Source organism: Halorubrum sp. 48-1-W (genome assembly GCF_003287355.1).
In the GTDB taxonomy this organism is placed as follows: domain Archaea; phylum Halobacteriota; class Halobacteria; order Halobacteriales; family Haloferacaceae; genus Halorubrum.
Window position 1 is genome coordinate 112,788 of sequence record NZ_QMIM01000003.1, and the last position, 91,672, is coordinate 204,459.

At 54.9% G+C, this 91,672-nt stretch carries 59 protein-coding genes and 4 pseudogenes (1 of these 63 running past the window's edge); 29 read left to right on the top strand and 34 right to left on the bottom strand.

What is annotated here, in order from left to right:
- The 7 genes from DQW50_RS02440 to DQW50_RS18785 form a co-directional block, all read left to right on the top strand.
- Positions 1-1,514, top strand: the 3' portion of a protein-coding gene (locus DQW50_RS02440; RefSeq protein ID WP_112077724.1) for a hypothetical protein. It extends 136 nt beyond the left edge of the window; only the last 1,514 of its 1,650 coding nucleotides appear in the window; its start codon lies beyond the left edge, outside the window; it ends in the stop codon at positions 1,512-1,514.
- On the top strand, positions 1,511-3,835 hold the full coding sequence (locus DQW50_RS02445; RefSeq protein ID WP_112077725.1) for a VirB4 family type IV secretion system protein: 2,325 nt from the start codon (positions 1,511-1,513) through the stop codon (positions 3,833-3,835). Before DQW50_RS02440 ends, DQW50_RS02445 begins: the two co-directional genes overlap by 4 nt.
- Complete coding sequence (locus tag DQW50_RS02450; protein ID WP_112077726.1) at positions 3,835-5,757, top strand: hypothetical protein; 1,923 nt, start codon at positions 3,835-3,837, stop codon at positions 5,755-5,757. The genes DQW50_RS02445 and DQW50_RS02450 overlap by 1 nt, the downstream gene beginning before the upstream one ends.
- Before the next feature lie 277 nt (positions 5,758-6,034).
- On the top strand, positions 6,035-7,570 hold the full coding sequence (locus tag DQW50_RS02455) for an AAA family ATPase (RefSeq protein ID WP_241964311.1): 1,536 nt from the start codon (positions 6,035-6,037) through the stop codon (positions 7,568-7,570).
- Positions 7,571-8,006: 436 nt separating this feature from the next.
- Positions 8,007-9,092, top strand: coding sequence for a replication factor A (locus tag DQW50_RS02460; protein WP_198664577.1), 1,086 nt, complete (start codon positions 8,007-8,009; stop codon positions 9,090-9,092).
- 4 nt (positions 9,093-9,096) lie between these two features.
- The gene (locus tag DQW50_RS02465) at positions 9,097-9,807 is read left to right on the top strand and encodes a DNA-binding protein (protein WP_112077783.1); all 711 of its coding nucleotides are present in this window, start codon (positions 9,097-9,099) and stop codon (positions 9,805-9,807) included.
- Between the two features lie 74 nt (positions 9,808-9,881).
- Positions 9,882-10,259 (top strand): HNH endonuclease, encoded by a 378-nt coding sequence (locus tag DQW50_RS18785; RefSeq protein ID WP_112077727.1) that lies wholly within the window; start codon positions 9,882-9,884, stop codon positions 10,257-10,259.
- A gap of 49 nt (positions 10,260-10,308) precedes the next feature.
- Here the strand turns inward: DQW50_RS18785 and DQW50_RS02475 are convergent, their stop codons facing one another.
- Positions 10,309-11,157, bottom strand: a complete 849-nt coding sequence (locus DQW50_RS02475) for a hypothetical protein (RefSeq protein ID WP_127341303.1) — start codon at positions 11,155-11,157, stop codon at positions 10,309-10,311.
- A gap of 186 nt (positions 11,158-11,343) precedes the next feature.
- Here DQW50_RS02475 and DQW50_RS02480 point away from each other — a divergent pair, with 186 nt between their 5' ends.
- The 3 genes from DQW50_RS02480 (at position 11,344) to DQW50_RS18790 (ending at position 13,489) form a co-directional block, all read left to right on the top strand.
- Positions 11,344-12,795, top strand: a complete 1,452-nt coding sequence (locus DQW50_RS02480) for a lamin tail domain-containing protein (RefSeq protein WP_112077729.1) — start codon at positions 11,344-11,346, stop codon at positions 12,793-12,795.
- A gap of 2 nt (positions 12,796-12,797) precedes the next feature.
- Entirely contained in the window at positions 12,798-13,082 is a 285-nt protein-coding gene (locus DQW50_RS02485; protein ID WP_112077730.1) for a DUF3006 domain-containing protein, read from the top strand.
- A gap of 170 nt (positions 13,083-13,252) precedes the next feature.
- Complete coding sequence (locus DQW50_RS18790; RefSeq protein WP_112077731.1) at positions 13,253-13,489, top strand: hypothetical protein; 237 nt, start codon at positions 13,253-13,255, stop codon at positions 13,487-13,489.
- Between the two features lie 90 nt (positions 13,490-13,579).
- Here the strand turns inward: DQW50_RS18790 and DQW50_RS02495 are convergent, their stop codons facing one another.
- The 6 genes from DQW50_RS02495 to DQW50_RS02520 all read right to left on the bottom strand — a co-directional run bounded on the left by DQW50_RS02495 (position 13,580) and on the right by DQW50_RS02520 (position 24,168).
- On the bottom strand, positions 13,580-14,668 hold the full coding sequence (locus DQW50_RS02495) for an endonuclease NucS domain-containing protein (protein WP_241964312.1): 1,089 nt from the start codon (positions 14,666-14,668) through the stop codon (positions 13,580-13,582).
- Between the two features lie 638 nt (positions 14,669-15,306).
- Complete coding sequence (locus tag DQW50_RS02500; protein ID WP_112077733.1) at positions 15,307-16,677, bottom strand: Eco57I restriction-modification methylase domain-containing protein; 1,371 nt, start codon at positions 16,675-16,677, stop codon at positions 15,307-15,309.
- A 39-nt stretch (positions 16,678-16,716) separates the two neighbouring features.
- Positions 16,717-17,571, bottom strand: coding sequence for a hypothetical protein (locus DQW50_RS02505; RefSeq protein WP_112077734.1), 855 nt, complete (start codon positions 17,569-17,571; stop codon positions 16,717-16,719).
- A gap of 140 nt (positions 17,572-17,711) precedes the next feature.
- Positions 17,712-18,986, bottom strand: a complete 1,275-nt coding sequence (locus DQW50_RS02510; protein ID WP_112077735.1) for an McrC family protein — start codon at positions 18,984-18,986, stop codon at positions 17,712-17,714.
- The gene (locus tag DQW50_RS02515; RefSeq protein ID WP_112077736.1) at positions 18,986-21,517 is read right to left on the bottom strand and encodes an McrB family protein; all 2,532 of its coding nucleotides are present in this window, start codon (positions 21,515-21,517) and stop codon (positions 18,986-18,988) included. Before DQW50_RS02515 ends, DQW50_RS02510 begins: the two co-directional genes overlap by 1 nt.
- Positions 21,518-21,570: 53 nt before the next feature.
- Positions 21,571-24,168 (bottom strand): N-6 DNA methylase, encoded by a 2,598-nt coding sequence (locus DQW50_RS02520; RefSeq protein WP_112077737.1) that lies wholly within the window; start codon positions 24,166-24,168, stop codon positions 21,571-21,573.
- Positions 24,169-24,686: 518 nt separating this feature from the next.
- Between DQW50_RS02520 and DQW50_RS02525 the strand changes: the two genes are divergently transcribed.
- From DQW50_RS02525 to DQW50_RS02555, 7 genes are all read left to right on the top strand, one after another.
- Entirely contained in the window at positions 24,687-27,278 is a 2,592-nt protein-coding gene (locus DQW50_RS02525) for a helicase-related protein (protein ID WP_241964313.1), read from the top strand.
- Positions 27,275-31,327, top strand: coding sequence for an Eco57I restriction-modification methylase domain-containing protein (locus DQW50_RS02530; protein ID WP_112077739.1), 4,053 nt, complete (start codon positions 27,275-27,277; stop codon positions 31,325-31,327). Before DQW50_RS02525 ends, DQW50_RS02530 begins: the two co-directional genes overlap by 4 nt.
- A 51-nt stretch (positions 31,328-31,378) precedes the next feature.
- Complete coding sequence (locus DQW50_RS02535) at positions 31,379-36,670, top strand: DEAD/DEAH box helicase (protein ID WP_112077740.1); 5,292 nt, start codon at positions 31,379-31,381, stop codon at positions 36,668-36,670.
- Positions 36,671-36,916: 246 nt separating this feature from the next.
- The gene (locus DQW50_RS02540; RefSeq protein ID WP_157964837.1) at positions 36,917-40,000 is read left to right on the top strand and encodes a PD-(D/E)XK nuclease family protein; all 3,084 of its coding nucleotides are present in this window, start codon (positions 36,917-36,919) and stop codon (positions 39,998-40,000) included.
- Complete coding sequence (locus DQW50_RS02545) at positions 39,997-43,713, top strand: exodeoxyribonuclease V subunit beta (protein ID WP_112077742.1); 3,717 nt, start codon at positions 39,997-39,999, stop codon at positions 43,711-43,713. Before DQW50_RS02540 ends, DQW50_RS02545 begins: the two co-directional genes overlap by 4 nt.
- Positions 43,714-43,818: 105 nt before the next feature.
- On the top strand, positions 43,819-44,271 hold the full coding sequence (locus tag DQW50_RS02550; RefSeq protein WP_112077743.1) for a hypothetical protein: 453 nt from the start codon (positions 43,819-43,821) through the stop codon (positions 44,269-44,271).
- Positions 44,252-45,370 carry a hypothetical protein gene (locus DQW50_RS02555; protein WP_112077744.1) on the top strand — a complete coding sequence of 373 codons (1,119 nt, stop codon included), beginning with the start codon at positions 44,252-44,254 and terminating at the stop codon, positions 45,368-45,370. Before DQW50_RS02550 ends, DQW50_RS02555 begins: the two co-directional genes overlap by 20 nt.
- On the opposite strand, the gene DQW50_RS02560 is transcribed toward DQW50_RS02555, so the two are convergent.
- Entirely contained in the window at positions 45,367-47,562 is a 2,196-nt protein-coding gene (locus DQW50_RS02560) for a hypothetical protein (protein WP_112077745.1), read from the bottom strand. The two genes, DQW50_RS02555 and DQW50_RS02560, sit on opposite strands and share 4 nt — an antisense overlap.
- Positions 47,563-48,083: 521 nt before the next feature.
- Here DQW50_RS02560 and DQW50_RS02570 point away from each other — a divergent pair.
- The 4 genes from DQW50_RS02570 (at position 48,084) to DQW50_RS02585 (ending at position 50,511) form a co-directional block, all read left to right on the top strand.
- A complete protein-coding gene (locus DQW50_RS02570) occupies positions 48,084-48,407 on the top strand; it encodes a hypothetical protein (RefSeq protein ID WP_112077746.1) in 324 nt (107 codons plus the stop codon).
- Positions 48,408-48,665: 258 nt separating this feature from the next.
- Positions 48,666-49,664, top strand: coding sequence for a hypothetical protein (locus DQW50_RS02575; protein WP_112077747.1), 999 nt, complete (start codon positions 48,666-48,668; stop codon positions 49,662-49,664).
- Complete coding sequence (locus DQW50_RS02580; RefSeq protein WP_112077748.1) at positions 49,661-50,011, top strand: calcium-binding protein; 351 nt, start codon at positions 49,661-49,663, stop codon at positions 50,009-50,011. The genes DQW50_RS02575 and DQW50_RS02580 overlap by 4 nt, the downstream gene beginning before the upstream one ends.
- A 35-nt stretch (positions 50,012-50,046) precedes the next feature.
- A complete protein-coding gene (locus tag DQW50_RS02585) occupies positions 50,047-50,511 on the top strand; it encodes a hypothetical protein (RefSeq protein WP_112077749.1) in 465 nt (154 codons plus the stop codon).
- Positions 50,512-50,547: 36 nt separating this feature from the next.
- Here the strand turns inward: DQW50_RS02585 and DQW50_RS02590 are convergent, their stop codons facing one another.
- The 3 genes from DQW50_RS02590 to DQW50_RS02600 all read right to left on the bottom strand — a co-directional run bounded on the left by DQW50_RS02590 (position 50,548) and on the right by DQW50_RS02600 (position 54,797).
- A complete protein-coding gene (locus DQW50_RS02590; protein WP_112077750.1) occupies positions 50,548-51,906 on the bottom strand; it encodes a DUF790 family protein in 1,359 nt (452 codons plus the stop codon).
- Positions 51,893-53,305 carry a DEAD/DEAH box helicase family protein gene (locus tag DQW50_RS02595; RefSeq protein WP_112077751.1) on the bottom strand — a complete coding sequence of 471 codons (1,413 nt, stop codon included), beginning with the start codon at positions 53,303-53,305 and terminating at the stop codon, positions 51,893-51,895. The genes DQW50_RS02590 and DQW50_RS02595 overlap by 14 nt, the downstream gene beginning before the upstream one ends.
- 661 nt (positions 53,306-53,966) lie before the next feature.
- Complete coding sequence (locus DQW50_RS02600) at positions 53,967-54,797, bottom strand: alpha/beta hydrolase (RefSeq protein WP_112077752.1); 831 nt, start codon at positions 54,795-54,797, stop codon at positions 53,967-53,969.
- 232 nt (positions 54,798-55,029) lie between these two features.
- Here DQW50_RS02600 and DQW50_RS02605 point away from each other — a divergent pair, with 232 nt between their 5' ends.
- Positions 55,030-56,283 carry a trans-acting enoyl reductase family protein gene (locus DQW50_RS02605; RefSeq protein WP_112077753.1) on the top strand — a complete coding sequence of 418 codons (1,254 nt, stop codon included), beginning with the start codon at positions 55,030-55,032 and terminating at the stop codon, positions 56,281-56,283.
- A gap of 30 nt (positions 56,284-56,313) precedes the next feature.
- Here DQW50_RS02605 and DQW50_RS02610 read toward each other — a convergent pair whose 3' ends face one another.
- A complete protein-coding gene (locus DQW50_RS02610; RefSeq protein ID WP_112077754.1) occupies positions 56,314-56,712 on the bottom strand; it encodes an iron-sulfur cluster assembly scaffold protein in 399 nt (132 codons plus the stop codon).
- Positions 56,713-56,993: 281 nt separating this feature from the next.
- On the opposite strand from DQW50_RS02610, the pseudogene DQW50_RS02615 reads away from it, so the two are divergent.
- Positions 56,994-57,531: pseudogene (locus tag DQW50_RS02615) on the top strand (ISH3 family transposase); the annotation flags it as partial.
- Positions 57,532-58,430: 899 nt separating this feature from the next.
- Here DQW50_RS02615 and DQW50_RS02620 read toward each other — a convergent pair.
- The 3 genes from DQW50_RS02620 to DQW50_RS02630 all read right to left on the bottom strand — a co-directional run bounded on the left by DQW50_RS02620 (position 58,431) and on the right by DQW50_RS02630 (position 61,757).
- Positions 58,431-58,871 (bottom strand): universal stress protein, encoded by a 441-nt coding sequence (locus tag DQW50_RS02620; RefSeq protein WP_112077755.1) that lies wholly within the window; start codon positions 58,869-58,871, stop codon positions 58,431-58,433.
- Between the two features lie 235 nt (positions 58,872-59,106).
- Positions 59,107-60,438, bottom strand: coding sequence for a hemolysin family protein (locus tag DQW50_RS02625; RefSeq protein WP_112077756.1), 1,332 nt, complete (start codon positions 60,436-60,438; stop codon positions 59,107-59,109).
- 227 nt (positions 60,439-60,665) lie between these two features.
- Positions 60,666-61,757: a hypothetical protein gene (locus DQW50_RS02630; protein WP_112077757.1), complete on the bottom strand. Its 1,092-nt coding sequence runs from the start codon at positions 61,755-61,757 to the stop codon at positions 60,666-60,668.
- Positions 61,758-62,190: 433 nt separating this feature from the next.
- Between DQW50_RS02630 and DQW50_RS02635 the strand changes: the two genes are divergently transcribed.
- Positions 62,191-63,450 (top strand): inorganic phosphate transporter, encoded by a 1,260-nt coding sequence (locus DQW50_RS02635; RefSeq protein ID WP_112077758.1) that lies wholly within the window; start codon positions 62,191-62,193, stop codon positions 63,448-63,450.
- A gap of 40 nt (positions 63,451-63,490) precedes the next feature.
- Here DQW50_RS02635 and DQW50_RS02640 read toward each other — a convergent pair whose 3' ends face one another.
- The 4 genes from DQW50_RS02640 to DQW50_RS18355 all read right to left on the bottom strand — a co-directional run bounded on the left by DQW50_RS02640 (position 63,491) and on the right by DQW50_RS18355 (position 65,819).
- On the bottom strand, positions 63,491-63,910 hold the full coding sequence (locus tag DQW50_RS02640) for a universal stress protein (RefSeq protein ID WP_112077759.1): 420 nt from the start codon (positions 63,908-63,910) through the stop codon (positions 63,491-63,493).
- 216 nt (positions 63,911-64,126) lie between these two features.
- Positions 64,127-64,312, bottom strand: coding sequence for a hypothetical protein (locus DQW50_RS02645; RefSeq protein ID WP_112077760.1), 186 nt, complete (start codon positions 64,310-64,312; stop codon positions 64,127-64,129).
- 125 nt (positions 64,313-64,437) lie between these two features.
- Positions 64,438-65,520, bottom strand: coding sequence for a CNNM domain-containing protein (locus DQW50_RS02650; RefSeq protein WP_112077761.1), 1,083 nt, complete (start codon positions 65,518-65,520; stop codon positions 64,438-64,440).
- Between the two features lie 77 nt (positions 65,521-65,597).
- A complete protein-coding gene (locus DQW50_RS18355) occupies positions 65,598-65,819 on the bottom strand; it encodes a hypothetical protein (protein WP_233255199.1) in 222 nt (73 codons plus the stop codon).
- Positions 65,820-66,283: 464 nt separating this feature from the next.
- Here DQW50_RS18355 and DQW50_RS02660 point away from each other — a divergent pair, with 464 nt between their 5' ends.
- Together DQW50_RS02660 and DQW50_RS02665 are read left to right on the top strand one after the other, a co-directional pair.
- Positions 66,284-68,167: a helix-turn-helix domain-containing protein gene (locus tag DQW50_RS02660; RefSeq protein WP_112077762.1), complete on the top strand. Its 1,884-nt coding sequence runs from the start codon at positions 66,284-66,286 to the stop codon at positions 68,165-68,167.
- A 42-nt stretch (positions 68,168-68,209) separates the two neighbouring features.
- On the top strand, positions 68,210-68,653 hold the full coding sequence (locus DQW50_RS02665; protein ID WP_127341304.1) for a HalOD1 output domain-containing protein: 444 nt from the start codon (positions 68,210-68,212) through the stop codon (positions 68,651-68,653).
- A gap of 154 nt (positions 68,654-68,807) precedes the next feature.
- On the opposite strand, the gene DQW50_RS02670 is transcribed toward DQW50_RS02665, so the two are convergent.
- From DQW50_RS02670 to sufB, 11 genes and pseudogenes are all read right to left on the bottom strand, one after another.
- Positions 68,808-70,736 (bottom strand): PAS domain-containing sensor histidine kinase, encoded by a 1,929-nt coding sequence (locus DQW50_RS02670; RefSeq protein WP_198664578.1) that lies wholly within the window; start codon positions 70,734-70,736, stop codon positions 68,808-68,810.
- 70 nt (positions 70,737-70,806) lie between these two features.
- A complete protein-coding gene (locus tag DQW50_RS02675; protein WP_112077765.1) occupies positions 70,807-72,087 on the bottom strand; it encodes an RNA-guided endonuclease TnpB family protein in 1,281 nt (426 codons plus the stop codon).
- 102 nt (positions 72,088-72,189) lie between these two features.
- The gene (locus DQW50_RS02685; RefSeq protein WP_394338564.1) at positions 72,190-73,701 is read right to left on the bottom strand and encodes a PAS domain S-box protein; all 1,512 of its coding nucleotides are present in this window, start codon (positions 73,699-73,701) and stop codon (positions 72,190-72,192) included.
- Positions 73,695-74,040: pseudogene (locus DQW50_RS18795) on the bottom strand (PAS domain-containing protein); the annotation flags it as partial. The pseudogene DQW50_RS18795 and the gene DQW50_RS02685, both read right to left, overlap by 7 nt.
- A gap of 96 nt (positions 74,041-74,136) precedes the next feature.
- Positions 74,137-74,454, bottom strand: a pseudogene (locus DQW50_RS18800) (response regulator); the annotation flags it as partial.
- 655 nt (positions 74,455-75,109) lie between these two features.
- Complete coding sequence (locus tag DQW50_RS02690) at positions 75,110-75,619, bottom strand: universal stress protein (RefSeq protein ID WP_112077766.1); 510 nt, start codon at positions 75,617-75,619, stop codon at positions 75,110-75,112.
- 79 nt (positions 75,620-75,698) lie between these two features.
- Entirely contained in the window at positions 75,699-77,156 is a 1,458-nt protein-coding gene (locus tag DQW50_RS02695) for a PAS domain-containing sensor histidine kinase (protein WP_198664580.1), read from the bottom strand.
- Positions 77,157-77,441: 285 nt separating this feature from the next.
- On the bottom strand, positions 77,442-78,305 hold the full coding sequence (locus tag DQW50_RS02700; protein ID WP_112077784.1) for a 2-oxoacid:ferredoxin oxidoreductase subunit beta: 864 nt from the start codon (positions 78,303-78,305) through the stop codon (positions 77,442-77,444).
- Between the two features lie 90 nt (positions 78,306-78,395).
- Positions 78,396-78,803 (bottom strand): hypothetical protein, encoded by a 408-nt coding sequence (locus DQW50_RS02705; RefSeq protein WP_233255200.1) that lies wholly within the window; start codon positions 78,801-78,803, stop codon positions 78,396-78,398.
- A 3-nt stretch (positions 78,804-78,806) separates the two neighbouring features.
- Positions 78,807-79,136: a ferredoxin family protein gene (locus DQW50_RS02710; RefSeq protein ID WP_112077768.1), complete on the bottom strand. Its 330-nt coding sequence runs from the start codon at positions 79,134-79,136 to the stop codon at positions 78,807-78,809.
- 40 nt (positions 79,137-79,176) lie between these two features.
- Complete coding sequence (gene sufB, locus DQW50_RS02715) at positions 79,177-80,607, bottom strand: Fe-S cluster assembly protein SufB (RefSeq protein WP_112077769.1); 1,431 nt, start codon at positions 80,605-80,607, stop codon at positions 79,177-79,179.
- 138 nt (positions 80,608-80,745) lie between these two features.
- Between sufB and DQW50_RS02720 the strand changes: the two genes are divergently transcribed.
- A complete protein-coding gene (locus tag DQW50_RS02720; protein WP_112077770.1) occupies positions 80,746-81,708 on the top strand; it encodes a transcription initiation factor IIB family protein in 963 nt (320 codons plus the stop codon).
- A gap of 530 nt (positions 81,709-82,238) precedes the next feature.
- Here DQW50_RS02720 and DQW50_RS17570 read toward each other — a convergent pair.
- The 4 genes and pseudogenes from DQW50_RS17570 to DQW50_RS18810 all read right to left on the bottom strand — a co-directional run bounded on the left by DQW50_RS17570 (position 82,239) and on the right by DQW50_RS18810 (position 84,028).
- A complete protein-coding gene (locus DQW50_RS17570) occupies positions 82,239-82,547 on the bottom strand; it encodes a hypothetical protein (protein WP_127341305.1) in 309 nt (102 codons plus the stop codon).
- 213 nt (positions 82,548-82,760) lie between these two features.
- Positions 82,761-83,156 carry a hypothetical protein gene (locus tag DQW50_RS02725; RefSeq protein ID WP_112077771.1) on the bottom strand — a complete coding sequence of 132 codons (396 nt, stop codon included), beginning with the start codon at positions 83,154-83,156 and terminating at the stop codon, positions 82,761-82,763.
- 197 nt (positions 83,157-83,353) lie between these two features.
- Positions 83,354-83,611 (bottom strand): annotated as a pseudogene (locus tag DQW50_RS18805) (transposase); the annotation flags it as partial.
- Positions 83,612-83,626: 15 nt separating this feature from the next.
- Entirely contained in the window at positions 83,627-84,028 is a 402-nt protein-coding gene (locus tag DQW50_RS18810) for a hypothetical protein (protein WP_112077786.1), read from the bottom strand.
- 430 nt (positions 84,029-84,458) lie between these two features.
- Here DQW50_RS18810 and DQW50_RS02740 point away from each other — a divergent pair, with 430 nt between their 5' ends.
- Positions 84,459-88,931, top strand: coding sequence for a PAS domain S-box protein (locus DQW50_RS02740; RefSeq protein ID WP_112077772.1), 4,473 nt, complete (start codon positions 84,459-84,461; stop codon positions 88,929-88,931).
- A 3-nt stretch (positions 88,932-88,934) separates the two neighbouring features.
- The gene (locus DQW50_RS02745; protein ID WP_112077773.1) at positions 88,935-91,646 is read left to right on the top strand and encodes a response regulator; all 2,712 of its coding nucleotides are present in this window, start codon (positions 88,935-88,937) and stop codon (positions 91,644-91,646) included.
- The last annotated feature ends 26 nt before the right edge of the window (positions 91,647-91,672 follow it).

A 91,672-nucleotide genomic window follows, 5' to 3' on the forward strand; every position in this document is an offset into this window, starting at 1 on the left:
ACTGGCTAATCCTCTCTGAAGAACGCAAAGAAAGCCTCTATCTATCGTTCTTGACGTTCCTGCGCGGGGTTCAGTTCCCAACACAGATCCTCTCGATGACGACGACATACGATCCCGAACCCTACCTCAAGCAGTTTGAGGGAGCCGAAAATATGCTCATCAACTCGGGCGACGACGAGGAAGACGTTGACCCGTTGGATGAGTCGCCGCTGCTCGACTACGGCCGAAAGTACCACACTGAGTGGCTCCGGGGCGTCGTCGATGTCGCGGAGATTCGTGACCGCGACTTCTACTTCGCGGTTGCAGTCGCTAAAGATGAGGAGGCTGACGATGGCCTCAAGGCCCAGATCCAGTCGTTGATGCCTAGCGGGAACGACGTTGAGGTCGATGACGAAGCTAAGTATATCGAGGAAGTGAAAGCCCGCGCCCAGCGTGTGGCGTCGAAGCTCCCCCAGACGCAGGTGGAAGCCGAGATTCTGGACACTCGCCCGGCTGTTCTTGAGGTCCTCTACGAAGTCTATCACGGAGAGAAGCCACCTATCTCGTTCGAACAAGGTAGCTTCTCACTCCCGGCCGATAAGGCACAGGAGGTCGCCAACGCAGCCTATACTCCCGAAGAAGCGGCACAGGCCGAGGCGAATGAGGATGGTGACTACGAGTTCGATCGCGCTTCCGACGAACATCCCGAAATCGAACCCGAACCAGATTCCGAATTTGATTCCGACCCGCTGGCGGCGGTTGGTGATGGTGGGTACGCACACCCAGACTCCGTTGAGCGTGTCGCAGAATCGCGTATCCTGAGCTGGTACGCTCGTAATATCGGGCCTATTGGACATGGATCACTCCCAGTCGTCCCGCGAGCGGTCTATGCGGGTGTGTTTCTGGGCCTCCTAAGCCTCATACTCAGTGTAGGGGCGCTCGGAACGTTCATCTGGTCGATGAATATCGCTGAACGCGGTACGGACATCTACTGGCTGGCTCGGACCGTGTCGTTCGCGACGGCTGCGGCGAGTCTGCCTGGATTCGTGCTGAGTCTTGTCGTATTGTTCCCTTCGGAGCGAAGAACGAAGGGACTCGCAGTGGCTGGCCTCGCGGCGGCAGGCTATGCACTCACTCTGTTCCTTGGAGCGTATCCCCAAGACTGGGACTCGAATCCCGCCGTGACCACGTTCACGCTTGAGGTGTACGCGATGGGCATCTTCGCGCTGCTCATCGCTGTCGTCCTCGCGGTACGTTCGCGACAAAAGGTGGACCTCTCGAACCTGGTAGTCGCCTCTGACCCTGACGCGTCTGATGTGGCGACCGACGGTGGGGGCGCAGGCATTCCTTCCATCCCCGTCGATGACACTGACGATGAAGACGCTGGCGTTGACCTCGATGAGTGTCGTGACACTGATACCGGTGTTGTCGAGGTCGACACCGACGGCGTCGATATAGAGGGCCCCGATGCTGATATTGGCGCTGACACCACGGACCCCGAGACGACTGAAAATGAATCTGAGGTTACAAAATGAACCCTCTCGAGAAACTCCTCGGAAAGAACGGACCCGAGAAAGACGAGCCTGAACGTATTCCGATCGACGATCTCTCCGGCAAGGAAACCCAGGTCGCACTCGAATATCTAGAACTCCTCGATCGGGAAGCCACCCGAAAGAACATCGAGTGGGCGGCCTACCAGCTCCAAGCCGAAGAAGTTCCGCTCATCTCCCCTACCGAATCCCTCGAAGAGCGAGAGACGCTTGACAAGAAACTGGTCGCGCCGCGAGCAATGGAGCGCCACCCTGAGTTCCAAGTCCGTGAAGAGAAGGTCACGCAAATCATGACCGTCACGGCCTTCCCTCGGAAAGTCAACCTTGGGTGGCTCGTACCGCTTACTATTGCGGACGTAAACCTCCGCCTCTCGCTGCACATTACACCACGAGACCCGGCAAAGACACGCAAGCAACTCCAGCGCCGCTACACGCAGACCACGACGGCACTCACGCTCAAGTCCCGAAAGGGTCGGACGGACACACATCAAGAGGAATTGGAGCGCGAGGACCTCCTACGGATTCTCCAAGACGTGATTCGCGGGACAACGAAGGTCTTTGACATCGCCATCTACATGGAACTTGCCGCGGACTCGCATGAGGAACTCGACGAGATGCGCGAGCGCGTTGACACCATTCTCGCGGAACAGGACGTCGAGACGACGGTACTGCACCACCAACAGATCGAGGGTAATGGGACTATTGTCCCTCTCGCGACGGACACAATCAAGAACGTCCACCCCATCCAGCTTGAGGCACTCGGGACGCTGTTCAACCTTGTTGAGCCGCCGATCTACGACGAAGACGGCATCATGATGGGCTTCGACGACACATCGCGCCCAGTAATCCTCGACCGCTACGCCCACTCCGGATTCGGGATGACTATTTCGGGGAAAACTGGCTCTGGGAAGTCCTACGCTAGAAAACTCGAAATCTACCGCCGACTGCTGACTGACCCCACGGTGCAGTGCATCCTGTTCGACCCGGCGGGTGATGACTATCCACAGTTCGCGAAGAAACTGGGTGGTGAGGTCATCCGCTTTGGTGGGTCGCAGAAAGTCAATCCGATGGACATCTCAGCACCCACGGGTGAGATTGGAGCGTCCGAGGACACCTACCCGCTCACGGTGCGTTCCGTGGTAGAGATGCTGAACACCCACTACGAAGACCGTGGCGGGCTCCCTGCTGCGGAAGAGGGTATGCTCATCCAAGCGACGCACTACGCATACCTCTCGAAGGGGATCATCCTTGGCGAGTACGACACCTACGCGAACGAATCACCCATCATCGACGATCTCATCCAGGGTGTGAAAATCATCACAGAAGGTGGTTTCATGCAGGCGCTCGAATCGGACCTCGTCGACGGGGCGGTGCTCGAGCACTTCCAAGAGTTGGACATTCTCGACGAGGACGGCAACCCAGTCACGGAGACGCACATTTCTGTGCCGATGGCAGTAATCACGCCCTCGAAGAAGCACCAGGAGGTCGCGAAGGCGCTGGAACCAAAGTTCGAGTCGTTCAAGCCAGGTGGTATCAACGCGAACCTGAACGGTCAAACAAACCTCGAACTGAACTCGCGTCTCGTCGTGATGGACATGAGTTCGTTTGCCGATACAGGCGAGATGCCGCTGATCCTCCATGCGATGCTCCAGTGGGCGTACCTCGAGGCCAAACGGTCGCCAGATCGCTTCGACGTGACCTTCGATGAGGCCCACTACCTACTGGGGCGTGAATCGACGCGGGATCTCATCAATCTCTTCATCAGGCACGCACGCCACTACGACGCGGGCCTCACCCTGATGAGTCAGACGGCTCACGAGTTTATGCGGACGGACGCTCGCCGCGAAATCTATGAGAACTGCGACATCAAACTCCTGTTCTATGCACAGTCTGTGTCGGACGCGACGAAGGAGTACTTCGATCTTTCTCCGGCTGAGGTGAAGTACCTCCAATCGGCTCCACGTGGACAGGAGTCCGGATACTCCGGATGTTTGCTGTCGACGACAAAGCACGGGCGCCGCCGTCTCGAGATCCATTCCGGTGACTTCGAGCACTACATGATCGACGACAATCTCGACCCGTGGGACTACATTGAGGAAATCGAGGGACCGATGCGCCCCGGTGAAGTTGATCCCAATGCGGAGCCCGATTTCGAGACGTCCGAAATGCCTCCGGTGTCGAATCGGGAGCTGGACATGGAACTGTCGAGTGCGTTCGCAGAAGACAGAACGACGCAGGAACAGCCCGAGAGTATCGCTGACGACGACACGACGAACTCCTTGACATCCGGCTCTGGTGACCGTTAATGGCGATGGCGATACCGGTCGAGCCGCTCCTGCTGATGACGTTCGTCCCTCTCCAACTCGGGCTGGGTGACATCCCCGAGGCGATAGCGGAGGCGATTTTCGGGTTCTTTGCGGACTTGGCCGAAGCGATTGCGATCGAAGTGTCGACCGCACTGACGGACGAACTCATCAAGGGTCTGTTGAAGATCCCGAACCCATATGAATCAGCGACGGCGGCCAACGCGTGGACTGGAATATTCGAGATATCGCTTGTCTTGCTTCCGATAATGATCGCGCTCGCGCTCATCGCGTGGCCGTTCAGCGAAGATCGTGAATCCGGGTTGTTGGACCTCGTCGTCCGTGTCGTGATGATCTTGCTGTTTATTGGCATCTCCCAGCCGGCATGGGGGTTCGCGATTGATGCAACAAACGCTGTAACGGTCGCCATCCTAGATCTTGACCCAAGTGCTCCGGGTGTGAACTACGGATACGGGAACGGGCTTCTTGGAGGCTCCACTACAGCCGGCGTGTGGGCGCTGAAGTTCATTGTCTCGGTAGTCGCTGCGATTCTCGCAGTCCTGGCGCTAATACTGTCGATATTCTTTCTGCTCCTGCGCTGGTTCATGGTTTGGATGGCCTACATCGGGACGCCGTTCTTCGCGGTTGTCTGGTTTGCAGGACGAGGCCCGCTGAAGTCCGTCGGCAGCGTCGGCGCGACGTTCATGCGGATGGGTGTGTTTTCTCTGTTGGCTGGACCTGTAATCGCCATTATTGTGCTGACGTTCCAGGTCATCGAGGCCGGCGCGATTCTCCAGACCGCAAAGACTGGCCTTATTGGGAATGCCGGCCTTCTTTTTGCCGAACTTGCGCTAATGCTGATCTTCCCGGTCCTGCTCATCGTGACAATCTGGAAGCTCATTTCGTGGGCAGGCCAGCCCATCGGGGCTGGTGAAGCCGCTGCGGTCACGACGATGGCTGTCACGTCGGCTGTCGGTGGCGCCGTTGTCGGTGCAGCAGGCGGCGGTGCGTCCGCGGCCGGCAGTGCAGCAGGCGGTAGCGGCGGTAGTGGCGCGGCGGCCGGTGGAACTGCTGGAGGTGCATCGGGCGGTAGCGCGTCTGCGTCTGCCTCGAGTGTAGGTGCCGGAGGCGCCGGAAGTGCGAACGTGGGTGCAGGTGGGTCAGGCTTAGCAAGTCGGATGACGACCCGAGCGAAGGGTATGGTAGGGCAAGCGAAGAAGACCGCTGGTAAGAAGCCAGCCCAGAAATTCGATCACGTCGGGACGACACAGAAGCTTAGCGAGGCCAGATCCTCTCTGGACGAGGCGCAACAGGATGAACAGGCGGCCGCTTCGCAGGCCAAGTTCCTCCAGAACTCAATGGCGTCGCGCGACATGGATATGGCCGAGGCGAAAGAGCAGGGGATCCTCGACGCCGAGCCCGTCGAAGGACAAACGCCGAAGTTCAAGACCGACCCCCTCACGAATGACGTGAAGATGAGCTATATGGGAACGGACGGGGTTTCCCGCTCTGCCAACCTCACACAGAAGTTCAAGTCCGTGAAGACCGAGCAGCATGATGCCGGCCAAGAGGTCGAAGCGGCGCAGTCCCAGATCGACAGCATTCAGAAAAAGAAGGGACGCGTGGATACAGCCAGAAGCGTAGGCCGAGCTGGAAAGGCTGGGACTCGCCCCGTCTATAAGGGCGCGAAGTTCGCGACGAAGACCGGTGGAGCCGCAATGGTCGGTGGTGTCGGTGGGAACTCGTATCTCGCACACTCTATGGGTCGCCGGGCATCGCAGCCGATGATCGGCTCGGGCGGCCCCAATCAGAACCCGAACCACACACTCTCAGAGTTCGGCCGTGTAGCTGGTGGGCAGGCGTCCAAAACCGGCGAGATAGGTAAGACAGGCACAGGCAACAGCGACAACAGCGGAGGGATGTAGCGTTAGCACCCCCCTGGTCGTCGATCGGTCGTCCCTAGGCCCTGTGAGCGGCTCACTCGTACGCAGGCTTATATAGCAACACGGAATATACTACCTAACTCACTCTGAACGACTGCGGATTTCGCGCGGTTCACAGGTATCTTCTCACGAAAAACGCTGAATCGACAATCGATCGCCTCATCTCAACAAATCAAGACAATACCGGAATCGACACATGTCCCTACTCGCTGCGACAATCGCCTACCTCGCTGCCGACCTTGTCTACGGATTCGTCCGAATGGACGACCGGTTCCCTACGTACGGTCGGCGTGGCCGCCTCATCGAAGCCTCGCTCGTCGCAGCTGTCGTGATGGCAGGGGGGTGGATGGTCGCACCAGCCGTCCTCGACCCTTTCTGGACGGGCCTCGGGGGACTCGCGGTGTACGGGCCGCTGTCCATCCCTATATTCGCAGCGTTCTGGTTCCTCGGGCGACCGCTGCTCCCCTCGATCGGGGTGAGTGGACTGCTGTTCATCATCACGGTATTCTTGCTCGGGGGTGTGAACGTTTTCCTCCTGAACATGCCGGTTTCTGACTTTTCGGACGCGCTCAATATTCCGTTTGCCGTGGGGAACGCACTCGCTATCTTCGTCGGGACGTACATTGTGATCACGGTGACAGACAAAGGGCGAAACAACCAAGAGAAAGAGCGTGAGCGAGAACGAATCCCCTCCGGCCCAACTACCTACTCCCCGACCCGGAACACGACCGTGAACGCGAATGGGGATCGGAGCCCGAGCAGTCACAACGCCAACGATGCTGTCGTCGCCGAGGACGTATCCATCGATGGGCCGCCGGGAACTCATTCCTCGACCGGGAGTAGCCTGTCCAAGGCCAAATTGCGGAACCTGACGTACGACTGGCAGCACCCGCCGCAGCGATTCACCGACATCGGCGGCTACGATGACGTGAAGGCCGATCTCGAACGCCGTGTCCTCGAACCCCTCCTGGCGCATCGCGATGGGGATGACCGCTTCTCGCGGTTCAGTGTCGAGCCTGAGAGCGGCATCATGCTGTATGGTCCGCCGGGAACGGGAAAGACGATGTTCGCGAGAGCGCTTGCTGGCGAACTCACTGTCCCGTTCGTCGAGCTCTCTCCAGCGGACGTGACGTCGATGTGGATCAACGAGAGCAGTGACCGGGTCAAGACGCTGTTTGACGAGGCAAAACAGATTGGGCCGTGTGTCATCTTCCTCGACGAAGCCGAACATCTGTTCGGAGCGCGCGAATACTCAGGGAAGGGTTCGCATGCTGAGGACCGGAAGGTGACCAGCGAATTTCTCGCGCAGCTCACTCACGAGGACCGTGAGGCTATCGTGGTTGCGGCGACGAACCGACCGGGTGATATCGACCGGGCGATCCTTCGACCGGGACGGTTGGCTGCACACTTTGAGATTGGCCTCCCGGACGAGGAAGCCCGTACCGCCATCCTCCGGACGCATTTGACCGATGTGCCGTCGTCGCTCTCGGATGCCGAGTACGCGAATCTCGCGACGCATACGGTTGGGATGACGGGAGCGGATCTCGCTGACCTCGTCGATGAGGCCCGACGGAACGCGGCTGACCGCGATGCTCGCGTTTTGACTCGTGACGACTTCCCATCGACTGAGGACCTCCAAGTAATAGCGACAGAGCTGGAACCCGAGACGGACGACCTCCCGACCGTCGACGACGGAGATAACGACGAGGACGACCCTCGAGATCGGGATGCCGCCGTCCGTTCGAAGGCAGATGATGACGGCGGGTCCGACGACTCGGCCATCGGCTACCAGTAGAAGCGCTTCTTACCCATCGGTCCTCTCCACTTCATCCCGTACTGCCCGGACCTCACAGCGTGAACGTGACATCGCGAACTCCCCTACGTTACGCTTCGTATTGTAGCCGTACTGATTGTTACGTAGGACAGCAGTGACGCACTCATTCCCCCTCGCGGTGCTGTGCATCGAGCGGTTGCGGTAGAGGGTTGACCTGTTCTCGACTGCGAGACGGCAGTCGAAGGTGGGACACCCCGCTATCGAAGTGTATTCTGCATCTACATTCACACCTCCACCCGTGTCTGGACGTTGTTTCAGTTGGTGGCGACACGCCGGTAAGGTGACGTGTTGAAGAGTGGCGGGATTCCGGGGGTATCGGCCCAAAAAACAGCGCTGACACCCAAATTTGCTGGATTTCTTTATACTACCAGAAAGCGTAGTTCAGGCCGTAGATCATATGAGCACCCTCCGAGAAGACGCGCAGTCACTCCATGAGCAGTTGGCTCCCCATCTGCCGGATGACTGCGCTGATGAGTATGACGTCGACGCGCTCGCGACGCTCTTCGACTCCTACGTCAACACGTATCGAGTGCCGAGGACCCAGGCGTTCGAGAGTGTTCGAGGCCACGTTCTCAAAGAGGTGGGCATCGACACTGACGCGTTCTGGGCGGCTCAACGCGATAGTGAACGGGGAACGACCGACGATCCTCTCCCTCTTGCTGAGTGTACCACCGATAACGAGTGGGTCACAATTCGCGCGAAGGTCGTCGAAATCTGGGAACCGAAGCACGAGTCTATCCACCAGGTCGGCCTCATCGGCGATGAGAGCGGACGGCTCAAGTTTACCGCGTGGGCAAAGTCGGACCCACCAGACATCGAGGAAGACACGACCTACACGTTCAAAGACGTCGTCGTTGAGGAGTACGAAGGCTCCTACTCGGTGAAAATCAACTCGCGTAGCGAGATTATCGAGCACGCGAATGATAGCGAGGAAGCCGTGACAGATGTCGGGACGATGACCACGACACACGAAGGATTCTTCGTCGCGATCCAAGGTCAGTCCGGACTCATCAAGCGGTGCTCGGCTTCCGATTGCACTCGCCTCGTCACGGGCGGTGAGTGCAGCGAACACGGGGCCGTCGACGGCGAGTTCGACCTGCGTATCAAAGCAGTCATCGACGATGGGCGCACTGCCCAGGAATGCCTGTTCACTCGTGGCGTCACCGAGGAGGTCACGGGGATCGACTTGGAGGAGGCTAAGCAGCTGGCGGCCGACGCCCTGGATTTCACCGTCGTCTCCGACCGCTTCACCGACCTTCTGATCGGGCGGCGGTTCATCGTCGAAGGCCCCCTACTTGGGCGGTATCTCCTCGTCGAGGAAGTCGAAGAGACTCCGGAGAGAGCGTTCTCGGATGGGTACGAAGAAGCAGTCGTGGAACTGCTCGCAGAACACAACTACGATGGGCCGGGGCTCACGGCTGCGTCCATCGAGGATCTCCCGCGCTCGTATGATGCACACGCGGGCGGCGTTGGAGGCGACTGAAACCATGGCAACAAGCGACTCTCAATCACAGCAGGGGGCAACAGTCCCAGATCGTGAGGTTGCGAAGCTTGTCTTCGCGGCCGAGGTGAACGAAGCGACATACACGTTCAAGACCTCGCAAGACGAGCGTGCCCCGGTTTACGTTGCGCTCCCTACCGGAGTGCGAGCGAACCGAGTGTGTGTCATGGGAACGGTCACGGACGTCGAGGATGTCGGAGCCGACGACCAGGAGTACCTTCGAGTGCGTGTCGTCGACCCGACTGGGACGTTCTGGGTGTACGCCGGGCAGTACCAGCATGAGGCACTCAAGAAGTTAAAGAAGATTCAGCCACCCGAGTTCCTCGCGGTCATCGGCAAGCCCCGGACGTACAAGACCGACGACGGAGCGATTAATGTCTCACTTGTCCCCGAGGACGTCGGTGTCGTCGACATCAGTACGCGCGATATCTGGGTATTCGAGGCAGCGCGGCGAACACTCGAGCGTGTCGAGTCGGCGCGGGAGACCTCCCCGAAGGTAGCCGCACTCGCTCGCGAACAGTACGGCCATGATGGGTCGTACTTCGCGCATGTCGCGGCGTTCGCGCTCCAGAACCTCCTCGATGGTGACGAATCTGCGACGGAGCTCGACGCGAAGACGATCGAGGAGCGTCTCGAGGAAGCCGAAGCCAAGGGTGACGACGTCGACGGCGAAAAACCCGAAGAGGAATCGAGATGACGTCCGGGGAGAGAGACTTTCGCTCCACGAACGAGGACTCGATCGCCGACACGTCGAACGAGGACTAACGAGCGATGTTCGGGCGTAGTTCTGGAATCAACTCGAAATACGACGATCCCAGCACCTACGACAGAAAGTATCCACCGGACTGGGACGCCCGTCGGAAAGCCGTCTACGAACGCGATAACTACACGTGCCAGGATTGTGGATTGCGGAGTGGGCCCCATGCCGGCGACGGCGGGGCGATTCTCCACGCACACCACCTCATCTCACTCCGCGACGGTGGGTGGAACCACCTGGGGAACCTTGTGACGGTCTGCCAGTACTGTCACGACGGTATCCACGGCCACCCGACCGGGAGTCAGTACGATGGGGGCGAACACAATGCCCTACGGGTCCTTCGAGTGGTTGGCCGGGCAATCGTGCGCGGTATCAAATGGGTGATTCGGTAGTCATGAAAACGACGATCCTGTTTTGGTTCACCCACCCCACCAGATCGGACTAGACGTGTGTGGTCGCGCCGGGAATCGGCGCGGAGTATGGACCTGGTTCTTCCATCACGAGATCGTCGTGGGGCGCTGCACGGATGGCGAGTGTCGGACTGGAGACAGAGTCAATCGCATCCATGAATCCGGGTTCACTGCTGTAAATGCTGAACGCGTCGATGACGACTCTGACGAGTTCAGCGCGAACGGCATCGGTGTCGATGCCAGCGATGAGCTTCTCCTCGGGCCTGGGTTCGGAGCCGGTGGGGACGACCTCGATTCGGATGTCTTCCATTGGCGGTTGCGACGGTTCGGCCCATGGCGTGAGTGTGTAACGGTCGACTGGGCCGACAAATTCGGGGACGGCGTATCCCAGTGCATCCTCGAGGAGCGTTCGCACGTACGGTCCGCTCAGGAAGAGAATGTCGTCGAAGTGGGCGGGGCCGCGACTGGCTGATGGATTGCCCACGTCGGCGTTGTCAATCGCGTCGAGTTCGGAGCCGACCGGTTCGTCATCGTCGCCATCACTCGGACTGTAGCGTTGCACATCGAGGTACTTCGAGCGGTCTGCCTGTCCGATGAGCTGGCGTGTGAGGAAGTTCCCGTTGTGCGCGGCTGAGAGCGCGAGCTGGAGTTCGTCAAGGGCACGGACAGAGAGCGGAAGGTATTCGGGCGGGAGGCCTCGCTGCCCGACTGCGGCGTGGAGCGCGGAGACGGAGACCGGCGAGTACTTCGGTTCGCTGGAGGGTGCGTCTGGGGCGGTGTCGAATGGAGACCCGTTCCCATTGGAGGGTGCAGTCATTTTCGTTCTACACGCATCCCTTCCTTCGTCTTGGTATATAAACCAGAGCACGGGTTCGATCACTCGCCGTCAGGGCCCATCGCAATGATAGAGAATTCCCAGTCCGGACTGTCACCCAGGGCAGTCAAGCGACTCTGTCCCGGGCGATGAAGAGAAGATTGACCCCAACCGAGCGATTCGGGAGTGGCCACAAAACTACCGTGACTGGTCATCCAGAACTACTAATCCGGGGCTGAACGATATTCGCGTATGTCTACCCGACGGCTCATCGCCATTTTTGGGGTTCTAGGGATAGTGCTCCTTGCCGGCTGTTCTGGTGGGATTAGCGACGGAGGGCCGGATCCGACCACCACTGTCGACGAGCAAGAAACGACAGCGCCTGGTACGACCGGGGCGACAGCGGTTGAAGGCGAACTGTCTGTTCACCTGTTGAACGTTGGCCAAGGGTCGAGTACCCTTGTAGTCGGCCCAGATGGGGAAACGATTCTCATTGACACTGGCGATTGGACTGATGATGGTGAGGGCGTTATTGCGTATCTCGAATCGCAAGGCGTGACGCGAATCGATCATCTCGTGACCTCCCATCCTGATGCGGATCATATTGGCGGGCACGCCGCCGTGATCAAGCACTTCGAGGCCACCGGCGACGGCGTCGGTGCGGTGTATGATCCAGGCATTGTGTCAAGTTCGGCAACCTATGAGGAGTACCTCGACGCGGTCGACGCACACAACGTGACGCTCTACCGGACGCAGGCAGGGGACTCGATCCAGATGAGTGGGGTTGAGGCCCGAATTCTCGCCCCACCAGCGGGGTATCTTGCGAATGAGGACCGAAACGAGAACAGTATGGTGCTCCACCTCCAGTTCGGCGCATCGAGCTTCTTGCTCCCCGGTGATGGGGAAACCGCGAGCGAGGAGTATCTCGTGGAGACCTACGGGGACAGTCTCAATTCGACAGTACTCGCTGTCGGACACCACGGAAGTCAATCCAGCACGAGTGAGGCGTTCCTTGCTGCGGTATCACCGCAAGCAGCCGTTATCTCGAGTGCGTACGATTCCCAGTACGGCCATCCGCATGAAGAGGTGCTAGCACGGTTGGAATCCCGCTCTATTCCGACGTATTGGACCGCAACACAGGGGACGATTACGTTCACGAGTACTGGGTCGGCGGTGACGGTCGCCACACAGCAGGACGCACCAACGACGGCGACTGCGCTCAGATCTGGAGACCCGATTGAACCAGGTACCGGTGGCACTGTTACGGACCGACTCGTGATCCACGCGGATGGCTCCGAGACGGCTCCAGTTGCTAACCCCGATGAGACACCACCTGAATCGGAGGATACCACCACGACAGAGACGAGTGAGCCCGATCGCCTCACTGTCGTTGAAATCAATGCTGACGCGGACGGCGATGACGCCGAGAATCTGAATGGCGAGTACGTTACCTTCGAGAATACGGGGTCGTCGTCGCTCGGTCTCTCTGGGTGGGTACTCGCCGATGCGGCCGATCACTCCTATACGATCCCTGAGGGGACCATACTTGACCCTGGAGACCGAATCACCATCTATACGGGCAGCGGCACCGATACAAAGAACGAACTGTACTGGGGCCAGCCAACCCCGGTCTGGAACAATGGCGGTGACACTGTCATCCTTCGCGATGGCGCCGGCACGATCGTGATTGAGGAGACCTACTGACGATGTCCACCCAACAGTTTACTGGCGTGATCGACCGGTTTGAGGACGACCTCGCAGTTATTCTGCTCGAAGCAGATGGCGAGGTCGTTGATGAAGTCGTCCTTGATCGTGAGGATCTCCCCGCTGAAGCTGCACATTCGGATGCCGTGCTTGAGGTAACGCTCACCGATGGGGAGGTAACTGACCTGTCGTATGATGCCACCGAGACTGCGGATCGAAAGGAGCGGGCGAAGTCTCGCTTCGATCGACTTGCTGAACGGCCACCCAGTGACGACGAGTCCTCGTAGGGCTGTAGTGCCACTACTTGTCTTGTTGCAGGGGATGATAACACCGTTCTCACGTTGAGAGGCGGTTGTTCTTCGTGAGACTTGTGATGATCCACAACCCCGACTGAGAGCTAGGCGAACGACAGGAGTGATCGTAACAGACAGTAGTTAGCCATGTGGAATCAGGATTTATGAGACGATTTGAGGTTGGCGATCAGGTCCGTATCGATATTCCCGATCAGACCGACCCCGATCACGACCGACTCCACGGACGACGTGGAAGAGTTGTTGGCATTCTCGAAGATGACGCTGGACAGGAGACGGCTGATCAGCGTGACTCGCACCTATTCAGTGTGGAATTGGAGGATGGCACTGTCGAGGACCTTCGGTGGCGGGACCTTCGACCAGTTCCCGAATCGGACTCATAGTCGTCGAGTATCGATCGGATGGGAACAACTCGGCCCCACGCCAGTAGAAGAACCACAACCAGGCTGTATACGAGACGGATGTGAGTAGCCTCACTCCTCCACCGGAATCGTCGGCTCAGTACTCTTGCTTTCTCGCTCTTCACCTAGGGTATCACTATTACGGAGGTCGCTCAACGTCCGTCCATCAAACTCCGGGTGGCACCAGTATTTGTATCCATTTAGGGCTTCGTCACGGTCACGCTCGACGAGCTCATACAGGAGTTCCCTGGTTAGGCCGGTAAACGAGTATAGGTTCTTGTCGTGGTCCCATCGGACGTTATCGCTCTGACCCGTGTCACCGGTAATGGTTGCCCACCAGAACTTGTCGTCCTCTGACCACTCGCGCTCTGCTTCGGCGGGCACACGGTGGGAGTCGAAATACATCTTCTCGCCTGGCTCCAGAACCCCCCGCTCAAGTAGGACGTTGATCGCCGCCGGACGCCGCGATGTCTCCCGTTGTTTCTCCTGCTTCTCACGACGCTTAGTCATGTACTCCTCGGCCTCGGCGACTGGGATGACCTGTTGGCTGTTGAGGAGCACCCGTCCCTGATGTTCGTAGGCTTCGACCTTCGTGCAGGTGATATCCATCCCGTACTCCTCGATTAGCCACATCACGGGGGCCGTAATCTCGGTACCGAAGCTCCCCGCTGCGAGCAGGATGCGGGGCTTCTGGTCGAGTTCAAATTCAGCCCAGCCGTCGCCCGTCAGCGGGATCTCCTCTTCGATCCCTTCCAGAAAGTCCGCAAAGGTCTGACCGACGTCTTCCGGCGTCAACTCCGTGTCGTCACGTTCGTTCCAAAACTCACGATAATCCCTCTGTATGTCTTCGGCGGTCAGCGTCGCGCAGTAACTGGCGTACTTGATGGCTTGGAGGTCTGTCGTCCGATCAGCCTGGTCGCGCTTGAGTTCGATAACGACCAACTTTCCCGTCGGATCGAGAGCGAGGAGGTCTAGGCGGTCTCGCGTGTCCTGGAAGTTAGCGTACTCCGACGTGATGATCTGCAAGTCCTCACCGAGGATACGCGGCTGTTCGATCGTCCACTCTTGGAGGTCCTGGCGCTCCAACACTCCTAACTCGGAGAGATCCTGCTCTTCCAGAGCTTCAAGTGCCGCATTATCCTCATCTACGCTGAAGATCATATGACGTAGTCTCTGCGTGGGACTAAACAGCTTTCTCCGATCACCGAACTCATAACCTATGCATAGCCATTTGGGGTACCTCCTACCGATGATTGTGCGTGGCGATGCGACGCACATTTGATATCTCCCCCTGATTCGATCGTTATCACGGTCACAGAGGTCAATACACGGCCCGAACATCCGCGTGATGCCGAACTAACTGCTACCGACGAAAACGGGGACGAACTACACGTCATCATTTGGACAACGCACAACGTCGATCAGAAGTGGTCGAAGGGCAAGACTACGAGGTCGACGGTGCTCGCGGCAAGCGGAACTCGGGCCGAACTGTATAGTACGAGTGCGTCCCAAGTACGAGAAGTCAACCAGCCGGAATCGACGCAATTACTCGTTATGGGGGGACCCCCCATGTCGGCTATCGACACAGACCTCGGTCGAGAAGTCCAGTTAGGCACAGAGGGTGAAGGGGATATGATCCGGCCGTTCACCCAGGGGACATCTTCGATCATCACAACATCAAGGATGTTCGGAAACGGTTCGGTCAAGAATTCAATCGTACAATCGAGTCAGACATCCCGTTCTACTACGTCTACGGCAATCATTTGACATCTGAAGAACCCGATGATACTCATTTAAGTTTACTCTATTCCAGGGAGCGTCGATTGTTTCGTCTCACCGAATTCCTCCGGCACTGGGAGTTTCTTCAGTACGGTTGATTGCATGCGGAGGAATCCATTTGCTGCACGCTGGCAGTTCGCCTCTAACCATGCCTGTGCCATCGGACCGTTTAAGTATTCCAGTAACTCGCTCATGTCTACATTGTTTTCCGGTATTAGATAGTAGACACTATGCCGAGGAACCACAGCACCCGTATTGTCTTTCCAAAAATGTGGTTCTTCAGTAATGTCTTTGCAGAGGAGTTTCGGCTGGAGGATGTCCTGCATCGGGGGATTCTCGTGCCACGCATACCAAACTCGATTTCCTTTCTTGTAACACGAACGGTCTTCGAGTCGTCCCCGGTGTAGTTCTGCCCACTCACCGAATTCTCCGAGTTCGTCTTCTGGGATGAGACGGCCATCCTTTCGATATGGTGAAATGAACACTTCTCCGCTATCGGGACCATCATTGATACGTAGTTGTTTGCCCGACGTTGTGGGGAAGGTCCATTCCTCTAACTGCGGTGGGACCTCGTTTTCTTCCATCACGAAGATGTTGTCAGCTCCGGTTGCGACACCGCAGCTGATTCGTTTACATACGTCTCCGAGGGCTACACCCGACTCTAGTTCGGGTACTCCTCCGCGAATAGTCGATGCCCAACTTGATCCATCTGTAGGTAGTGAGACTTGACGTTCAGCACCGTCTCGCGTTAGTATCCGTGTTTCCCCACCGTCACTGTTCTCAACAACAGTGATCGTCGGGAAAGTGACTCGGCCCTCGAAAGCGTTCTCATCTACATGCTCGATTTCTTTAACATAGTTGGACGCGAGGACACGACGGAGTGCCGCAGTTGTCTGGGTATACTCGAACTTCTCAGGCGTAATGAATACTAGCCGGCCGTTCGGAGAGAGAAGGTTCAGTGCCTGTTCAAAGAATAAGACGAACAAATCGAATCGTCCTTCTGCTGTCTCGAATCTGGTCTTATAGTCTGTTTTTTCTTCTTCATCAAGTCCTTCAATAGGGATGTAGGGCGGGTTCCCAACGATATACTCGAACTCAGAGAGAGAGGTGAGAATATCCTCATCAAGAAAATCTCGTTGCTGGAACTCTACGTTCCTATCGGAGTAGTTCTCACGAGCCTTATCAAGATGCTCTGGATTAAGTTCAATCCCGACACCTTTCGGTACAGGAAGATTGTTGACGTCACAGTATCGATGAACGGCGCCAATAAACGGTCCAGTCCCACATCCGGGATAAAGAATACAGTCGCCTTTTGTTGGGGGGTTGTTACGGAAGAGTTTCGTAACTATGTGATCTGCAAGCTCCTCCGGTGTCGGAACGTGCCCTTTCATTATCGCAACGAACCGGCCGATCGAAGTTAAAAGTATTTATTACTCGAGGTCACTCAGTGACTGCTGCTGATCCTTTGTTACACCCCATGACTCTAATTGCTTGATGAAGTCCTCTCTCTCGTCGTGGAAGAACACCGCATCAATTTCCGATGTCTCCTGTTTAGTGATCTCGCCTCTCACGGTTTCTCTCCCATGATCTTCTAGATACTGACGCCCGAGATTCGCAACTACAACGAAATGTATATTGTCGAAGTTTTGATGTGCTTCGTGTGCTTCGGTCCTAAACTCCTTGAACCGTTTTTGTTTGTCTTTCTGCTGAATAACTCGGATTTCTCCGATGATTTCCTTCGGTTCCGATTCTGGAATTACGATATCCGGTTCACCAGGTAGACTATTGCCTTTTGTCGCATTGTATCCTTCCTCGTTGAGAAATTCAAGGAATTCTGATTCGTATCGCATCCGGTAGAATCTGCGCTGATCTCCTTCCCAGGCCTTATAGAATGAATATAGAGTGGCTTCGAGGCTAAGGGATTCAGGCATGAGTTCTGCGAGTGCGTCTGCGAACTTTTTGGCATCTTCGACATCTTTCAGTGACGTTTTTCGGTCTCTAAATCGACTTCCGATTCCACGAACTCCATATTGTCTTTCGAATTCACGATCGGGGAGCCCTGCAACTTTTTGAAAAAGAGCAATCATGGATCCGTGATCGGCATCTATTGCTGCTAAGAAATCTTCACTAGACGCCTTACCGAACTGGATGCGTTCGTCTTTCCCATCCGCAATCTCAAAATGGTCCCGCAGAGTGATTTCCGCAGTCTGAACCATCTCATCGATATCTTCATACATGTCCGGAAGTTCGTCTTCGGACGGACGCGGCCAGTCGTCGATATCCATATACCGACAAATGCCGCTCCCAACAAACTAATTGTATCGATTATACTGGAAGTCTGGACTCATTGTGGGTAAAACCGCAAGACAGCGGAGTTCGATTCCCACAATTACTCTCGGCGGTCAGTATAGTCAAACGCCCTCTCTCAGGTGGATGCTAATATTGATTGAAGCAGGCTCTGAACGTTTTGTTCTAGATTTTGAATGAATTCTTCATACGACCCGACGTCCACAGCTGTGGGTAATTCAGCCACCGTAAGCGTGTATTGATCTGCAACCTGAGCTTGAGTTTCATTATCTCCCTGACAATCTGGATAAAACAGCATCCCGGGTGAATCACGAGCGAGCATATATGACGTCATTTGGTAGAAATCCGCATTCGATGGCGTGCTAGTTTTCCACTTCGCGTCGCCAGTGAGACGAACGGTTTCAGCCTCATCATACACAGTTACGTCTGGCTTGAGTGTCATCTTGTGCTTCCCAGCGGTGAGAAGTGATTGTGTTTTTTCTTGGGGTTCCACTCGCCATCCTTCATATTCAGACAAAGTCGTACGAATAGCACGTTCAACGGCATTCTCGAAAACCGTGTTCATGTTTACGAGCATTGCGAACGACGCACTGGAGCCTGCCTCGAGTTCACCGATGAATGAGTTCTCAATAACTAGTCGAGCCAGCCGAAGGACGTCCTCGTAGTGCTCGGACAAGCGATTGAGCTGAATTGATTTCACCTCTTCCAACGTGACGGGTGTCAACGTTATTCGGCGACGGAGCAATTGCTGATGCTGCCGGAGCGAGCGGGATATTGTAGAATCTGATACAATACCTAATAAAATAGATGTTGCGTAGAGGATAGAACGATTAACAATTGTATCGTGAGTGAGCTCATCGTACGTACATTCGAACGCTGTTGGAGTAGGGGGTTGACGTTGGATTTGTCGCTGGATATTTATCCGACCACGCAGTCGTTGTTCAGATCCACTCATACGGCGATAATCTGTTTGCAGGCCTCGACTCAGAACACGCCGCAGCTCAGCTTCATACAACGCACCGAGCGCATCAAGGAATGTTTGACCTTGCCGGAATGGTGTTTGTGACTCAAATGTTGTTGCCGTCGTATTGTGGGCGTATCGAAGCAAATAAAGTAGATTTGTCCCTGCAGCTTTGGGACGTATCTGAATCGTTGGGCCGTCGCGCAATGATACGACACCAACATATTGAGTCGCAGTTAGAATGGCGTCCCCTTCACGATTATAACGTAGCCTGATACGCTCTCCTTGGCGGTCATCTCCACCGTTTACCTCTTGTTTGAGCATCCGGTCAGCGGCCTCACTCAACTCAAACGGATCTGAAGCTTCGTACTCGCCAAGCTCGATATCCGCCTCAAACACATCGTCTTCAGTGATCGGAACGGAACTAGCCATTAGTCGGAGTCATTGACAGAGGCGAGATCGAAGGATTCGACGAATGTCTCTAATGCCGTCGATAACGTCTCGGCATTGAATGATCTGATCTCTTGCCGATCCCAATCGAATAACTCCTCTCCATCACCAGTAAATAGACTCTCTCGTATCCGGTCATACTGGCCGAAGAGGTACTCTTCGAGCAGGGGGAGAATTTCGAATCGCCACGTATCGACAATTTCCTCGTCTGAAGCGATTTCGAACAGGAACGAATGACCGATTTGTTTTCCTCGTCCAAGATCTGGTTCGGATCGGATTCGGGCGTTGAGCTCGTGGATTGCGATTAGAGATTTACAGAGGAGGTGATCTTCTGCCCCTGGTGTACTTGCATTAGTTAACACATCTGCCCACGATCCAAGGCCATACTCTTCCCGGAGTAATCGGAGATTGGGTGGAAACCCGAGGAAGCGGAATCGTCGCCGAATCGCCGCATCAACGAGTGCAATCGAACGATCAGCGGTGTTCATCGTTCCGATTAGAAAGAGGTTCGGTGGAATCAAGAACCGATCTCCAGAATGGGCAAGTGAAACCGTAGTCTGGTTCGACCCATCCAACCGTTTATCCGCCTCTAGAGCAGTGATCATTTCTCCGAATATCTGGGCGAGATTTCCTCTGTTGATCTCGTCAATAATCAAAACGTATCGAGGCGGTGTATCGTCATCATCGGTGGCATAATACTCTTGACGCGCTCGCTCAGCAAATTCTAGGAAGACTCCGGGTTCCTCATCGTACACCACTGTCCCATCTGCGTTCGTGTCAACACTTAATCCCTCTATAAAGTCCTCGTACGTAAACGACGGGTGGAACGTCACTGTCTCTAGCTGGCCGTTATGAGGATCGACGTCGTCCTGATCGTTAATCCACCAATGGGCGAACTGCTTTGCTTTATATGTCTTTCCCGTACCTGGGGGCCCATAGAAAACCATTTGGCCGATATCCGTGAGCTGCCGAGCAATCTCTTCACCTCGTTCTGGGCGATCTTTGGCTTCTAATGGACCCATCTCATCATCGAATGAGAGCGTCTGTGTCGGAGCCTCTATTTCGTAGTTCTCGTTTAGGATAGTGCGGATCTTTACTCGGCTCATGTTTGGCGAAACACCGCTACGGCTCTGGAGTTCACGAAATAGAACGAAGAATAGCGTTTCCGCTGGCCCGATGTGATTAGTTCGCCCGATCGTGAGTCGCTCTGCCACCCTCGAAAACTTTTCTTCTCGATCAGTATAGACGCGCTCGATAAGTTTGCAGTGTGTAGCTTCTGTTTCAGTCAGTTCCGCGTTGGGTTGGACACTCGAGAGTGAAGTGGTGAACGCTTCGATGATTGACTCGGCAAATATATTGAGAAACCAAGAACGGTCGCGATCTGCAAAGGGTAGTCGAGTCCGGACATCTACGACTGCCTCGGTTACCGAGTCATATTGATCGACAGCAGGTGGCTGGTCAATGCTCCAATAATGTCGTTTGGCGTCGTCCAGTAGCTCAGGCAGCTCCGCGAGACAGATGTAGAGCAAATCGAGAGGACATTCTGTAAAATAGGCCCCCTGAGCGAGCTCGAAATTTTTGTCGTACACAAGTCCGTCGTGATCATCGTAAACCGTCTGAAGACGCTCGCGATAGTCTTCATTTTGGAGGAGGTCTTCATCGATATCAATCGGGTCATCGAATTCCCGAAACTGTCCAAGCGGTAGGAAGTACCCCTGACCACGGGCCTCCGGCTCCCAAGAATCGTCTGGCGGCCCTTCAAAATCCGTCTGGAGTGTTGATGTGACGGTTGACACTCCCTGCAGCTCACGAGTATCTTTTAAAATATGTAGGACGAGATCACCAACCTCGGGCTCACGGAGAGTTTCATAGATCTTGTCGCCGCTTTTAGATTCGCTTCGTGAGAAGACTGCAGTACCCAGTGCGAATTTTTCTCCAGGTTGTTTGTACGGTTTATCCTCAATCGATGTGAGTTCGATGAAGACTGAAGGGTCCTCCCGTGTGGTCTGCAGCATCTCCTCAACAGACCCATATTCGTCGTGAACTTTCTGAACTGCTTCTGGTTGTGGGATAATGGTCCGTGTTAGGGCTTCTTGATCCAGATTGAGTAGATCGTGAAGACGATAGCTTTCCAATTCGATTGGAACCGGAATATTGAGCCAGAGTATGGTTTCGCTGAATTCTTGGCTGGACTCGGTGTCAGTTGATGTCCGCTCAGCGACCTGGGACATCAGCTGCTCGGTGAGTTCCCGTGATGGGTCTATTCGATGTATTTGAGCGGCCCATGTGTACCGGTTACTCCCGCGATAGAACAACACAAAATCGCCTTTATTAATGGATGCCGGATCGACGTGATCTGCTTCCGGAACTGGCCATGCGTGAACCATGGAATCGTCCATTGGCAGCACTGGCGATGAAATTTCTTCCTGCTCGACACCTCGATGGACGAGTTCGTCAAATACCGCCTGTTCAGTAGGACTCGTAGCAGATGCGAGAACGATACCCGATGACATATTCTACTCCGGCGTCCCCCATCTACATAATTCGTGGGTTCACTGAAACGTTCTCAACGAGATACTTTCTCAGCGCCCAGATAGTTATTATATTCGTGGAGCATAGCGTACGTGAATACGAAGAACGCGAGTAAGAGTGTCTCTGCGTTTGTTTCTGGATCATTGAGAAGCCGCCCGTGAGCAATCTCGTTACGTTTCTTCCGAACATCCTGCATCACCTCCCATAGGTCTCCACTGAAGAATTCGTCAATGAGGAGCTTCAATCTCAAGGGCTTCCAGTCTCCTCGGTATCTAAATTTGAGCACGGAATTTCCTTCTTCATTCTCACGGTACGCAACATCACCACCTGTATTCTCGACGTAGTCTTGGAGGATCCCCTCAAATTGAGAGGCGGTTCCACCCATAAATGACCAATAGCGGTCTTCAGAATAGACAAGGAGAAGTTCCTCAATGAGTTGTTCGCGAGTCTCAAAGAGATCAGCTGTACGAAATGTCTTCTCAAGTTGCCGAATCATATTTTCGTCAACTAGTTCGAAGATAGTGCCGTCTCCAGCAAGTACAGAGCGAAGTCGTTCAACTTCATCTGAATATCCCTCTAGCTTCGAGAGGGGTGAAACAGCCTCATACGTTGCTGACACTGTGCTTCGATCTGATTCCTCGAGCCCCTGTAAAATTGCTGCTCGGGCTGTTGTGCGTGACTCATGTGTGTCGTACGGACTAAGAGACGATAACCGATCAAATGTCTCATCAGATAATCGCGGTAGAATAATTGGCAATCTTTCTAACGGTCGAATCTGTACTCTGACATATTCTGCATCCAAGTTCGGGAATTGATTATCGCTAAGACGTTGGTAGAGCGGTGTATTAAGAAGAATTTGAAGAGCATTCGGGGAATATTGGGCTTCACATTTGATGCCAACTACTGAATTATTATAAAGAACTTCATCAGCATCTACATTAACGGAATGCCACTTGACCGGACTGGTTATTGCTCCTGTTACGAGATCTGGATTCACCATCGGGATTGACCGTGGTAAAACTCCTCTCCTTCTTGACTGGTTTTCCACAGCCGGAGCAAGGGTTTCCGATACATATGATGCGGCTGCGGTATCTATCGAGGAAAGAGCCTCGCTCACCTCCCCAAAATTCTCTTCATCAAGCCCATTTTCATCGACAAATTCACGCAGGTCGAATAGGTACCAACCGATATCCCTGTCCGTTATTTCGCTCTTATCAGCCGGCAGATCTTTTATTACTGGTGTGAAGAATCTCTCCGAAATATTTGATTCGGTTTGCTCTGACTCCTCAAAATAGAAAATTCGATTTTGACCAGTAACCATACCGGTGGCGATATTCTGAGTGACGTCTTCGAGTGTCGGGTACTGCTGGGTGAAAAGCGGAGCAGCACCTGGTGCTGAGAGGAGGGTCTGAATGGTAGTACTTGGTAGTTGCCGGTCAACAGTCGTGCCCTCAGCGAAATCGTGACGTTCAGCGGACGAGGGGGCATGAACTGCTCCACACATCTCATTCACCCCTCCGAATCTACTGAGATTCACTATTCCAAGGTCATCGTCCTCCTCTGTGCGTTCAACACAGATCATCATTGGCTCAACTCCGATGACAGAGAATGCCGATTCTGGAAGCTTAACCAACCGTTGTAGCTGAACGCCTTCTGGAAGAACGTTTTTCCGAAGATTGCGAAGTCCATGTGAAGGCAGAATAAAACATCCTCTACCGGATTCACTCAAGGTTCTGCATCCACCGCGTACAAACTGATGCTCGAGTCGTCTGATCTCGGAAATACGCTGATTCGATTGATCAGCGGATGACTGGCCGTCCATCCTCCCGATTGGGGGGTGGCCAAGTACACAATCAAACCCCTCTTCTGGAAACTGTGAGATGTCGGTCTCTGGGGTACGCTGGTCAAAGGTTTGTTGTGGATCGGTATATGCACTTTCAACTATTTCGAAGAAATCTGAACAAAGGATGTGGCTCGCAGGAACTCCCATTTCACCAGAACGCGACTGAGTAATGCCACATGCAAGTCCATTATTGTCTACTCCCCATACCTGGGAAGCTTCTTCAATTTCATCTACACCGGCAATAAGGAGTTCACCACTGCCTGTTGTAATGTCGATCAAGGAGGCTCGTTCCCCGGCACTGACCCAATTTGCAGCGATCTGTGCAACATTTTTGGGAGTATAGTAGGTTGTTAGATTAGCGGAGTAAGCGCTTTTGAGAAGCTCAATTGCATCATTTCTCTCGATTTCTGAAAGATATGTCTCGGGGAGAGGTTCAGTACGAAGCGTATCGTGGTAGATGCTCCGGACAATAGGTGCAAATTCTGGGAGTTGAATCCCTCCCACGTACTCAGGGAGATATGAGATATCGAAGTTTGACCGTGTACCTTGGATGGCGAGTACGGTGCCCTCAATTGAAACAAGAACATAATCGACAGCACTGAATTCGTTCCTAATTTCGTGTAACTGGGAGTCATATCCTCTTTGATCGGCTGGACCTGTCGATGACCAAGAATGGACGATGAGGAGAGTGTATTCCCCATCAATCAATAACACTCCATCGGTGAGTTCGGAGATACGTGCCTCCTCTGTTACTTCTTGAAGGGATTCTTTGAGGTTGAGTAGTGCCATACTATCCGAGAGCTAACACTCCCCAATGAAACTTCCTCTGGTTGGGCTTCAGTCGTGAATTGCTAGATACCCGTTATAGAGCATGAGAGCATATCTAGGTCGAATGTAGTGGTTCAGCGCTGAAGGGGCATTAGACGCCACCAAACGTAGCTCGATGAGGATCCTCTTTAGAACAATTATTAAGTGTCCTCCATCGGGGGTTATTATTATCGCGTGCCAGATGTCCGACGATCCACTTTCAGAATCCTCCTATGAGTATTGACACAACCCAACTTCTACCGGGAACAGTTATTCGCAATCGCAACCGACTTTGGCGGGTTGATGCGGTTGATGGCGACGAAATCACGGCAACCGCTCTTGATGGACCGACAGCAACACATCGGTTCTACGCGCCGGTAGAGAATATCACCGAAGGGAGCCTCCCTGCGCCCGATACTTCGAAGATGGGGAATCCCCAATTTCAGGACCTTCTGACTCAGTCAAATCGGCTTTCCATGCTGCATGGCACAGCCCCACTAATGAGCCTTCAACGTTCACGGGTGATCCCGACTGAGTACCAGTTGACACCCGTCGTGATGGGACTTGATATGCCTGCAGTACGGCTTTTATTGGCTGACGACGTCGGTCTCGGGAAAACGATTGAGGCAGGGTTAATTACGAGTGAGCTCCTCGCTCGTAATCGCGCAGAGCAAATTTTGGTAGTTACGCCGGCCAATCTCCGAGACCAATGGCGAGAGGCGTTCAAGTACTTCTTCCACATTGATGCCGAAATAACAAGCCGCCGTAACCGGAAGTCGATGGAAAAGGACGTTCCACCAGGAACCAGTGTCTGGGAGTACTATTCGAAACATATCGTCTCTATTGATTACGCGAAGCAGGCCCACATTCGCGGTCAAATCCTAAGTCAAGATTGGGATCTAGTGATTATCGACGAAGCCCATCAGGCAGCCCGTCCTCACACTTCGTCAGCTAGTCAAACGCCATCGAAACAACGCTGGGAATTTGCCCAGGACATCACCGACGCAACGACACATACACTACTACTTACAGCGACGCCGCATAACGGCTACACCGATAGTTATGCGAGCCTTCTGCGGATGGTGAATTCTGAAATCGTCTCTGGGGATGAACATAATCCGTCGATAGATCGCGATATCGCGAAGCGTCACGTCGTCCAGCGACGTCGTGAAGATGTCGAACAGTGGTTTGGTGATGAAGCACAGAATCCCTTCCCGGAGCGAGATCAGGATACTGTCGAGGTGACACCGACTGATTACGAGAAAAAAGCGTATGACGCAGTTCGGGAATACGGGGATACACTCGTCGAAGCTGCAAAGAAATCCGATAATCGGACACTCGCCCAGTGGACCGTCGTTCACTTCCTCAAGCGTGCCCTGTCCAGCCCAGAGGCACTGCGGCGTTCTCTCAAGAATCGACAAGATAAGATTGAGACGCGCTTGGAAGAGCTAGGCACGGACGACGATGATATCACTGAGAATGCTGGCATTTCAGAAGGATTAGCTCAGGCGAACGCACTTGATAATGATCCTGGTGAAGACTACTCCGAATCGGAACTGGGCGATCGAGTTGAACGAGCTGTTTCTGGCGACCGTGCGGCTATCGAGATGGAACTCGAAACGTTAGAGAAGACCCTAGCAGCTGCCGAAAAAGTGACCAAGAGTCGCGACAGTAAACTCCAACAGTTGTTGACACAGACCCTGCCTGCGAGATTTACGAGTGGTGGGACGATCATCTTCACAAAGTACGTTGATACGTTGGAGTATCTAGAAACCCGAATTGGGGAGATGCTCGAATCGGACTATCCTGATGTTGAGCTCTATACTCTGTATGGGGAGCTCAATGAAGCGGAGCGCCACGAGCGTTTCCAGCAGTTTGCTGACGCAGATCGTGGCGTTCTGGTTGCGACGGACGTTATCAGTGAAGGGATGAACCTCCAGTACGCGGCTAATCAAGTTATCCACTACGAACTCCCGTGGAATCCTAATCGGCTTGAACAGCGGAACGGGCGTGTCGACCGCTACGGCCAGCATGAGGATATCGTCTATATTCGAACGATGGTGGTGGACGATCCGATGGATCGTACCGTCCTCACAAAGCTCATCACAAAGGCCGAGGAAATCCGCTCGGAATACGGCTTCTCACCACCGTATCTGGGGGATGATGACGGCATTTTGCAATTGCTCGATCCCGATGAGTTGGATACGATTATGCCACAACAGCGGTTAGGGGACTTCACCTCGGAGAGTACAGAAGAGAGCCAAGAGGGGGCCTTCGATGATGAGGTTCTCGAGCGAATCAAGGATGAATCGTTCTATAATCATAGTGAAGTCGATCTCTCCGAAGTCCGTCGTCGGCAGGAAGAAACGCAGGAGATGCTGGGTGGGCCAGATGCAGTCGAGGAGTTTGTGAAGAGCGGACTCAATCTATTCGGCTGTTCGATCGAAATGAAGTCGGACGCTACCTACGCGATCAAGGTTACCAGTGATGAACTCCGGGGCCCTGACATTGAAGACGAATACGAGCGCGTATCCTTTGATCCGGAGCGGACGGCCGAAGAAGGCGACTTGGAAATGCTGGATATTGCCCATCCGCTGGTCCAGCAGCTTATCGATGCTGTCAAAGAGGTCGCGTTGACCAGTGATGATCGATATGGTCGGACAGCAATGCGTGGAACAGACGTCGTCGACGAACCGGTTGCCCTCTACACGGTAAAGGTTCGATATTTCGCCCACACGGGCGAAGACCCGACGGTGATGGAAGAACTGCTCCAGCTCGCACTACCGTTGTACGGAGAGGATCCGCTTTCGGAGCAACAGCTTGAAAAACTGATTCACACGGATTCGACTGCTGCAACCCGGACCAAACAAGAGTGGCAGCGTGATCTCAGAAATGCGATCGAGCATGACCAGCGCGAAATGGCGGTCACGCGTCGTGCTGACGAACGTCGGCAGGAAATAGAAGAAGAACGCGGTCAGATGCGCGAAAAATTAGAAGATGCCGGATACGGAGCTTCCATGACTGGTATTGATAACCTCTCGGTTGCGAGTACTGACCTGTTGACCATCGGTCTCTACTACCCTACACAATGAGTTCACAAACCTCTACTTCGAGTTCGGCGACCCGAGGACATCGCGAGACATCGTTCATCGAACCCAGCGGCGGCCTTCTCACGGAGCAACTCATCTACAAGCTACGCGATGAATCGTGTAGTGAGGATGCTGTACAACCGCAGACCTTCGCACATCCTGGTGAGTCTACCCCGACTACTGAAGCTGAACTCGAAGGCCGTATTGGGGAAATCTGGGAAGACCTCCAGGAGCGCTGGGACGAGGTCACCCGAGGGTACGAACTCTATGCGATGGATGTCTCAGAGGCACGTACTCAATGGATGCTCAAGCTCTTCGAGGCACTTGGCTTCGAGCCAGCATACCAACACTCGAATTTGGTAGCTGGTAAAATTGAGGCTAATCTCTCACATCTTGGATGGGAACCTCGCGAATCAGTTACTGCTGATGCTGAAGGGCCGAATGCGACGCCGCCTGTTCTGCATACCGTTCGCCCGGACGAAGACAATCCACTTGATGATGGGAATCACCGCGGTGCGGAAGGACGAAAGCAGAGTCCTCATGATGAACTGCAGCGGTATCTCAATTCAAATGACGATATCCAGTGGAGTATTGTCACCGATGGACTGAAATTGCGACTGGTTCGAGATTATTACCATACGTATACTCGTGGGTATGTTGAATACGACCTCGAGAACATCTTTACTGAACGAAACTACGACGACTTTCGCGCACTATACCGGCTTTGTCACGCTTCACGATTTACCCCTCCTGAGGACGAAGACGAGGACGACCCACCGATTGAGCAGCTATATCAGGTTGCGCTATCGACGGGTGTAAAAATCGGCCAGGATCTCCAGTCCAATGTTATCAGTGCCATCGAAACGCTCGGCACTGGATTGCTAACTTCTGAGATTCGAGAAGCTCTGAGAGAGGGTGGAGAAGAAGAGGCCAAAGAATACTACCAAGAAGTCCTGCTAATTGTGTACCGCCTCCTGTTCCTCCTCTATGCAGAACAGCGAGGAATGATGGCCTCTCGTGAAAGCATATATACTGAAGAATATGCAGTTACGAATCTGCGTGAGAAGGCCGAAACGCGCCGTAGCACCAAGGACGACAACACCGACCTTTGGCACGGATTGCAGATCACTTTCCGTCTAGTTGAGGAGGGGAATGACGAGCTTGATGTCCCCTGCTACGATGGGATGCTCTTTGATTCGGAACGGCTCGAATGGATATCAGAAAGCGAGTGTCCAAACGACGCTCTACTAGATGCAATCGAGGATTTAACTCTCATCGAACAAGAGGGAACTCGGCAGCGGATCTCGTACGCTGACCTCGGGGTCGAAGAGATCGGGTCCGTCTATGAGAGTCTTCTCGAATTCACACCGAGGCTTGCGACTGAAATCACCGAACTGGAAGATCGGACTGTTTCCCGTGGGGAATTCTATCTATACGACCGAGGAACCGAGCGAAGAGAGACTGGGAGCTACTATACCGATCCTGGGCTGGTTCGAGAACTCGTTCAGAGCTCGCTCAAGCCTGTTGTCGAAGACCGTCTTGAAGACGCTAACACCGCTACCGAACAAGAAAACGCTCTTTTCGATATTACGGTCTGTGACCCCGCGAGTGGAAGTGGTGCGTTTCTGATCGCTGCAAACAATTTCTTGGCACAGCGACTTGCACGCATTCGATCTGACAGCGAATATCCGCCTGAAGATGAGGTTCGTGAGGCACGTAGAGATGTCCTTCAGCATTGTATCTATGCGGTCGACCTCAATCCGATGGCTGTTGAACTGGCGAAAGTCAGTCTCTGGATTAATTCGGCCGTAGAGGACAAGCCTCTGAATTTTCTTGACCACCACATCAAATGTGGGAACTCTCTGATTGGAACTAATTCCGAGCTCCTCGAAGGCGAGTTTCCCGTGGATGCATACGAAACATCTGGCGGGCGTGACTGGCACGTTGGTAATGAGATACGGAAACGGGTCCGGAAAGAAAACAAAGAGCGGTCAAAGGATTCCTCCGAATGCTCGCTTCAGGAGTGGGGTGCGAGTAAGGAACAATACGTAGACTTGGCTGAACGGCTTGATGCGATTGAAGAAGATGACACGACAGACGTAGAAAAAAAGAAGCAGTTGTACGATGAACTCCGGCAGTCTGAGGCATTCCAGAAAGAGAAACTAGCGTATGATATCTGGACAGCAGCGTTTTACTGGCCGATGGATGACTCTGCGAGTGAGTACCCATCTCCTTCAACTATAGAAAAACTACGCAGAAACCCCCATCCGGATAGCGAGACGCTCCAAGATCTCAAAGAGCGGGCGACTCAAATTGCGGATCAGCAGAAGTTCTTCCATTGGGAACTGGAATTCCCTGAGATATTTCATAACAGCGATGGCGGTTTTGATTGTATCCTTGGCAATCCGCCATGGGAAAAAATCAAAGCTGAGCAAAAGGAGTGGTTTGCTGGCAAACGTGAGGATATTGCCACATCAACATCAAAGAGTCATCGCACGAAATTAATCAATCAACTTCAAGAGGAAGATCCAGATCTCTATCAGGCTTGGAAACAGGAAAAAGAAAATTCAGAGAATGCTTCTAAGTTCATTAGAGAGTCGGGTCGGTTCCCGCTGTCTGGTACTGGTGATACGAACACATATCCCGTATTTACAGAGCTCTGTGGGATTGAAATATTAGGTGATACAGGACGATCTGGTATTGTGGTGAAAACAGGCGTTGCTACCGACTATTATACACAGGACCTGTTTTCCAAATTGGTGAACGAGAATAGACTTGTGTCATTATATGACTTTGTCAATAAGCGGAATTTATTCCCTGATGTAGCCACTCGTGAAAGATTCTGTTTACTTACTATGACTGGAATCGAGAATACGGTTCCTGAGTTCGAATTCTCATTCTTCAATTGGACTCTTGATGAATTGCACGAAGAGAAGAGCAAATATCGATTAACTGCCTCAGATATCCGGACAATCAATCCTAATACAAATAACTGTCCTGTACTCCAAACAAAAAAAGACAGAGATGTTACGGTATCTCTCTATTCTGAACATCCGATATTGGTTAATGATGTTCAGGATGAGAACACGTGGGGAATCTCTTATCACCGAATGGTGGATATGACGAACGACTCTAATTTATTCTCTGATAATACTCTAGAAAACCTCAAATCAGAAGGGTTTGAACTTGACAGATTGAACAGATTTGTGAGCGGTGGCGATCGATATTATCCACTTTTAGAAGCCAAGCTGTTTAATCAATATGACCACAGGTTTTCAACATTTGAGGGGATTCCAGAAGAAAAGAAATTCGGTAGGAGGGCTGGGACAAACAAGCCTTCAGCTGATCGAAAGTCAGATACTAATTTTGAATCTCTACCCCGTTACTGGATGAGTGATTCTGATTTCCAGAATATACTATCTGAGATTGACTGGAATAAAGATTGGTTATTTGCATTCCGCAATATTGGTGGAGCGGCTAGCAATAGCCGGACAGCAATTGGAACTATTCTCCCACGTTATCCTTGTGGTAATAGTGCACCAATATTGACATTTGATGGGGGTGATTTAGCTGAGAAACCTGTCTTGTTCACAACTGTATTCACCTCATTTGTTTTTGATTTTGCTCTTCAGCAGTCTCTTGGTGGTGCTAACTTCAATTATTACATTCTCAAACAACTCCCGATGCCCACACCAAAAACTCTAGAACAGACAGATATTGAATTAGAAGGAGAAAAAACATCTCTTCGAGAATTCCTTCTGACACGGGGCGGGGAATTGATCTGGACCTCTCATTCACTGGACTCCTTAGGTGAGGAAATTTCATCTACTGTTGGAAACGGGCCGTTCGAATGGAATGAAGAACGTCGGAGTACACTCCGGGCAGAAATCGATGCAGCTGTTGCTAAAGCCTACGATCTTTCTCGTGAAGAATTCGAATATATCCTTGATTCATTCGAGATTCTGGAGGAGATCGAGCAAGAGGAATATGGAGAATACAAGCGAAAAAAGGAGTGTCTCAACGCTTTCGGCAAGTTGGAGATCCAGTTCTGAACTCATCTTTACTACCATAGAATTTTCCCTTATCGGTTTCATCCTGAGATAATGGCATCACGTCTCAATCCCTTTGACGCCCTCGACAGCGTTCAATCCTCCTACCGCTCCTACGTCGAGACCTTCCAGAACGTCGACGATGAGATCATCAACGCTTGGATCGAGAACCGAATCGAGACGGGTAAGGTACTGTGGAAGGAGCCGTTCGTCCAACTGAATCAGCGGTTCCAGTACGGCGACACCCTCGAAGAGTTCGTTGTAGACGGCAAACTCCACGAAGGTATTTTGGATGTATTCACCGACGTTGGCGGTGACCCCATCGAGCCATACAAACACCAGACTGAGGCGATTCAGTCCATCGAAAGTAGGAATAACACGATCGTCTCTACTGGCACGGGGTCGGGGAAGAGCTTCGCTTTCGGGATACCCATCGTCAGCCACTGTCTAGAAGCCAAAGAGCAGGGTGAGGATGGAATAAAGGCAGTCATCATCTACCCGATGAACGCCCTGGCGAACTCACAGTATGAGGAATTCGCTGAACGCCTCGACGATTCTGGCCTCCGTCTCGGCCTCTATACTGGCGACACACCCACAAATCCGGATAGTGAAGCCGAGTTCCTTCAGCAGTTTGGTCGGAAAGAGCCCTACGATTGTGAGGTTGTCTCTCGAGAAGAGCTTCGCGACGATCCGCCGGACATCCTTATGACGAACTACGTTATGCTGGATTACATTCTGACACGGCACCAGGATAAGGAATTGTTCCCATCGCAGCACGAAGGTGTGTTAGAATATCTGGTTTTAGACGAGATCCATACCTATACTGGCCAACAAGGAGCTGACGTCGCTGCACTCATCCGGCGCCTTCGTGAGCACACCGACGCGGGGGATGATCTCACCTGTATCGGCACCTCTGCGACGGTCCAGAGTGAGGAAGGGATCGACGCCGAACAAGAAATTGCAGACTTCTCGGAGCGGATCTTCGGTATGTCTGTCGACGCGGATCACGTCATCGGTGAAACCCACTATGCGTTAGAATTCACCGGTGGGACACAGTTACCGGATTCAGTCGAAGTTACCGAGGCAGACATCCAACGATTTGACGGTTCGGCAGACGAAGCGACCAAACTCGCGGAAAAACTCACCGAGCGTTCGCTGAGTAAAGAAGAAACAAAGACAGCTGCGTCGCTGGGTGATGTACTGCTTGCTCATCCAACGGTCGCGTTTCTTGACGAAGAATTGAGTGAGCAGAGTCAACAGGTCGCGCCTGCTGATTCAACAGAGGATGAAGACGATTCGCTCGTCGCTCAGTATCGTGAGGAATACCGACCGAGTGCAACGCCACAAGAAGCACGACGAGAACTGGAGGCAGCGCTGCTCGCAGGCACAGTTGGGACGACTGATGTCCAGGGAGAACAACAGCCGATTTTCGTCCCAAAGCTCCACTCCTTCTTTAGCCAAGGATCGGGATTAGTGGCCTGCCTCACACCGGAAACGCTTGAAGACGACGACCCCCACCTAAGTGACGCCGGCGACATCCAGTGTCGTCACTGCGCTAATAAGTATGAACGCAATCGGAACGCGTTCCCGCTCTCGTTCTGCCGAGCTTGCGGACAGGATTACTATACGATCGTTCGGACAGATGATGGGCACCTGGCACCGCGGGAGGTCAGTGATCTCAGTGTTGAGGACAACGAGACGGCTGGATACGTCATGCGTGGAGAGTGGAATCGCGACGAAGTAACACTCCCTGCTGGTTGGTTCGATGATGATGGCACTCTTCGCGATACTTGGGTTGACGCGGTGCCCGAGCCTGCAACTTACTGTCCCCAACACAACCGTCTAACAGACGGGCATCAAGATAGCGGTCAACTCCGCTGTGGATGCTTCGCGACTCAAGGGATCAAGATCATGTGGACCGAAGCGGAGTTCCTCTTCTGTGCGAACTGCGGTGTGAGTCACACACGTATGGGCCGTGCTATGGAGCTATCAAAGATGTTCAAGTTCGGCACTGTCGGTAGATCCACGGCGACGGACGTTCTCATCGGGTCGACGATGCAGGAACTGCCTGACACCCAGCAGAAAACGATCGCGTTCAGTGACAATCGACAGGATACTGCGCTTCAGGCGGCTCACTTGAATAATCTCTATCAGCGGGTCAAGTTCCGCCGAGCACTATATGAAGCTCTCAAATCTCATGACCGTGTTAGCCTTGCAGATATTGGAAATCGCACGTTTGATGCGCTGGAAGAGAATGACGCGCTCCCCAATAAACTCCAGACCACTCGCTTCGGCGTACCTGACGACGAGAAGGCACGATTTAGCGAATATCTACAGTTCCATGTGCTACTTGAACTTCGGAAAAGCCAGCAAAGAGGCCAACAGAGTCTTGAGGACGTTGGCCTCCTCGATGTTGAATATGAGCACCTTGACGATCTGGCTGAAATTGATGAGGTCTGGGAGGGCATCCCCGAATTAGAAACTGCTGATCCTGAAGTTCGACATGAGTACTGCAAAGCATTCCTCGACCTGTTCCGACGAACCGCTGCAGTCAATCATAGTATCTTCACTAACTTCGGCGACTTCCGACGAAACACAATCAACAATCTCCATGAAGAGACAAAGTTCCACAAACAGCAGTACTTCAGGTTCCCCGAAGGATTCAGCGATACTGCAGACACGAGCGGGACAGAGCAGATCCATCGGCTAACGGACTGGCGGTCCCGGCACGTAAAGTGGACGACGCGAGCCTTCGATGTTGACACGGACCGTGCTGCCGAAGTAATTAATGGGGTCGTTGATCTTCTGAGTGATGAAAACGAGTTGCCCCTGCTGGTCGAAGATTCTGTGTATCGTGGACGGGCAGCCTATATGCTCAACCCGGGCTTCGTCAAGCTCGTTGCCCATGATCCGAGCGATGTCTCTGTCTGTCCGAAATGTAAAACGGTGGTGACCCGTGACCGACTGCGCCTCTGCCTCAACAGTAGTTGTGGGAACGTCGTTCCCGAACCAACAGATCTCCGGGATTCGTACTTCTATGATCTCTATTCACTTCCTTTCGACAAGGCCGTGGATATCCTTGCTGCCGAACATAGTGGTCAGATCGAAGGCGAACTCCGCAAGGAACTCGAGACGCGTTTCCGCGAAGACGACGATCTCAACACCATCGTCTGTACACCGACGATGGAGCTCGGAATCGACATCGGTGACCTGTCGAACGTGTTTATGAGGAACGTCCCACCGAATCCTAGTAACTACGCTCAGCGATCCGGGCGAGCTGGCCGGCAAAGTCAACCCTCTTTGGTTACCACGTTCTGTGGGAGTGGCTTCGGTCGTGCTTCCCACGACCAGTATTTTTACCAGCGACCTGAACGAATTATTGCCGGAGAAATCTCGCCGCCAACGTTCCTGCTGAACAACCAGGAGCTCATCAAGGCTCATATCAACGCTCTCGTGCTTGAAGTGATTGATTTCAAGCTTCAGGGAGATATTAGTGATATACTTGACATTCAACCCGGGGATGGCTATGAGATCTACGACAGTTATCGAGATGAACTCGAGACCGCTATCGCTCGCAACAGGACAGCAATCATCGAGGCAGTAAAAAATGCATTCTATAGGGAACGACAGCACACTGAGTTCAGTGATTGGTTTTCTGAATCATATATCGAGCAACAGGTCGATGACTTCGTCGAAAACCTTGACGCCGCTTTCGACCCGTGGCGGATCGAATATACGCGATTAACTCGTGAGCGCCGCCGCCTAAATAAGAAACTGGGCGCTGAACGTGGAGAATATCTCGAACGTCAGGAACGGGATGCGATCGAGCGCCGACTTGAAGATATGCGAAATGGTGGAAAGCGATTCTACTCGTACCAGTACCTCAGATCTCAGGGCTTCCTGCCTAATTACGGGTTCCCACGCTCGAACTGTACACTTGGATTCACGACCAAGGAGGATGACATCCAGCGGGACGAAGCTCAAGCAATCCGTGAGTTTGCACCCGGTAATCACGTCTACTACCGTGGAGAGCGCCACGCAGTTCGGTACGCCCGTCCGAAAACCCGCGACGCTGAACCCGTCACCCGACATAAAATCGTGTGCCCAGAGTGTGAGACGATACTGATGGGCGATGATGCTCAAGAGGCCGCCGGGTGTCCAGCCTGTGGCTACTCATTTGCTGGCGTTCACACGAATCCGAATACGATGGAGCTCCCCGACCAGCGGGCATATCCAGAGGAGAACATTACGAGCGACGATGAAGAACGCCAGCGAGAAGGATACGATATCACACAGTACTACGAGCGTCGGGATCCGACGGAGTATGCGCTAAATGGAGATGGCGTCTCGGCGCATGTCACGTATGAGTCGAACGCCCGCATTGTCACGGTAAACAGCGGCATTCGTGGCCGAGATGATGACGAGCTACAGGGTTTTGCACTTTGTACTGAATGTAACCGCTGGCTCACAAGTTATAGCCAGATCGACAGACACGTCGATGATGGCTGTTATGCCAACGCCGATGAGGAAGCGATTCGACAGGAGATCGAACTTTACACAGAAGGGGGCCATGACACGATTACCGTCACCACGCCGCTCCCCGGCCATGTTGACCCTGATAACGCAGAATCCTTCTATCGCACTCTCAAGGAGGCTCTCTATCAGGGGGTTCTGGTTGAGTTCGATCTGGATGAGCAGGAGCTTTCAACATTCCTCAAACCCTCACCAGGTGAACACGGTGATCTTACCGTCGTAATCCATGAGACAAGTGAGGGCGGTGCTGGTGCGCTTCACGACCTTACGAATCCGGCTAAGCACCGATTTAATCGAGCGATACAGGAAGCGCTTGATGTGCTCCATGTCAACGACCCAGATGGTTGCGAGCGGGCCTGCTACGATTGCCTCATGTCTTATTACAATCAGCGCGAACATCCTCTGTTCGATCGGAATCTCGTCATTCCGTGGCTTCGTGCAGCACAGTCGATGTCATTGGATTCGATAGCAAGTGACTCCGATTCAGATCACTTTGAGGAGCTCCTCGATGCCTGCGAATCCCAGCTTGAACGCAACGTTTTGGAAACAGTTCAGGATGAAGGTTTCCAGCTCCCTGACGATGCTCAAAAAACGGTCTATGATGGGGATGAACCAATCGTCGAAGCGGACTTCTATTTCGAGGCAGATGGTCGGGCACAACCGGTGATCGTGTTCGTTGACGGTCCAGTTCACGAGAAAGAACATGTGCGTCAGGCTGACGAGGAGAAACGGCAACGGCTTCTCAAAATGAATTATCGTTATCTTAGTATCTCTGACCCTGCTGAGGTTCCTGAAGTCTGGGAAGGAATATAGAGTGATTTGGACATACGATTACTCCTGAAGATGGTATGACTGCCCCTTTCCCCCACCCAAACATCCTCCTGTCCTGGAACAATATTATGTCACAGGGATTTGTTTGCCTGTTGTATGGCTAATGGCCACAATTTTTTAACTAGTCCTTCGCCCGATGCTCTTCAATCAGCAGTTTTCGAACGGGTATCCGAAAGAGCCGGAGATCAGCCGGCTAGTATTCTCTACATCGAGAATAACGAACACCGAATGGACAATGTCGCGGATACGTGGGCTGCAAACTACAGACCCCTTCGTCTGCGAGTGACAAATTTCAATACCGTCGTAGGTGAGTGCCACGATCAGATCGCGGATCCAAGCGCCTTACTGGATGTATTAACGCGGCGCCGGCTAATTGACCGAGCGCTCCGAACTATAACTGATCGAGGCCTGTTAGAAGATGCGCATCTGTATCGGGAACACTTCACGGACCTCATCACAGAACTTGAGGGCGAGGGCTATCACTCGCCGGAGGCTGTCCGCGACCTCGTCGAAAATTCCGAACTACCGCCTGAGAAAGCCGATATCCTGTCGAACGTATACGAGGTCTTCTACAACCTTCGACAAGATGGCGTTGGAGATGACGTCTACACCCTTAGTGAGGCGTACCGAACAGTCCTGGAGAGCGACGCTCCGTTGACCGAGGTTTTTCCCCACGTCGACGTCGTCGTGATCTCCGGTTTCTACGAACTATCCCACCACGAGAAAGTCTTTCTCCAGAGGCTAGCTGGAGCGTTCCCTGTCTACATCTCGCTCCCACTAGCCGACACGGCTACCCCGACCGACGGTGCGAACCAGATCACGGCCGACGCTATGGAAACATATCTGGATATTGCTGGCCCTCCGACCACTATTGTCCCTGACTCCTCGAACCCGTTGGTCAATGTTGCTGGGGAGCTCTATACACCGACACCGGGGGTCGATGAAGATACGACTTCTCCCGACCAAATCCACTGGTACAGTGCCCCTACGCCGGACCGAGAGGTCAGACAAGTCGCTCGACGAATTCGGAAACAGCTTGCGGACGGCGCAGACCCTGACGACATCCTGGTTGTAATTCCGGGATTGATCTCGTATCAGGAGCAGGTCGCAGATATCTTCGAGGCCGCCAACATCGAGTCGGTCGGGTTTTCGAACAAACTGCTGTATCAGACGTACGCCGGCCGGGCGATGCTCGATCTGGCTGACCTCTGTGTCGATGACACACGGACGGATACGATTGCCCGCCTCGCGACGAACCCGGTTGTGACTATCGGTAGAGACAACGCCGACGTGGACCGGTCCGCTATTGCAGACCTCGCTCGCCGGCTTCCGACAGTCGATACAGACCGGCTCCTCGAGGAACTCGACGAAGACTCCGCTGAGGCTCTGGAACACCTCTTCCAAGTCACCAGCGATGCCGAGGCCGCGGGGGCTGACGACATCGTTGAGGCCGTGCGAACTGTCTTCGAAACAGTCGATCTCTCGGAAAATGTCGACACGATCGAAGCAGGTGCAACGTCATTCGACGCTCGAATGGAAGTTGCGTCGTACAATCGGGTCGAGAAAGTGCTCGACGCCGTCGAATTCGTGGCTGAGCGCTTTGGGATGGACGATCCCATCGAAGAGGTGTACGATGCGCTTGAGAAGGTTAGGGTCCCCCCACCGAGCCAACCCACACTGGATGTTGTCGAGATCGTCGGGCCGCGCGACGCCTACATGCAGTCCTACTCGCACCTGTACTTCGTCGGGCTGACCGAACAGGATTTCCCGGTCGAACAGGACCGCCCGATCTTTTTCGAGCGAATGTTCGACGACATCCCCGAAATCTCTCTCACCGACAACCGAGCAGAGGCCCGCTACCAGTTTGCGACCTTGCTCTCGGGCGCGGAGAGCGTCTACATCACGACGCCCGAGACCTCATTTGATGACGATGACCTTCTAGAGTCGTCGATACTCGACGAACTCGCTCGTGTAACCGGCCTTGAGCCGTCGCCCGATGAGCTTGGAAACGCCGTTCCCGAAGACGTCCAGCGGGCACTTCGGCATCATCAAGGGAGGGCGTCTCGGGAGGAAGCGGTTACGCACGCTGCTGACTCTGGAGCGTTCTCTCGACAGCAAGCAGAGCGCGTTGTGGCGGGTGCGAGATGCGCTGAAAGTCGAGCCGACGCCGAACTATCCCCACACGATGCACAGCTTGATTCCGAGTTGGTCGCGGAACTCCACGGGGAACGTGGGCCGTACAGCCCGACACAGCTGAAAGACTACGCTCAGTGTGGCTACGCCTACTACATGAACCGGATCCTGGGCATCGAAGCGCCCGACGAGTTCCATCTCGAGCCTCAGAAAGTCGATCTCGGGAGTCTTGTCCACGATATCTTCGAGGAGTTCTATCAGGGGCTTCAGGATGACCACGGTGAGCCGGTTCACCTCACTGAGTACGATCGGGGCGACCTGGAGGAACGGCTATTAGAACAGACGCGGGCTAGCCTTGCTGACGCCGATATCGAATTCGACGACGTGTTCTACGAACGGTGGTTGGAACAACTCCTCGCTGGGCTGGCGACGCCTGACGCGAACGAGTACTTCGGCGATGGGCAACCTCATCAGGGAACCGATCGGGGGCTCTTCGTCCGGTTCCTCGATGCCGAGTACGACGACAACGACGACGTTCCGGCGTGGTTCGAAGTACCGATGGACTTCGACGATTCGGAAGGGGGGGAAATTACAGTGACGACACCCGATGGAAGACAGATACCCGTCGGTGGATTCATCGACAGAGTGAGCCTTCGCGAACAGGACGATGGTACCATCGAGGGACTGGTGCACGACTACAAGACGAGCGATCCGGAGACCATTCAGACAATCGACGGTATCGAATTTCAGCTCCCGCTCTATACACTTGCTACACGGGCTGAACTGACAGCACAACACGGGGATGCACTCGGCACCGTCGACGGCCAATTCTATGTTACGGAACCACCGACCGATGTTACGCGTAAGTGGAGTCTTCAGTATTACATCGAACGGAACGATGGAACTGACGAGGACTACGAGCGGTTTCTCACCGAAACTGTCCCTTCGCGAGTTGGCGCGATAGCTGACGGTATTGAGAACGGTGCCTTCCAGACGACTACACTCCCGCCGAAAGAGGCCGGGTGCCACTACTGCGACTATCGCGATGTCTGTGATGTTCGTCATCACCAACGCCAGGAGATCATTCAACAGATGGACCAGTCCGGTGCGCCGGGGTACGTCCCACAGCGGGCGCGGGATGGGTCGTTCCTCGATACGATTGGGGTTGAGGACGAATGACCGGACTCGACAACACGCCGTCGGACGATGAAGACGAAGAAGGGTTCTCTCCGACAACAGAACAGGAGGAGGCTCTGGAACTCGATCACAATATCGCGATCACCGCCGGGGCGGGGACCGGAAAGACGACGACGCTGACTCTCCGCTACCTCGAGATGCTGGAGTCCGACCCCGACATCGGACCTGAGAACATCGCGACGATCACCTTCACGAACGATGCCGCGAATGAGATGCAGGAGCGTATCCGGGAGGAAGTAGCCGAGCGCCTCAGTGAAGCCCCCGAATCTGACGAGTACGACTACGGCCGGTGGCGCAATATCAAGGACGACTTGGAAGACGGCTATATCCACACCATCCACGGGTTCTGTTCGCGATTGCTCCGCGAGTACGTCGTTGAAGCCCCCGTCCAACCCGAGTTCGACACGCTGGACGAGGCTGATGCCAAGGTGTTGATGCAGGAGGTGGTCCGAGAGACGATCGACGCTCGATGGGAGACGAACGAAGACATTCGCCGTCTCGCTCGTCTCTGGAATCGGGATTCTCTCGAGCAAGTTCTCGTCGGTTTGCTTAATAGCCGACCAATGAGTACCGAGTGGGCCACTCGTTGGGAAGACGCGTCTGTCGACGAGTATTTAGACCACATCTGGGCCACGTTCTATCCCACGGATCAGGAGATAGCTGAAGCACTCCTCAGTGACTCGTCAGTACAGACCGCCCTGCACACCATTTGCGATCTCTATGACCAGGGATTCGATATCGATTCCAGCGACAACGGAATGGAGCTCATTGAGACTGTCTCCGCGATTGCACACGATACCGGGATTCACACTGGCGAGGCGGAAGGCAGAGAGTGGCAACGGGCCTTCGATGTCATCTGTGACCGACTGACGACGGGTAGTGGTGGCCGATACAGCCGGCGTCACTGGTACCGAGGATCCAAGTCGAGTTGGAGTGCTCGCGAGGATGAACAGGAGCAATTAGACGCAGCGGCGGATGCGCTTCTGGAAGGTCTCGAACCTGAAGAGAGGGAGTTCATCGGCGGACTCGACACTGAGTGGAACAGTAGTCATTACGTCCTGAGCCTCGCTCGTCTCTACTGTACCGTTCTGGAGGAGTACACGCAGACGAAATCGGATCAGAATACACTCGACTATCACGATCTCATCCATACCTGTATCGAGTTCCTGAACGCGAACGACCGCGTCTGTGAGCAGGTTCAGTCGCAGTTCGAGTACGTGATGGTCGACGAAATGCAGGACACCGACCTGCTCCAGTGGAAGCTCATCAAACTCCTGACCGCCGGTGATACCGACGACTTTGACGCTCAGAACGTCTTCCTCGTCGGCGACGAGAAACAGAGCATCTACCGATTCCGTGGGGCTGACGTGACCACCTTCGGTTCGGCTCGTGAAGACCTTGCCGCGGCTAATCCAGACGACATCGAGACAACCAAGCAACTCAAAGGTAACTTCCGAACGATCGAGGAGACGCGGGAGTTTCTGAACGCGCTCTTCGACGAGGTATTCGAGCCGATGGACGACGAGTACCGCGACTACGAAGCCGAGCCGCAGGCGCTTACCGACGAACGCCGAAAGGGTCGCGATGTCACCGGTTCGGTCGAGTACCTCCTCGTTCCCGACGAGGACATCCCGGCACTCCACGGTGACGACTACCTGAATCAGACACCTCGATTCGCTGGCCACGGAGAGCGTGAGGCCCACGCGCTCGCCAGCCGCCTCACCTCGTTGCTAGACGATTCGCCCGAGATCTACGATGAAGACGAAGGGTGCCTTCGACCTGCGAAACCTGAGGACATCACTATCCTGCTGCGCGCTCGCACCCGTCTCAAGGAGCACGAACGAGCGCTGGATGCATACGAGATCCCGTATACTGTTGTGTCGGGGACCGGGTTCTGGGATGCCCCCGAGATCACAGCCCTGGTCAATCTGCTCACGTTCTTCGAGAACCCGGACGACGACATCGCGCTCTACGGTGTCCTCCGGTCGCCGCTGTTTGGCTTCCCTGACGAGGACCTCGCCCGACTCCACTCCGAGGGTCAATCACTCTGGACTGCTCTCCAGACGACTGAGGACGACCTCGAGGACGCAGCACGCCTCTTGAGCGAATGGCGACAACTCGCTGCCGTCAGCGACGAGGTCTCGGCTGACACGACGGTTCCGTGGGGGACGTTGCTCTCCCAGATCATCGACGACACCGGGTATATCGCTAGTGTCGGCGCCGACGAACGGCCACGGCAGGCGGCAGTGAACATCAACAAATTCCGCGAACAGCTCCGCGCGTGGGAGGAAGGTGGCGTCAAGACGGTCTCGGAACTTCTTACGCGAATCGAGCGTCGGAAGGAGATCGAGTCCCACGCCGACGAGGCGACTATTCCCGAAGATGCTGACGGCGTCCAGATCCGGACCATCCATTCAGCGAAGGGACTTGAGTTCCCTATCGTTGCGATACCCGAAGTTGGCACCGAGTTCAACTTCCAAGGGGACGTCGACGACTATGGGAAAGTCTACCTCGACGAACTCGATGTCGCCGACGGCGGGTCAGAACCAGTCCTTGGTCTGAAAGCTCCGTCAGCTGACGATCCCTACGAGCACCAGAACACGCTCGCTCGGACGAGGCTTCAGGACGAGGTCAGGATGCAGGAACGAGCCGAGCTGAAACGTCTCCTCTATGTCGCAGCGACGCGGACCCGAGACCACCTACTCTTCAGTGGCGTTCACTCCATCGAGGCTGATGAGGGGGAAGAGTTGGGGTTAGGTGATGCGAATGACGCCGCAGATGCTCGGTACTGGCGTGACTGGCTCCAACCAATTCTGTTAGAAGACGAGGATGGCGACGCGGGGCATATTATTGGCCCACTCTCCGTCGGGGCAGAGCATACGACCACCATCCGTGGGAGTGAATACACGGTTCGAGTACCAACAGCCCCCGTCCACGACTGGGACGCGTCGGCATCGACTGAGCGCGACTATCCCCAGATCGACATTCCTGCTCCAGAGGTATCCACTCCCCCGACGTCGATTACAGCGACAAACTTCGCAAAGGCACTCTCTCCCGATGATGTAGCCGTCTACACCGACGAACTCGAAGAGGATGCCGCGGGTCTCGAAACCGACGGTCTACAGGCCAACCATCTGGGAACGATCGTCCACAAACTCTGTGAGCTACGACCTGATCGAGATCGGTGGCGCTCTATCGCGTCCCGGCTGGGTTCTGTTCTAGATGATACGGTGACCGATGGAGATTTGGACCGGATCGAAGAGTACACTGAGCGCTGTTTGCAGTTCCGTGACGGTGTCGTCGACGATGAATCGCCGATGACTATCCACGAGGAACTCGCGGTTGTAGCACGGTTAGAGGCTGGTCGAATCGTCGGTGATATCGATCTGCTTCTGGTCACCCCGGACAGCTACCACGTCATCGATTACAAGACGAACGATACCTCTCAACGGTCGGTCGACGACCTCGCAGGGAAGTACTGGCCACAACTCGAGGTGTATGCTGCTGCTCTCCACCAGAATGACGACTCCCGAACCGTTCACACGACGTTGTACTTTGCTGACGCCGATGAGCACCGGACCACGACCCACGATATGCTCTCCCTGGATATTCTCGGTGATGACCTGAACACGCAACTCGAGGAGTTAACTCAGTCCGCCGGCGCGGCAGTCCCGGGAAGTCCGGGCGCTCACTGAGGAATCCACGTATTCTCGGGCTCTATTTCCTATTTCTGTTCTCAGCACTCGAAATTTAAAGCGAAAAGTTATATGACTCGACAAGGCGTACACACATACTAGCCTATGACTCGATGGCGAGCGAAGCGCCGGTACGAGGCCAACCGGCGGTTCGGCGAGCGTGCTGACGAGGCGCTCGTAGCCATCTCTATCCTCAAAGCGAAGCGTGACGGCATCGACCTTGAGCAGAGTGAGGAAGATCTGCAAGCGAAACTCGAGTCGGGCCGACACCTGCTTGAGAGAATTCGTGACGCGCTCGATGAAGATCCCGACGCCGATCCGTACGAGTTAGCAATTGCGGAGCAGATCCAGAAGAACGCGATTACTGCAAGCTCTCGACTGGTCGGCGATTTCGACGATCTGATTGAAGTTATGGAGACTGCCGAAGAAACTCTCACTTATCAAGAAGGTCTCGACGATGTCCGTCAACAATTAAAGGAAATCTCGGAGACTGCGAGTCGCACTTCTCGAGATAGTATCAACCGTATGCGGGGGACTCTTGCCGACGGAACTCGCTGAGTCCCAAGTTGCGTTTCTTCAGGGCAAGTTCGAGGCTGCACGCGAGGTTCTGGATACCCTCGACACGACTGTTCCTGCGACGAATTCAATTTACAGCTCCGTTGAGGACGGATTCGATAATATCGAGGAAACCCGTCTCCTCTACGAACGAGCATATGATCAGGAACCAGACGCTGAAGCGACTCACGAACTGTACGAAGAGTACCTCCGAGCTATCGATGCCGTTGCTTCGGAACTCCAGGTACTGGAGATAGAACTTGTCTACCTAGATCTACATCAGTATCAACGCAACTCGACTACGTCTAGTCGGCTCGACCACGCGTCATCCCTCTCGTCGGAACTTGAGGAGGCATTTGGAATCGATATTACAGTCCTCCCAGTGATCTGGGATGGATTCGCAATCGATCCCCTCGATCAGAATATCCCTGCTACCGGTGACTTGAGCCAGATTTACGTCCTCATTCTCCCCAGAACTCAGAGTGACCCGGAGTTCTATGCCCCAATTGTGGCTCACGAACTAGCTCACGCGGTCTTGGACCGGCAGGACGAACTAAAGACGGACTTCTATAATGCCGTGAGAGAAGTGCAACGACGAACTCGCCAAGAGATTGATGATGAGGCTCATTTCGCACGCTCATGGCGGACGTGGTTCGAGGAGCTGTTCTGTGACGCCTGTGGGGTGTTGACCTTCGGACCGGCCTATCTCTCCTCGCTTGCCAGGCACCTTCACCACTCAAACCCGTATTATATCGAGAAGGATGCCGATAGAGACCTTCATCCACCACCCGCACTTCGATTCGATCTCGTGATGGACCTCTCTGATGACTTCTTCCCCGAGCTAATGGACGGAATTCGCGATGACCGCATCGCATTCGAGCGCCATCTCGATGCTCTTGAACACAGTCGGCCGCGAATCTACGAGACCTACGACTACGGCGACCTCCGGACCTTCATCACGCAGGAAGTCCCGGCAGCGGTTGATCACGATATCGAGGTACTCGTTGACGACATCTCAGCTGGTGTAGCCCCGGAGGACTGCCCAGAGCGGGCACATCGATTAGCAGCGAATCAATACTGGCTGGATACCTATTCTCCCTAGAACGGGGGATAAGTAAGGCGTGAGACGCGGTCGTGACTGAGACGGCGGTTCATTCTCCGTGTGAGATACACGGTCAGCGGATCTTTGATTCCCTTCGAAGGTGCGCCCCAATTCAGTTCGGAGAGATAGAACGCGTCGCGTCCGACTGAGTAAATATCGAAACTACCCTCCTCAACAGCTATCTTACAGAGGATCGGCTGGGGTGTACCCTGTTTCAATTGCGGAGCATCTGTGGTAAGTAGCAGGACAGTTTCGTCGTCCAGCTGCGCATACGAACCCATATCCGGCATTCCATCGTCGTCGTAGATACGATATGTTGGGGAATGTTGGACGTCGACGCCTACCCACTTGAAGGAGTCCGTCACGTACCCATTCGATTTCAGATATTCGACCCCCTCACGGAGTCCAGCGATCTCCTCGTCGCCGAGGTAGCCGTTTCGGTGAATCGTCAGGGAGTCCAATTGCTCGAATCCAGATCGGGGGTTGGTGACTGCTCCCTGGACAGCTCGAATTAGAATCTGCTTCGCTAAGCCCTGATTCGTCACGGTACTCCGACCGGTCGGGTTCGTCTCCTCCGTTTGGTAGAGAATCTGGTTATTGGTTCCCGACACAACGACTCCACTGGCTACCGTCCGGTCGCGACCTGTCACACTGAGTCCGAGGTAGGCGTCTGTGTCGAGTTGATTCTCGATACTAAACGGGACGACGCCCAGCTTCACCCCTAACCCGACTGCCGTATTCGCAATAACATCGTCCTCGTGTCCCGACCGCTGAGCGCTGCGTAGATTCACTGCTGTCAACGATTGCAGCGGCTTCCCCTCCAGTATCTCGATCAATTGGTGGTAGACCTCTTCGTCGTGCTGGGGGAGGTAGCCAAATCCGGCGTCGATATTATCTAAGGACTGCTGCCAGTCTTCGACCTCGTGCGGATCCTCGTAGTTGACTCTCCCTGGTGGATCCGAGAGGATAATTCCAAGGTGATCTTCGACGTATTCCCGAACCTGTTGATATGCCCTGAGAGCGTCGTCTTCCGCACCCTCTGGAAAGAGGACTGCTATATTGAAATCCTCATCAAACGTGCGTCGAGGACCGACCTCCTCGAGATATCCCTGCTTCGCCGGGTTCCAATATTCCTGAGTGAGAGGGCTGCCGTCGAAGCTAATGTTCGGCCGTCCGATGCCCATCTCTGTCGAGGGATCGTCGCCGAACGTCAGTACGGGATATCCATATGCGCTAATCCCATCACGCACCGGCGGTTGGCTAATGTCGGTCTGGATAGTGCCGATATTGATATTGCCGATCAGCTCACGGAAGCCTTCGACTTTCTCCCATCGTTCCCGAGGCGAGAACGTCGCCCGTTGGCTGATGTCGTCCGGGCGATCTTCAGACGGTGCAAACAGGAGCAACGATGGGGCAGCGGGATACCAATCACTGTTTCCGTACCGGATTTTGACGGTCGGTTCAGAGGGGTCGACTTTGTCCGCGACTTCCCGACCGTGTCGGTCCTCTATTTCATCCAGTGTCTCGTTGTCGAATCGGCCGGGCGGGACCTCAGAAACGGTTGTGTTCTCGAAAACCCCCGTCACAGTACAGGAGGTCCGATCCGAGGTCTGGAAGATGAACGTCCGCCCGACGAGTTCCTCGCTGACTCGGTCGATCCCCCAGCTATCGTCGTTCAGGTAGTCCGCTAGCGTGCGCGATCCGATCGCTCCAAGCGTCGGATCCAGAGTGATGAGGGGTCGGTCGTGGTAACTAATTCGCACTTCGACGCCGGGGTGGATATCATATCCTTCGATTTGCGTCTCACGATTTTCCCGATAGAAGGTATTCTTCGTCGAGTCGTACCAGTATCCGTCCGCTTCGAGATCCTGCTTCAACTCCTCGATGAGCGCTTCCTGCAGGATCTTGAAATCGCTCCACTCGGAGAAATCGAGCTCTGTTTCGTGAGCGAATTCTAATTCTGCTCCCTCCGCAGATTGAATCGTGGCGTACTCTTGCTCGGTTCCGATTACCGCGATGTAGTGTCGACTACCTTGGCTGTACCAACGTGCCCTTCCTCCGATGTTTTCTTCGAGGATTGTGGCGTGGGCGTTGAGAAGGGGGTAGTTGTCGTTGGGTTGGGGATCGATATCATAGAGATCTGCAGTCACCGGCGGCACGTCGATCTCAAACGAATTGATGAACCGACCCATTATGTTCTATTCGCTATTGACAGGATATAATACCCCGCGGTTTTCCGGTGAACTGCTGATGTTTGAGCCAAAAGGTTCGCTGAACTCGCGGTACCAAGTACTTATGCCTGCCTTTCGGACGATGTGTATGGGGCTATTTGAGACCTTATTTAGCTCATTCACCGGTGACTCCGTTCCTCAGGCTCAGCAGCCAGGTCAGCACAAGGTCTTCCCCGACGAGAAGTACAACGTCGCTTCCGCTGTAGCTGACCGGCGTGAAGAACTCAGGATCTTAGAACAGCTACTGGAATCCAACCAAACCTCACCGACCCACAACCTCGGAGGGTCGACCGTGCTCACACGTGGGCGTCCACGGACGCGCTCCTTGAAGAGGTACAGGCCGTGTCTGACGGTGACTAAGGGCCAACCATCGGACTTCCAACCAACCCTTCGACCGTCTGAGACTCAAAGGACCGATGATCACCGTTCTCGATACTGCAATTACCGTTTACAGTTATATTTGAGTACAGCGTGTAGAAGCTATGAGTTTCGAGATCGTGGGGTTTGAAACGGAACTTGACACGGATGCGGCGCTGCCGCCCGACTGCGAGAGCGACGACCACACCGTACCGATTAGTTTCGAGGCGTTCTTTCCGAGTTCGTTCATGCGACTCTATACCGACGCAGAGACGTTTGCTGAATTCATGCGGGACAGCCCGTGGCATGTCACGACGCTGGCCGAGTTCGAGATGATCCCGGAGCCGGATCTAGATGTCTATGTCGACGACCGGACGGAGTTCAGGTCATGGACGGAGATGCTAAGAGCAGCGGGTCCGGACTTCATCAAGCGGGTACAGAACCACTAAACTCTCTCACAGACCAAGAGTTTCAGAAACCCGGCTTGATTTTGACCTAAACTCACGGAATCAAGAACGCTCTCGTACAGCGAGCCGAGCGGGCGCTTCACGGCCGAGTTCACTGTCTTGGTTATCGGGTGCTGGTTGTGACACCATGTGTATTCTCACATTGTGTGCCTGATCGGATGGCGCGAAGATACGGTCCTGAACCCACCAACGGCCGGATCGTGAACAAGATTTAGTCCGAATGGCACACAACCACGGCATATGTCGTTCACCGTCAGCTGGCACACACTTCTTGAGGAACTCGATGATCTCCCGGATAGCGCGACGCTCACCACGCCGCTGTCACACGATCGAATCCATGTCTCCGACGTACAGAAGCAACGGGTCGTCATCGAGTTTCTGGACCGCGACATCGACGAGACACGCCCGCTTCAGCGCGACCAGTTCGAGACGCTGTACCGACGGATCACCGATGAGCCGGACGGCTTCGACCTCGATAGACTCCCGCCCGACGCCGATCCGTATCCAGCTGTCCTGTCGCTTCACCCGCGCTTCGAGATCGACGAGGATCAGGGGGTGATTGGTGAGACAGAGGGTCCGACCACCAGCCAGCTACTCGATTCGGGAGACGAAGCTGAGACAATCGAGGAGGAACGGACCGAGCCGGATCTGGACGTGTACGCTGATGCACTGTTGCTCATCGACGCGCTTGAACGCCACGAGGTCGAGGTCCTAGAGGACATAGAGACGGACGCCCTCGTGAACCTTTACACCCTGCTCTCGGACGTTCAGCGCAACGCCAACGACCTCCGTCAGGACGTTGCTGACGTGTTGCTCAACCGGCTCCATTACGACCGTCCCGTCAGTGGCTCGTTCGGTTCGGTCCAGCGCACAACCAGGCGCAACCGCTCGCTGAGAGACGAGAACGAGGTGCTGGAGACGCTCGAAGACGCCGGGGTCGACCCGGAGCGTGTAATGGGTGTAGACCGCCAGAAGGTAGACGATGCCCTCGACGTGACCGAACTCTCGGAGGGCGACGTATACGAGATCGAGGAGTCCGAGTACGTCCGTAAGGCCGAGGTGGACAAAGAACGCAAGGAGACACGCCTCCAGGGACTCAAAGACCAGCTTGCGGCCGCCGAAGGTGACGAACCTGAGGAACTGCGCAGGGAGATCGAGGAACTCGAAGACCGGATCGAGGAACTCACGGAGTTCAAGTCGGGCTCAGAGTTCCACACGCGGGCTGGTGGTGAACCATGACTGAGCGAGACGAGGAGCGAGAAGAGCGCATCAAGATGGAGATCATTGTCGATGCCTACACCCAAGACGAGCAGGCGATGGGGTGGCACATCTATCTGGAGGAGACGATGGACGTTCCCTTCGAGGCACGCTGTATCGAAGAGCAGGAAGTATCACCGCTGGATGAAGGGGAGACGGTTCGTGTGGTCGGCAAACCGTCATCGGAGCCATCGCTCCGCCAGCAGTTCGTGACCATCGAGTGGATGGATCGGGAGTTCGGTGTCCCACTGAGCCAACTGGAGCCGGTTGAAGCCAGTGATGACACTGAGCAGGCCGTTTCGGACTGGCACTACTGGCTCGACCGATAACGTCACCAGCGTCGATACAAAAGAACTCCACAAATATGGCGACCTACCGTTTCCGCGTCAAGTACGAGCACGACCCCCGGTCGCTGTGGCGGGACATCGTCGTCGGGGCGGACCGAACCCTGGACGAGTTCCAGTCGGTACTCAACAGCGCGGTCGGACTGGACCAAGACCACCTCTGGTTCTTCGGAACTGACCAAGACTACTGGGACAGCGACGTCCAGTACAAGCGCCCTGGAGAGATCGAACAATCCCCAGACGGAATGTTGCGCGGTGGCGAGGAGTATGACGCGGGCGAGACGACAGTCGGTCAGATGGCCCGTCAATTGGACTTGGACGAACGCGACCGGATCTGCTACCTCTTCGACTACGGTGACGAATGGCGCTTCTATGCCATCCTCAAGGAGATCAACGAGGGCGGAACCAACGATACAGAGCCGGAAGTCGTGAAAGAGAAAGGCGAGCCTGTCGAGCAGTATCCGCCACCCAGCGAAGGCTGGTAGTCATCCTGAGGAATATTTGCGGCGAAGCGGCCCCGGTCAGTGTTGCTGATCAGGGGCGTGTCCGTCGATGGCGTGCGCCTCTGCCAACTCCACCACATCGTAGACGTGAATCCCTGATTTGAACCAGAGAACACGGTCTCTCGCCCCCTCAAAGTCGTCCGCTGAGCACTCTAACCGCTCCGAGACTGCGACAAGCAAGTGGTCGAGATCGGCCCCCCGAATTTTCGCCAGCTTCTCGTTGAGGTACTCGGGTGTCCAGAAGCCCACAATTTCGAAGATTGCTCGTCGTCCATCCGGATGTTCGATCGCGAAGTCGGGGATCATGACTTCGGCACCGAGATCGAAGACGTCGTCTTCTCGGACAAGTTCCCACTCCGTATTCGCTCGCTCCCACTTCCGGGCGAGCGTCCGCTCGACATCGCTATCGAACTGGTCGCCAGCACTGTAGTGCGAATCGAGGTCCTCCGTGTGGTCGAGCGCGAACTGTCGAGTCTCGCCGGTCGTCTCGTCGACGAGAATCGTCGCGGTCATCTCCCACCGATCACAGAGGGGCAACGCCGGCAGGAAGTTCGCCATGCGAATCCCGTACTTCTGCGATTGGGAGAACAGCGACGCGGGCCCGTCCAGCACGGCCTCGTAGCCGGCGGCCTGGTCGGTACTCGGGACGCGTTCACCGTCGACGTCGATCGGATAGATCCGGTGCATCAACCCGAACAGCTTCACGTAGCTGAACACCGTCCCGAAGTGATCCCAGACGCGAATTCGCATCTCCGTCGCATCGTAGAGCACCGCTTGGGCCAGCGCGAGGTTGTACCGGGTCAACAACCAGTCCACGGTGAGATCCGTGTGTTCGTACTCCGCGTCGCTGCTGCCGGTCAGGTTGGTCGTCGACGTCGATGCATCATCATCACTGGCGTACTGGTCGGCCGTCCGCGTCCCGATTCGGACGAGTCGCTTGTTGTCCTCGAGATCGGCGTACATCCCGCGATAACACTCTTCGAGCGACAGTCCGAGGTCGTCGGCGACCGCGCTGTACACCTCCAGTTTCTGCGTGTCCTCGCCGAGGGTGGGCTGGCGGACGATCGGATAGCGCTCGTTAGCTTTCTCGAAGAGTTGCTGGCGGATCTCGCGCGGTTCGACGGAGGCCACGACCTCGAATTCGCACTCGTCTTTGAGGAGCTTCGCGAGGCCCTGAACGATCTTGTAGTCCGTATCCGCGACGGTCAGCTCACCGATGGCGTCCTCGAGATCACCTTTCGGCTCGCCAAGATGGTCCTCGAACAACTGGATGAGTTCGCGGGCGGTCTCCCGATAGCGCTCCTCGTCAGAGTCGATGAACAGCGGCGTAACCGTCTCGTCACCCGTGTGTGAGCGCGCGAGGTTAGCCGTCAGCACTGGCACTCACCCCTTCGCGGCGACGCTGGGAGACGTAGGTCTCTATCGTCTCCTCGGTGATGATTTCGTAGAGGCGGGCCGGTTGGCGGTCGTCCGTCGGTCGGAGGATCCGGCCAAGCCGCTGGGCGTACTGGCGTTTCGAGGCGCTCCCCGAGAGAATGATCCCGACGTTCGCAGCCGGGACGTCGATCCCCTCGTCGAGGACCTGGGAAGTCACAAGCATCGAGTAGTCGCCCGTGCGAAACCGCTCAAGGATCTCGGTGCGTTCGTCCGTCTTCGTCTGGTGGGTGATGCATGGGACGATGAACTCCTGGGAGATGTCGTAGGCGAAGTCGTTGTTGGCGGTGAAAATGATGGCGCGGTCGTCGTGATGGCGCTTGATGAGATTGTCGAGCGTGTCGAGTTTCTTCTCGGCGGTGCGGGCGATTCGTTCGGCCCGTTGCTTGGCGATGAGTGCCCGCCGGCCTTGTGGGTCGTAGGATGTGCGCTTGAGGAACTCCGCATAACCCTCCTCTTTCCAGAGGTCGAACTCGTGGCTGTCGACGTAGTCGCGATAGATCTGATACTCCTCGTCGTACGTCTCGCGCTCGTCGGCCGTGAGCTCGACCGACATGTGGATCGTTTCGTATTCGCTGAGGTATTCGCCGGCGAGTTCGTCGACGTCCTCACGGTAGACGACCGGGCCGAGGAGGTCCTCGAGGAGTTCGTGCTTGCCGTCGGGCCGCTCATACGTTGCAGTCAACCCGAGGCGATACGGCGCGATCATCATCTCGGGGATCTGCCGGTAGGTCGGGGCTGGCAAGTGGTGTTCCTCGTCGACGACGAGCAACCCAAACTGGTCGCCGTATTCGTTGACGTAGCGATAGGCGCTATCGTAGGTGGTGACGGTGATCGCGGTGACGTCATGGCTACCGCCACCGAGGACGCCGACCGGCTCTGTAAGTTGGTCGCCGAAGGCGTTGGTGAGCGTGGCGTGCCACTGGTTCATCAGGTCGATTGTCGGCGTCACGACGAGCGCACTGACGCCGGCGTCAGCGATAGCCTGCAGCCCGAGGAAGGTTTTCCCGCTGCCCGTGGGGAGCACGACGCTCCCTCGCCGCCCGTGGTCGATCCAGGCGTCGAGGGCGGCCTGCTGGTAGTCACGCGGTTCGATGTGGAGCGCCGGCGTAAGCTCCAGGTCGGGGTAGGCCCGAGCAGCATCCTCGCAGGACCGACCGAATCCATCGCGGAGCGTGGCTTGGTCGTCGCTGCCCGTCCATGTGCCGGCCCATTCGAGGAGGGCTCGATATCGATATGCCTGTGTGCGATGCTCGTCGACGCGGTCGTCCCACTCCGCGTAGGGCACATTCTCGGTCGCGTCACGGAGTAGGAGAGTTCCGTCGTCGAATTCGATCCGCATTCGCTATGTAGATGCATGCGACCGGCCGGATTCAATCTGTGGGTCGCGTTTGAGTGGTTCCTGTGACTCGACGTGGCGGCTTCGGTGCTTCATACTCTTCGTTCGAAACTAGTGCTCTGTCAATCGCCAATTATCGAAGTTGCAAGGCTAAAACTTCGCCTTCACCACGGGGAGGATATCAAGATACTCTCGGATATACGTCCGTGAACGGTTGGGCGAGCAACGTTCACCAAATTGATTTGATGACGACAATCTCTCAGACGGCAGGCTTTAGATCAAGTAACTAAGTCTGCTTCCACTTTCACTTTGGTTCACTGAGGTATATGTGGGCTCGTTCCCTTAGAGAGAAGCAGAGGGCATTGCGTCCCTCAGTCACACGCTTCACACTCATATGAGCACTCAGGACCCGCACCTCGGCGACTGCCCGCATTGCGGTTGTGAGATTCTGTCCCGTCATACTCTGATAGAGTATGCGGGCGGTGTCTGGGCTGAATGTCCCGAGTGCCGGGATGTCGTTGACCCACAGTAAGTCTCTATGTTACGAGTCCTAAAGCGGCTGTCTCCGAGTTCAACTGATACAACAGCACTGTTCGAGTGTCGATCTTGCGGGACCAATTTAGTACGTCCATGATTCATTAGACGATTCGGTGCATCCCGGTCGTCATCCAGTGTAAATCGCCGATGTCTTCGCCGATTCGTTCGCTGTGGTATTCACGGTTGTTTCGTTCGTGGTGCCGATGTTCGGTCTAACGAGCCAGGAACCGGTGACATCGGCGACGTCAGCGCGCATCGCGGAAGGTTCACGAGGTGCAGGTGTGTCGCCACGCTGTGGCCCGTAGGCACCAAACCCGGCGTGGTTTACACCATCTAGTTCGACGATTTCCGCATCTGCGGGGAGCAACGCACGGTGTTTGCGTTCTCGGTCAGTGTTGAGAACGCCATCGTCGGTGCCGAGGACGGATAACACCCGGAGATCGCTGTGACTGATGTCGACGTCGCAGTACGCTGCGTGGAGAACGAGTCCGTCGAGATCCGCCGCGTTGTCCGCGGCGTAGCGACATGCCATGGCACCGCCGAGGGAGTGACCGGCGATATTCCAGGACTCAACTGCGGGCTGGGTTGCCATAGCGTCGGTGGCGCGGTTCGGTGCCAAGACCGCGAGGTTGAGCGGCATGTCGACAATAACGACCACGATATCGCGTTCCGTGACGATCGACGCGGCGGTCGGCACGTAGCTCTCGTGGTTTACCCGCGCTCCGGGATAGTAGACGACACCAACGGTGTTGTTGGTGATTGGTCCGCTCCGGACGGCGGTTCCTCTGTCGAATCGCTCGATCGTTATCGCCTCGTTTCCTTCGACAGTAGTCAGCGCTTCGGCGTTTGGGCCGTAGCCGATAGCGAAGTACGCGACGGTACCAATCGTGACGAGCACGAGTGCCACGAGGAGGATGCCGAGAGCGACGGCAGCGATGCTCTGACGAGTCCAGTCCACGGCCGAGAGACGGCGCGATCCCAATTAAACGATATCCCATGATGAGCAGCACATTCCAACGGGTGATTTATTCTATCCGAGATGAATAACACGAGAGCCACGTACTGAATCTATTCTCTACATCTGGCACAGCAGTTCCTGATAGAAACCGGATAAGATGGTTCCACTATCACCGGTCAGAGCCTTGCCCGAACAGTTGAGGTTCTTCGCGTCCTATTGGTAGTAGAAACCCGTGTCATCTACAACAAACAACTACGATATCGTGGTCTGGGGAGCCACAGGATTCGCTGGCCAACTCGTCGCCGAACATCTCACCAGTCACTACCCCGCTGCTGAACTGTCTGTTGCTCTTGGTGGTCGAAATGCATCCAAGCTCCGCCGACTCGCAGAAGGACTTGCAAATGAGTCTGATCGAGAGGAGATCGCCATTGTCGTCGGTGATGCCACCAAACCGGCGAGCCTCCGTGAGATGGCCGGCCAAACGCAGGTCGTCTGTACGACAGTCGGGCCCTACACAACATACGGGACACCACTCGTCGAAGCCTGCATTGAGGCTGGAACCGACTACTGTGATCTCACCGGGGAGATTAACTGGGTTCGAGAGATGATCGACCGCTATCACGACGATGCTGTGGCTGCCGACGTGAAAATCGTCCACAGCTGTGGGTTCGATTCGATCCCATCCGACCTCGGGGTCAAACTGCTGCAATCGTACGCTACCGAGGAGTTTGGAGACTCTTGTGAGTTCGTTCGTATCTATCTCGAAGATGGAGAGGGTGGGGTGAGTGGCGGCACCTTAGCCAGTGCGGCCGAATTATTCGAAGCCGCCGCAACTGATCCGATTGCCCGAGAAACAGTATCGAATCCGTACTCGTTGGCTCCACCGGGCGAACGCTACGGTGTCGATACAGGCGAACAACGACGACCACAGCGAGATTCCATCCGCTCGATATGGACGGCTCCCTCGCCGATGGCAGCCGTCAACGAACGGGTAATCCGACGGAGCAATGCCCTCTTGGAGTATCCGTGGGGCCGAGAGTTTCGGTGTACAGAGGTCATCCCAACCAGTTCTGGGATCGGCGGTGCCGCAGCAGCTGGCGGGATCGCACTCGGCTTGGGTGTCGGAACCGCTGCGATGAAGAGTCGGCTGCTTCGGCGTGGATTGCGTCGGTTCGTGTTCCCTGAGCCGGGCACAGGGCCCTCGGAAGCGGAGATTAAATCAGGTCACTTCTTGATTCGTGTCATCGGCCGAGGGACAACGACCGATGGGCCGTTCACTGTCGTAAGTGAGATCGGAGCCGAACTGGATCCTGGCTATGGCGCAACCGCCCGGATGCTCGGAGAGGCTGGGATGTGCTTGCTGCGAGGTGAGACGGAGTCACCGCTAGACGGTGGCATTCTGACGCCCGCTTCGGGGATTGGTGATCCACTCGGTGATCGACTTCGGGATGTTGGCTTCACCGTGACCGCTGGTGCGTGGCAATGAGCAACACATCATGGCGATGACTCTCGGGAGCTAATCGTGGTCTTCAACCGCTTGCCGAAAAGCCGTGAGGACTAATTCTGCACACTGGAGCCTGCTGGGTGTCAACTCCATTCTAACACGTTCTTCGATGTATTCGTTATCCCACTCGATGATCTCAGAAACAGCGGTACCAACCATCTGTTCGGACAACAACGAAGCACCAGCTTGAGATAATGTACATCCATCTCCTGTAAAGCGAACGGCCTCGACAATGTTTCCTTCGTCGCTAAGAGCGACCTGAAGGGAGACACGGTCGCCATCGGGATGAGTTGGGCCGACACACTGCGGGTTCGTCATTTCGGCTTCGATATCAGGTGATTGGAGTTCACCGTAATTCCGTGGATTCCGTGAGTGATCCCCGAGCATCTCTTGAACGAGTTTGTCGTCCATGTCTCTCTGCAAGATCTACAAGATCAAGATTGCTCGGGAAATTGTTATCCGTTGAGTGCCCAACGAGATTTCTTCGGTCGCCGGTTGGAACTTGAGGAAGGTGCGTCTCCAGACCGTGAGCGTGTCTGGTTCCGCAAACACGGCGGTAATACTAGTGACCATCTATGATCCTCAACTCTTTGACTCAGAGCCAACAAGCCCAGATATCGGTACTTCCCAACCGGCGTAATCAACTGAATTGAATCGCCGATGTGATCACGGGAAAGTGTCTGGATCTGGATGTGTTCAAGATCCTCGATCCAGACGGGTACCTTTCGGCCTCGGACGTCAAAGACGTAGCGGAAGAAGTCATTGCTCCGCTCCCCTTGCCGGAGGTCAAGGAGAGCCCCCTCGACCCCGGCGACATCTGGCTCGTCGTCATCTTGGCCTGTGTTAACCAGACCTCAATCTGGGAAACGTGCAAAGACACCGACGGAACACCCTGTGACGACACGACTCTCACGTATCTTCACACTCTTGACCGTGACTGGCTCGAAGTCTTTGCCAACCTTCTGCTTGGACGCCTCACCATGACGATTCTCGACCCGCCGGTCGAGAATCGTCTCTATCGACTTCATCGACATACCCCATCACGGCGATCACTACGCCGAGGAAGGCGAACTCTGCTCGATGGTTCCCAAAGACGGTACGACGACTTGCCACCGCTACTGTACCACCTATTTCGTCTCCAACGAGAAGCCGGTGACACTGGCGATGACCGACATCCGCAACGACGAAGAGGAGGCCGACGCGGTCGAGCGCGTGCTCGCCCGCGTCGAGATGCGTTGGCAGTGGAAGATCAAAGCGAACGGGATTGGTGTACCGGCGTCACAGGCTGCGGCCGCGGGCTGACCGGGGTCAGCCCACGGCTTACCTGTTGGGCAGTGAGCGACAGCCTTAGTTCGATACCGCTGAGATTCGGTTGATCTCGTCTGTTCGGAGCGTTGAATTGGAACGCCCTCGATCTTCTCCGCGGTAGCAGGAGAGACTGACCGTCAAATTATACAGAAAGTGACTGTTTTGTGGCGTTCAGGTAACGCTCTCTCGACTCGATTGGGAAGTACTGATATTCAGCACGCGAGATCTGGCAGAATATGAAGATGTGGTGTCAATCACCGATTGATTTTCTCCGTAGGCACCAGTTTGGCTGTACGCGAATCCCGGTGACACCCACTCGTCCAATCGCCAATCGAACGAAAGCAAAATCAGGCCCAATCGACCGATAATCGCCACGCAGTCTGGCGATTATTCTACCTCAAATCTATGGGGCTGCAGGCTCTGGTTCGACTATCGAACGAATCGGCCTTTCAGGCGTGAGGCGGCTGAAATCGGGCATTTGAGAATGGGAAAATATGTCTGATTCTGGATGTGTATTCTAAGCCGTACTGAATAGAGCGCGCGTATCTTGCACTTCAGTACTCAGAATAAACGAGAACCTGTATCTGGCACTCGTTAATATGGGGGGTGATATCCGAGGCAACGTTCATTGGTGTTGAAGGGGAAGTGTCGGAAAATGGGTCTTCTTGATTTTATTCGCGGGGGTGGTCAGACTGCGGAAGTGTATGAGTGTCGAAATTGTGGGACAACTGTTTCCGCAGAGACCGAAGAATGTCCCGCGTGTGGTTCGACGGAGATTGGATGCTACAAGGTGTAACATACAATTCGTCAGGCGGTTAGACTCAGGTCTCTGTGTCATTCCGTGGGAGAGCAATCACTGGCCGGTCGCCTTGTGTGACGAGTTTGAGCGAAGTGTCACCTGATAGAAACTGAATTATGCGATTTCCGCCCCGCGACCGATAAGCAATTGCGCTCGCGTTGACCTTCTCGGCACTCTTGAAGATTGCCCCTACAATATCCCGAGCGTAGGCCGTGTGCTCATCAGCATCGGGAAACACAGTGCGGACAGAGGCGTACGATTCCTCTGCCAGTTCTTCAGATTGTTCGACCGGTGTTTTATTTGGGACACCTTCGCCTTTCTCCACGATGTGGAGTGCAGTGACGTGGTCAGGATTGTACGGCTCAAGTGCTTTTGCGGTTTTCAGTGCATCGTCTTCATTCGCCACTGGCACCAGAACGTGAGAGAGAAGACTCCGCTGGTGGGATTCGTCTTCACTATCCATACCAGCATCTTAGCATCTCTTCTTATACTGATTCGGTAGCCTATCCACTGTGCAGGATACACGCTCTATATTCAGCACTCGGGTCCTTCCAGAATCCGGATGAGTCTTTGAGAGCGTGCTGAACATAACACGCGTATCTGGTATCGCAGGAGTCCATCGATTCGCTTTCATGCGAATCTGATACCCCTTGCTGGTCGAGGGGCTCTGGACCTCCGACCGGCCAGGATAATCCCGATCAGTCCACCCCTGAATCATCCTCCTCGCGTTCGTGGACCCGGACTGTTGAAATTCGGGTTCCCTCAACGCTCGTCACCTCGACGACGTACCCGTTCACCTCAACGCGATCGCCACGTTCTGGCGCGCGGTTGAGTTGCTCGAGTACCAGTCCACCGATCGTTTCGACCTCTTCACTTGTGAAATCTCCCTCAATCATGTCGTTGATTTTCGATAGCGGGACGCCCCCGTCAATGTCGTACCCCTCATCGCCATGGCTTCGAATCGAGGGTTCACGCTCGTCCATATCAAACTCATCTCGGAGGTCTCCGACGAGTGCCTCGACGACGTCTTCGACCGTTGCAATCCCCTCGAATGCCCCCCACTCGTCGATAACTGCGACCATTTGCTGTTGATCTTCCCTGAACTGTCTCAGGAGATCGCTCAGTGCCATCGTCTCGGGAGCGATGACGATCTCGCGGGCGATGTCGCCAACTAACTGACCGTCCCCGCCCTCCACCTCAGCTCGTAACACGTCCTTGACGTCGACGAATCCGGTCACCTGGTCGCTGTCGTCGGCATCAAGAACTGGATAGCGGGTATGACCAGCCTCGAGGATGATCGACTGGAGGTCGGAGAGGGGGGCATCGGCCGGAACGCTCACCACGTCCGGTCGTGGAACCATGACCTCTCGCACCACGATGTCGTCGAGATCGAAGACGCGCTCGATCATCGTCACTTCCGCAACGTCGATGTCCCCTCCCTCGCCCGATCGTGTTAGTACTCGTAGGAGCTCTCGTTCACCGAGTGTCTCATCTGTTTCGGACGCGGGCGGCACACCAAGCGACCGCGTGAACGCGTTGGCTGCCCCGTTGAAGACCACAATTCCCGGATAGAGGATGTAATAAAAGAATTTCATTGGCGGGGCGAGAAATAGCGAGAGTCGCTCGGTCTGGGCGATTGCGATCGTCTTCGGCGCGAGTTCGCCGAAGACGACGTGGAGGAACGTGATGATACTGAAGCCGATTGCGAACGCGACGAGATGGATGAGACCCGCCGGGAGAATCGGTTCCAGTACGGGTTCGATGAGCGCCGCCACTGCGGGTTCGCCGACCCACCCCAACCCGAGCGAGGCGATGGTGATGCCGAGTTGCGTTGTGGCGAGGTAGTTATCGAGATTGGTCATCACTTCTTGGAGTGTCCCCGAACCCGGGCGCCCTTCCTCGACGAGCTGGTCGACCGATGTCCCCCGAATCCGAACGAAGGCGAACTCTGCAGCGACAAAAAAGCCGTTGAGCACCACGAGAAACAGTGCTAAGACGAGTTGTCCCACGGAGAGCGCGACGTTTACCATCGGTACTCCCAGAACGGACTGCCGTTCGATTGTAGTGTGTCCATAGCTATGCATCTCGTTCTGTTTACTAAAACCATCTACAGGATTCGCGGGTGATCGACTACTGTCAATAGGACCTCGACATTCAGTAGGCAAATTAGACGTCGGGGTTTGAGCTCGAAGACGTGATCGACGCGGCCTCGGTTACGAGAACGATCGCTTGGCCAAGCGAACGGCCGATGTCCACGCTATTCACGCTCATCCCCAACGTCCGCGTGTTCCCCGCTCTTCGCTTCGGTTTCGCCCCAGTCGAGGTCGCGGGACCGGTCGGTCTCCCGGAGAATGAACGGCCCGATAGAGAGCGTGCGCTTCGTCACGGTGACGATGCGAAGAATGTAGGAGAACAGGAACGCGAACGGCAGCACGGCGACGGCGACGCCCGCGCTCACCACCAGGACGAGCGTGCGCACGCCGAACACGGTCCCCGGGAACAGCGCCGGTTCGAGGTAGAGGATGCCCGCGACCGCCGTGAGGAGTGCGGGTATGGACGCGTACAGCATCGTCCGGGAGAGGTCGATGAGCGCCCACTGGAAGTATAGCGTCTTGAAGTGCTCACGCGCCGGCCCGAACAGTTCGAGCGCGTTGATGAGTTCGTCGAACGCCGCTCGGGCATCCTCGGTGAGCACGTCCTCGTTCTCCGCGCGGATGCGGCGCGCCGCGTACAACTTCCACGAGTAGTTGTAGTTCAGCGCGGAGAATACCACGTCGAACTCCCCGAACTGGGCGTCTTTGAGACCGTTCTCGACGGCGTCGGCGTTCCCCTTCACGTTCTCCGTGAACTGGGCCACCTGGTCGTTGAGAGCCTCGTCGTTAATGTCCTGGATGGCGTCCGAGACGGCTTTGGCGCGCCGCTTCGTGAGTTTCACGAGCGATCGAAGGAACGCCGAGGGCTGGGCGGGACTCACGGGCTCCTCGATGACGTCCTCGACGTCCTTCCGGAACGCCATCGCGCCCTCCATGCGCTCGCGCTGGTCGCCGACCGGCCCCAGTTCCTGAGAGAGGACGAGCTGACTGAGCGCGAGCACGAGCGTGACGCCCGTGATAATGGACGTCAGTAGCCCCTGGAACAGCGTCTCGATAGGGTCCGCCTGGCTGAACAGCGCCGGCGACCCGATTGGATGGAGCTGCCCGATGATAGCGAGCGTGAGGAACACGCCGCCCGAGATTCCGGCGGCGACCAGCCACCGGTTCGCGTTCAACAGTAGCCAGAACTTCCAACTGTTCTCCGGCACGCGCTCTCGCATCGTGTCGCTCGGGCGACTCCCCTCATTGTCGCTCATACTAGGCCAGTTCCGCTCACAATTGAAAATGCTTGAGCCGTCACAACCGATGGGAACAGCCGCGCGACGACTCTCGGTTAATGCCCTCCCTATTGGTACTGAGTCGTATGGCAGACGGCAGCTCGACCAAGATCCTCTCAAAGTGCTCACTGAAAAATTGATCTTCTGTAAGTGGTTCCCTGCTGGATACACCCTCCGTATCGGTCACACCCGGACTGACAGACACTGAGTAGATCGAAATTACTCTGCTACATACACAGCGCATATCAGTCACTGATCTTTGGACAACCCGTGTGGAGACGAATCGGTAGAGACTAGTGGGACTTCAGTTGTGAAGTACTGGATCTCCGTATTACTTCGTCTATCGCTCGTATCCAACGGTTCAGCAGTGAAACGGCACTATTTTTTCGTGTGCGAACCGAATCGCAGACACGTGGCAGAATTACTGATTCTCTTGGGGTTTCTGGTAGCAGTATTCGTCGGGTACAATATCGGCGGGTCATCAACCGGTGTTGCCTTCGGGCCGGCGGTCGGCAGCCGGGCCGTCAGAAAGGTCACTGCCGGGGCACTGTTTACCGTGTTCGCGTTCCTCGGAGCGTGGACGATTGGGCGGAAGGTCATCACGACGATGAGTACCGAAATCGTCGATGCAGCAGCCTTTACACCCGCAGCGAGCGTTGGCGTCCTCTTTTTCACCGGGCTCGCACTCCTGATCTCGAACCTCTACGGTGTCCCGGCGTCAACCTCGATGACAGCCGTCGCAGCAATCGTCGGATTGGGGTTGGCAACAGGGACGCTCAACACTGCCCTGATGTTTACCATCCTGTCGGCATGGATCGTCGCCCCGCTGATCGCCGTCTTCACAGGTGCGTTTATCGGCAGATACCTGTACCCACACCTCGACGCCAAATTCGAATTTGGTCGCCTTACGAACCCGTTGATCGCAATCGATACCCAGGGGAGGCTCCCACAGCTATCGGTCAACGATAACGTGGCGCCTCGGGATCTGATCGGGTCGGCGCTTGTGGTGGCAATTGCCTGCTACATGGGGTTCAGCGCCGGAGCCTCGAACGCGGCGAACGCGGTCGCCCCGCTTGTCGGCAACGGTTCCCTTAATCCCAGCCCGGCGATTCTCCTCGCGGTCGGGGCCATCAGTGTGGGCGGCTTCACGATTGCCCGGCGGACGCTGGCGACCGTTGGCAGCGATATCACTAAGATGCCGATTCTGGCAGCGCTTATCGTTTCGACCGTGGGTGCGACGATTATCACCGTGCTATCGTGGCTCGGCATTCCAGCCAGTCTCGCCGTGAGTACGACCAGTTGTATCATTGGCCTCGGATGGGGCCGTGCAAGCCGAGCGCGGACGCTCGCAGAAATAGTCACACAGTCCCCTGCCGATGAATCCGCTCCAACGTTTACGACTGGTGCACTCAAACTCCCGCCAGTTGAAGGTAACAAGGGGGTCGCTGCAGGCCCGACTGTGGGCGAACTCGCTGAAGGCGAGTCTCCGCACCCGGACAGGCAGCACGCATCCGAGGATCGTGTGTCTAGCATTGGCGAGAAAGACCCGGAGGAGCTGTCCGCCGAAAGTCTGTTTGACCCCGCAGCGGCGGCGCGTATCGTGGCGCTCTGGGTTATCACGCCGACGATGGCGGTCGTGGGATCCTATGGATTGTTTTCACTCCTCGCCTAAGAGAGCACCACATCCGTCCATCGGTCTCAGTCGCAGCGACTCACCGAGCGACGATCACGGGGACGGGCGAGTTGCGGAACACTTTCTGGGCGACGTTCCCGACGACCAGTCGATCCACTAACGAGCCGCCGTGGATCCCGATGACGACCGCATCGAAATCGTCGGCGCTGTTCACAATCGCCCGTGCCGGATGGCCCAGTTGAACCTCAGTGGTGATCTCGATATCGTACTCGGCGGCAAGTTTCTTGGCGCCATCGAATACGTCCTCTGCGCGCTCCTCTGCGGCTTCTTCAACATCCTCCTCAAGAGCAAGTGACGTGGCTGCTCCGCCCCACAATGACGGTTCGCCCACGACATGTAGGACGGTGATCTCCGCGTCGGGATGGTTCTCAAGGGCGTACTCAAGCGCATGTTGGGCCATCTCCGAGCCGTCTATCGGAACGAGAATCCGTGAGATCATACTGCCGACTACGGGTAGAATGTGGATAAAATGATGGTTCGTTCGTCTCAGGATGCGCAACGTATTCCCACCAGCTACCAAACTCTCTACATTTTGCACGAGATTCCTGACAGGCAAGATATACAGCGCGCCTCGGGCACCGATATTACTCGGGATCAGCGTAACTCAGAGCGGGAGTGGACCTTCTCCGCGGACATCCCGAAGTGAACCGGACCGCTACGGACTGGCACGGAACTCGCCGTGTTTCAGTCCGAAGAAGAACGCGACGACCGAGAAGACGATCATTGAGGGCAGAACCATCATGAAGACCGTTGAGGGAGCCATTACGGACGTGAGCGCGACTGTTGCGACGGCGACGATTACGGCGAGCGGAACCACTGAGCGCGTGAAATCAAATTCCATATCCGTGATTGTAGCCGGACGAATAAAGCGTTTGAGAATGTACGTCATTAATCAGTAAGTTGAAAAGTATTGCTCTGAATAGGAGCGCGTGGAGATTCTGTCGGCTTTGGACTCGTACAGCCAGTTCACTGGGGGGCGCTTTTCTGTTCCTTGAGTTTGATGTCGAGGGGGTCTTCGATTTCACCCATCACTGCTTCGAGGGCGTCTGTCGCAGTGATCAGTCCCACGACGTTCTCCTCGTCCTCATCATACACAAGCGCGAGTTCTTGATGTTCGTCCTGAAACTGATCGACGGCATCGCTGATGAGCGTGTCTGCTCGGAGCGTCATCGGTGGAGCAGCGACATCCTCGAACGTGACCTCGCCATGCCGGAGCTCGTCGATCTGATCAACAACTGCAGGAACGTAGACAACCCCTCGATAGTCGGCTGGATCGTCACCAATCAAGGGAAATCGCGTGTGCGGGCTTGTTCCGATTCGATCGAAATTTTCCTGCGCAGAGACGGCTGTCGAGAGAAAAATAATGTCCTCACGATCGGTCATAATATCGCTGACGGGCTGTTCGCCGACAGTGAAGGCGTTCAGGATCTCTTCTTGCCGTTCCTCAGAAAGATTCCCTTGGTCAAGCAAAGTCCCGAGCCGATGGCGGAGGTCCGCCCGGGATTCGACCCGGTCGGTTTCGGTTTCCAGCCAGGCACCGGTCATCTCGACACCGAACAGCCCGAGCGTCCATTTGGCGACGCTGTCTCCGATCACGATGACCGGATAGAGCAGTTTGGCAAACCAGTACAGCGGTGTCGCGCCGTACCGAGCGACGAACTTCGTCCGCTCGACCCCGAGATACGTGGGTGTCTGTTCGCCGTGGGTCAGGTGGAGCAGATTGATGATGACGAACGCAAGGATGCCACCCGCCCCAATCGACGTGAGCAGCGTGTTCTCGAACACTGGATCGATCAACGAAGCCAGGGCAGGTTCCGCGACGATGCCGACGGCGATACTCGTCGCAGAGATGCCGACCTGACAGCTTGTGAGATAGATTTCGAGATCCTGTGTCATCTCCCAGGCTCGCTCGAGTCCCGGGACGTCGAACTCGGACTTAGGGTACTGTCGCACGCGAGTGAGTGCGAACTCGATCGCGACGAAGAATCCGTTTGCGAGGATAAGCAAAACACCGCTCAGTAGGCGGAGCGTTAGTTCGAGACCATTCATTTCGTAGGGCTATTCCCCGTGGTATCAAGAATTCCGTCATCTCGCTCACCGGTACGAGCTGAGCCTCGTCATTCGGTCTACTTGTCGGCAAATTCCCCAAGGAGATCGCCTTCGTCCTCGTCGAAATCATCCGGTGTGTACGTCGTCGGGCCCGGCTCATCGTCACCAAGATCGAAAATCGAATAGAGCGCTTCGACGAGATCATACGCAGTTTCAGCGGTGTATACGGCGGTTCCGCCATCTTCGTCAACCTTGCTGATCAGGCCTGCCTGCTCCAGTTTATCGAGATAGTCGAACACCGTCTTCTTCGAGTCAGTCGTTGACTCAACAAGTTCGGGGGCCGTGGCAGTCGCTGAGCGCCGAATCGATGTATAGAGACTAGCGAGGGACGGGTTCTCGAGTAATTCTGCGAACGTGGGGATCCGATGATCATCTTCGGAGTGTCACCCGCGTTTCCCACGTGTTCCGTATCGTAGCTCATTTTGTATAGGGTTACGGAACTAGAAACGATACACGTTTGCCACGGAAATGGGGTGCTGTAGTGTTCCCCGGTTTTCGAGGCGGTTCACTCACGATGGTGATAGCCACCGCAAGCACTTCGAGTGTCTAAAGCGTGGCTACCAGACGGCCGCCGTCTCGAACCACGAACGGCAAATCCGTGAGCGAGTGGGGTGGAGGATATCAATTGCGGGGGTCTCTCGAGGGCACTGTTCGGGTTTTCTGTTGACGGAATCGTTTTCTGGTTCGCGTGCATTTTGGGTGTATGAGTTCTGCGTCACCCTCGCCAGCCACCGTGTTGAATGCTGTCGACACGCTCGCACCTGCTGGCACGCCGGTGACGACGACGGAGGTCGCAGCCGAGTTCGACTGTACAGCGCGCACGATTTACAACAAGTTAGATGTCCTCGTCAACCAAGGTGCTCTTGAGACAAAGAAAGTCGGGGCGAGAGGTCGAGTGTGGTGGCGACCTACGGAGCAGTCATCCGATGAGTTATATGATGCTGCTCACTCTCTGGCACCGTCGGCGCATAGTCGACTTCGAGAAGGGCAAGATTCATTCCAGTTATCGATGGAAAATCTCGGCCAAGAGGACCTCTATGAGCTAATATTCAACCAGACGTTCCATTTTATCGGTGTTCTTGAGCCCGACGGCACGCTTATCGATGCAAACGAGGCCGCACTCTCCTTTGGGGGCCTGACCCGAGAGGACGTCGTCGGGAAGCCGTTCTGGGAGGCCTACTGGTGGCAGCTCTCCGACGGGACGCAAGCCCAGTTGAGAGACGCTATCGACCGAGCAGCCGACGGCGAGTTCGTTCGGTTCGAGGTCGAAGTTCAGGGTGCCGACCGCACCGCAATCATTGATTTTTCACTCCGCCCTGTGTCGAACGAACACGGCGAAATAATATTGCTTGTGCCGGAAGGGCGAGATATTACCGACCTCAAAGAGCGCGAGCAACAGCTCCAGCGCATCGATCGACTCAATACCGTAATCCGGGCAATCGTCCAGACCGTCGCACGGGCCGAGACGCGCAAGGAGGTCGCACAGGCTGTCTGTGACACGCTCCTGGAGTTCGATGCGTACCAATCGACAGTGATGGGTGAACTGTCGTCACTATTCGATGACTTCGAACCCTGGGCGATGGCTGGGGATATGGAAACCTATCTTGATGAGATGTTGGATCAAAAGGCACCTCCGCTCGACGAGGGTCCTGCTGCGCACGCCGTACGAACCGGTGAATTACAAGTCCAACACGATCTCGCTGATCTTCCCTACGACTATTGGAAGCACCTTGCCGATACCCACGGGATACGATCGTACGCTTCCGTTCCTTTGGGGTATGAAGGGACGGTATACGGCGTGCTTGGGGTGTACGCTGATCGCTCCGAGGCATTCAGCCAAGAGAAACAGCGCATTCTCACGGAACTCGGCGAGATTATCGGGTACGCGTTGTACGCTCTTGAACGCAGGGACGTGCTTGATCCCACCGCGGAACTGGAGTTTAGATCCGCGGAGATTGCTCGACTCTGCCGTACAGAGACAGACGCAGACTTCGAGCTGGCTCTTGATTCGACTGTCTCGCTCTCTGACGGAACGGAACGCCTATTCTGGGCAGTAAACGGGCTGTCACCCCAGATTGTTCGGAGTCTCGTCGAGAGCGGTTTTCCCTCCGCCTTCGATTTCAGACTCCTGAAAGACGTGGAGGAGAGCGCTCGCTTCCACGTAACTGCCACTGACCAGTCAATTGCCGCCATCTTCGATACCTTCGACGGCGAACTCCAAACGGTGACGATCAAAGACGACACGGCGACAGTGATTGGGAGATTCCCAGAAACGGTCGATTCAACGACTGTTGTACAGGCGATTCGAGAACAGTATTCGGATATCGAACTCGTCGCTCAACGACGGCTGTTGACTCCGACGTATCTCCGACAGTTTGTCGATGAGGAACTGACTGATCGACAACAAGCAGCGCTGCAATTAGCGTATTTCGGGGGATACTACGAGCGCCCACGGCTCAAAACCGGCGACGAACTGGCGGCGGAACTCGGCATTTCGCGACAGACGTTCCACTATCACTTGCGACGGGCGGAGTCTACAGTATTCTATCATTTGTTCGAACAGGCAGCCGCCCTACCGTCAGACTAGTCAGAGTCTGTGTTCATATGGTATGAGGTGGCACAAAACATTGTGAGCGCGAATCAAGACAACTCGACACCCAACAAGTGGCATTTCCAGATTGGTGAGCGCCCTCCATCCGTCGCTATGATTGAAGCGATTGCGTTCGTGACGAATCAAGACCCGCTTGATATTGATCCAGTAGCAGACGTAATTGATCCAGATGCGATGGACCAATTGCTCGGCGGTGACGATACTGTGACGATCTCGTTCGTTTTTGAGGAGTACGATATAGAGCTTTCGGGTTCTGGTGAGATCGTGATCTCTGGAACGGATCTACTTCATACTGATCTTCCATCTGCAAACGAGGAAGTGGCGAAACTCCGTCTCCAGCTAACTCATTTGTCTCTGTCCGAGTTAGAGGATGGAGGGCTGGTTGTCTTGGACAGAAATGAGAACGTCGTGAGGAAAGGAGAGAATTTTGATTCGACGCTATTTGAGCAACGTAGTGACTAACTGCTGTGACATTCCCGGCCATATCGACACTTGTTCTATTGTATTTGTTGAGCGTTTCTGCCGTTGATATGTTTCTGCGGCCCTGCTGGATACACGATGCGAATGCAGCAATTTGTGCATCGGCAATCAAGACTGTTTGACCCGATTAGTATAATTAGTTATTCTCCCTTCGATATTTGCTGGACGCAGAGTTTTCTGTAGCTACGAACTCAACATTGGTAATCTCAAACCGAGCCCCGCCATCTGCCCCGTCTGTAACACGAATGTTCCAATCGTGGGCAGTGACAATCTGTTCGACGATACTCAGTCCGAATCCGGTGCCGTCGGTCGACTGCGAGTAGCCGGCCTCAAAAACAGCGTCGCGCTCGTCGGACGGAATCCCCGGACCATCGTCCTCGATGTAGAACCCGTCGTTCAGTCCCCCAATCGTCACAGTCACATCCGCCCGGCCGTGTTCGACGGCATTCCGAAACAGGTTCTCAAAGACCTGCTTGAGGCGACTTCTGTCCGCCCAAACACTTCGATCGATAGTAGTGATTAAGCTTGCCTGATTCGTCTCGACGTTCTCCCAGCACCCGTTGACAATCGTGGTGAGGTCGACCGGCTGAGCGTCGGTTACCTCTTTACCTTCCCGGGCTAACAGTAGGAGATCGTCGATCAGTGCCCCCATCCGGTCAAGCGCCCCTTCGAGATCGTCGAGATGGGCGCTGTCACACTCCTCAGCTGCCAACTCGAGTCGGCTGGTAGCGACGTTCAGCGGATTCCGGAGGTCGTGTGAGACGACACTCGCGAACTCTTCGAGCTGCTCGTTCGCACGCTTGACGGACTCACGTTCGCTGATGTCGATATACATCGCTACCGTTCCGATGACGCTGCCGTCGGCTGTCCGGCGCGGAACCGCACGCAGAAGCGCTTCGATGGTCTCCCCATCGATAGTTAGTAGCTCGCGTTTCTCTCTGGTAAACTGTCCGTTAAGCGCTTGGCTGTACCCCTGAGATCGTAGTCTTTCCGCCGATTCGGGTGTGTAGAACTCCGCGAGTTCACTGCCGATTATTGTATCCGCATCGTATCCAAGGGTCTCGACAAACTGGCTGTTACAGTCATCGATGATCGGTTGGCCGTCCTCGGAGCGAGTAAGAATCGTCATTACCGGGGCCTCCTCGAACAGCGTTCGATACTGGGTTTCGTATTTCCTCGCCAATTGCTCCAGTTCCTCAGTTTTGTGTTCCAGTTGCTGTTCGTGTTTTATCTGTTCGGTAATGTCGGTCGCAACACCAGTGAGCTGCGACGGGTCGCCGTTCTCGTCAGTAATCGCGTCGATGCGGGCCTGCACCCACCGCACACCACGGTCGGGGTGGTCGATACGGAACTCCTGTTCGCGTGGCCAGTCGGACGTTTCGTCCTGCTGGGCTTCCATCTCCGCGAGTAACTCGTCCTTGTCGTCGGGATGGACGTGTCGGAGCCATGCCATCGAGTCGTCGTATGCCTCTTCCGGGGTGATCCCGTAGATCGTTTCCACTGCCGGATTCACGTACTCGGTTTCGGAGTAGTCGATCGGCAACAGGAAAAACGCGTCTTCAACGTTGCTCGCGAACCGCTCGAACCGCTCGCGAACCATCTGAAGCTCCTGCTCGCGCTCTTTGCGCTCGGTGATGTCCTGAAACGTCCCCTGAACGGCGATGAGTTCATCATCCTCATATACCGGTTCTCCGAGCGCGCGAACCCAGCGCACGTCGTCGTCGACTGTGACGATCCGCAATTCCACGTCATACGGTTCGCCCTCGGATGTTAGACGGTCGACAGCCTTCCGAATCGTGTCTCTATCGTCGGGATGATAGAACTCGATGGCGTCTTCAACCCTCACATCGGCATCCGGTGGCAGTCCGTGGATCCGATACACTTCGTCCGACCACCGCAGCGACTCAGACTGCAAATCAAGTTTCCATCCACCGATATGTGCGACTTCTTGTGTATCTCGCAGGAACTGGCGGCTCCGGTCAAGTTCCTGCTTTCGCTGCTTGCGTTCTGTTACATCACGATATAGCCACAAGTGTGCCTCCCCCTCGGGCAGGGTGTACGGCACTTGACATCCTCCCCGCGCTGAAGCGCGAGGATTCCCACGGCACCGCACCGCTGGGTTGGGATATTGTGGTTTACGACGTGACCTGTTCTTGAGGTGCGAACGCACCAGTTTCCTTGTCAAACAAGAACGTCGATGGCTGTGCCAACCAGCCGTTACTCCTATCACCGCCATCCGTGGCGGGACTTGGAGATACTTTCTGCCGAATGTTCTCAGCACCGTTCACGTCCGCGTTCGCCACTGTCCCGCACTCATCGCAGACATACAGTCCGCGTTCAACACGGTTTGCGTCACGCTTCCGACCACAGCACGAACACGACTTCGAGGTATCCCGCTCAGACACTTGTTCGACCGTGATACCTTCCATCTCAGCTTTGTATTCGAGAAGGTCTGTGAAACGGTCGAACGCCCACGAGTGCAGATCAAGATTCCCGTGCATGCCCCAGTCCTTTGACCCGGCCTTCTCCTCATCCTCACGGATGCCGGAGAGATCTCCCACCACCATAGTTCCAACTTCCTCGTCAACACACCGCTGGACGATATGTTTCGAGAGTGTGTGGAAGTAGTGGGTACGGCGAGCCGACTTCTTCTGGTTCAGCCGGGTGGCCTGCTCGGAGCCCGGGTCGTCACACCGAGCAATTCGCTTGCTGAAGTAGTAGTCGTCCTGTTTCAAGCAGTTCAGCGGGTACAGCTCGCTGTGACCGTCTTCATAGGCGAGCGCGGCAAAGTTGTTAATACCGAGATCAACACCCACCGTCTTCTCACCGGGGGCGTCATCCACGTCGATCTCGACCTTACAGACGAAGTGTAGTTCCCATTCGTCGCCCGTCCACACAATCTTGGCTTGTTGGACGTTCTCCACGGCGGAGAGGTCAACGTCGGGGCGAGTTTGGTACTTACACAGGACAAAATCCGACCAGTACTCTTTCAGGTTCGATCCTTTTGAGAGTCGGACGCGGTTGTACTGGGTGTCGAGTTTGAAGCCTTTCTGCTTGAACGTGACTGTGGAACGCGGGTGTTCGTCGCCGTGTTTACGGTAGCCGGGCGGGTTCGCTCTCGTGTCTCCGTTACGTCGTTTGCCGTACCAGCCGCTGAACGCCTCAGCGAGTTCTTGAAGGACTCGCTGACTTGACTGCGAATGCAGGTCATCATAGCGTTCGTGGGTTTTGAGGTACGTGGTGAGTTCGTTGTGGTTCGGGATGTGATCGATTTCATCCCAGATCCGACTACACGTCCACCGTCCGACGTTCCAGAGCTTACTGGCTGCGAACCCGAGCGAATCAAGGTTGTCTTGCACCCGATACTGGTTCCGTATGGAAGCAGTATAGGTGCGGGTAACGACCTGTTTCGCCATACGTAACCTATGTATATCAACTTACTTGAAGCTGTGTATTTGCTCAGCGTGGAATATCCAGCCGTGCCATCGAACGGTGGACTGTGAAGGGTAGTGTCGGATTCATCCCCGCGCTAAAGCGCGAGGCTTTCTCCTCGATTCTCCGTAATCGCGTTCGAGCACACGACCGTCTGCCAGCGGGAGTTCCTCGTTTTTCACCGGCTCTCGCCGTTCGATCCGTTCGGTAACCCCTTTGATAAATCCCTCAGGATCGGCGAACAGGTCCTTGAGTTCTTCAGCCGTCGCGGCGCAGTCACGCCCAGTGAGTTCATCACCGCCGATCGGTCTGCCAAACGTCTCTCCCAACAGGTCATTTGCCATGAGTATGTCGCGTTCAGCATCTTCGACGAGCACGCCCATCGGCAGGTTTTCGACTATCGTTCGGAGGATGGTGTTTGTCCGACCAAGCTCCTGTTCCCGTTCTTTGCGCTCGGTGATGTCGACGAGGTATCCCAACCGATGGGTAATCTCACCGTCCTTCCGGATGTTTTTAGTGTGATCGAGTACCCATCGAACGGTTCCGTCAGGGGTAACAATCCGATACGGTTCGTGACTGAACTGGTCGGTCTCCCCGTCGCTGTGTTCGGCGACTTCCTCAAGTACCCGCTCGCGGTCCTGGTCGTGGATGACGTCCGCGTAGGCTACGGCTCCCGACTGGAACTGTTCGGTCGTGTATCCGAGTACGTCCTCGACGTTCTCCGAGACGTGCTCGACAGGCCATCCCTCCGCTTCTCGCCACTTGAAGACGACTGCGGGCCCTTGCGTGAACATATCCCGCTCATCTTTCAGCTGTTGTTCGTACGTCTTGCGGTCGTCGATATCGAGGTGGATGCCGACGGCCCGAGCCGGCTCGCCGTCTTCGCCTCGTTCGACGACCTGCCCGATGTCTCGGATCCACACGTAGTCGCCGTCGGCAGTCTGCATTCGATGCTCCGTGTCGTAGTACTCGGCCGCGCCTGCGATGTGTCTCTCAAGGGCCTCCTTGACGCCGTCGAGGTCGTCGGGATGTACGCGTGTTTCCCATGCCTCAAGACGCGGCTCAATCTCGTCGAGAGAGTAACCGAGCATTTCAGCCCACTGTTCGTTGAACTCCACCTCATCTGTAGTCATATCCCAGTCCCAAATCCCCAGATTGGCACCCCCGACAGCAAGGTCAAGTCGCTCTGTGAGTTTCTGAATTTCGCGCTCCCGCTCTTTACGCTCAGTAATATCAAAAAAGGATGACACCACTCCGATCGGGGTACTATCGCTGTCTGTCAGGTGGCTGTTCACCCCTCTGGCGTAGAACGTTGACCCATCTGCCCGGACGGCTTCGAGTTCGCCTTCCCAGCGTCCCTGTTCTTTGACCGTCTCCAGCACAGACCGTGCCTGCTCAGGCTCCTCCCACAGATCTATCGCTGAACGTCCGATCACATCGTCTTCATCATCGTACCCCCACATGTCGAGAAATGCAGGGTTCACATCCGTTAATTCGCCGTCAAGATCTACTTGTGCAATCCCGCTGAGGGCTGATTCATACGCATACTGGTACTGCTGGAGCATAGTCTCACGCTCTTTACGCTCGGTGATATCCATCGAGACACCGAGCACAGCGTCACCGTCTGTCTCAACCGGGTCGTAGGGGATCTTCGTCGTTTCTAAGAGCCGTGTCTCACCGTCTGCGGTCGTCAGCGACTCCTCGGGAATGTACTTGGGCTCGCCGGATTCGATGACGGCCTGATCATCGGCACGGAACTGTTCGATTTCCGCCTCGGAGTCGGCGAAGTCGACATCTGTGGCTCCTTCGAGGTCGCTGACGGTGGTCCCGTACGCGTCGGCAGTGGCCTCGTTTGCCAGCAGGAACTCGCCGCCCTCGTCTTTGACGAAGACGAGCTGTGGAAGCAAATCGATGATCTGGCGCAAGCGATCGCGCGTCGCCTGGGCACGCTCCCGTTGGCGGTATCTCTCGACAGCGTTGCGAACTTTATTCGCGAGGACAGTATACTGGCTCGTCCCGGGTTCTTTTTGTAGGTAATCCGTCACACCAGCAGCGATTGCGTCGCTCGCAACCGCTTCGCTCCCTTTGCCGGTATACAATATAAACGGCAGGTCGGGATGCTTCTCGCGTATGGTTTCGAGGAACTCAATGCCGTTCTGGCCGGGCATCTCGTAGTCGCTCACGATACAGTCGAAGCTATCTGTGGCAAGTCGATCTCGTCCCTCACTGGCATTCATTGCCGTCTCGACGGTGAACTGAGCCTCGTGTTCTGAGAGCATCTCGGCCGTCAGATCCGCGAAGGCGGGATCATCATCAATGTGAAGAACTGAGATCACAGACGCCTCAGTCATATGTACGTCAGCCAACGCTAGCGTGCAGTATAGTATTTATTACCTAATTTTCACGTGAGATTCTGGGCCAATCTACTTTCATCAATTATGTGCCAGAGCGGCCTCGTTGAAATAATCTAGCACTGACAAGTTCGGTACTTGTACGCGGAACAGGCACAATACCACGCCGTGAACGGCGTGGATACGCGCCGTCACTCCGGGCAACAGAGAACCGTTCAAACGGCTGCCTTGAGTTTCCCACAGAGACGTTTAAGTGACAGGCCGTCTTAAGTTGAGGGAGGAATCGGTCGGAACGGAGCGGATTCCGAACCGTCCTTCGGAGGCGGCCTGTCCGCCCACGTAATGAGGCAGTATCCCAAAAGGCAGTCGGTGAACGCGCATTCTTGAAGGGTGTGCCGACGTGCCGACTGCTCGAAGCGGATCAAAAGGTAACCCCGACTTCGCTGACGCCTGCTGGCGTCCCGTGGCAAAAACAACACTGGGACGCCATACACGGTCAAGGATAGGGGTACCGGCCACTCGGCATGGCCAGCAGTCCACCAGTCCGATGCTGTGGGACTACCTGCGCCCGAAAGGGCTGGTAGTCCGGTGATTGGACTGCAAACCTGAAACTCCCACCGCTCGGGATTCCTCCGCGTTCACGCGGAGGAGGATGTCAATCAGGAAAATAAAAATCCGACTTCGGGTTTTTGACCGGCGAGGCATTTTGGAGTTTGGCAATTTTCGCAGGGCTGCGATCCCGAACGATGACAACATCGTAGGCATCATCTGCAGCAACAGTTGGCCCTACGCTCCCCACCGCTGAAACGATATGACCGGCATTCTCACTACCGAGGAAGACCATTGAGGCGTCCTCTTCTCGTGCCACTTTTCGCAGACGTTTCGCTACAGAACCAGATGGTGCATAGCGGCCTACAACTTTATGTCGGAAATCGGCACTTGGACATAGGTCTGTTACTTGTATATGCAATTCTGATACAATCGAGTCCAGATCAAACTCTTCGTCCTGTCCAATCCAGCCGTGTTCTCTGGCATAATCGGTGTTTCCATTTTTAATTATACTGACAGCCAGCACGTCTTCATCAAATACGTTCCCGAACTCAGTTGCGCGGACAAGTGCTGCTTCAGCGAGGAGAGATCCATCGAACGGAACGACTAGTGTCATATCTTGACTTTCTCCTACGTTATAGATAACTTTTCAGGGTCTTGTACAGCAAGTTAGGATAAAAGGTGTATATTTCCATCTATTGGTCCGCTTTCGGAACTGTGACGCTGAAAACCGCCCCGGCAGGCTCGTTGTCATCTATCTCAATTACCCCGCCGTAAGATTCTACGAGCGTCTTGACCAGATACAAGCCGAGCCCGGTGCCGGAGCTGTCGAGGCCCGTTTCCCCCTTCCCAAAGATGGTCTCCTTCTCTGTATCCGGGATTCCCGGTCCGTTATCCGCAATCTGAACCAGGACAGAGTCTGTCCGTTCACGTGCCGAGATATCCACTTCCGGGACCTCCTTGTCATTGTGCTGGATCGCGTTCTTCAGAAGATTGCGGAAGACCGCCTCAAGCATATCGTTTGCCTGAACCGGTGTCTCCGGCGCGGCAGCAGTAGGCGTGACCACGGCGTCCGGGTAGGTATTCTGTACTTCTTCGACTGCGCTGGAAAGCGAAGGGCCAAGAGGAGTCGGAGCGATATTTTCAGTATCTGAGAGCATCACTTTCGCCATTTGTCGAGCAGTCATCGTAATCTCGACAGCGTGTTCTGCGTTTTCTAAGACAATATCTAGGTGTTCTCGAATAGAGTCGGACCCCGATTGGTCGGCAGCCAACTCTGCATATGCCATTATCAACTGTATGTCGTTGCGGATGTCGTGGCGAAGCACCTGATTCAGGATTTCGAGATTATCTCGTTGTTCCCGTATCTGTCGCTCGTACGCTTTCCGGTCAGAGATGTTCCGGACTAATGCGTGCAAACGTGGTTCGCCACGATGATCAAATAGGCTGAGCTTGACTTCTGCGGGGAACTCAGTCCCGTCGGGGCGTCGATGTACCCACTCGAACAAGGCGGTTCCTGTCTCGAAAGCGGTCTCGATGTGCTCTTTGGCTGCTTCCTCCGAGTCTCTCCCGTCCGGTTGCGTTGGCGGTGCTAGGTCCCACGGGGTATATTCAGCAAACGTATCTATGGACTCAATGCGGAATAGGTCCAAGGTCTGTTCATTGCAATCAAAGAATCCCTGCCTGTCCAGTAACATAAGAGCGTCCTGGGTGCTCTCGAAGAGGTTCCGGTATTTGGCCTCGCTTTCTGTGAGTTCGCGTTCTCGTTCTTTCCGCTCGGTGATGTCTCTGACGAGGGAGTGCAGGACTGGCCGGCCGTCGTCTTCAAACCGGGTCAACTTCACCTCCGCTGGAAATGTTGTCCCGCCTACGGTCTGATGGGTGTATTCGAAGAATGCGCCGCCCTGCTGAAATGCCGTCTCGATGTGTGTCTGTGCGACCTCTTTCGAGTTGGCGCCATCAGGTTGGGTTTTCGGTGCAAGGTCCCACGGTGCATACGTGAGGGCCTCTTCCTTTGAAGTGAGGCCGAAGAGTTCGACTGCGCGTGTATTGCAGTCAAAATACCCGTCACGGTCGAACAACAACAGCGCATCACGACTGTTCTCAAACAGAGCACGATACCTCGATTGATTGGGTTTGTCATTACTGCTCATATACGATCTTGATGAGTGGTAATCGTAGTCGTGGTATACGCAATAAACGAAGGTACATTCTAATAATTGTATGGTTCGGCCTGTCCACAGGCGTGCAATACGAGCCAATAGGGCTTGATAGAGAGAATCCCTATATATGGTCCGTTCGCTGTCGTATTTCTTTTCCAATACCAGCATTGGGCGAGCAGGACGGGCACGCAAGAACGACACCGTCCTTGTCACCGAACACTCGTACGAACTGAGCGGAAATATGCCCGCCACAGGTAGCGCAATCAGGCATAGGTATCAGTAGAACTCCCGAACGAGATCCGTTGCATTGTCCGGCGCTCCGTCAGGTATGACTGTCATATTGTCTGAGAGCCCTTCACGCTCTTCGTAGGTAACCGAGTGCTCGTCTTGATAAAGTACACCCTGGTACTCTTTGTCTCCATCCATAATGGCGTCCGTGGCGTCGTCGTAGTCCGTCGAATCGTGGTCAGTCTCGGCGAGATCGACAATCGTGTCTCGGAAGTAGTCGTAGGTATCGACGTCGTTGAACGTCACACAGGGGCTGTAGACGTTGACGAAGCCGAACCCGTCGTGTTCGACGGCTTTCTGAACGATCTCGGTGTGCCGCTGGCTATCTGAACTGAACGACTGCGCAATGAACGTCCCGCCGGCAGCTAGCGCGAGCGCGAGTGGGTTGACCGGCGGCTGTTTCGGCCCCTTGGGCGTCGTCGAGGTTTCGAAGTCATCACGCGAGGTTGGCGAGGCTTGTCCCTTCGTGAGGCCGTAGATGCGGTTGTCCATCACGATATATGTTATGTCGACGTTGCGGCGGACGGCGTGGACGAAGTGGCCCGCACCGATCGAGTAGCCATCTCCGTCGCCGCCGGCGACCATCACTTCGAGGTTCGGATTCGCCAGCTTCGCCCCGATACCCACTGGGAGTGCGCGGCCGTGAACACCGTGGAGCGCGTAGCTGTGCATGTAGGTCCCGATCTTCCCGGAACAGCCGATACCGGCGACAACGAACGTGTTGTCCGGATCGTTCCCGGTGTTCGCCAGCGCTTTCATCATCCCGTTCATTGTCCCGAAATCACCGCAGCCGGGACACCATGTGGGTTGCTTGTCGGATTTGAAGTCGGTGAATCTGATGTCGGTGCTCATCGTCTTACTGTCCCCCTCTGGCCGTACGCCAGAGTTCATCCTTCGAGCCGATGCTCGCTGATGTCGGTCGTTGCGTAATCTGGCTTGGTATCATGCTTTCGAGTTCGTGATTGTCGCAATCTCGATGTCTGTTATTCCCTGTGCTTCGATTTTGGCCCTCACTGCCGGTGGGAGCGTTTCCAGTGTCTTGTCAATCTGTGGGTTAATCGACACGCCGTCAACTTTGATCGCAACTAATTTGCCACGGCGACCGTGTGCAGCGACTTCGAATTCGAACGGTCGGTCACGTTCATCGACGCTGTGGACCCAGACTTTCGCGAGCCCGTTTGCACTCTCCCAGTGAACGCTGTTGACGACGGTGAGACAGCCAGCCGGCGGGACGCACGACGATCCACACGCCGGGCACTGAGCGGGATGTGGACTCTCACCGAGATAGGTATACTCTGTCCCGCACCGGTAGCACTGGAGTGGTAGGGTCATAAGCGAGTCCTCAATCACCCCTCACAGGCGCCCCGCTCTCCCGGGATCAACGTCGATGGCGTCGACGGGACACACGTCGACACAAAGCATGCAGTCGATACACTGTGTCTCGTTGATCGGATCAGCTTTGATGTCGCTCTCGGGATGGCCCGGTGTATCCGTCCATTCGAATACGTCGACGGGACAGTCCTCGAGGCAAGCACCGTCGGCGATGCAGATGTCGAAGTCGACAGCCACGTGTGTGCCGTGGATTCCGAGTTTCTCCGGTTCGTCGACCGGCCCCCAGACTCGGTGCCCCTCGTGGTGCTCGGCGACATCGCGGTTCTCTTCGAAGTTTGGATCGATAGCCATGAGATATCCTCGATAAAAGTGGCGTAGTCCGGACGAACTACTATCCGAGCGAGCCCTCCATCTCCAGTTCGACGAGCCGGTTGAGCTCGACGGCGTACTCGATGGGCAACTCTTCGGTGATAGGCTCGATGAAGCCCGAGACGATCATCTGCTTGGCGTCGTCGTCGTCCAGACCGCGCGACTGGAGGTAGAAGACGTCTTCGTCGCCGATCTTCCCGACCGTGGCCTCGTGGGCGACATTCACCGTCGACTCGTTGATCTCCATGTACGGCATTGTGTCGGAGGTGGACTCGTTATCGAACATCAGCGCGTCACACTCGACGGAGGTCGAGGAGTTCTGCGCGCCGTCGGCGATGTGGACCAGCCCGCGGTAGTTCGTACGGCCGCCGTCCTTCGAGATGGACTTCGACTCGATCGTCGATTTCGTGTCCGGCGCGTTGTGGTACACCTTCGCGCCGGTGTCGATGTTCTGGCCCTCACCGGCGAACGCGATGGTGATGTGGTTGTCAGTCGCGCCCGGCCCCTTCAGGATCGTCGATGGATACAGCATCGTCGCCTTCGAGCCCATCGACCCCGAAATCCACTCCATAGTCGCATCTTTCTCGGCGATCGCACGCTTTGTGTTGAGGTTGTAGGTGTTCTTCGACCAGTTTTGCACCGTCGAGTACTGGACGTGGGCATTCTCCTTCACGATCACCTCAACGCCACCCGAGTGCAGGTTGAACGCCGAGTACTTCGGGGCCGAGCAACCCTCGATATAGTGAACCTCAGAGTTTGGCTCCGCAATGATGAGCGTGTGTTCGAACTGCCCCATCCCCTCGGAGTTCATCCTGAAATATGCCTGGACGGGCATCTCGACGGTGACGTCTTCGGGAACGTAGACGAACGAGCCGCCGGACCAGATGGCGCCGTGCAGCGCCGCGAACTTGTTGTCGCTCGGCGGCACGCACTTCGTCATAAAGTATTCGCGGACGAGGTCTTCGTGTTCCTGAACAGCCTCATCCATATTACAGAAGATGACGCCTTTCTCTTCCCAGCGCTCCTGCATATTCTGATAGACGACCTCGGACTCGTACTGGGCACCCACGCCGGAGAGCGCATTCTTTTCGGCTTCCGGGATACCGAGCTTGTCGAATGTATCCTTGATGTCCTCGGGCAACTCTTCCCAGTCGTCGACGCCGGCGCGGACGTCGACGTCGGGGCGGATGTACGGCACGATCTCGTTGACGTCGACCTCCGAGAGGTCCGGCTGTCCCGGCCAATCAGTCGGCATCGGCATCTCTTGCCAGAGGTTCAACGCACGTAGTCGTCGCTTCAACATCCACTCAGGCTCGTCTTTATCCTCAGAAATGAGCCGTATCGTCTCCTCTGTCAGCCCTTGGTCAGCCTTGAACGCAGCTGCTTCCTCTTTTTTGAAATCGAATCGGTCTTCAGTGTCGGTCTCGCGGAGGTGCTCTTGATCGGAACTCATCAATCGAGGTTTGTAGTATGAGAGAATAAAGCTAGGGTACTCAAACTACAATTTGTAACTAAAATAGGTTTCTTTCACAGTTTATAGGAACTATTGGTAGTCACAAAAGTTTACTGTTGATGAGATGAAAGGGGAGATATGACCAACCAGACTCGCGAGACGACTGCCCCACCCGCAGAGTCAAAAACAGAGCAAGCACAGGAGCAGCGATGTCCCGAGTGTGGCGAGGACGTACTCGCAGAGAGTGATACGTCCGAGAAGGTGTGTACTGCCTGCGGATTGGTCCTTGATGAGCAACGTATCGACCGCGGTCCGGAGTGGCGAGCCTTCGATTCGGCTGAAAAGGCAGCGAAATCACGCGTTGGCGCGCCGACGACACAATTGATGCACGACAAAGGGCTTTCGACCAATATTGGCTGGCAGAACAAAGACACATACGGAAATCCAGTGTCGCCACGAAAGCGCCAGCGACTCCAGCGACTACGGACGTGGAACGAACGCTTCCGTACACGGGATTCGAAAGAGCGCAACCTCAAGCAGGCACTCGGCGAGATCGAGCGGATGGCCTCTGCGTTGGGGGTACACAAGCCGACACGCGAGACTGCAAGCGTGATGTATCGGCGCGCGTTAGAGGAAGGTCTCTTGCCAGGGCGCTCGATCGAGGGGGTTGCAACCGCGGCTCTGTATGCCGCGACACGGCTCGATGGCGTTGCGCGGACGGTCGACGAAATCGCTGTCGTCAGCCGTGTCGACTCGCTGGAGATCAAACGCACCTACAGATACGTCGTTCGGGAACTCGACGTGCAGATTCCGCCGACGGATCCAATAGAATACGTCGGGCGTATCGTCTCCGAACTGGACTGTAGCGATGACACGACGCGACAAGCCCGCCAACTGGTCGAAGCGGCCACAGCTAACGGCGTCCACAGCGGGAAACACCCGGTTGGTATTGCTGCGAGTGCCGTCTATGCGGCGGGGAAGCTCTGTGGTGAAAATATCACTCAAGACGACGTGTCCGAGGTTGCTGACGTCAGTAACGTCACTATTCGAAACCGGTATCGTGAGGTTCTCAACGCCTACGAAGAGCGTCAAAATGGTTGAAAGTTCTGGAGATGTCCAGTGCTATGTCTACAGGCGGAGCAGGCCGAGTGCCTCGGAGCTTGACCCCGAGGCGGTTCACCACTAAGTTGCTACCACGAAGTAGTGGCTACCCTGTGGAAATACCCACTACCAATACGTATGAGACAAGGGTAGCACACCACGGGTTTTCACACTTCGATTGTCGAAATATGCTGCCCGAAGAGGAAGGCTGTCCCCGCCCCTTCCAACACCAGTTGTTGAGCGCGATGGTCCGAATTTGTGGGGTTCGGGCAGGAGCGTTTCATCACCATGTGGAGCGAGGACACTTCCTCGGTTAACCACCCACCAACAGGGCGGAAGCTCAAACACCCCATCGGTGGGCACCCTGCGATTAACGGGACTGATTCTATTCAATTTTACTTTTCAAATCACAGCTCGCGGACACCAAGTCGCCACATATAGGCCGAAACTCCGACTTTTTCTGAGACGAATTGACGTTGAATACGAGAAGGCGCGACTGACGGTGTGCCAACTCCCGTCGCTTCGGAAGTTTAGGAGAGGGGAATATCAGTCCCGTTATTATTGTGATTGTTATACCGCTGTTTGAACATGTTGACAGCCCTCTTTTCGATGATTAGTCGTGGATTCGCCGGTTCGTCTACAATTTCACAACTTACTGACTGCACCGCATACATATCAATCGCATATGTGACAAACTTGTCCTTAGCTCTATGAAGTGTTGTTAAATTGGTGTGCTTCTGGCTCTCGAACAGTTCGACCGCATCTCTGAGCACGGCTTCCACAACAGTCTCGAAATCCCGTTGCTGGCGTTCTTGCTCCGAGTTACCGTATTCCGTCATCCTGAAGACAGCCCTCCTTATTCTGTCTTCTTGGCTGTGAGCAGTCTGTTTGAGCGTACTTAATTATCTCTATTTCGGTTTGCTATAGCTCGCATAAGGAGCGACCAATTCGCCGACCCGTGTGGAGGCTTCCACAAGTTTGTACACTCCCTGGGCCCGATGCTTGGCACGTAGCCGTGGTGCGACCGGAAAAGACTCCGGCTGCACGACGAGTCACTGGAGTTCGTGGTCTACTTTGTGCGGAGAGTCGGTGGATTCGGTGATGGTCTTCTCGATGTAGATGTGCACGCCATCCGATTGTGTCAGTTCCCAGCCGTTTGCTTCAAGCGCGTCAAGTTTGTCTGCAAAGTGACGGACGGCATCTGCGTGGGTCTGAATGTCGAGTGGCGGGTCGTTCAACGGGATGGTGTCGTATTTGGTGTAGTAGTGGATGCGCTTGGTGTAGGTGTGCCCGCTTGTTGTTCCGCAGTGTGGGCAGGTACGATCCTGCTGGGTGAACTGGTCGGAGTCACCACTGTGGCGTGTTTCCCAGCTTTCGTTGCAGTCGCCGCACGTGAACCATGGTTCGTAACTGATTGAGAACTCTTCACCGTCGTGCTCGATGGTCATCGTTGGAAGAGCCGTCATGGGTGGTGCTTGTCTCGGTTGGTTAGCCTGTGATTTCTTGCGAGGTACGTTTCTCGTATCCTTGTAGATGGAACTGGCGTTTCTCGTGTAGTCGGACAGCTCTCAATCTCTTTGCTTCGGAATTATGCGTTTCGATCACCTGTGGGACCGGACATCCGTGACTATATTAGATCGAGAAATTACCGGAACAGGGCGGGCGGGAGGACAGCAGTGCTCCCGACCACCCGACCCGATGCAAGTAGCAGGTTCGTCAACATCCACAGATTGTAGAGTGCTACGGCAAGCAGGAAGTAGAACAATCGAACAGAGAACGTCGGTGACGACGTTTTCGGGAGAAACTCGGTTACTTTTCGGTAGGACGTTTCTATTCCCCACCGACGCCGGTAGGCTTCTGCCAGCGGCTGAGCGAAGTTACGAGTGACTTCGAGGTTTGTGACCAGGCAGAAACGATATTAGCGCCCAGAAGGTTCGTTAATGAGAATAAACGGATCGCGCTCGCGATTGTAGTCGGCGACGTCTCCGGCGACCGCTTCGATGAGTCGGCGATGAACTTCTCTGGCTGCTCGTCCCTCGTCTGGGCTCAAGTAGTGGAGCCCGCCCAGATCCGTCCAGAAACCACCGTCAAGCCAAAAGAGTGTCTCATCGTTCGACTGGTGGACGATGTCGCCGTTATCGGTCAGTCCCGCGGTGTCGAGTTGGCGACCCGAGAGCTGGGCGCGTGCCAGCACCGCCACAAGCTGCCGGCGTGAAATGGATGCATGAACAGCAACATCGTCGATCAAACTCCCGAAGTAGTCTTCGACAGTATCAATCGTTTGGGAGAACTCATCAAGCGTAACGGAATCTAACGGTATTGTATCCCTTGGTACTTCTCGAGTTTCCCAAGATCGAGAGCCGCTAAGTAATACGTCAGATGCAAGGTTGAGTTCAATACTATCCGCCGTTCGACAGTACTGTGTTCTATCCCTGCTCTCGTCCGCAGTGACCTCTTCTAAATACATATTCTCAGAAAGTTCCTTCACACGTCTATAACAGGTGGCAATCGGGATATCTAGCTCTTGACTCAGCCAGCTGACTGATCGCGGTTCCCTTGCCGCCCGCAGTATATCTACGCTGTATTTCCGCCCGAGTACCGCAACTGCTTCCGTCGACATCTTGTTACCACGATTGATTCTCAAGGCTGAATAGCTGTACCCTATATTTATCGAACCAATTCTATTGGGGCCGATATGAAATGGTTCTCTAAGCGAAAACATAATACAGCGGAACAACAAAATCGGATGTATGAGCGATGGAGACGCGTACACGGAACATACCCCCGCAGGACTTCTCGAGTTGTCTTCGGAACTGAATCAAGCTGGTTCTATCGAGGACGTCTCTGTCGTTGCTGTCCGAATGTTGGATCTCAATTTTGATGCGCCTCTTTCGGCGATCTGGGAGTACGATGAAGAGGGAAACGAACTCCGCCCAATCGCCGAATCAACTGAGGCACAAGAGGTGATCGGCGATGCACCTATCCTTCCACTCGATTCTCTCGCCGGGCGTGTGTACAGACAGAATCGTCCGGAAGCGTTCGACGATGTCCACGAGGCCGATGACACGTATAATTCAGACACCCCGATTCGGAGCGAAATTCTTGTGCCAATTTCAGATTTCGGCGTCTTGAGTGTCGGAGCCACTGAAGTGGATGCGTTTACCGAAAAAGACTCAGAACTGGCAAAACTCGTTGCTTCGAATCTTGAAGCTACAATCTCACGAATCCGACGACACGAGGAGCTACAGGCTGAACGTGATTGGACACACACGTTGTTTGAAGGCTCCAACGATGCCATTTTTATTAGTGATTCAGATGCGAATTTCGTCCAAGTAAATCAGGCTGCTTGCGAGTTAACTGGCTATGAGCGAGAGGAACTCCTCTCGATGCGTATTCCCGATCTTCACGAAGAGGTCGACTTACATGCCTATCGGGACTACCACGCCCAAATTTTAGCTGGCGAACCAGCAACCACTGACGCAAAATTGCTTCGGAGCGACGACAGTAAAATTGATGTGGAGTTCTCGAACCGTCGGATCGAGCGCGATGGGACGGCCTATATGCATACCGTTGCGAGAGATGTGACGGAACAGCGGGAACGCCGACGTCGTCTGGAGTCATTTCAATCAGCTATCGAGAACGCGAGTGATGGGATTGCTATTTTGGAGAACGAGGAGTACACGTACGTTGATCAAACGCATGCCGACATATACGGGTTCGAGGACAAAAACGAGTTACTCGGGCAGACCTGGCATGAGTTGTACACCGATCCCGTCGAGGTCGAGCGCATAGAGGATGAGGCGCTTTCAGCCCTCTGGTCCGATGGAGAGTGGAGAGGTACTGTAACTGCATCTCCAGAAGGCAAGGGAGAATTTCCGACCGAACTATCGCTGACACACTTGGAAGACGATCGAATCGTCTGTGTTGTCCGTGACGTGTCTGAAAAATATCGGCGTCAAGCGGAACTTCGGGAGAATGAGCGGCGTTTCGAGTCGGTGTTCGAAGATCCTGAGATGCTGGTCGGATTACTGAAAACCACTGGTGAAGTGATCGATGTGAATGAAACAGCCCTGGAGTACGTTTCGCACGCTAAAGATGAGATGTTGGGGGAACCGATTTGGGAGGGGGAGTGGTGGTCACACTCTCAGACTCTGCAGGACGATCTAAAAGACTGGATCGATCGAGCGGCGTCAGGTGAGTACGTCAATTTCCAATCCGAATACCCAACACCGGATGGAGAGATTCGGTTCTTTACCGGGACCATCCGTCCCGTTATAGTGGAATCAGGAGTCGAATCGCTCGTTATTTCCAGTCGTGATATTACGCCCCGTGAGCAGCGCCGTCGCGAATTAGAAACGTTCCAGCAGGCTGTCGAGGATGCGAAAGACGGCTTCGCTATTCTCGAGGATGGAGAATACACCTACATCGACGAGACACACGTGGATATGTATGGATTCGATGATACTGACCAACTCATCGGGAACTCCTGGCGGAGGCTCTATGACGAAGATGAGGTAGAGCGTCTTGAGTCGGAAGCCTTCCCTGTTCTTGAGTCGGAGGGCCACTGGCGGGGTAAGGTAACCGGATCCCGACCGGACGGGACCACATTCCCGGCTGATCTCTCTCTGACCATCATCGATGAGGGCCCCCTCGTTTGTACTGTGCGCGATCAGACTACACAACGAGAACGGAAGCGCGAACTCGAACTCAAGGAGCAAGCGATTGACTCCTCGAATGTTGGGGTCATGATCACCGACCCACAGCGAGATGACAACCCGATCGAGTACGTAAATAAAGGATTCACCGACATTACTGGCTACCAGGAGGACGACGCCTTAGGTCGTAATCCACGTTTCCTCCAGGGACCCGAGACAGACCCAGCGGAACTATCGAAGCTTCGAGAGGCGATTGCGGCCGGTGAACCGGTAACAGTAGAACTGAAAAACTACCGAAAAGACGGGAGTGAATACTGGAATCGATTGTCTGTCACGCCAGTCACTGATGCAGATGGGACGCTTTCGAAGTTTATTGGCATACAGCAGGACGTAACAGGTCGGAGGCAACGGACTCGGAGCCTGGCAGAACAGAACCGGAAACTCGAATTGGTTCTTTCTGGAACGGGCACTGGTATTGTAGAGTGGAGTCTTGAGACGGATCAGATATCATTCGACGACACGCTTGTCGATTTACTTGGCCATGATCCGGACAACTATGAAGAGTTTGTACAGATCGTTGCGCCAGAAGATCGAGACCGAGTTCGTGATTCATTAGAACAAGTCGGCGAGATCAACGACTTGTCTGCGGATTTCAGAGTTATTGACGCCAACGAACAAACGCGATGGATACGCACAGATGCTGTTCTGATACCCGATGACGAAACTGGTGAGAGACTTGTCGCGATTGCAACGGATATCACGGAGGAAAAGCGACGGATTCGGCAGATTCAACAGGAGCGGAAGCGATTTGAGATCCTCTCGGAAAGTCTCGAAGAATACGCCTTTGTCCTTCTCGATGACGATGGACATATCGACAGCTGGAATGATGGAGCAACCGACATTTTTGGATATGACGAAGAAACTGTAATTGGTATGCCAGTAGCAGAGTTACACCCTGAACAGGATCAAAAGCGTGGGATTGCTGATCGGTTATTAAAACAGGCATCACTCGCAGGAGAAAGTACTCACGAAGGACAGCGAGTCCGTCAGGATGGATCGTCGTTTCCTACAGAAGTCTCATACGTCCCCCTTCAAACTGAAGATGGAGTGTTCCTGGGATACGGGATGGTCATCAGAGACCTTACTAACCAGCGTCAACAGCGGCGTAGAACAGAGCGGTTCGTTGAGGAATCAGTCGACGTCGTGTCTATCTTAGATTGCGACGGGTGTTTCACCTATCTTAGTGGCTCTGCTGAACGGGTTCTTGGATATGATCCAACTCAGCTGAATCAAGAGAGTGTCTTTGATTATATCCATCCAGAGGATCGGGAACGTGTAATGGAAGCGTTTTTCGCCGCCGTGGAGGATTCCGATTCAAGCGTTCAGCTAGAGTTCCAAGTAATGGATGCGGATAACGAGTGGATTACCGTAGAGGCACGTGGACGGAATCTCTTTGACGATGAAGCAATTGGAGGGTTTCTGTTATATATACGTGACATCAGTAATATAAAAGAACAAACGAAAAAATTCGAATCTGTATTCAATCAAACATTCCAATTGACGGGGCTGATGACCCAGAGTGGTGAAATCCTCGAGCTAAACGCCCCCCTCACGGAGTTCGGCGGCATACGTGTGGAGGAGAGCAGAGGCACACCACTCTGGGAGTGCCCTCTGTTCGCGCATTCGTCTGAAGTACAAACTCAAATCAGGCAGGCAGTTACTCAAGCATCTTCGGGTTCATTGGTTCGGTTCAACGTGGAAGCAGAAGGCGTTGATGGACTCGCCAGCTTCGACTTCTCGGTCAAGCCGATCTCAAGCCAGCACGGGGAGCTTAGCTTCCTGGTATTCGAGGCACGAGATATCACAGCTCAGGAGCAGCGTCGGCAACACGTCCAGGTCTTACACCGGATTATGCGGCACAATATCCGAAATGATCTGACGAAACTGAGAGGGTATGTCGATCTGCTTGAGTCGGACACAGAGACAGACACTCGTGAACAGCGCGCTGCGACGATCCGAGACATTCTCGACAAGTGGGAAAGAATGGCAAACAAGACCCAAGAGCTCCAGAATATACTCACGAGCGAGAGCGCTCTCGCTTCCTACCAGAGTGCTCAGCAAATAGCTGAGGATATTCAAGCGAAAAAAGAAGACGAATATGCTAATGCGAATATCACTATCACAGCCGACCACGATCTAGAATCACAAATACCGAGGGAACTTGACAAGGCGATTTCTGAGCTCGTTGAGAACGCCATCACAGCGAACGATACTGAGCATCCATCCGTACAGATCAGTGTCTCGCAAGCCGATGAACGGTGGGTAGAGGTTTGTGTTTCCGATACTGGGCCTGGACTCCCGGAAATGGAGAAAAATCTCCTCGAAACTGGCGAAGAAACACCGCTAAGTCACGGGCAGGGACTCGGATTGTGGATGGTGCGATCACTGGTGACTCGTGCCGGGGGATCGATTTCAGTTGAAACCTCGGACGATGGGAGTGAGATCAGACTGGAAGTCCCCGCCCAACCGGCTCGAGAGGACTCACAAAAACCGGGTATCGTATCGTAAACTATGACTCAAAACGGAAACACAAAAATCCTGGTCGTCGAGGATGACCAAAATTTGGCTGAGCTGTATGCAGAGTGGCTCGCAGACCGCTATGTTGTCGAAACCGCGTACTCTGGCGAAGAAGCCTTAGAAGCGTTTGATGCGACTGTCGATATCGTCCTTCTGGATCGGATGATGCCCGGGTTATCCGGCGGAGAGGTTCTCACGCGACTCAGACAATATGAGTCGAACTGCCAGGTGGTTATCGTCTCTGCGGTGACACCGGACTTCGATATCGTCAAAATGGGATTCGATGCGTATCTCGAAAAGCCCGTTGAAGCTGACGATCTCGAAGACGTTATCTCCCAGATGCTCACTCGTGCCGAGTACAACGAGGATCTGCAAGAGCTGTTCTCGCTGATAGAACGCCAATCGACCTTGGAAGCCGTCATGGAGGCAGATACCCTCGAAACGAGCCCGAAATACCAGGCACTCACAGACCAAATCACAGAACTCGAGGATAAAGTCGAACGGTACCTCCAGAACCTGCCAGATAGGGATTTTCGAGTGGCTATCGAGCGCCTGCAACGAACAGCAGCAGAGCGCAGGGAACAACAGCAGTACCAGTCCCTCACTGAAGACGTATTAGACACATCACAGGAAGGGGTCATTGTAATTGACCGTGATGGACAAGTGGTGTGGGCAAACGAAACTACCGAAGAATTACTCGGAGTTGATAGAGACGATATCCAAGGGTCTGACTACAGTCGAATTGCTTCTGAATCGTACCAGGAATATCCCTCAGGTGAGCAAACACTGTCTGACCTCGTAACTCATTCTCTAGAGAACATGAATTCCGAAGTCGAAGCCATCGTCCGTATCCCTGAGACGGCTTCGAAAGAGCAGCAGTGGTTGGAGTACTGGAGCGGGCCGATTCAAACTGGTCTTTATGCAGGCGGGCGGATTGAACACTACCACAATATTACAGAGAGGTACGCGTATGAACAACAGCTTGAGGATCTGCATGCGGTTTCCCGCGATCTAATGACAGCGGACTCGGAACGTAGCATCGGCGAGACCGTGACAACTGCCGCAGTCGGGGAACTCGGATTCGAGTTTGCCGCGATATATACACGAGAAGAGAACACGGGACGCTTGGTCCCACTAGCACACGCATCCACGGAAGATGTTACTGAAATCGATCTTCCCACTATCTCTGAAGGAGACACACCAGTCTGGACGACCTATGTGACTCGAACGGAACAGTTGGCTCCCGACGACGAAGACGTAGTAGATACTCGGTCGAGCCAGTGGTTGGCAGAGGAGTTCTCGTCGTGGCGACTCTACTCACTAGAATCAGAGGGGGTTCTGTTGGTGGGGATGACCACGACGCCAGAGATCTCCTCAAGAAAGAACAAATTGGCAAAGACGTTAGCAGCGAACGCAGCAAGCGCATTCGAACGAACAGCACAAGAGGCGGCCCTTCGGCAACGCGACCAGCGGTTAAACGAGCAAAACGAACGGCTGACACGACTGGATCGAATCAATACACTGATACGGTCGATAAGTGCCACGGTTATCAGTGCAAATACACGAGAAGAACTGGAGCAAGAGGTCTGTAATGCTTTAGCTCATCTGGATCTGATTAGCGGGGCGTGGATCGGTAAAAAAGATATTAATACGAATACGATCGAGGTCAGAGCCAAAACGGATTCGCTCCAATATCAAAAAGTGGGGGCGAACGACACTCCAGCAGATGACAATACCCAGCGGAGTAACTCTACATTGCCACCTGCTGAACGGGCATACAGGATTGAAGGTTCGGTCGTGGAGAGCGACTTAATGACCGCTCGCTCCGAAACGGAGTGGGAACAAGACGCACTGAAAAATGGCACCAACTCGATTGTGGCTGTACCACTACAGAGCGAGGCTTCGATCCTTGGCGTATTAGAAGTCCACTCCAAACTACCAAACGCCTTCGCTGAAGAAGAGGTGACAGCCCTCACAGAGCTCGGTCAAATAATAGGTCACGGGATATCAGCACTCCGGCAAAAGGCGGCGCTTCTATCTGGTGGGGGCACAATTCTCGAAATTCAGTTCGAGGACGATACTGGCCTTGCAACTCTTGTTTCGGATATGGAGACGGATCTCGAAGTGTTGAATGTAGTGACTGAGAGTCCAGATCACCTCCTGTTCGCGCGAGTGACCGGTGAAAACGTGACCCCCGAGGCGTTCGAAGCTGCTGGTTTCGATCCAGAGACGGTCATTTTGAGCGACTCTCGAAATGGTATCTACTGTAAAGTCCCGGTGCGGAACAGCAGCTTTTGCGAGAAACTGACCGACCAAGGAGTTGCGATAAATCAAATCACAAACGCTTCCGAGTCCAACGAGATCGTGGTTTCAGTAACCGTGCCATTCACCGTCGACGTCGGGGAATATCTGAGTTCACTCCGGGAAGACTACAGCGATCTCACCCTGTTATCCAAACTGGATAGTGAGCGGGGAGAAACTAATACCTCTCTCTCAGCACGTCTTGATGGAGCTCTTACCGCCCGGCAAGAAGAAGTCTTGCAGACGGCGCTCTACGCAGGATATTTTAATTGGCCGCGGGATGCAGATTCGACGTCGATTGCCAAGACTCTCGATATCGCACAGTCAACGTTCAACCAGCATCTTCGAGCTGCTGAGTCTAATCTGCTGACGACTCTCAGTACCTCACAAAGCATCGTCAGCTAACCTGACTTGAGTCACCTGTTCTGTCG

Excerpts from the sequence above, each read along its gene's own strand:
- DQW50_RS02745 (WP_112077773.1), top strand. The coding sequence starts at position 88,935 with ATGACTCAAAACGGAAACACAAAAATCCTGGTCGTCGAGGATGACCAA.
- DQW50_RS02525 (WP_241964313.1), top strand. The coding sequence starts at position 24,687 with ATGAGCCTTCAACGTTCACGGGTGATCCCGACTGAGTACCAGTTGACA.
- DQW50_RS02500 (WP_112077733.1), bottom strand. The coding sequence starts at position 16,677 with ATGAAAGGGCACGTTCCGACACCGGAGGAGCTTGCAGATCACATAGTT.
- DQW50_RS02620 (WP_112077755.1), bottom strand. The coding sequence starts at position 58,871 with ATGGATAGTGAAGACGAATCCCACCAGCGGAGTCTTCTCTCTCACGTT.
- sufB (WP_112077769.1), bottom strand. The coding sequence starts at position 80,607 with ATGAGTTCCGATCAAGAGCACCTCCGCGAGACCGACACTGAAGACCGA.
- DQW50_RS02690 (WP_112077766.1), bottom strand. The coding sequence starts at position 75,619 with ATGACACTAGTCGTTCCGTTCGATGGATCTCTCCTCGCTGAAGCAGCA.
- DQW50_RS02460 (WP_198664577.1), top strand. The coding sequence starts at position 8,007 with ATGAGCACCCTCCGAGAAGACGCGCAGTCACTCCATGAGCAGTTGGCT.
- DQW50_RS02505 (WP_112077734.1), bottom strand. The coding sequence starts at position 17,571 with ATGGATATCGACGACTGGCCGCGTCCGTCCGAAGACGAACTTCCGGAC.
- DQW50_RS02710 (WP_112077768.1), bottom strand. The coding sequence starts at position 79,136 with ATGGCTATCGATCCAAACTTCGAAGAGAACCGCGATGTCGCCGAGCAC.
- DQW50_RS02560 (WP_112077745.1), bottom strand. The coding sequence starts at position 47,562 with ATGGGTCGGTTCATCAATTCGTTTGAGATCGACGTGCCGCCGGTGACT.
- DQW50_RS02570 (WP_112077746.1), top strand. The coding sequence starts at position 48,084 with ATGAGTTTCGAGATCGTGGGGTTTGAAACGGAACTTGACACGGATGCG.
- DQW50_RS02530 (WP_112077739.1), top strand. The coding sequence starts at position 27,275 with ATGAGTTCACAAACCTCTACTTCGAGTTCGGCGACCCGAGGACATCGC.
- DQW50_RS02645 (WP_112077760.1), bottom strand. The coding sequence starts at position 64,312 with ATGGAATTTGATTTCACGCGCTCAGTGGTTCCGCTCGCCGTAATCGTC.
- DQW50_RS02695 (WP_198664580.1), bottom strand. The coding sequence starts at position 77,156 with ATGAGCAGTAATGACAAACCCAATCAATCGAGGTATCGTGCTCTGTTT.
- DQW50_RS02520 (WP_112077737.1), bottom strand. The coding sequence starts at position 24,168 with ATGGCACTACTCAACCTCAAAGAATCCCTTCAAGAAGTAACAGAGGAG.
- DQW50_RS02580 (WP_112077748.1), top strand. The coding sequence starts at position 49,661 with ATGACTGAGCGAGACGAGGAGCGAGAAGAGCGCATCAAGATGGAGATC.
- DQW50_RS02450 (WP_112077726.1), top strand. The coding sequence starts at position 3,835 with ATGGCGATGGCGATACCGGTCGAGCCGCTCCTGCTGATGACGTTCGTC.
- DQW50_RS02515 (WP_112077736.1), bottom strand. The coding sequence starts at position 21,517 with ATGTCATCGGGTATCGTTCTCGCATCTGCTACGAGTCCTACTGAACAG.
- DQW50_RS02510 (WP_112077735.1), bottom strand. The coding sequence starts at position 18,986 with ATGGCTAGTTCCGTTCCGATCACTGAAGACGATGTGTTTGAGGCGGAT.
- DQW50_RS02485 (WP_112077730.1), top strand. The coding sequence starts at position 12,798 with ATGTCCACCCAACAGTTTACTGGCGTGATCGACCGGTTTGAGGACGAC.
- DQW50_RS02495 (WP_241964312.1), bottom strand. The coding sequence starts at position 14,668 with ATGATCTTCAGCGTAGATGAGGATAATGCGGCACTTGAAGCTCTGGAA.
- DQW50_RS02575 (WP_112077747.1), top strand. The coding sequence starts at position 48,666 with ATGTCGTTCACCGTCAGCTGGCACACACTTCTTGAGGAACTCGATGAT.
- DQW50_RS02660 (WP_112077762.1), top strand. The coding sequence starts at position 66,284 with ATGAGTTCTGCGTCACCCTCGCCAGCCACCGTGTTGAATGCTGTCGAC.
- DQW50_RS18785 (WP_112077727.1), top strand. The coding sequence starts at position 9,882 with ATGTTCGGGCGTAGTTCTGGAATCAACTCGAAATACGACGATCCCAGC.
- DQW50_RS02700 (WP_112077784.1), bottom strand. The coding sequence starts at position 78,305 with ATGAGCACCGACATCAGATTCACCGACTTCAAATCCGACAAGCAACCC.
- DQW50_RS18790 (WP_112077731.1), top strand. The coding sequence starts at position 13,253 with ATGAGACGATTTGAGGTTGGCGATCAGGTCCGTATCGATATTCCCGAT.
- DQW50_RS02595 (WP_112077751.1), bottom strand. The coding sequence starts at position 53,305 with ATGCGGATCGAATTCGACGACGGAACTCTCCTACTCCGTGACGCGACC.
- DQW50_RS02640 (WP_112077759.1), bottom strand. The coding sequence starts at position 63,910 with ATGATCTCACGGATTCTCGTTCCGATAGACGGCTCGGAGATGGCCCAA.
- DQW50_RS02535 (WP_112077740.1), top strand. The coding sequence starts at position 31,379 with ATGGCATCACGTCTCAATCCCTTTGACGCCCTCGACAGCGTTCAATCC.
- DQW50_RS02630 (WP_112077757.1), bottom strand. The coding sequence starts at position 61,757 with ATGAGCGACAATGAGGGGAGTCGCCCGAGCGACACGATGCGAGAGCGC.
- DQW50_RS02685 (WP_394338564.1), bottom strand. The coding sequence starts at position 73,701 with ATGGATATCACCGAGCGTAAAGAGCGTGAGACTATGCTCCAGCAGTAC.
- DQW50_RS02725 (WP_112077771.1), bottom strand. The coding sequence starts at position 83,156 with ATGACCATCGAGCACGACGGTGAAGAGTTCTCAATCAGTTACGAACCA.
- DQW50_RS02675 (WP_112077765.1), bottom strand. The coding sequence starts at position 72,087 with ATGGCGAAACAGGTCGTTACCCGCACCTATACTGCTTCCATACGGAAC.
- DQW50_RS02625 (WP_112077756.1), bottom strand. The coding sequence starts at position 60,438 with ATGGTAAACGTCGCGCTCTCCGTGGGACAACTCGTCTTAGCACTGTTT.
- DQW50_RS02585 (WP_112077749.1), top strand. The coding sequence starts at position 50,047 with ATGGCGACCTACCGTTTCCGCGTCAAGTACGAGCACGACCCCCGGTCG.
- DQW50_RS02550 (WP_112077743.1), top strand. The coding sequence starts at position 43,819 with ATGACTCGATGGCGAGCGAAGCGCCGGTACGAGGCCAACCGGCGGTTC.
- DQW50_RS02610 (WP_112077754.1), bottom strand. The coding sequence starts at position 56,712 with ATGGACGACAAACTCGTTCAAGAGATGCTCGGGGATCACTCACGGAAT.
- DQW50_RS02650 (WP_112077761.1), bottom strand. The coding sequence starts at position 65,520 with ATGAATGGTCTCGAACTAACGCTCCGCCTACTGAGCGGTGTTTTGCTT.
- DQW50_RS02465 (WP_112077783.1), top strand. The coding sequence starts at position 9,097 with ATGGCAACAAGCGACTCTCAATCACAGCAGGGGGCAACAGTCCCAGAT.
- DQW50_RS02720 (WP_112077770.1), top strand. The coding sequence starts at position 80,746 with ATGACCAACCAGACTCGCGAGACGACTGCCCCACCCGCAGAGTCAAAA.
- DQW50_RS02540 (WP_157964837.1), top strand. The coding sequence starts at position 36,917 with ATGGACAATGTCGCGGATACGTGGGCTGCAAACTACAGACCCCTTCGT.
- DQW50_RS02740 (WP_112077772.1), top strand. The coding sequence starts at position 84,459 with ATGAGCGATGGAGACGCGTACACGGAACATACCCCCGCAGGACTTCTC.
- DQW50_RS02445 (WP_112077725.1), top strand. The coding sequence starts at position 1,511 with ATGAACCCTCTCGAGAAACTCCTCGGAAAGAACGGACCCGAGAAAGAC.
- DQW50_RS02455 (WP_241964311.1), top strand. The coding sequence starts at position 6,035 with ATGGACGACCGGTTCCCTACGTACGGTCGGCGTGGCCGCCTCATCGAA.
- DQW50_RS02545 (WP_112077742.1), top strand. The coding sequence starts at position 39,997 with ATGACCGGACTCGACAACACGCCGTCGGACGATGAAGACGAAGAAGGG.
- DQW50_RS17570 (WP_127341305.1), bottom strand. The coding sequence starts at position 82,547 with ATGACGGAATACGGTAACTCGGAGCAAGAACGCCAGCAACGGGATTTC.
- DQW50_RS02480 (WP_112077729.1), top strand. The coding sequence starts at position 11,344 with ATGTCTACCCGACGGCTCATCGCCATTTTTGGGGTTCTAGGGATAGTG.